The 115,343-nt window shown below is 34.0% G+C and carries 75 protein-coding genes, 2 tRNA genes and 19 pseudogenes (2 of these 96 running past the window's edge); 47 read left to right on the top strand and 49 right to left on the bottom strand.

The window, feature by feature from the left end:
• Together ACQH21_RS04755 and ACQH21_RS04760 are read right to left on the bottom strand one after the other, a co-directional pair.
• A protein-coding gene (locus ACQH21_RS04755) for an ankyrin repeat domain-containing protein (RefSeq protein ID WP_408066988.1) crosses the window boundary here: on the bottom strand, positions 1-13,362 show its 5' portion. It extends 21 nt beyond the left edge of the window; the window shows 13,362 of its 13,383 coding nt (coding positions 1-13,362); it begins with the start codon at positions 13,360-13,362; its stop codon lies beyond the left edge, outside the window.
• A gap of 101 nt (positions 13,363-13,463) precedes the next feature.
• Positions 13,464-14,699 carry a hypothetical protein gene (locus tag ACQH21_RS04760; RefSeq protein WP_264685382.1) on the bottom strand — a complete coding sequence of 412 codons (1,236 nt, stop codon included), beginning with the start codon at positions 14,697-14,699 and terminating at the stop codon, positions 13,464-13,466.
• A 909-nt stretch (positions 14,700-15,608) separates the two neighbouring features.
• On the opposite strand from ACQH21_RS04760, the gene ACQH21_RS04765 reads away from it, so the two are divergent.
• Together ACQH21_RS04765 and ACQH21_RS04770 are read left to right on the top strand one after the other, a co-directional pair.
• On the top strand, positions 15,609-15,740 hold the full coding sequence (locus ACQH21_RS04765) for a hypothetical protein (protein ID WP_425383990.1): 132 nt from the start codon (positions 15,609-15,611) through the stop codon (positions 15,738-15,740).
• Positions 15,741-15,809: 69 nt separating this feature from the next.
• The gene (locus ACQH21_RS04770) at positions 15,810-17,258 is read left to right on the top strand and encodes an ankyrin repeat domain-containing protein (RefSeq protein ID WP_425383991.1); all 1,449 of its coding nucleotides are present in this window, start codon (positions 15,810-15,812) and stop codon (positions 17,256-17,258) included.
• 40 nt (positions 17,259-17,298) lie between these two features.
• Here the strand turns inward: ACQH21_RS04770 and ACQH21_RS04775 are convergent.
• Together ACQH21_RS04775 and ACQH21_RS04780 are read right to left on the bottom strand one after the other, a co-directional pair.
• Positions 17,299-18,529 (bottom strand): annotated as a pseudogene (locus ACQH21_RS04775) (IS256 family transposase).
• Positions 18,441-19,035, bottom strand: a pseudogene (locus ACQH21_RS04780) (IS6 family transposase). Before ACQH21_RS04780 ends, ACQH21_RS04775 begins: the two co-directional pseudogenes overlap by 89 nt.
• Positions 19,036-19,087: 52 nt before the next feature.
• Here ACQH21_RS04780 and ACQH21_RS04785 point away from each other — a divergent pair.
• A pseudogene (locus tag ACQH21_RS04785) lies at positions 19,088-19,903 on the top strand (Mur ligase domain-containing protein); the annotation flags it as partial.
• Positions 19,904-20,299: 396 nt separating this feature from the next.
• Here ACQH21_RS04785 and ACQH21_RS04790 read toward each other — a convergent pair.
• Entirely contained in the window at positions 20,300-20,554 is a 255-nt protein-coding gene (locus ACQH21_RS04790) for a hypothetical protein (protein WP_425383992.1), read from the bottom strand.
• A gap of 47 nt (positions 20,555-20,601) precedes the next feature.
• A complete protein-coding gene (locus tag ACQH21_RS04795) occupies positions 20,602-21,462 on the bottom strand; it encodes an MFS transporter (protein WP_425383993.1) in 861 nt (286 codons plus the stop codon).
• A 16-nt stretch (positions 21,463-21,478) separates the two neighbouring features.
• Between ACQH21_RS04795 and ACQH21_RS04800 the strand changes: the two genes are divergently transcribed.
• Both ACQH21_RS04800 and ACQH21_RS04805 read left to right on the top strand, forming a co-directional pair.
• Positions 21,479-22,036 carry an acetyltransferase gene (locus ACQH21_RS04800; protein WP_264686402.1) on the top strand — a complete coding sequence of 186 codons (558 nt, stop codon included), beginning with the start codon at positions 21,479-21,481 and terminating at the stop codon, positions 22,034-22,036.
• Between the two features lie 254 nt (positions 22,037-22,290).
• Positions 22,291-23,220, top strand: coding sequence for an AEC family transporter (locus tag ACQH21_RS04805; protein ID WP_064125222.1), 930 nt, complete (start codon positions 22,291-22,293; stop codon positions 23,218-23,220).
• A gap of 97 nt (positions 23,221-23,317) precedes the next feature.
• Here the strand turns inward: ACQH21_RS04805 and ACQH21_RS04810 are convergent, their stop codons facing one another.
• The 4 genes from ACQH21_RS04810 to prfA all read right to left on the bottom strand — a co-directional run bounded on the left by ACQH21_RS04810 (position 23,318) and on the right by prfA (position 25,235).
• Complete coding sequence (locus ACQH21_RS04810; RefSeq protein ID WP_353280588.1) at positions 23,318-23,446, bottom strand: hypothetical protein; 129 nt, start codon at positions 23,444-23,446, stop codon at positions 23,318-23,320.
• Positions 23,447-23,582: 136 nt separating this feature from the next.
• The gene (locus ACQH21_RS04815) at positions 23,583-23,768 is read right to left on the bottom strand and encodes a hypothetical protein (RefSeq protein WP_264375589.1); all 186 of its coding nucleotides are present in this window, start codon (positions 23,766-23,768) and stop codon (positions 23,583-23,585) included.
• On the bottom strand, positions 23,762-24,025 hold the full coding sequence (locus tag ACQH21_RS04820) for a hypothetical protein (protein WP_264375588.1): 264 nt from the start codon (positions 24,023-24,025) through the stop codon (positions 23,762-23,764). The genes ACQH21_RS04815 and ACQH21_RS04820 overlap by 7 nt, the downstream gene beginning before the upstream one ends.
• A gap of 118 nt (positions 24,026-24,143) precedes the next feature.
• Positions 24,144-25,235 carry a peptide chain release factor 1 gene (gene prfA, locus ACQH21_RS04825; protein ID WP_010401258.1) on the bottom strand — a complete coding sequence of 364 codons (1,092 nt, stop codon included), beginning with the start codon at positions 25,233-25,235 and terminating at the stop codon, positions 24,144-24,146.
• Positions 25,236-25,345: 110 nt separating this feature from the next.
• On the opposite strand from prfA, the gene yihA reads away from it, so the two are divergent.
• Both yihA and argB read left to right on the top strand, forming a co-directional pair.
• Positions 25,346-25,942: a ribosome biogenesis GTP-binding protein YihA/YsxC gene (gene yihA / locus ACQH21_RS04830; protein WP_369800778.1), complete on the top strand. Its 597-nt coding sequence runs from the start codon at positions 25,346-25,348 to the stop codon at positions 25,940-25,942.
• Positions 25,917-26,855, top strand: a complete 939-nt coding sequence (gene argB / locus ACQH21_RS04835; RefSeq protein ID WP_017531630.1) for an acetylglutamate kinase — start codon at positions 25,917-25,919, stop codon at positions 26,853-26,855. Before yihA ends, argB begins: the two co-directional genes overlap by 26 nt.
• A gap of 371 nt (positions 26,856-27,226) precedes the next feature.
• Here the strand turns inward: argB and ACQH21_RS04840 are convergent, their stop codons facing one another.
• Entirely contained in the window at positions 27,227-28,750 is a 1,524-nt protein-coding gene (locus ACQH21_RS04840; protein ID WP_265025419.1) for a hypothetical protein, read from the bottom strand.
• A gap of 179 nt (positions 28,751-28,929) precedes the next feature.
• Here ACQH21_RS04840 and ACQH21_RS04845 point away from each other — a divergent pair, with 179 nt between their 5' ends.
• The 4 genes from ACQH21_RS04845 (at position 28,930) to ACQH21_RS04860 (ending at position 33,398) form a co-directional block, all read left to right on the top strand.
• Positions 28,930-30,207, top strand: a complete 1,278-nt coding sequence (locus tag ACQH21_RS04845; RefSeq protein ID WP_010401253.1) for an adenylosuccinate synthase — start codon at positions 28,930-28,932, stop codon at positions 30,205-30,207.
• Positions 30,208-30,365: 158 nt separating this feature from the next.
• Positions 30,366-32,495 carry a hypothetical protein gene (locus ACQH21_RS04850; protein WP_425383994.1) on the top strand — a complete coding sequence of 710 codons (2,130 nt, stop codon included), beginning with the start codon at positions 30,366-30,368 and terminating at the stop codon, positions 32,493-32,495.
• A 71-nt stretch (positions 32,496-32,566) separates the two neighbouring features.
• Positions 32,567-32,830, top strand: a complete 264-nt coding sequence (infA, locus tag ACQH21_RS04855; protein ID WP_425383995.1) for a translation initiation factor IF-1 — start codon at positions 32,567-32,569, stop codon at positions 32,828-32,830.
• Positions 32,808-33,398, top strand: coding sequence for a Maf family nucleotide pyrophosphatase (locus ACQH21_RS04860; protein WP_425383996.1), 591 nt, complete (start codon positions 32,808-32,810; stop codon positions 33,396-33,398). The genes infA and ACQH21_RS04860 overlap by 23 nt, the downstream gene beginning before the upstream one ends.
• 59 nt (positions 33,399-33,457) lie before the next feature.
• Here the strand turns inward: ACQH21_RS04860 and ACQH21_RS04865 are convergent.
• Positions 33,458-34,688: pseudogene (locus ACQH21_RS04865) on the bottom strand (IS256 family transposase).
• Positions 34,689-34,723: 35 nt separating this feature from the next.
• A pseudogene (locus ACQH21_RS04870) lies at positions 34,724-35,835 on the bottom strand (IS3 family transposase).
• Between the two features lie 84 nt (positions 35,836-35,919).
• Between ACQH21_RS04870 and ACQH21_RS04875 the strand changes: the two are divergent.
• From ACQH21_RS04875 to ACQH21_RS04900, 6 genes and pseudogenes are all read left to right on the top strand, one after another.
• A pseudogene (locus ACQH21_RS04875) lies at positions 35,920-37,158 on the top strand (phage portal protein); the annotation flags it as partial.
• Complete coding sequence (locus ACQH21_RS04880) at positions 37,155-38,225, top strand: S49 family peptidase (RefSeq protein WP_425383997.1); 1,071 nt, start codon at positions 37,155-37,157, stop codon at positions 38,223-38,225. The pseudogene ACQH21_RS04875 and the gene ACQH21_RS04880, both read left to right, overlap by 4 nt.
• Positions 38,222-38,593 (top strand): head decoration protein, encoded by a 372-nt coding sequence (locus ACQH21_RS04885; RefSeq protein ID WP_425383998.1) that lies wholly within the window; start codon positions 38,222-38,224, stop codon positions 38,591-38,593. The genes ACQH21_RS04880 and ACQH21_RS04885 overlap by 4 nt, the downstream gene beginning before the upstream one ends.
• Before the next feature lie 43 nt (positions 38,594-38,636).
• Positions 38,637-39,641 (top strand): major capsid protein, encoded by a 1,005-nt coding sequence (locus ACQH21_RS04890; protein ID WP_425383999.1) that lies wholly within the window; start codon positions 38,637-38,639, stop codon positions 39,639-39,641.
• Positions 39,642-39,724: 83 nt separating this feature from the next.
• On the top strand, positions 39,725-39,985 hold the full coding sequence (locus tag ACQH21_RS04895) for a head-tail joining protein (protein ID WP_425384000.1): 261 nt from the start codon (positions 39,725-39,727) through the stop codon (positions 39,983-39,985).
• Positions 39,986-40,119: 134 nt separating this feature from the next.
• Positions 40,120-41,350, top strand: a pseudogene (locus tag ACQH21_RS04900) (IS256 family transposase).
• A 300-nt stretch (positions 41,351-41,650) separates the two neighbouring features.
• Here the strand turns inward: ACQH21_RS04900 and radC are convergent.
• Complete coding sequence (gene radC / locus ACQH21_RS04905; RefSeq protein WP_264375899.1) at positions 41,651-42,331, bottom strand: RadC family protein; 681 nt, start codon at positions 42,329-42,331, stop codon at positions 41,651-41,653.
• A gap of 686 nt (positions 42,332-43,017) precedes the next feature.
• Here radC and ACQH21_RS04910 point away from each other — a divergent pair.
• Positions 43,018-44,124, top strand: coding sequence for a D-alanyl-D-alanine carboxypeptidase family protein (locus tag ACQH21_RS04910; RefSeq protein WP_010405178.1), 1,107 nt, complete (start codon positions 43,018-43,020; stop codon positions 44,122-44,124).
• 32 nt (positions 44,125-44,156) lie between these two features.
• Here the strand turns inward: ACQH21_RS04910 and rmuC are convergent, their stop codons facing one another.
• The 4 genes and pseudogenes from rmuC to ACQH21_RS04930 form a co-directional block, all read right to left on the bottom strand.
• Entirely contained in the window at positions 44,157-45,497 is a 1,341-nt protein-coding gene (gene rmuC, locus ACQH21_RS04915) for a DNA recombination protein RmuC (RefSeq protein ID WP_064085792.1), read from the bottom strand.
• A gap of 263 nt (positions 45,498-45,760) precedes the next feature.
• Positions 45,761-46,920 (bottom strand): annotated as a pseudogene (locus tag ACQH21_RS04920) (porin).
• Between the two features lie 100 nt (positions 46,921-47,020).
• Positions 47,021-47,824 (bottom strand): hypothetical protein, encoded by an 804-nt coding sequence (locus ACQH21_RS04925; RefSeq protein WP_425384001.1) that lies wholly within the window; start codon positions 47,822-47,824, stop codon positions 47,021-47,023.
• 172 nt (positions 47,825-47,996) lie between these two features.
• Entirely contained in the window at positions 47,997-49,019 is a 1,023-nt protein-coding gene (locus ACQH21_RS04930) for a hypothetical protein (RefSeq protein ID WP_353281695.1), read from the bottom strand.
• A 225-nt stretch (positions 49,020-49,244) separates the two neighbouring features.
• Between ACQH21_RS04930 and secA the strand changes: the two genes are divergently transcribed.
• Complete coding sequence (gene secA / locus ACQH21_RS04935) at positions 49,245-51,896, top strand: preprotein translocase subunit SecA (protein ID WP_010405317.1); 2,652 nt, start codon at positions 49,245-49,247, stop codon at positions 51,894-51,896.
• A 333-nt stretch (positions 51,897-52,229) separates the two neighbouring features.
• Positions 52,230-53,460 (top strand): annotated as a pseudogene (locus ACQH21_RS04940) (IS256 family transposase).
• Here the strand turns inward: ACQH21_RS04940 and ACQH21_RS04945 are convergent.
• Both ACQH21_RS04945 and ACQH21_RS04950 read right to left on the bottom strand, forming a co-directional pair.
• On the bottom strand, positions 53,405-54,601 hold the full coding sequence (locus ACQH21_RS04945) for a hypothetical protein (protein WP_425384002.1): 1,197 nt from the start codon (positions 54,599-54,601) through the stop codon (positions 53,405-53,407). The pseudogene ACQH21_RS04940 and the gene ACQH21_RS04945 overlap by 56 nt on opposite strands.
• Positions 54,567-55,763, bottom strand: coding sequence for a hypothetical protein (locus ACQH21_RS04950; protein ID WP_425384003.1), 1,197 nt, complete (start codon positions 55,761-55,763; stop codon positions 54,567-54,569). The genes ACQH21_RS04945 and ACQH21_RS04950 overlap by 35 nt, the downstream gene beginning before the upstream one ends.
• A gap of 313 nt (positions 55,764-56,076) precedes the next feature.
• Here ACQH21_RS04950 and ACQH21_RS04955 point away from each other — a divergent pair, with 313 nt between their 5' ends.
• Entirely contained in the window at positions 56,077-57,057 is a 981-nt protein-coding gene (locus tag ACQH21_RS04955) for a recombinase family protein (RefSeq protein WP_425384004.1), read from the top strand.
• On the opposite strand, the gene ACQH21_RS04960 is transcribed toward ACQH21_RS04955, so the two are convergent.
• The 3 genes from ACQH21_RS04960 to wmk all read right to left on the bottom strand — a co-directional run bounded on the left by ACQH21_RS04960 (position 57,025) and on the right by wmk (position 60,002).
• Positions 57,025-57,975 (bottom strand): hypothetical protein, encoded by a 951-nt coding sequence (locus tag ACQH21_RS04960; RefSeq protein ID WP_425384005.1) that lies wholly within the window; start codon positions 57,973-57,975, stop codon positions 57,025-57,027. The two genes, ACQH21_RS04955 and ACQH21_RS04960, sit on opposite strands and share 33 nt — an antisense overlap.
• 279 nt (positions 57,976-58,254) lie before the next feature.
• Positions 58,255-58,923, bottom strand: a complete 669-nt coding sequence (locus ACQH21_RS04965) for a JAB domain-containing protein (RefSeq protein ID WP_264704329.1) — start codon at positions 58,921-58,923, stop codon at positions 58,255-58,257.
• A 188-nt stretch (positions 58,924-59,111) separates the two neighbouring features.
• On the bottom strand, positions 59,112-60,002 hold the full coding sequence (gene wmk / locus ACQH21_RS04970) for a WO male-killing family protein Wmk (RefSeq protein WP_425384006.1): 891 nt from the start codon (positions 60,000-60,002) through the stop codon (positions 59,112-59,114).
• Between the two features lie 120 nt (positions 60,003-60,122).
• On the opposite strand from wmk, the gene ACQH21_RS04975 reads away from it, so the two are divergent.
• A complete protein-coding gene (locus ACQH21_RS04975) occupies positions 60,123-60,992 on the top strand; it encodes an Rpn family recombination-promoting nuclease/putative transposase (protein WP_425384007.1) in 870 nt (289 codons plus the stop codon).
• 181 nt (positions 60,993-61,173) lie between these two features.
• On the opposite strand, the gene ACQH21_RS04980 is transcribed toward ACQH21_RS04975, so the two are convergent.
• The 5 genes and pseudogenes from ACQH21_RS04980 to ACQH21_RS05000 all read right to left on the bottom strand — a co-directional run.
• Positions 61,174-61,329 carry a hypothetical protein gene (locus tag ACQH21_RS04980; RefSeq protein ID WP_167495309.1) on the bottom strand — a complete coding sequence of 52 codons (156 nt, stop codon included), beginning with the start codon at positions 61,327-61,329 and terminating at the stop codon, positions 61,174-61,176.
• 22 nt (positions 61,330-61,351) lie between these two features.
• Positions 61,352-68,194 (bottom strand): latrotoxin-related protein, encoded by a 6,843-nt coding sequence (locus ACQH21_RS04985; RefSeq protein WP_425384008.1) that lies wholly within the window; start codon positions 68,192-68,194, stop codon positions 61,352-61,354.
• Between the two features lie 8 nt (positions 68,195-68,202).
• Positions 68,203-69,723 carry a hypothetical protein gene (locus ACQH21_RS04990; protein ID WP_149168922.1) on the bottom strand — a complete coding sequence of 507 codons (1,521 nt, stop codon included), beginning with the start codon at positions 69,721-69,723 and terminating at the stop codon, positions 68,203-68,205.
• 214 nt (positions 69,724-69,937) lie between these two features.
• Positions 69,938-70,485 (bottom strand): annotated as a pseudogene (locus tag ACQH21_RS04995) (IS630 family transposase); the annotation flags it as partial.
• 155 nt (positions 70,486-70,640) lie between these two features.
• A pseudogene (locus tag ACQH21_RS05000) lies at positions 70,641-70,718 on the bottom strand (hypothetical protein); the annotation flags it as partial.
• 237 nt (positions 70,719-70,955) lie between these two features.
• Here ACQH21_RS05000 and ACQH21_RS05005 point away from each other — a divergent pair.
• The 3 genes from ACQH21_RS05005 (at position 70,956) to ACQH21_RS05015 (ending at position 74,107) form a co-directional block, all read left to right on the top strand.
• The gene (locus ACQH21_RS05005) at positions 70,956-72,344 is read left to right on the top strand and encodes a hypothetical protein (RefSeq protein ID WP_341810987.1); all 1,389 of its coding nucleotides are present in this window, start codon (positions 70,956-70,958) and stop codon (positions 72,342-72,344) included.
• A 260-nt stretch (positions 72,345-72,604) separates the two neighbouring features.
• Entirely contained in the window at positions 72,605-73,477 is an 873-nt protein-coding gene (locus tag ACQH21_RS05010; protein ID WP_425383942.1) for an IS982 family transposase, read from the top strand.
• 318 nt (positions 73,478-73,795) lie between these two features.
• The gene (locus tag ACQH21_RS05015) at positions 73,796-74,107 is read left to right on the top strand and encodes a transposase (RefSeq protein WP_425384009.1); all 312 of its coding nucleotides are present in this window, start codon (positions 73,796-73,798) and stop codon (positions 74,105-74,107) included.
• Here the strand turns inward: ACQH21_RS05015 and ACQH21_RS05020 are convergent.
• Positions 74,051-74,923 (bottom strand): IS982 family transposase, encoded by an 873-nt coding sequence (locus ACQH21_RS05020; RefSeq protein ID WP_425383942.1) that lies wholly within the window; start codon positions 74,921-74,923, stop codon positions 74,051-74,053. The genes ACQH21_RS05015 and ACQH21_RS05020 overlap by 57 nt on opposite strands.
• Before the next feature lie 108 nt (positions 74,924-75,031).
• Here ACQH21_RS05020 and ACQH21_RS05025 point away from each other — a divergent pair, with 108 nt between their 5' ends.
• A complete protein-coding gene (locus ACQH21_RS05025; protein WP_425384546.1) occupies positions 75,032-75,367 on the top strand; it encodes a transposase in 336 nt (111 codons plus the stop codon).
• Here the strand turns inward: ACQH21_RS05025 and ACQH21_RS05030 are convergent.
• The 3 genes and pseudogenes from ACQH21_RS05030 to ACQH21_RS05040 form a co-directional block, all read right to left on the bottom strand.
• The gene (locus tag ACQH21_RS05030; protein WP_320109396.1) at positions 75,333-75,560 is read right to left on the bottom strand and encodes an ankyrin repeat domain-containing protein; all 228 of its coding nucleotides are present in this window, start codon (positions 75,558-75,560) and stop codon (positions 75,333-75,335) included. The genes ACQH21_RS05025 and ACQH21_RS05030 overlap by 35 nt on opposite strands.
• The gene (locus ACQH21_RS05035) at positions 75,557-75,682 is read right to left on the bottom strand and encodes a hypothetical protein (RefSeq protein ID WP_255702879.1); all 126 of its coding nucleotides are present in this window, start codon (positions 75,680-75,682) and stop codon (positions 75,557-75,559) included. The genes ACQH21_RS05030 and ACQH21_RS05035 overlap by 4 nt, the downstream gene beginning before the upstream one ends.
• Positions 75,683-75,821: 139 nt before the next feature.
• Positions 75,822-76,647, bottom strand: a pseudogene (locus ACQH21_RS05040) (transposase family protein).
• 563 nt (positions 76,648-77,210) lie between these two features.
• Between ACQH21_RS05040 and ACQH21_RS05045 the strand changes: the two are divergent.
• The gene (locus tag ACQH21_RS05045; protein ID WP_425384010.1) at positions 77,211-78,068 is read left to right on the top strand and encodes a TomO hydrophobic C-terminal domain-containing protein; all 858 of its coding nucleotides are present in this window, start codon (positions 77,211-77,213) and stop codon (positions 78,066-78,068) included.
• Here ACQH21_RS05045 and ACQH21_RS05050 read toward each other — a convergent pair.
• Positions 78,048-78,305: pseudogene (locus tag ACQH21_RS05050) on the bottom strand (transposase); the annotation flags it as partial. The gene ACQH21_RS05045 and the pseudogene ACQH21_RS05050 sit on opposite strands and share 21 nt — an antisense overlap.
• Before the next feature lie 72 nt (positions 78,306-78,377).
• On the opposite strand from ACQH21_RS05050, the pseudogene ACQH21_RS05055 reads away from it, so the two are divergent.
• Both ACQH21_RS05055 and ACQH21_RS05060 read left to right on the top strand, forming a co-directional pair.
• Positions 78,378-79,608, top strand: a pseudogene (locus ACQH21_RS05055) (IS256 family transposase).
• A gap of 36 nt (positions 79,609-79,644) precedes the next feature.
• Positions 79,645-79,844: pseudogene (locus ACQH21_RS05060) on the top strand (IS6 family transposase); the annotation flags it as partial.
• A gap of 143 nt (positions 79,845-79,987) precedes the next feature.
• Here ACQH21_RS05060 and metG read toward each other — a convergent pair.
• The 6 genes from metG to dprA form a co-directional block, all read right to left on the bottom strand.
• On the bottom strand, positions 79,988-81,517 hold the full coding sequence (metG, locus tag ACQH21_RS05065) for a methionine--tRNA ligase (RefSeq protein WP_264375458.1): 1,530 nt from the start codon (positions 81,515-81,517) through the stop codon (positions 79,988-79,990).
• Between the two features lie 390 nt (positions 81,518-81,907).
• Complete coding sequence (locus ACQH21_RS05070; protein ID WP_425384011.1) at positions 81,908-82,816, bottom strand: hypothetical protein; 909 nt, start codon at positions 82,814-82,816, stop codon at positions 81,908-81,910.
• A gap of 96 nt (positions 82,817-82,912) precedes the next feature.
• Positions 82,913-84,367 (bottom strand): IS4 family transposase, encoded by a 1,455-nt coding sequence (locus ACQH21_RS05075; protein ID WP_425384012.1) that lies wholly within the window; start codon positions 84,365-84,367, stop codon positions 82,913-82,915.
• 47 nt (positions 84,368-84,414) lie between these two features.
• Complete coding sequence (locus tag ACQH21_RS05080; RefSeq protein WP_425384013.1) at positions 84,415-84,729, bottom strand: transposase; 315 nt, start codon at positions 84,727-84,729, stop codon at positions 84,415-84,417.
• A 630-nt stretch (positions 84,730-85,359) separates the two neighbouring features.
• Positions 85,360-85,500, bottom strand: a complete 141-nt coding sequence (locus ACQH21_RS05085) for a hypothetical protein (RefSeq protein WP_010405218.1) — start codon at positions 85,498-85,500, stop codon at positions 85,360-85,362.
• A 274-nt stretch (positions 85,501-85,774) separates the two neighbouring features.
• Positions 85,775-86,851: a DNA-processing protein DprA gene (dprA, locus tag ACQH21_RS05090; RefSeq protein ID WP_425384014.1), complete on the bottom strand. Its 1,077-nt coding sequence runs from the start codon at positions 86,849-86,851 to the stop codon at positions 85,775-85,777.
• A 61-nt stretch (positions 86,852-86,912) separates the two neighbouring features.
• Here dprA and ACQH21_RS05095 point away from each other — a divergent pair, with 61 nt between their 5' ends.
• Positions 86,913-87,287, top strand: coding sequence for a ferredoxin family protein (locus tag ACQH21_RS05095; protein WP_010405211.1), 375 nt, complete (start codon positions 86,913-86,915; stop codon positions 87,285-87,287).
• A gap of 32 nt (positions 87,288-87,319) precedes the next feature.
• Here the strand turns inward: ACQH21_RS05095 and ACQH21_RS05100 are convergent, their stop codons facing one another.
• The 3 genes from ACQH21_RS05100 to ACQH21_RS05110 form a co-directional block, all read right to left on the bottom strand.
• Entirely contained in the window at positions 87,320-87,580 is a 261-nt protein-coding gene (locus ACQH21_RS05100; protein WP_416603648.1) for a hypothetical protein, read from the bottom strand.
• Positions 87,581-87,746: 166 nt separating this feature from the next.
• On the bottom strand, positions 87,747-88,070 hold the full coding sequence (locus tag ACQH21_RS05105) for a hypothetical protein (RefSeq protein WP_139686411.1): 324 nt from the start codon (positions 88,068-88,070) through the stop codon (positions 87,747-87,749).
• A gap of 152 nt (positions 88,071-88,222) precedes the next feature.
• Positions 88,223-89,095, bottom strand: a complete 873-nt coding sequence (locus ACQH21_RS05110; RefSeq protein ID WP_425383942.1) for an IS982 family transposase — start codon at positions 89,093-89,095, stop codon at positions 88,223-88,225.
• Positions 89,096-89,497: 402 nt separating this feature from the next.
• On the opposite strand from ACQH21_RS05110, the gene ACQH21_RS05115 reads away from it, so the two are divergent.
• The 5 genes and pseudogenes from ACQH21_RS05115 to ACQH21_RS05135 form a co-directional block, all read left to right on the top strand.
• Positions 89,498-90,451, top strand: coding sequence for a D-alanine--D-alanine ligase (locus tag ACQH21_RS05115; protein WP_039833309.1), 954 nt, complete (start codon positions 89,498-89,500; stop codon positions 90,449-90,451).
• Positions 90,432-91,190 (top strand): cell division protein FtsQ/DivIB, encoded by a 759-nt coding sequence (locus tag ACQH21_RS05120; protein WP_010401947.1) that lies wholly within the window; start codon positions 90,432-90,434, stop codon positions 91,188-91,190. The genes ACQH21_RS05115 and ACQH21_RS05120 overlap by 20 nt, the downstream gene beginning before the upstream one ends.
• A 226-nt stretch (positions 91,191-91,416) precedes the next feature.
• Positions 91,417-91,603 (top strand): annotated as a pseudogene (locus tag ACQH21_RS05125) (IS256 family transposase); the annotation flags it as partial.
• 79 nt (positions 91,604-91,682) lie between these two features.
• Positions 91,683-92,836, top strand: a pseudogene (locus ACQH21_RS05130) (IS3 family transposase).
• Between the two features lie 46 nt (positions 92,837-92,882).
• Positions 92,883-93,113, top strand: a pseudogene (locus ACQH21_RS05135) (transposase); the annotation flags it as partial.
• Positions 93,114-93,149: 36 nt separating this feature from the next.
• On the opposite strand, the pseudogene ACQH21_RS05140 reads toward ACQH21_RS05135, so the two are convergent.
• A pseudogene (locus tag ACQH21_RS05140) lies at positions 93,150-93,564 on the bottom strand (IS6 family transposase); the annotation flags it as partial.
• A 297-nt stretch (positions 93,565-93,861) separates the two neighbouring features.
• On the opposite strand from ACQH21_RS05140, the gene ACQH21_RS05145 reads away from it, so the two are divergent.
• Positions 93,862-94,833 (top strand): IS110 family transposase, encoded by a 972-nt coding sequence (locus ACQH21_RS05145; protein WP_425384015.1) that lies wholly within the window; start codon positions 93,862-93,864, stop codon positions 94,831-94,833.
• Positions 94,834-95,016: 183 nt separating this feature from the next.
• Here ACQH21_RS05145 and fumC read toward each other — a convergent pair whose 3' ends face one another.
• The 3 genes from fumC to ACQH21_RS05160 all read right to left on the bottom strand — a co-directional run bounded on the left by fumC (position 95,017) and on the right by ACQH21_RS05160 (position 101,137).
• A complete protein-coding gene (fumC, locus tag ACQH21_RS05150; protein ID WP_010401666.1) occupies positions 95,017-96,405 on the bottom strand; it encodes a class II fumarate hydratase in 1,389 nt (462 codons plus the stop codon).
• A 191-nt stretch (positions 96,406-96,596) separates the two neighbouring features.
• Positions 96,597-98,003, bottom strand: coding sequence for an ankyrin repeat domain-containing protein (locus ACQH21_RS05155; RefSeq protein WP_353281095.1), 1,407 nt, complete (start codon positions 98,001-98,003; stop codon positions 96,597-96,599).
• Positions 98,004-98,218: 215 nt separating this feature from the next.
• Positions 98,219-101,137, bottom strand: coding sequence for a WPE palindromic element domain-containing protein (locus tag ACQH21_RS05160; protein ID WP_425384016.1), 2,919 nt, complete (start codon positions 101,135-101,137; stop codon positions 98,219-98,221).
• Positions 101,138-101,245: 108 nt separating this feature from the next.
• Between ACQH21_RS05160 and ACQH21_RS05165 the strand changes: the two genes are divergently transcribed.
• The 6 genes from ACQH21_RS05165 (at position 101,246) to ACQH21_RS05190 (ending at position 109,970) form a co-directional block, all read left to right on the top strand.
• Entirely contained in the window at positions 101,246-104,332 is a 3,087-nt protein-coding gene (locus ACQH21_RS05165; RefSeq protein WP_425384017.1) for a phosphoribosylformylglycinamidine synthase subunit PurL, read from the top strand.
• A 77-nt stretch (positions 104,333-104,409) separates the two neighbouring features.
• Positions 104,410-104,922, top strand: coding sequence for a membrane protein (locus ACQH21_RS05170; RefSeq protein ID WP_010401691.1), 513 nt, complete (start codon positions 104,410-104,412; stop codon positions 104,920-104,922).
• A 262-nt stretch (positions 104,923-105,184) separates the two neighbouring features.
• Positions 105,185-105,262, top strand: a tRNA-Arg gene (locus ACQH21_RS05175).
• Between the two features lie 82 nt (positions 105,263-105,344).
• Complete coding sequence (gene dnaJ, locus ACQH21_RS05180) at positions 105,345-106,463, top strand: molecular chaperone DnaJ (protein WP_264337075.1); 1,119 nt, start codon at positions 105,345-105,347, stop codon at positions 106,461-106,463.
• A 169-nt stretch (positions 106,464-106,632) separates the two neighbouring features.
• Positions 106,633-108,267 (top strand): ribonuclease J, encoded by a 1,635-nt coding sequence (locus ACQH21_RS05185; protein ID WP_425384018.1) that lies wholly within the window; start codon positions 106,633-106,635, stop codon positions 108,265-108,267.
• Between the two features lie 446 nt (positions 108,268-108,713).
• Entirely contained in the window at positions 108,714-109,970 is a 1,257-nt protein-coding gene (locus ACQH21_RS05190) for a protein TolB (protein ID WP_395461306.1), read from the top strand.
• A 38-nt stretch (positions 109,971-110,008) separates the two neighbouring features.
• On the opposite strand, the gene gatC is transcribed toward ACQH21_RS05190, so the two are convergent.
• The 3 genes from gatC to tkt all read right to left on the bottom strand — a co-directional run bounded on the left by gatC (position 110,009) and on the right by tkt (position 113,386).
• Complete coding sequence (gene gatC / locus ACQH21_RS05195) at positions 110,009-110,362, bottom strand: Asp-tRNA(Asn)/Glu-tRNA(Gln) amidotransferase subunit GatC (RefSeq protein ID WP_007302647.1); 354 nt, start codon at positions 110,360-110,362, stop codon at positions 110,009-110,011.
• The gene (locus tag ACQH21_RS05200) at positions 110,352-111,272 is read right to left on the bottom strand and encodes a ribose-phosphate diphosphokinase (protein ID WP_425384019.1); all 921 of its coding nucleotides are present in this window, start codon (positions 111,270-111,272) and stop codon (positions 110,352-110,354) included. The genes gatC and ACQH21_RS05200 overlap by 11 nt, the downstream gene beginning before the upstream one ends.
• A gap of 185 nt (positions 111,273-111,457) precedes the next feature.
• Complete coding sequence (gene tkt / locus ACQH21_RS05205; protein WP_425384020.1) at positions 111,458-113,386, bottom strand: transketolase; 1,929 nt, start codon at positions 113,384-113,386, stop codon at positions 111,458-111,460.
• A gap of 113 nt (positions 113,387-113,499) precedes the next feature.
• Between tkt and rpsD the strand changes: the two genes are divergently transcribed.
• The 5 genes from rpsD to rpmB form a co-directional block, all read left to right on the top strand.
• The gene (gene rpsD, locus ACQH21_RS05210; protein ID WP_006012690.1) at positions 113,500-114,114 is read left to right on the top strand and encodes a 30S ribosomal protein S4; all 615 of its coding nucleotides are present in this window, start codon (positions 113,500-113,502) and stop codon (positions 114,112-114,114) included.
• A 10-nt stretch (positions 114,115-114,124) separates the two neighbouring features.
• Positions 114,125-114,211: transfer RNA gene (locus tag ACQH21_RS05215), tRNA-Leu, on the top strand.
• 20 nt (positions 114,212-114,231) lie between these two features.
• The gene (gene iscX / locus ACQH21_RS05220) at positions 114,232-114,426 is read left to right on the top strand and encodes a Fe-S cluster assembly protein IscX (protein ID WP_226080047.1); all 195 of its coding nucleotides are present in this window, start codon (positions 114,232-114,234) and stop codon (positions 114,424-114,426) included.
• A gap of 267 nt (positions 114,427-114,693) precedes the next feature.
• Positions 114,694-115,017, top strand: coding sequence for a DUF721 domain-containing protein (locus tag ACQH21_RS05225; protein ID WP_006012687.1), 324 nt, complete (start codon positions 114,694-114,696; stop codon positions 115,015-115,017).
• A 54-nt stretch (positions 115,018-115,071) separates the two neighbouring features.
• Positions 115,072-115,343: the 5' portion of a 50S ribosomal protein L28 gene (rpmB, locus tag ACQH21_RS05230; RefSeq protein ID WP_015588578.1), read on the top strand. Its footprint extends 43 nt past the window's final position; only the first 272 of its 315 coding nucleotides appear in the window; its start codon is at positions 115,072-115,074; its stop codon lies beyond the right edge, outside the window.

Consider the following 115,343-nt stretch of genomic DNA (forward strand, 5'->3'; position numbering starts at 1 on the left):
ATTCCTAGTCAAATGGCCTTGAACTGAAGCATTACTTAAATAACTTTGAGGCTCTAAACTCATTTGCTTTGCATCATCAACTTCTAATCTACCATCTCTGTTGTGTAATATCTGCTCTATTGATTGATTTAGCAGACCCTTATTAAATTGAGCTATAAACTTGTCAAATTTCTTCGGATTTAATTTACCAGCTTCTTCATCAGGACATGCTTTCTCTACATACGATTTTAAAATCCCTGAAATTTCATTGAATTTACCACCCATGATTTTTCCAGTAATCTCTTTGTGCATTCCCACAAAATCAATATTCAATCGATGCATTGATACACCACTTTTTAATCCAGCTTGCTCTACTACTTTCTCAAATTCCTTTGTAATATTTAATGCATAGCCCTGTGCTTCTAGTGGGGATATAGACTGACCTACTGTAGAAATATACTTTTGACCTGTAACTTTTCTAATTAATAAATCAAGTAACATTATTGTACCATTTACATCGATTGGTGGACTAATTTGTGAGATTGAACTTTGAGTGAATGTTTTCTCAGGTAAAGCAGCTCTAGAACCTAATAACCCACTCACAGAGCTTCTTATCCAACCAAATACATTTATCCATGAAGATGGTCTTGTGCCACTACTTGCTGCTATCTCAGGTTGATTTATAGCAAGTGGTTTTCTTGAAATATGATGACGAGCATGATCTCCATGGTGATGACGACGTCTGCGTTGCACAGGTTTTTCTCTTTCTTCCTTGAGTTTTTCTTTTAAATATTCCACAATATCATTGTGTCCTTCGCTTCTAGCAATATCTAGCGGTGTTCCATCAGCATTACATTTAGCATTAATGTTGGCCCCCTTAACTATAAGGTACTCTACTACATCCAAATGACCACTCCAAGAAGCCCAGTGCAGTGGTGTATGACCTTGTGTATCAGTATCATTAACGTTAGCTCCCTTGCTTATCAGATCTATAGCCTTATTAAGATCACCACCTTTTGCTGCGATCAACAATTTTTTATCTAAGTCTAATTGCGTTTGCTTCAAATATTCTACAACATCACTAAGTTTTTGATAGGCAGCAATATCTAGCGGTGTTTTACCAGCCTTGCACTTAGCATTAATGTTGGCTCCCTTACTTATAAGGTATTTTACTACATCTAAATAACCAACAGCAAGGTGCAGAGGAGTATCATCATTGTTATCTTTAACATTAACATTAGCTCCCTTGCTTATCAGATCTATAACTTTATTAAGATTACCACCTTTTGCTGCGATTAACAATTCTTTATTCAAATCTAATTGTGCTTGTTCTAGATATTTTACAACATTATTATGTTTTTGATCGATAGCAACATTTAACGGTGTTTTACTACCCTTGTCTTTGGCATTAATATTAGCCCTTTTATCTACAAGATACTTTGTTATATTTAGATACCCACCCCAAGAAGCCCAATGTAGTGGTGTCCAGTAACCATTATCTATTATATTAACATCGACTTTCTCTTCATCTATAAAATATTTTACTATATCTAATTTACCGTTGGAAGCAGCACAGTGCAGGGGAACTCTGCCACTATTATCTCTGATTTCTAAAATATTTTTCTCACCTATAGAACATTTAATTATATCTAAATGATTACCTAAAGAAGCATTACATGGAAGAGTGCTACCATTATTGTATTTAAATATTGAATCAGCGTATTCTTTTATCAAAAACTTTGCAACCTCTAAACGTCCTCTCCATGCAGCATAGTGCAGTGGTGTGTAACCTTGTTTATCAGTATCATTAATACTTACTCCCTTGCTAAGAAAAAACTCTATGATATCTTTACTATTATTCTCAGCAGCAACATGTATAGACTTTTTACCATAAGGGCCTTTATCTGCAGCATTAATATCAGCGCCTTTCTTTACCAAAAACTCTGCAACTTCTAAATGACCTTTGTATGCAGCCCAATGTAGTGGTGTCCAACTGTACTTATCTCTAGTATTAACATTAGCATTTCGACTAATAAGACTCTTCACTTTATTGAGATCGCCATTTTGTACTGCAGTCAGCAATTCTTTATCTAAATCTGACTGTACTTGTTCTATTATTTGTATTATATCTGTATAACCTTCTTGCACAGCCAAATCCAAAGGTGTTTTACCATCCTTGTCTTTAGCGTTAATATTAGCACCTTTATTGAGAAGAAGTTTGACTGTACTTGGTTTATTTCCTTGTATAGCTAAATGTAAAGGTGTTGAACCGTTATTATTTACATCATTAATGCCACTAGCATTTCTATCTAAAAGAAATTCAACTATTTCAAGCTTACTATCATACTGAGCAGCCACATGTAAAGGTGTATTACCATACACATCTTTAGCTTTAATATTAGCGTTCTTATCAAGAAGAAACTTAACTATGTCGAACTTGTTGCTAAAAACAGCAAAGTGTAAAAGTGTCCAATCATTACTACCTTTAGTATTCAATCCAGCACCTTGATTTGCAAGGCCTTCAACTTTATTGAGATCTCCATCTTGCACTGCAGTCAATAATTCTTTATCCAAATCTAACTGTGCTTTTTTCAAAAATTCTATTACATTTACGCGATTCTTTTGAGCAGCTAATTCTAAAGATGTTCTACCGTCAGCAGTTAAAGCATTAATATTAGCGCCTCTCTCAACAAGATACTTAACTACATCTAATGAACCCAATTGAACAGCCCAATGAAGAGGCATCCAACTTTCATTATCTTTGGCATTAATATCAGCACCGTTATTTACGAGAAGTTTAACTATATTTAAATTATTCTTTTGAATTGCCCAGAACACAGAGGCCCAACCCAGCCTACTTTGAGCATTAACATTAGCACCTCGTCTGATATTGTCTTTAACTTTGCCAAGATCTTCTTTTTCTACAGCAATCAATAACTCTCTATCCAGATTTAATTGTGTTTGTTTTAAAATTTCTACTATATCTGTGTAACCCTTTTGCTCAGCCAACTCTAAAGGTATTTTACCATCTTTATTTTTAGCCTTTAAACTAGCTCCTTTTTCTATAAGATATTCTACTACTTTTAAGCGATCATTATTACAAGCATTATGTAGAGGAGTATTATCTTTAGTCTCTAAATTTGCACCTTGAGCGATAAGATCTTTTACTTTATCAAGATTACCACCCCTTGCATTAATTAATAACCCTTGATCCAACTCCGCCTTCTTCAAAATTTCTATCATATTTCCTTTAGTAGCTAAACCTAAAGGCGTTTGGCTATTCATGTCCGTAACGTTGACACTAGCACCTCTATCAAGAAGGAGTTTGACTACACTCAACCTGTTCGCATCAACAGCAAGATGCAAAGGCTTTTTATTATCTTTGTCTTGAGATTCGGTATCAACACCTTCATCAAGAAGAAATCTGACCATATCTAAATTACCCTCTTGCACAGCAAAATGTAAAGGCGTTCCTTGAATCGTTATTTCATTATTAAATTTAGCACCGTTACCAATAAGAAGCTTTACTGCACCCCATTTACCTAACTGAGCAGCATAAAGTATCGGTGTCCAAGCAATATTATCTTTAATTTCAATATTAGCACTTCTATCAATAAGGAACTCAACCATGTCCAAATTATCCTTTTGAGTAGCAAAGTGTAAAAGTGTTTTACCTTCCTTATCTTGAACATCAACATTAGCTCCTCTATTAAGAAGAAGTTCTACTACACTCCACCTACCTGACTGAGTAGCGAGAAATATTGGTGTGTACCCAAATTTATCTTGAACTTCAATATTAGCACCTCTATCAAGAAGAAGTTTCACCTTATCAAATTCACCCGCCTCGGAAGCAAGATGCAACAGTGTTCTGTCAAGTTTACCTTGAGCATTTATGTCTCCACTGTTTGGAACCTCTGAATGTATAGAACTCTCTTGTGAATTAACAATAGAACTCACATTATTTAATTTATCAATACTGTCTGAATTATTTATTTTATCCATTTCGTTACTTAATAATATCTCTTTGTCAGTAAATTTTATAGTTAATGTTTTCATTTTAGATTCTTTATAGAAATCCTTAAACCGTATAATACATAACTCACTTGCCTCTATATCAGCATTAAAGGCATTGGTAACTATCAAGTCGTACTTATCATGAAGATAGGTATACTGCCCTGCTTTTTTAGATATTACTAATTTATTCTTTTCTTCTATGTCTTGAGGTGTTACTACAATAATTTTTTCATCAGAAATAAAGAACGAAGACTTTAAACCTAAACTATCATCTATTTCCATCGGTGCATTATCAAGAATAATTTGTAATTTTTTATACCACTTATTTACAAGGGCATCTTTTAGCCTAACTGTTACTACATCTTGCTGCAAGCCGGTAGCTGATATAGATAACTTAATTAATAAATCACTTTTGTCTTTAATAACTGTTGGTATCGGTTTTATACTCAAATCCCTATCTACTTGTTGCACCAACTGATGTAAATCTAATGTACTTCTTAAACTTTTCTTTCCATTGACATCATCATTAATCACTACTTCTTGAATAGGGAAGTTTTCAATATCAAGTGTTTCATAACCTGAAGTAATTGCACATACATCGTTTCCGCTTAGAACAATATTTCTTCTCCCACTTGCATTGAGTTCACTACATACATCTCTCCTCATAGAATCCGCAGCATTGCTTCTCCCTCTATTATTTAAATAAATATCTAAATCTAACTTATTTTTTGACTGATTTAAAAAGGTGTGCCTTTCAACATCTTCAACTATAGCAGATATTCTACTTGCTATTTGCTGACTATTTTCTTCAGTCAATATTGACTGATAGTCTACTACAGTTTGATTATAACCATTTAATTCTTGTATGCTACGTCTCTTGCGAGTAGATCCACAATCTTCAATTTTCCACTTAAATTGATCATTATTTCTATTTGAAGGCCAAGTGAACACATACCGCCTATCCCTGTCACAATTGTTTAAGTGGTACATACAATCATTATTAGGTGAGTACAAGTACCTTCCATACTCAACATTTTTTAGATACACATTACCACCATCAAGCTCAACTTTCCACTTGCCATTGTTTCCTAGCTTTGAAGGCCAGGTAAATACATACCGCCTATCCCTGTCACAATTGTTTAAGTGGTACATACAATCATCATTAGGTGAATACAAGTACCTTCCATACTCAACATTCTTTAGATACACATTATCGCCATTGAGCTCAACCTTCCACTTAAATTGATCACCATTTCCATTTGAAGGCCAAGTGAACACATACCGCCTATCCCTGTCACAATTGTTTAAGTGGTACATACAATCATTATTAGGTGAGTACAAGTACCTTCCATACTCAACATTTTTAATACATACTTCTGATGAAAATACTGCATTTCTCACTGATTCTGGTAATTTATTTTTTAGCCTTTCAAGATCAGATTTCTCTTCTGAATTGACCCTAGGCATTTTCATGGTCTCTCTAATAGAGTAAGCTAATTTGAACATTGCACCATCATTCTTTGGTATTTTGTCAAACGCAGCTATATAACCTGGAATAAACTGACCAATATAATGGTGACTGCGTATAAACCTTAATATTCCTTCTATACCTACACCCGCGTATGTGTCATTTACAGCTTCCTTAATTGCTTCATTAAACAACCTTTCATCGAAATTATAAACCTTATCTATGAGTTCAATAGTCGAAGCACTACGACTATGCAGTATACCCTCCTTTAGCACCTTTTTGGCTGCACTTTTTATTGAATCTCTTAAACTACTTATACAAGACTCTACCAATCTTTTTGCATTAGATGGAATATTTGCTTGGTTAACAACTTCCTTCTTTAAAAATCCAACCTGTTTTATCATTTTAGATGCGTCATTACTTTTAGTCTTGATCCTGTTACAAAGAAGTTCAATTACACCTGAGTCATTATTGTAAGCAGCTAAGTACAGAGGTGTTCTACCATCGTTGTTTTTAGCCTCGATATCAGCACCTCTATCAAGAAGAAGATTAATTATATTTTGCTTGGCTTCTTCAACAGCCAAATGCAGGGGTGTCTGACCCTCCTTACTTCTAATTTCAATGTTAGCACCTTTATCTACAAGAAAACTAACCATATCAAAGTTGCTGTAATGAACAGCATAGTGTAAAAGTGCCCAATTATCATTGTTACAACTAGTTAAGGCATTAATGTCACCTTTCTTCTCTAAAAATGATTTAAATATACTTTCGCTTAATTTCACATTACCGTTATAAACAGCATGATTCAAAGTCGTCCAGTTCTTTGAACACTGGTTTTTATACTCAACATCAGCTTTACTTTTTCTAGCAGTTTTATCAAGAAGAGTTTTAACTTCATCCCATTTACCTTCATAAATTGCTGTGCTTACCAAAGGTTTCAATACTCCCAATCCTGAAGTGATCATCCACTTATTGCACTGATCTATTATGTTTGAATCATAGCCATTCAGCAAAAGGTTGTTTTCTAACTTTTCAAGCAATGTTAAAATCTGATTACTACTTGGCGTTTTATTTTTTAATTCCTCAATTTGTTCTAAACTACAGGAACTTTCTGTAAAGCTAACCCGGTCTTGCAGTGAAGGAAAACCAAGACATTGATGTACTGGATCTCTATTTTCTCTTTCAAAATCGTCAACTGATATTAAACATTTAAAGTCATTTTCTACTTTAGGGGTATATTTACTTCTATTTTGATAATTTTCTGAAGCTTTATCAATTAAAGCTTGTATTTTTCTTACCTCAGGCAAACTAAACCTATCTAACTTACGGATTGTTATTGGTTCTAAACCCAGATCGAATTCCAATGTGGAAATTCTATAAGATTCAGAATTATTCCAATTGTTTATGTTGATCGTATGATTAGACTTCTTATCACGAAATATCAGATCTGTACCACTACTAGAAACTTCAACCTGATCCGGAGTAATATTTTTTAGTACCATTACTCCTATTCGTTCCTCATCTTGTCCTACAGAAGTAGAGATATTTTTTTCTAATTTTTGATTGTGCTGAATGATACTAGTAGAATCACTAAAGTCTTCAATATATTCTTTTACAATTCTTTCATAATCACCTCTAAGTTTATCCTTATACTCCACTACATTATCAACATTTTCTAATAAGCCAGAAGATAGGAAAAGGTCATTATTATTCCATAAAGAATAAGAAATATTTTCCCATTTACTTCGATCAGTATAGAATCCTTCTATTCTAATGATAAAAGGATTTTCACTTTCTCTTATTAATAAGAGATCATCCTTATCTTTATATTTCTCAATATCTTCAAGACGGGAATCTATCACTACATGATCATCTTCAAAATCTTTAGGCAATAAAAACATATTCTGAGTTTGTGTAGCCTGTAAAAAAGGAACTAATTTATCCTTTCCCGAAGAAAAGGGAGAACAAGACATTGATTGTATATTGGGGATAAAAGTTTCTCCTTTTTTGTTCATAATTATAAGATGCCTATAATTAGGATCTTGAAAGTAGTTTTTCACTCGAATGTTACTATTATTGTATTTTAAATACAGATCACATTGCTGGATTGAAAAATCTTTCTCAACTGCCGACATAAATAGTGTATCTAGTTTTTTATCACTTGAGTTATTATCAATTTTTACTTCTCTACTATTTATATCATTGCTAATAAAATACACATCACTTCCTCCTCCTCCCCTAGCAAACATAGTTCCTTGATCGAAGTTAATTATATCATCTCCTGAAGAACCAAAAACCATGTGTGAAACTACACTATTATTTTGACTTTGTGTTTTACCTCTAACAACGCTCAAGACTTTATAACCCTTATGATTATTTAGAATTTTCTTGTAATGATTTTCTACAGCTCTAAAACCCTTTAGAGAATGTTCTGAATGTAATTCAAATGAGGTGATTTTTATAGTTGATGAATCTGATCTTTCAATCTTAGGAACAATATTACTACCATTTTTATCTATTAGTACAAAGTAAGGCTTATTACTGCTTCGCTCAACGTAATTTTTTATATCGAGAGTAAATTGATTATTTTGACCAAAATTTATTTTCAAAGATAAAGTATTACTGTTTTTAGAGTAAGTTATTTGATCACAATCACTTAATAAATCAAATTCAGGAAAACTTACAGTTCCTGTTCCATCTACGTCAATTTCTGAATATAACCCCCTACCCTTATAGTCTGCAGTTTTTACGTAAAAAGTATAATTGCTTTTTCTACCTTTGACTCTAGTATACGGCGAAATAATTACTTTTTTGCAACTTTCAACTACATCTTTCTCATTGTTGTTAGAGCCACCACCACTATCTATGATAACGTCACGATCATCGGTTCCTGTAAAGTGTTCAGAATAACCCATGCACAAGATCTTATCTACCTTGTCCTTCCTTCCAACATAATGGTAATTAAAGAGGTTATTACTAACATAATCATCAATCAACAAACGACTATTTATTTTTACCTTTAATCTTCCATATGCACTAGGCTTAAAACGATAGTCAACATTTACTCCTATAACTTTCTCTTTTGTTAACTGGCTTAAATCAAGTATATTAGTAGAGTTGCTTCCACCAATAATTTTACCTGAAAAGCTAGGGTTATTTACAAGAACAAATCTGTTTGCTACATTATTGCCACCAGTTATTCCTGCTGTACCTGAGTAAATTAGAAAATTATTGTTCCACACATTACTTCCAGCAATGGTACCTCTGTCCACATTTTGTAAATCGTAAACAATCGTCTTGTCTTTCTGTTTCATCTTTACTCTACCACCGTGGTCAATAATCATTGCATTTTCACAGTAGTATACAGCCGACTTAACTGAGCTTTTAATACCTTTTTCATAATCTTGATTAGTAATCTGTGGTAAACAAATCCTGTCAGCACCTTTGATATAATCAGGTACAACACGTGAAAGATTTTTTGTATTGGCATTTGTTCTATTCATCATAATCGTTGCATAATCTGGACGAAGAGTATTACCGTTTATTTTTCCAAGACCAATACTATAAGCAACAACATTACTAGGGTCATTATTTAAAGCTTTCCAAACTCCTTTAGCTAGACTATTAACCATTTCCTTTCTTGCTGCAAGATGTTGTACATCTTGTGGTACAGGTTGAAAAGCAAATGTATGCCAAAAAATACGCCAATTTTCATCATGGGTTGTATCATACTTTTTCTCGTACTCCACGATATTGCTAACACCACTATAAACTCCGGAAGCTACCATCAATGCAACTCCAACTGCAATGCCGATTCCAGGCATACCAAGTGCTGTAAGAGCAACACCAGACACAAACGATATAGTGGAAAAAGATATAGTTGCTATATTATCTCTTATTTCTTTCTCTCCACATGGATTATCACTATTCTCTCTTTTTTTACAATCAACAAGATTGTTTACTGACATGCCTATATCAACAATATCAAAGACACCAGTTACAGCTCCTGCTGTACCTCTTGCTATTGTACTTCCAAATTTTACTCCCACAACTCGAATAGCAAATTTTGTCTGTTTACCTAAAGTACCTGGTATAATTTTTCCCACAACCTTTTCAGCTGATGCTACAACTTTTGGAGTAATTTTAACCATTACATTTTCAATCGGTTGAGATGCAAAAGACCATCCTATTCCGCCTAGATTTAATCCACAATCTGTAGCTGTCCCTTCCTTGCAAGATACGATAGCACCATGGATCCCTCTTATTAATTGTATCCCACCAGCAGCATTCATTAACCTGCCTTTTAATTTTGAGCCTTTTGTTGCACTGCTAGCTTGCTGTGAGATATCTCCATGCAAATTCTTAACACGTTCATTCTGAACATAGCGTTCATACCCTTGATCTCCAACAACCTTATCAAGTAAATACTTACGATCACCTTCAATACTTTTATCTCCAACAAACTCTACTAGTTGAGCGTTTTTTGCTTCATCTTGACTATTTTTAACATAAGTTAGGAACTTTTCACTATCAATTATAGTTTTGTCTACATTATTTTCATCTACCTTTCCTTTACTAAACTTTTCTACATCACTCTTTGAAAATAAACAAGGATTGACACTTCTTTTGCTTCTACCACCAGACCTTACACAACTGTTTAGGTTGAATTTCTTCCTATTTGCTTGTGTTTCAGCAAGTATAGCTTCATCTAAGTTAGCTATACGTTGTGGATCTATACTTAATCTATCTGAAATATTTTCTCTTTGTTCTTGAAAATATGCTTCATTTCGATTAAATAGTAACAGATCTCTAACCCAATCGGAATCATAGCCATTTGCTATCATTTGGTTTAGGGAGTGAGCATTTTCTAATGCCCATAAGCCGCAATTGTGACCATCTGTTTGTTGAGCAATAGAAACGTCATTAACGGTAATTCGAGCACGTTCTAGAACTTGACGAATATTACCTGGAATATCATTACCCAAAGAGTCTACATAGTATCCATTATATTGCCCATTTTGATGGGAAATGACTAACGTAACCCAGTGATTATTATCTAAATTAACAATTAAAGTTAATGGCCGTTTTTCACCTCTTGTTGCTACGCTATTCTGAAACTGTTGTAATTGATTAGCTATATGCTTCGGTGATCCCACTACTTCAAACAATGTGTTAGCCCCATCAGTACCATAGCCATATTCTATTCTTGCAATATCAGCTATATCGTGTTGTTGAAGCCAGTAATGATAATCCTTTTCTGCTGTTGCAGACTCTAATGTACTTAGGTTCTCTTCTTGTATACCCATATCTTTGAGTCTCTGGGTTACTTCTTGTATTCCTTCTAAATGTTTTCTCTTAGCTATGTCAATAGAACTATGAACTACTAGAGCAGGAACAAACTTATCACTCGTTAATATTAAAGAATTTTTATCCTTAGCCTTCACATTAACAACTACACCCATGAAAAACATTTTATCACTATCTGTAATTGCTTTCAGTGCCGCACCTTTAGCATATCTAATGTTTTGTTCTTTTGTTAATTTATCAACTTCCTGTTTTAGCTGATCTTGATTTAAGTTTTTACCTATAAGCTTAAATTCCAGTGCTATAGGAGTGTATTCTTTAGCACCCTGAGGTGAAGGACCAATACCTTGAATTACCATATCGACACGACCACCTGCTCCTACTTGAAATTCAGGTATAATTACAGTCTTCGCAGAAGTCTCCTGTAGCTTTAAATCACTGTAACTACTAAATAAACCATTAAGAATGGCTTGTAATCTTGCTTCATTAGTAATCAAATCTTTGATAGGGTAAATCGTATCTGCTACTTCAGTAAGCAACACTTTATAGGCTTGCAATGAAACCTCACCGTCGGAAGCATGTTGAGAAGTGATTGCTTGATCAAATTTTGCCTTTAATTCATCAGAATTAGGTATCTCAATAAACTTGCCATCTGTAAATTGTTGATCATTACCACTTGATTCATATTTACTTATCTGTTCTATTTCAAAAAGGTCTTCAAAAGATAACCCTGTTTCATATTTTTTGAGACTCATTTTAATTTCTATAACATTGCCTACTCTTCCTATTTCAGGTATGTTCAGCACTGGAATTTTTTTATCAGCATAGAATTCTTTTGTATTGGACTCTCGTATATGAAAAATGAATGCTGTGTTTTCTTGCCCTTCATTACCTTGAACAAATATTAATGTCATAACCGGGCTTTTGGACAAAGTGTACTCCGTTCCTCCAGACCAATCCAGAGGGTACTCACCATATGAGTATATATATTTTTTAATGTTACTTTGATCTTGACCAATCTTGTTGATTAAAATTGATTGACCTAATATGTCTCGACTGAAATAGTAATGATCTTTTGTTTCTTTATTTGCTGGAAAAGTATGGTATTCACTTGATAACAAATCCGTTATTTCTTGCTTAAAATCTTCCTCAGAAATTTGTTGATTATCCCACTCGCCAACTAGTTCGATAAATTCCTCCATCAAAGGAGCTGGTGGTTGTTTAATAGGTTGTACTTCGGTTTTAAACGGTTCCGCGTCATCTAAATTTAACCCAACAGCAATGGCATTATCTGCATTGGTTAAAATCCTCATCTTATTTGGTCTAAAACCTTTTATATAATCTTTAGCTTGCTCAAGTGCATCACTTGGATCAACTTGTCCTTCAGTTCCAGCCTTGAGTTCAATAAGAATTGGAACTGAATCAATAGCACGATTAGGCCCACGAACAAGCAAAACAATATCAGCGTAACCTCCACCAGCAAATTGTTCCAAATAGAGTTTGGTATTATCACGATATCGAAAATTATCGAATATTCCTGCTACAAAGCCATGTTGAGCAGCTTCGCGAGCTTTAATACCATAAACATTACCCTGTAAATCTAAATTGGTATGAACTTCTTTTATGTAAGTTAGAATTTTTTCAAGATTATCCTGAACTTGATCTATTTCTGCATCTGGGTTAGCAAGCTTTTCAATATAACTTTCCAGATAGACAGATTTATCTAACTTTTTTGTCACTTCTTGAAACTTTACTGTAGGCTCGATGGGTTGATCTACAATCTTCTTTTTACTTTCTACCTTAATGTTTATTTTTTCATCTTCTCCATCACTCTTTAAGGTATATCCCTTTGCTGACGTGATTCTTGATAACTCCTTTCTAACATCATCACTAAGATCTTTACCTGACTTATCTAAAAACTGCTTGATTTCATCAAAAAATTTATTTTTAAATGCATTATTACCTTTTAATTCATCAGGACCAATTTGTATCGTTTGAGTATTTCCATATACATCCTTAGCTTTACACTTCAATACGTTATTCCTCAAGTATAAATATAACTTCTTCGATTTAACATCTTTATCTGACTTCGATCTGCTTTTTACTAACTCATACTTATCTTTTAAAATTTTTATTACATCAATTTGAAGCTTATGCGCATCTGATTTAGTATAATCTCTACCCATCACATTCTTCCACTCACCTGTGGTGAATTCGAAATTCTTAGTATTTGTTTGTTTAGAATGTTGAGCTTCTATATCTTCAGTGAAAATAAAAACATGTATTTTGGATTCTGTTTCTGCTACAACTTTTAAAGTTCTCGCCCCCTCAAAACGAAAGTGCAATTTCTTTATGCCTAACTTGTCATTAAGTTTAGTATCTAATACACTGGAAAAAGAACCTAAAAATCGATGAGGAAAAAAGCCAGGCTTTTCACTAGAATGTAAATAAGATTGTATTTGATCAACCAACGACTGATATCTTGCTTCAAAAGATTTATCCAGTGAATCAGAAGTTGAAGAATCTACTTTCCCAAAAAGTAACTCCATTAGCTCGAAATCTTGTGGTTTTTCTTGCTGTTGATCGTTATTAACCATAACTAGCCCCCGATTTTAACCCTTTACAAATTTTATCCTCACTAAGCTCTTTGCATGCTTTCGTTTAAGTCTAAGTAACTGAATTTTTAAAAAGAGAAACTCTACACTTCGCCTCTAACACCACTTACCTTCTGCTGTATAGTTTCTACATCTAATGATGAACTTGGCAACTGATCACCACCTCCACCAACTAGTTGCTTATTTCTAACCTTGGCAAATACCTCATACCTTGACTTATCTTTATCCATAATATATTGTATTTGCTCTTGACTAAGTGAATTGATAATTTCTGACAATATCTCAATAGCCATATTCCTTTCAATTAAACAACCAACTCTATATCTGGACGGTGAGTACTGTCCACTTAACTCATGCAAAAAGTGTTGTCTATGAGACTCAAAGCCAGGACAATTCCACATAGAGGTGAGCATGTCACTGCCAGATTTAACACAATTATCATCTGGTGCAGAAACAAGCGAGTTTAATGCTGAAAACATTGATGTACTGTAAGCTTCAGGAGATAAATCTTCTGGCTTTAAATGTTCAAATAGCTTTCTAGCATTTTCGAAAGAATGGTTTCTTCTTAATATACTTAAAGTATAATAACACCCATGTTGTTTAAAATCCCTTTTCAATAACTCATGATACTTATCTTCATGAAGGTAACGTAGACAGAAATCAACCATACCAACATCGTCAGTGGAAAAACGCCCTTTATTATATGCTACCTCCATCAATAAATCTTCTTTCCTTTTTGGGGATACAGAACCAATTGACTGTAACTTATTCCAGAAGAATTCCAAAGCTTCAACATGCTTTTCCAGCATTGCACATTTAAAAGCGTAAACGTATGGATGCTCATTATTTAATTCTAACTGATGTTCTTGGTTATTCATAGCATGTGACCAATAGATCATTAAAGCCCCTTTATCACATCCCTTAACTAAACTCTCTACTGGTTTACCACCTAATGTTAATTTAAATTCTTCAAAAATAGCTCTTATCTCGTCCTCAAAACAACACCAGCAGGCTATTTTGTAGCGATCAAAGGGTCTAATAAGACTTCTTTGCCCATCCAAAGTTTTCAAGGCTAACAATTTTTCCCCGAAAGTATACCTATTGAGTCTAATTTGTCCTGAAGCATCTTCTATCTTCCAACAAGTTTCATCTTCTAAAACTTTCTTAAAAAGGGGTGGTATTATTGTTCTACCCCATTTATTCAGCAATGTCTGATATGCAATACACCATCTTTTAATCTCTAACTCTTTAAGCCCTTTATGAGGATCATCTTCTTTAATAGACGTTAGTAATATCTTTTGTACATCTTCGTAATCCATACTTACCCCTTAACAAGATTTAATATATTTTAGGAATATTGCTCTACCTTTAAAACTCTGTCAATTACTATTTGAGAAAAATTTTCTAACCTAAAGTGGTTTTCAGTAAAAGGCTCTTAATAGTCTTAATATACGATCTTTTGTTCATTTTTTAATTCTGTTTTTTATAAGTCTACCTTAGTGATTATTCTAAAATAAACTAGTATTAATTTAGCAAAATATATTATTAAGATCTCAAGTAAAATAACCACTTCCAGCGTTCAAAATCAAAGTCGGTGAGAAGTGTTTTTCTTGGGATGGCATGGTCTACCAAACGATACATACGAACTTTTCTTTATAATAATTTTACTATGCGCTAAAACTAGCCATATTAGCTCATTTCATCCATATCTACATACGAACTAATTTGCTCAAGCTTATAGAAATAATTTAAATCCTCTATTTTTATAACCTTATTTTTACGCGGCTTGTTCTCACAAATATACGACCTTTTTTGCAATCTTAGGAAGAGTCAATAATTCAATTCCTTATAACACTAGCTAGCATGGTATCTTCACTAAAATATTTTTTTAAAAAGTTAGTTGACTTATAAATAATTCTCTACTAATACTAGCATATGTTTGTTTATTCTGCTGAAGTAGCTCCGCAGGTTACTGTATAAGCTTCAGCAGTTTTTGTACTCCTTTAAAGCATCATATTCCTATATATTAAATATAGCTGGTGTTCTCAATTTTGTTGATCTATAGTAAAATTGGCTAAAACTTCCAGTAATAAACAACTTTTAACCTAGCAGTACTCACCATAAAAACTTAACAAAAATATGAGTAGTAAAAAGATTATGTTGAAATTAGTTTGACACATACTACACATTCTATATAATATATTCTATATCTAGAGCTAGCAGGTAATATGGGTACAGGGTCAGTAAAATATATTGCAGAACCTATCAGTGAACAAAGCAAACACACTGATGAGCAAAAACTGAAGTGTGACCTAAGTGCTGGACAAGAGTGTTCAGAAATAGGTAGCCCAAAAACATAAGCAACTGAATTACCAGTAGATAGTTATTATGAATTCATTAAGCGAGGTTTACTTTGGGCTGATAGAAGTTTGATAGATGATAAAAAATACTTAGAGGATTTAATAGATGAGTGGCTTATTCATGCACCTAACTTAAAACTGGAAGAGAGTCAAAAAAAGTTAAATCAAAAATTACTCAATAGTATTATAAAAGATTTTAATATGGGGAATTATGACTCATTTTCAAATCTTAAGCAGTTTTTAGAAAGTAACGAGAAAAATAAAGACCTGAAGTACGTTCTTAATCTAAAAAGAGGGCATCTAGGAACAACAGTATTGAATGTGTTTGTCGCACACGATGAAGCCATTCATCCTCTTCTCAAAGCTGGTGCTGATCTAAATATGCAGGATAATAAAGGTAAAACACTTTTGCATGATACTGCTATTTATTCCAGTGAGTATGAAGGTCTAAAGTATCTCTTAGATGCAAAAACTGATCCAAATATACAAGATAAAAAAGGTAATACACCTTTACACTATTATGCTGCTAATTGTAATGATTATAGCAGAAAGGTTATGGATTTACTCATAAGCAAAGGAGCTGATTTAAACATAAAAAATAACAATGGAAAAACCCCACTGCAAATTGCAATTGATAGCAACAATATTATAGAGTGTTTTTTAACTGACAACCAAAAAAAGTTAAGAGACCAACTACGTAAAATGGTTAAAGCTACAGATTCTGATGAAGATTGGGATAATCCTTATGGTCCAGGTGTTGAAGATCTGAAAAAATTTTTAGATAAACATAAAAATAACCAAGATTTAAAGATAGTTTTAAATGTTAAGGGTGATAGTTCAATTTGGCCGTTTTGTCAATTTCCTGATGTAAAAGCTTTACTCTTAAAAGCAGGAGCAACTGACTTTGTAGGTAATAAGCAAGATAATTGTGAAAAATGTGATAGTCTCTTATCAGAGATGTATCAAACAAATCAACTTGCTAAGCTAAATAAGTTTTTGAGTAAGGTAGTAAAAGCTAAAAGCATGATTGAACTACAGGAAGTTGTAAATGAGATTATAGCTTCTGGAATGAGATTAAATTTTGCTAAAGACAAAGATTATTACTTTGCAGATCACGTACTAGAAAAAATTGCTCAGCTAGAAGGAAGCTATGGAATTGCCAGTGATATAGTATGTGCATTAATATCGAGAGGAGCAAAGTTAAAAAACTCAGATAGTTTAAAAGTCATTGATACAATAGAACGAGAGTTTAAAGATCATAAAGCTAATGTAATCAAGGCTCATGTAGAGTACATTAATTATGCTGAAGAATTTTTTAGAGTTGCAAAGGATGCTACCAGTGGTCAACTGTGTGATGGAAAAATCGATAACAGTGTATCTTACTTAGAATACTCAGAGGATAGTATAATAGATGTTGCAAAAATCACAGATAGAACAAGGAATTTAGGAATACCTCAAGGAGAAAAAGGGGGAATGTTCAATTTTGTTAAAATCTGGAGAATATGGAGGAAGATATAAAATTTCGGGAATGTTCAAAAAAGTGTGTCAAAGCGAATTTTTAGTTCAACTCAATTTTTAACCTATCAGGAAAAAAGATATCAAGTTGAGATATAGTTAGAGCCCAATTAGGCAAAGCCATAGCCCATTTTTGCTCTATCTTTTTTATAGCACAATATACCAATTTGTACAAGGCATTTGTACTGGTAAATGAACCTTTGGTTTTAGTAAATTTTCTGATTTGTCTGTGCAACCCCTCAATTGGATTGGTGGTATAAATTAGCCTTCTAACAGGGCCAGAATACTTAAAATAACTAGACAAATTTTCCCAATTGTTTTGCCACGATTTTATGACTAAAGGATATTTTTCACCCCATTTTTCCTCCAGTTCAAGTAAATAATTTTCGGCGATTTCTCTACTTGTAGCACGGTATATTTTTTTCAAATCATTCATAAAAACTTTTATATCTTTGCTGGATACGTATTTTAGTGAATTTCTTATTTGGTGCACAATGCATAACTGTACCTCAGCATTGGGAAATACGCTATTTATAGCTGTAGGGAAGCTTTTCAGACCGTCAACACAAGCTATCAAAATGTCTTCTACTCCTCTCTCTTTTAAGTCATTTAATACGCCTAGCCAGAAGTTAGCTCCCTCACTTTCTGCTAAGTAAAAACCCAGTACTTCTTTTCTGCCATTTTGGTCTATTCCTAATATATTGTACATGCATTTACTTATGCAATGTCCATTCTCTTTGACCTTAAAAAACATCCCATCCATAAATACTATCGGGTATACTGATTGTAGGGGACGACTCCTCCATTCATTGATTATAGGCAGTAATTTATCTGTAATTCCAGATATCTCTGCTGCAGATATTTTATGGTCATAGATTTCTTCCACATAGGATGCTATATCCCTGTATCCCACACCGCTTGCAAACATGTTCAAGACCTTTGTTTCAAGTTCTGGATGTAAGCTTGTTTGCCTTTTTTTCACTATCTGTGGTTCGAAACTTCCCTCTCTATCTCTTGGTGTCAATAGTTCAAATACTCGTCTTCAAAGTTTTGCCATTCTTTCCGTTTCTTCGATTCTTTTCTTCTCTTTCATTGGATAAATGATGCTCTATTTCACCTTCTAGACTTGCTTCCAGCAGCCTTTTTACAAATGGTGTTAATGCTCCATCTCTCCCCATCAATGGTTTACCTTCCCTTATTGATGACAGTATATTTGCTTCCAGCTCTTTGTAATCTACCAGGCCAGTCGTTCCATTTTCTATTTTGTAACTCATATATCAAACCTCTATTTTTTGTTTCTATTTTATTTTTATTTCTCGGTTTGACACACTTTTTTGAACATTCCCAAGAACTGTAATCTTCAGAAATTTCTGCATTCAAATCATCAAGAGCAGCAGTATTACTGCCGCTTTTATCAATTACAATTTTCTCAGGAAGATAGTTACTCCTGAAGGCTTTACGAAAGAATGCAAGTGCTGCAGACTTGTCTCTACTAACACACAAGAGGAAGTCTACAATATATAAATAAACCCATTTACCGTTTAATTTAATGTAAGTCTCTCCAACTACTACCAACCTGCTTCTTTCTTTTCCTTACTGCCTCATCTATCAGTGGTGATAACCCACCTTTGTAACGTAGCATTTTGCTCCCCTTATACTCATCATTTCTTCCAAATCTCGATAGCTCAAAGAGAATCGACATTTCATGTATACAGATAACATCCGCTGAAAAGCTAAATCCTTTGAAATATGGCAACAATTTTTGATTGATACGAAACATCTTTGCTTTTTTTTTAGACAATTATATCATTCTTCTTTCTACTTCCCTACAAATGCGACAGAACCCTAAAAAAGAAGTAATACATATAATCGGTATAGGTGGAATTGGAATGAGCGCAATTGCTGAAATTCTTCATAATTCCAGTTATAAAGTTCAAGGCAGTGATACGCGATCAAACGACAATATAGATAGGTTACAAAAATTAGGTATAGAGGTCTATATTGGTCACGATGCAAGTAGTATTAGACAAGCTCAAATAGTTGTACATTCTTCCGCAATAAAACCTGATAATGTGGAGCTAGTTGCAGCAAGAAATAACAATAAAACCGTTTTGCATAGGTCAGACATGCTGGTTAAAATTATGAAAGGTAAATATGTGATAGCAGTTTCAGGTTCAAGTGGCAAGACGACGACGACAGCTATGATTGCTTCCATTTTTGATCATTCTGGTGCTGACGCCACTGTAATTGTTGGAGGAATATTAAATTCCTATCAGAGTAATGCAAAACTTGGCAAAAGTGACATTTTCTTAATTGAGGCTGATGAGTCTGATGGAACTATGTTAAAAATTCCTGCAGATATTGCTGTTGTAACAAGTATTAATGATGACCATATAGACCATTACGGTACATTTAACAAAATCAAAAATGCGTTTTCTAGATTTGTAAACAACGCGAATTTTGCTATTTTGCCTGATTCTGCAGACATCAATCATGATGCGAGTAATTCTATAAAGTTTTGGTTTGGAAATGGTAAAATTAGAGCTAGCAACATCAAACAACACAATAATAGCATAGAATTTGACGTGCTGATTAGTATAAACGAAAGTAATCGTATTCCATTGTCCACTACTCGAGTAGTTGAGAGGGGTGGAATAAAAGCAGCCCTTTCTTCATCACCTCAATACTTGAAACTGGATTCTCGTTTCAATGTTAAACAAGATACTATAGAATTTAAGAGGACAATCCCTAGAAAATCTCTACATTCAAAAAAAGTAAATCGTACTAATGCTATTTGAACAAGCTAGCGTAAAAGTAAGCTAAATTTTTTAGGGTATAAAAACAGCAAGAAACAGTATTTTAAAGAAAGTTAGAATTTGATTGGATTGTTGAAAGTTGGCTCTCAAATTTTAGACGCATGAGCAAGCTCATACTTGTTAACTAATATAGACTAGGTGATGTGGAAGAGATACATTTAGAGCAGTCGGCAAAATTGCAATACATATTACCGCAATAACTAGAAATGAGAAGGATCTATATGGTGATTATAGATTTTTCCAGATCTTGAAAACAATAAATAGACAGTAAATTAGAACTACTGCAAAAAAAACAAGAATAGCTACACTGGTTGCTTGACCATCGTAAACGTAGCTTGTTAAGCCGATAAAAATAGCCATGATAGAAGCTCTAATAAATGAAATTGCAGAAGAAGTTGTACCTTTCATTTCAGGGAAAATATTTAATGATGCATTGAAAATGACTGCTTGACAAATTCCACAGCCAATACAAAAAATAGCCATAGACAGCGTTACTAAGTAGTAAGCACTGGGCATGATTATACTGAATATTATAAAAGTGATAGGGATCCAATAGCAATTACGCCTGTACCGGAAATTACACACCAAATTGCTCCAAGTTTCTTTAAGATCTTACTGGAAAACAGGCTAATTAGTGAGAAAGACCCAACCATTGCACCTTGATGTAGCTCATAAATAGTGCTGGATAAACCAAAAGTTTCCATATACAAAAAAGGGCCACAAGTAATGAATGACATATAAGCCGCAGAAAAAAGGCTCTGTGCCAAAGACAACACCATAAATTTTGAACTTGATAATAATTTTTTATAGTCTTTCATCATTTTTTTTAGACTAAAAATATCACGGTCCTTTTTTGTTTCTGGTAACAGAAAAAGCAGCAAAACCCAAGAGATGAAACAAAGTATTGCAACAGTTGCATAGTTGCCACGCCACCCAACAATTTTGTTGATGAAACTGCCTAATACTGGTGCAATTGCTATGAGAACTGTGAGAATAGAATTCATGATTCCAATAAATTTTACTGCTTCGTTGCCTTTATAGCTGTCTGCAATAATTGCAAACACAACTACAGATGTGCTAACACCAATGCCTTGAATAAAGCGAGAGATTAAAAGCCAAGAAACTGACAGCGCAAAAACACAGCCAACAGCACCGATGAGTAGCAAAGTGTTGCCTATGATCATCATCCTTCTTCTGCCATAGCATTCAGACAATGGACCAAAAAATAACCCTCCTATGCAAACGCCTAAAAAATTATAAGCAATAGTTAATTGAATTGTGCCTTCCGGTACGTTAAAATAGCGTACTATATCAGGAAAACTAGGTACAGAAATATCAATTTCAATGAACTTAGCAATTAGAGATAGAATTAATAAAAACGGTAGTAACACTTAAAATCTTTAATTAATGAATAAAAATATCACATTTAAAGCGTTGAAAGAAGAACATTTTTCACTATTATTAAAATGGGTAGAAACACACCATATAAAGAAGTGGTGGGATGCGGATATAAATTGGACACCAGAGTTAATTGAGAAAAAATATAGCAACTACGTTAAAGGATTCAAACGTTTGAAATCTAAGACACAAATTATTGAAAAACCAATGCACGCATTCATTATTAATTGTGATGGAGTTGATATTGGTTATATTCAATATTACAACAAACATGATTTCCCACCTGAACAGGTCTATAACACTTTAGAACTTCCAGAAAGTTGTGCTGCTATAGACTGGTATATCGGAGAGCTGAATTATGTAGGTAAAGGAGTTGGTTCACAAGCTTTGAATATATTTTTAAACAAATTTGTCTTTAAAGTTTATGAGAATGCCTTTGTCGACCCAGGTATAGCAAATGTTTGTGCAATCCGTGTTTACGAAAAAGTTGGCTTTAAAAAAATTATGGAAAGTAATAGTGCGATTTTAATGATTAAGGCAAGAATTCCTGAGAACCATTCAAGATGAGTGTTTTTTCAACAATCTACCTAAATTACTACAAGTGGTTTATAAAAATATACAAGGAGCTTTATACAAACTTAACATAATTTAATCATAAAAATATCATTATTAAGTCCTATATAAGAACAAATTTTGGCACTCAGTGAATCTTTTTTTAACTAACTATGAACTTGATTAATTGGAAAATAAATTTTACTTACTTTTACAATACCTTAAAATCTAATATCACTTTATCAGCAAAGATATCACAATAGGCTAGTATGTTCTTTACTCTTTTCCTCAAAATATTACCTATTTACATTACAATACTTATTGGTTACTTAGCAGGAAGATATCTTAAAATTGATAGAAATACTATATCTCAAATACTCTTTTATATAGCTAATCCAATAGTGATTTTATACGGAGTATCTCATACAGAAGTTAATTTAAAAGTAATTTCTCTGCCGATTTTGATATGGTTTATAGGTAGTACTATGTCCTTATCAGTGTATTATCTTTCTTCTTTTTTATTTAAGGACAACACGAGAAACATATTAGCGTTTAGCTCGGGCAGCACAAGTATGGGTTATTTTGGTCTACCGATTGCCATGGCTTTATTTGATGAAGATTCAGTGTCTGTGTATGTTGTCTGTTACATAGGAATGGCACTATTTGAAAATAGTTTGGGATTTTATATAGCTGCAAATGGTATCTATACTGCAAAAGAATGCGTATTAAAGTTACTCAAACTTCCCTCATTATATGCAATGATTCTAGGTTTCTTTTTAAGTATATATGATATACAAATACCCACTTTTTTGACAGATGTTATGATAAATATCAGAAGTACATTTATCACATTAGGAATGGTGCTGCTTGGAGTAAGTATTGCACAAATTACAAATTTTAAAGTAGATTGGAAGCTTGCCTTGACCACTATTGTAGCAAAGTACATATTCTGGCCGTCATTTGTTTTGGGAATTGTCTTGCTAGACAAGCATGTTACAGGTATATACGATGAAAGCATCTATAAAGCACTGATGTTACTGGCTATTATTCCGATTTCTGGATCCAGTATAATACTTGCTAATATTTTAAATTACCAACCAGATAAAGCTACTTTATTGCTCCTAATTAGTACTGCAGTGGGACTATTTTATGTTCCACTTATAATATCATTATTTTTTACTAAACTTGTCCCTTTTTGATCAAAAATTTAAGCGCTAGCCTATTCACAAAACTTGAATTTAGACTAGACTTCTTGGATAATCATAAAAGAAACTAATCCTTTTTTCCTCTCCTTTCTTATTTTTTTACACAGAATAGGAAGTTATCAATTGATGGAATTTTCGCAATAATGTCAATAGCAGTAAGATTTCCTACACCTTTTAGCAGGTCTATAGTTGAATTTGGATGTTCTATGAGCAGCAACAAATAAATGTAACTTGCCTTTTTCTATATGATGCTATTAACCGAATAGGTATTCGCTTGACATTTCCATATCTTTGTTATCATTAGTAATACTAAAGGGAAAACTAAACTTAATAAGATTTGGAAGCATATTGTTGTTCTATGATTCACGTAATGCTGCTATGCCTTCGTTGCAGACGTTGTCATAAAGTAAATTAAATTCTTTAATATTTGAAAAACTACCACCCCTTAGCGCACTCATTAATATTATTTCACTTTCAACATCAATATCATTAGAAATTAAATCAAGTTTAATAAGATTTGGAAAGTTACCATTCTTTAACATTTAGTGATTGCTATTGAGCCTTCTGCGCCAATAATGCTAGAAGTTAATTTACACTCAGTAATATTTGGAAGATTAATATTCTCTAATGCTTCATTTAAAACTTCTCCGCACTGAGCATCAATATAACAATTAGATAAAGTCAAGCTTGTAATATTTTGCTTTTTCTGTAAAAAGTTTACTAGCTTTTCCATATATACATATAGATTATTTAACTCTAAGGTGTTACTATTAACATATTGATTAAAGTCAACTTCCATGGTTTCTGTAAGTTATAGAGCTGCTAATTATAGCATAAATTTAAATAATTGTCAACCTTATGAACAACTAACTTTACTTCTTTTTAACCTGATACCTATGCTTTGTTTCAAATTTCCATCAAAAAGTAACATTACCCCCTCCAGTCAACCTTTCTGCTTCATTTCGTGAAATCAATGCCTCAATAAATTCATCTAGTTCACCTTCTTTTATAATCTGTTCTAGTCGATGTGAAGTGAGATTAATTCTATGATCTGTTATTCTTGATTGTGGAAAGTTATAAGTTCTTATACGTTCAGAGCGATCTCCAGAACCAATTTGGCTTTTCCTCATTGTTGACCTTTCCATTTCTTTTTTTTGTCTTTCAATTTCGTATAGCCTTGCTCTCAACACTTTGAGCGCTTTAGCCTTATTTTTGTGCTGCGATTTTTCATCTTGCTGTATTACAACTATCCCTGTTGGCAAGTGGGTGACCCTTACTGCGCTGTCAGTTGTATTCACTGATTGCCCTCCAGGACCACTGGATCTATAAACATCTATGCGTAAATCTTTTTCTTCTATTTCAAAGTCAACCTCTTCTACTTCAGGTAATATTGCAACAGTAGCTGCGGAAGTGTGCAATCTTCCTGAGGATTCAGTTTCTGGCACTCTTTGTACTCTGTGCACCCCTGACTCAAATTTCAGTCTTGCAAAAACTTCTGTTCCATTAATGAGTGCAGAAGCTTCCTTATAGCCACCTATACCTGTATTAGAAATACTTATTGGCTCAAACTTCCAATTTCTTCTTTCTGCATATTTTTGATACATACGAAATAACATCGCTGCAAATAATGCTGCTTCTTCTCCGCCTGTGCCTGCTCTAATTTCTAATATTGCATTTCTTGAGTCATCTTCATCTTTGGGTAATAATGCCAACTTTAGTTTTGCTTTTACTTTCGGTAATAGTATCTTTTGCTTCTCAAGAAGTTCTTCTTTTGCTAACTCTTTTATATCACCATCGCTGTTCTCATCTTTCATGATTTCTTCTAAATCTGAAATTTCCTCTTTTAATATATTATATTCATCGATTATCTCGATAATTGGTCTGAGTTCAGAGTATTCCTTTGAAAAACTAACGAATTCTTTTTGACTCAAATTGGTAGGGTTTTCCAGATTTCTCTCTACATCAGAAAACTTTTTTTTTAAGTCTTGTAAATTATTCTCTATATCCATATAGTACAGGTCTAGTTTTCAGCTGTTTAAGTAAGTAATATATACTGAAATAAAAAATTTCTTATATCAAGCAATAACACTATAATTGTCTCGAATATTTCTACCTAAGTATAATGGCAAAACAGATAACATCAATCTGCAGCTTCATATTTGGAGCTTCAGACAAAAAATCATTACCAGATGAGTCGGCTCCAGAGATTGCATTTGCTGGTAGATCAAACGTAGGAAAATCAAGTTTAATCAACTTGCTGATAAACAGCAAAAAAGCTGCAAGAGTTTCTTCTAAACCTGGATGCACTAGACAAATAAATTTTTACTCTATGTACAATGATAAGTTTAGGATTGTCGACCTACCGGGTTATGGCTATTCTTGTGCAAGCAAGGAAGAAGCAGTACAATACTTAAACCTAATTGAGTACTATCTAATTCACAGGAGAAATCTAAAAAGAGTGTTTGTGCTTATAGATAGCAAGGTAGGATTAAAAGAAATAGACAAAGACTTTGTTTATTGGTTAATATGTAATAATATTAACTTTAATATTGTGCTAACAAAAATAGATAAAGTGAATCAGGAAAGTCTAGATGCTATTCTAGAAAATACTCAAAAGTGGGTTAATAATGAACATGTATCAATTCATCAAATAAGCATTCGTGTTAAGCATAAAATCACCAAGGTAAGAGATGAGTTTTTCAAATTTACAAGATAAAAAAATGAAAAGTGATGAATCTTTAAATGGTAAGATGCCATTGAAGGAAAAAACAGAAATATTATTTGAAGTTCTGTCTAACATACCTAAATTTGTAGGCGAAACTTTTATCATCAAATGCAGCAGTGTAATAATCTCAGATGAAACGCTGCTTAGTGCTTTTGCGCATAATGTTGTTCTGTTGAAACAGCTTGGTATAAATCCGGTGGTAGTTCATGACGGAGAATATGAAATTAACTTAGTGTTAAAAATGCTAGGTATGAATGATAAGTTTATAAATGGTGTCAGACTTACAGACAAAAGCACTATGAAAATCATTGAAATGGCACTGTGTGGTTCAATTAATAAAAAAATTGTTCAGCATATAAATTCTGCTGGTGGTTCAGCCATTGGACTATGTGGAAAAGACGGCAACCTCATAAAAGCTGAAAAGATAAGCACTACGCTTAGGGAAAATAGATTAAATAATATTGAAAAAATACTAGACATGGGATTTATCGGTAGACCAACTGAAATCAATCCTGATATATTATTCTTTATTGAAGAATCAGATTCTATACCAGTTATTGCACCTATCGGTTATGGAAAAAATGGAGAAACATATCATATTGATACTGATAGCACTGCAAGTGCAATTGCACTTGCAGTTTACGCATCTAAAATGATAATCTTGAGTGATACAGATGAAGAAATAAACAAAGTTGGCAATGGAAGAGTCTTGATTAAAAATTTAAAAGAATCGATTGATTGTGGAAAAATTAAAGGAGAAAAATTTGTTGAAAGGCTTATGTCATATACTAAAATGGTAGAAGAATGTGCAGGGGTTGTTCACATAGTTGATGGTAGAGTACCTAACATTATACTTGATTTATTTACTGAGAATAATTCAGGTATATCAATAATGGATGATTAATAGCTGTACTGCTTATAACCATATGAACATTGAAAATTTGGGAATAGCTTATGTCAAATTCCTATTCTCTTTTCCAGTTTTTTAGGGTTTTTTTTCTTGCAAGCATAATAGTTTCGTATACATAATGAAAGCAAATGGTATTTTTAGCTTGATAACAGATGAAAATAAAGAGGGCTTGGGTGTAACACTCAAATAATGATTTACCTTATGGATACCGCTAGAAAAGTTGACTAAGGTATACAATTCTCTCTGCGTCAAGTTACTCAAGATATCGAATCTACAAACGCTTTGGATTGAGTGTGTTTGATCAATTTGAGTGCTTTAAATGAAAGGCGAAAATTGAGCATACTACGCCTCTGTACACAGTATCTTTAATGCAAATGCCCATGTGATTCCATAGATAATCTCTGTTTTTTTATTTTATCTGTCCATTTATCATTCTCTATATCTTGTTTGTTGGTTGCTCTTTTTTCTTGTTCAACAATTGCCTTATCTATCTTCTGATGAATTGCATCAATTGCATTTTTTTCTTTGTATACTTCGCTTTTTCCTTCAACAATTAAATTGGTAAAAATATTTACAACAAACTGCACTTGATTATGATTAACCTGACCTTTTATCGAAGAAGGTAAAGAGTTTAATTCCATCAATACTTCTGATGCTGTTTTATCTTGAGTGGAAAGCCCTAAATTATCTGCTACTTCACTTATTAATAACTCTCTGTTTTCTTTATTATCTTCCAATTTAGTATAATCACGCAGTAGATCCATAACTGCAGATACTCTGACTTCAATAATATCATCAACATCTTCACCTCCTAGAGCAACTCCTGATTCCAATAACTTCTCTCTGAGGTTTTTGCTTAAAAGATTAATAAATTCTTCATTTGCATCTGATCCTATGGTTGATATCGTACCATCTAAATAGTTATTTACTTTGATTTGAGTACCTAAGTCATGCTCTATTTGTATTTTTGTCTCATATTTAAATCCTAGTTCTGCACAGAATTTCTGAAAATATTCTTTAATAATGTCAAACAAGCTCTTGCCATTATCTTTATAGTTTTTTAGCTCTTCAGGAATAGTAAGTGATAACTTACCTTCTTTATATATTATACCATTTTTGCTATCTTGAGATTCAAGTGTGAATTCTAATGAGCTGGATAGGTCACATATTTTCTCTTTCGGATTGTTAAGCGTGGTTATAGGCATTGCCATATCAGACTTCACTTTTATGTGGTTGTGATCAGTGCAGTAAATGTTTAGCGCTTTTTTAGGACTATGTGGAATCAAGCTACAACTACTGAGTGCTGCATGAGATTCATTAAATATACCAGCTTCATACCCTGCTTGATTACAATTGGTGACTAGCTCTTCTAAAATAGCATTACTTGGAACTTCTGCCCCAGCGTACCTGAACATTTCCTTGAAAATTTCCTTTGCTAATGCACGGTAATCTTTTTTGGAGAATAGATGATAAGAGCTTCTCCCTGCGTTATAAAATCTCTCAAATTCCTTTCTATATTCATCAATTTTTTTTTCATCAGCAACTGTAGGGCTATTACAATGATTTTCCCAAACTTCAGATAGTCTATCTTGATCAAGCTCCTTAAGTACTGGTTCCATAAAAGCTTTACCTTCTTCAGAGAGGTTATCAAAATTATCACGGTTAAAAATCTCATTTTTATAATCTTTAGCTCCTTCCTTAAATGCAATAATAAAATTTTTATCTATTTCTTTTTCATTAATAATAAAATTCATTCTTTGAAAATCTAAGAACATTGTTTCACCGGAATTCGCTAATTTATTATCTTGATCTGCTCTTAATTTACTAAAATTGAATTCTTTAGCTGTGGCCTTTAATCTAACTACCGGACTCTTCTTTGCCTCTTTCATAATTAACACCTTACTATAAATATGCTGTAAGTTGTACCATATAATGATGAATAATTTTATAATATATAAAAAAGTCGATAGTCTATTTCTTTATTTTAGGGATATAGGAAAGGCGTAGATTTCTCTTTTCATTTGTAGCATGCTGCATTAATATTTACGTATTAATCTAGAAAATAGTGATGAATAATATTGTAATTGTTGGTCTGCAATGGGGTGACGAAGGCAAGGGTAAAATAGTAGATTATCTTTCTGAGAATGCAGATGTAGTTGTGAGATTTCAGGGAGGAAATAATGCAGGGCACACTATAGTAATAGATGATGAGGTTTATAAATTAAATTTACTGCCCTCTGCTGTTTTGAGAGCGGACAAAATATCTATTATAGGAAACGGTGTTGCTCTTGATTCACATGCTCTAGTCTCAGAAATAGAGTCATTGAAAGTTAAAGGAGTGGACGTAAACTATAACAACTTGATGGTATCCGAGAGCTGTCCATTAATACTTAGCGTACATAAGGACAAGGAAAAGCTATTTGAAGATTTAAACGGAAATCACAAAATTGGTACAACAAACAAAGGGATAGGGCCATGTTATGAAGATAAAGTTGGCAGGAGAGCTATACGCCTTTGTGACTTAGAAAACACAGATGAGCTCAATCAAAGAGTGGATGCTCTCCTGAGTTACCATAATGCTATCAGAAAAGGACTTAACTACCAGGTAGTTAAAAAAGAAGAAATATTAAAGGAAATTCAAGAGATTTCAGAAAAAATTCTTTTATATAAAAAACCTGTGTGGAAGATACTAAATGATTTTATGAAAGAAGGTAAGAAAATAATATTTGAAGGCGCTCAAGGCGCATTTTTAGATATCGACCACGGAACTTACCCTTTTGTTACTTCAAGTAATACCGTAGCATCGCAAGCGATAACAGGCTCAGGATTATCCTACAATGCTCACATTATTGGTGTAGCAAAAGCGTATACAACAAGAGTGGGTAATGGTCCATTTCCTACTGAACAAAATAACGAGATTGGAGACAGCTTATTTTCTATAGGTAAGGAACTTGGAACAGTAAGCAATAGAAGAAGGCGCTGCGGATGGTTTGACGCAGTTTTAGTGCGCCAGGCCGTACAACTCTCTGGAGTTTCAAGCATTGTATTAACCAAATTAGATATTCTTGATTCTTTTGATACTATTAAAATAGGCACTGGTTATAAGTATGGCGGAAAAATGTATGATTATTTACCCGCATCACATTCAATACAAAAAGAATTAGAGCCAATATATGAAGAATTTCCTGGTTGGAAAGAGAAAACTCAAGGCAAAAGGTCAGTTAAGGAATTACCTGCAAATTTGATGAAATATGTGAGAAAAATAGAAGAATTAATAGGTGTACCAATTCATCTAATTTCAACTAGTCCCAATAGAGAGGATGTTATTAAGCTTAAAAATCTATGAAAACGTCTTGTTAACTTTTATCTAATAAAAAACGATACTTGTGTGACTTCAAGCAATCTATTATGCAAAGTAGCAGCGTAAACGTACAGTGAGCAGTGTGATTTTTCTTAAATACATGTTGATTGTTATAATATAAACATAGTTAAAGGAGGCGTATTATGATTGCAGGTTTGACTAAGGGAGACAAAGCAGTAAAAGCGGAAAAAACAAGTGATCAGCTGAGAGAATTGTCAGTTGCAGAATATGTAGTTAAGTCAATACATGACTTGCAAAAATTGCATAATAGATTATGTTCATCACAGGGCAACAATTGTGTTAATGATAGAGAGAAGTTTGTCCAAGATAGTGATGGGCTTGGTATATTTCAATTTCTCAAAAGCTATATTAATGATGCAGAAAAAAATGAGCCTTCCATTAAGAACCTTACTATAATGAAATTTCTTCGCTCAATTATAGAAGATAGGGAACTGTATAAAAAGTTATGCAGTTTCGATGATTTTCTCGATTGTGAGTTAGAAAATTTGAGAGATAAGATAAGCTTATTAGCGCTTTTGAGAGAAAAGATGGACTTTACTGATATACAAAAAGCTTATGGTAATTGGCGTTTTAGTAATCTAATAGGTGATAATGATTTTAAGCGAATGTATGTGGATGAAGCAGTAAAAGAAAGAGAAAAGCCTGTTAATGAGGACTTTGAGAAAAATATAGGTAAATACATAGAGTTAGTAAAGGAAGGAAAAGAAGTTGCAAGTAGGTATTTTGGAAAATGGAAAGAGGACTTTCAAGTTTACTGTGAAGAAATTGACAATAATAATAAAGTTTTGAATATTAACCTTACTCATTACGACAATAGTGAGCCAACAAAGATTAGTGACGTTTTACAGCAAGAGAAAGATATTAAAGAACTGAATATCTATTGCAATAAAAAACATGAAATACACGCTCATAAAAAAGATAAGAAAAGATATTATGAATTTAAAGAAGGTGCATATTATGAAATGACAAGCACTTGGGCTGCAAAAGATGGATCAGGAATGTGTACCATGATTATGAATGTGAGTAGCGATGGCATAACTGAAATACTAAAATTTAATGGTGAAGATTTTGTTTCATCGAAGGAGATTCTAGAATTAATAAAGCAAAACGATGAATTATATATTCAAGGTCTCTCCTTATATGATGCTGTAATGGAATCACTAGAAGAGAATAGGGCTACTCCTATTAATCTTTACAATGAATCTATGGTGGCTTATCAAGGTAAGGAACCAGAGGGGAAGTTAGATCATAAAGTTGATGCTGATAATAGCCTTCCTTCTTCTCCTTCTATTAATAGCAATGCATTGGAAGCCAATTTACAGCACACTGAAACTCAACCAGAAATTGCTTCACAACAAATAACTGATTTACAAAACAGTTTTGGAAAAGAAGAGCGAAAAAACACGGAATTGCAAACTGAACTGGCACAAAAAGATGAAAAGTTAGCAAGTGTGTTAGCAGAGTTACAAGAGAAAGCACAAGAACTTAAAAATGTATGTGAAGCAAAAGGAAAGCTAGAGGGTAAGCTAAAAGGTGTTAATACAGAAAAGAAGGAGTTAGAAGACAAATTAAAAGAAGCAGCACACATAATGAAGGAAAAGGAGAAGTATATAAGCAATTTAAAACTTCAAGTGCAAGAGTTGAAAGATGAGCATAAAGCACAACTGGAATCTTATGAACAAGGGATATGCAAACTAGCATGGGAAGTTGAAGAGTTAAGAAGCAAGCTAGAGTGTGAGAATGAATGGGATGATAAAGTTGTAGAAATAGCTGATGGACTGGGAGAAAAAATTCATGCTGATGAACAAAGAAGCCTCAATAATCAATTTTATACTCCAACAAGAAATATTTTTAATGAGACTAATAATGAGTCTTGTGTTCCACTGGAAGAAAAGATGACGTTACTCAGATCTTCAAGCTCTGATGGCGGGTATGGTAGTGATAATGGTTTATCTTCTAACATGAGTTCTATTGAACAAAGAAGCTTCAATCATCAATTTTATACTCTAGCAGGAAACGTTTTTAGTGAGCCTGATAGTGCCTCACAAAAGAAGACAGAGTTATCCAGATCTTCAAGTTTTGATAGTGAACTTGATAGCGATGAGGAAAATTGTGATAATGATTTATCTTCTAACATAACTTCTATTGAGAAGGTAGTAGAGAGTAGAAGCGTAGGTAGCTCGCTTTCCTCTTGCATTGTTAAGGAGATGATTGGAGTTAAGTTGCAAGAGCAATACTCAAGTAGAGTATAAAAATCTCCTGTATTGATAATAATTTAAAATCTATAGTAGACTGAAAAAGATTATTAAATTATAATACGACAATGATAAAAGAAGACAAATCAAAAACACTTTTTGAAGTGGAAGGGGCAGTAACTGCTTTACTACCTGCAGCAGAATTTAGAGTGAAGCTGGACAATGAACATGAGATTATCTGTCATGTATCAGGGAAAGTGAGAAGAAGTAAAATACGCATAATTATAGGCGATAGGGTGTTGGTTGAGATGAGTGTTTATGATAGGAATGCAAAAAAGGGTAGGATAATTAGAAGGCTTAAAGGTACAAGTGACAGGACGATCTCTAAATAATCTTATTCTTGCTTCATCATCGAAAAGGCGTATAGCTTTACTAAAACAAATAAATATTGAGCCAGGTTTAATTTTGCCAGCAGACATAGATGAAGTTCCTTTAAAAAAGGAACTTCCAAGAGATTACTCAATCCGTATGGCAAAAAGTAAAGCTGAGAAAACACAAAGTTCAAATCCAAATTACTTTGTGCTTGGTGCTGATACAGTTGTTGCTTGTGGTAGAAGGATACTGCTCAAAGCTGAAAACGTTGAGCAAGCAGAAAAATGCGTTCGCTTGTTATCAGGAAGAAGGCATAGAGTATACACCAGTGTGTGTTTATTAACTCCTGATCAATCTAAACAGCATATTAGGACTGTAGTTACAATAGTGAAATTTAAGCGTCTCAGCGAACAAGAAATTAAATATTATTTAGCATCAGAAGAGTGGAAAAACAGGGCAGGGGGGTGCAACATACAAGGTCTTGCAGGAATGTTTGTATTATTTTTACGTGGCTCATACTCTTCTGTAATAGGGTTACCATTACATGAAACCCATTGCTTGCTAAGTAATTACTTTAACCTATACTAATACCACTGTCCTTTTTTTGTTTTTCGGGAATGTTCAAAAAAGTGTGTCAAAGCGAATTTTTAGTTCAACTCAATTTTTAACCTATCAGGAAAAAAGATATCAAGTTGAGATATAGTTAGAGCCCAATTAGGCAAAGCCATAGCCCATTTTTGCTCTATCTTTTTTATAGCACAATATACCAATTTGTACAAGGCATTTGTACTGGTAAATGAACCTTTGGTTTTAGTAAATTTTCTGATTTGTCTGTGCAACCCCTCAATTGGATTGGTGGTATAAATTAGCCTTCTAACAGGGCCAGAATACTTAAAATAACTAGACAAATTTTCCCAATTGTTTTGCCACGATTTTATGACTAAAGGATATTTTTCACCCCATTTTTCCTCCAGTTCAAGTAAATAATTTTCGGCGATTTCTCTACTTGTAGCACGGTATATTTTTTTCAAATCATTCATAAAAACTTTTATATCTTTGCTGGATACGTATTTTAGTGAATTTCTTATTTGGTGCACAATGCATAACTGTACCTCAGCATTGGGAAATACGCTATTTATAGCTGTAGGGAAGCTTTTCAGACCGTCAACACAAGCTATCAAAATGTCTTCTACTCCTCTCTCTTTTAAGTCATTTAATACGCCTAGCCAGAAGTTAGCTCCCTCACTTTCTGCTAAGTAAAAACCCAGTACTTCTTTTCTGCCATTTTGGTCTATTCCTAATATATTGTACATGCATTTACTTATGCAATGTCCATTCTCTTTGACCTTAAAAAACATCCCATCCATAAATACTATCGGGTATACTGATTGTAGGGGACGACTCCTCCATTCATTGATTATAGGCAGTAATTTATCTGTAATTCCAGATATCTCTGCTGCAGATATTTTATGGTCATAGATTTCTTCCACATAGGATGCTATATCCCTGTATCCCACACCGCTTGCAAACATGTTCAAGACCTTTGTTTCAAGTTCTGGATGTAAGCTTGTTTGCCTTTTTTTCACTATCTGTGGTTCGAAACTTCCCTCTCTATCTCTTGGTGTCAATAGTTCAAATACTCGTCTTCAAAGTTTTGCCATTCTTTCCGTTTCTTCGATTCTTTTCTTCTCTTTCATTGGATAAATGATGCTCTATTTCACCTTCTAGACTTGCTTCCAGCAGCCTTTTTACAAATGGTGTTAATGCTCCATCTCTCCCCATCAATGGTTTACCTTCCCTTATTGATGACAGTATATTTGCTTCCAGCTCTTTGTAATCTACCAGGCCAGTCGTTCCATTTTCTATTTTGTAACTCATATATCAAACCTCTATTTTTTGTTTCTATTTTATTTTTATTTCTCGGTTTGACACACTTTTTTGAACATTCCCTCTATATATTCAAATATTGCGGTTTTAGCTTGTTGTGCAGAGTGTTGTGAAGTATCAATGAGTAACTCTCTCTTAAGTGAACTAAAAAAGCTCTCTGAAACAGCATTATCATAACAACAACCTTTGTGACTCATACTAGAAGTAATATTTTTTGTACTTAGTAAAAATTGATAATTTTTAGAGGTGTATTGCGATCCTTGATCGCTATGAAATAGTAGATTTTTAGCAGATTTGCGCCTACCAATAGCCATGAATAACGCATCTATAACTAATTGCCTATTTACTGCATTACTCATTGACCAGCCAATCACCATGCGTGAATATAAATCTATTATTGCTGCCAAATATAACCATCCTTCATTAGTTTTTATGTACGTAATATCAGTTACCCATATCTTGTTAGGTTGATCAGCGATGAAATTCTGATTTAATATGTTAGGAGTTATAACTCTATTGTCTATTTGTGGTTTTTTACTTTTAAACTTTCGTCTAAGCTTAGCTTGAATGCCATTTTTCTGCATAACATTTTGCACTGTTTTGATGTTATAATTTTTACCTAAAGCCTTTAATTCAGCGTGAATTTTAGGAGCTCCGTATCTGCATTGTGATGCTCGATATACCTTCTGAATATCTTGTATGAGCTCTTCTCTTATTGATTTTTTGTTGTTTTTTTCCTTAGTAATCCATTTATAATAACCACAAGCAGATACGTTCAAAAATCTGCATAATTCCCGTATTTTATAGCAGTTTTCATGTTCTTTTATAAAAGAATATTTTACTCTTTTTGGTTTGCAAAATATCCCAGGGCTTTTTTTAAAATGTCTCTTTCCCTCGTTACTCTTGCCAGCTCTTTCTTTAAATCAAACTTTTCTTTGTCACAATGAGCTACTTTCCCTTTTCCTGGAAACGCATCTACTCCAGACATTCTATCATTGTATGTTTTTACCCATCTGCTTAATGAATCACCGCTAATACCCAAATCTCTTGCTATTTTTGCTGATGATTGACCTGTTTCTTTTACTAGTCTTATAGCTTCAATTTTGAATTCTGCTGTATATTCTTTTCTTTTTGTCATACCACACCTCTTTGAAAAAACGTTTTATTTTACTTCAAAAACGTCTTAACTTTCTGTCTACTTTTTCTGGGTAAGGTCAATAATGCAGCAAATATCATTGATACAATAGTAAGTAACTCGATTGGAACAGGAATAAAACCGCAATCAAAAGCTAAAGATCCAGAGTTTCGGAAAAGAGTGCAAGAGTTATGGCTGAGATGGACAGATGAAGCAGACAGTAGTGGAGTAAATGATTTTTATGGACTGCAAGCACTGGTTTGTAGGAGCATGATAGAAGGCGGGGAATGTTTCATACGGTTAAGAACAAGAAAACCTGGAGATGGTCTGTGTGTACCGTTGCAATTACAAGTGCTTGAATCTGAACACTTAGATAATAAAACAAATCAAACTTTAGCAAATGGTAATGTAATAAGAAACGGGATTGAGTTCAATAGACTTGGGCAAAGGGAAGCATACTACCTATTTAAAGAACACCCTGGTGAAAGTACGTTTGGAGAATCAGTAAGAGTACCAGCAAACGATGTTTTACATATCTATAGACCACTAAGACCTGGGCAAATTAGGGGAGAGCCATGGCTTTCTAATATACTGCTAAAGCTCTATGAGCTTGATCAATACGATGATGCAGAGCTAGTGAGAAAAAAGACAGCGGCGATGTTTGCAGGATTTATTACGAGACTCGATCCAGAAGCAAATATTTTAGGAGAAGGTGAAAGTAATGAGCAAGGAGTAGCACTATCTGGTTTAGAGCCTGGAACAATGCAGCTTTTAGACCCAGGAGAAGATATAAAATTTTCAGAACCATCGGATGTTGGAGGAAGTTATGAAGCATTCATGAGACAGCAGCTGAGAGCAATAGCAATAGGTACAGGAATAACATATGAGCAACTAACTGGGGATCTAAGTGGCGTTAATTATTCATCAATCAGAGCAGGATTAATAGAGTTTCGTAGGAGATGTACAATGTTACAGCATAACATAATGGTATTTCAGTTTTGCCGTCCTGTATGGGATAGATGGTTAGAGTTAGCACTACTTTCTGGAGAACTAGACATAGGTGAAGAATGGACAAAGGGAAAAGAAGGAGCAAAAAAAGAAGTAAAATGGATACCACAGGGATTTGATTGGGTCGATCCGCTAAAAGATCAGCAAGCACAGCAAATGGCAGTAAGAAATGGATTTAAGAGTCGATCAGAAGTAGTATCAGAAATGGGTTACGATGTAGAAGAAATTGAGCAGGAAATTGCTGAAGATCAAAGACGTGCAAGTGAACTGGGCTTAAGTTTTGATTCTGACGTTACGGCCAATCAAGAGGTGATATGAAACAACAATGGCTAAACAGATGTGTAATGGTAGAACCAAGGAGTTTTGAATTACTGTCACTACAAACAGGAAAGCAGCCTATCTTTAAAAATATAAAACATGCAGTAAGAAATAGTGAAAGAGGAATAATACCGATACATGGAATCTTGACAAAAAAGTCAGAAACTTTTGATGATATTTTTGGAATGACTTCCTATAATCAAATAGAAGCACAAATTACACAAGCAATAGAAGATAGTGATATAGAAACAATCCTGTTGGATATAGACAGTCCTGGAGGAGAGGTCAATGGAGTGTTTGACCTTGCTGATTTTATTTACAGTGCAAGGGGAAAAAAGAGGATAATAGCGATAGCAAATGATGATGCATATTCTGCAGCGTACGCTATAGCTTCTAGCGCTGAAAAGGTATTTGTGAGTAGAACTTCAGGAGTAGGAAGCATAGGAGTAATAGCAAGTCATATAGATCAAAGTGGGTTTGATGAAAAACAGGGAATAAAATATACGACAGTATTTGCAGGAAGTAGAAAAAATGATTTAAATCCACATGAGCCAATAACTTCTGAGAGTTTAGAAAACCTAAAAAGCGAAGTGAATCGTTTATATGGAATGCTGGTTGAGCTAATAGCACGCAATAGAAACCTTTCTGTAGAGGCAATCAAATCAACAGAAGCAGGGCTATATTTTGGCGAGAAAGCAGTAGAAATAGGTCTTGCAGATGGAATTACAATTCTTTCAGAGTTTAAATCTATTAATAAAAACAGGAGTACTACTATGAATGAACAAACTAGAACTGACCTAGAAACTGATAATTTAACTAAGTATCGTAATGAAGTTCTTGAATTAATGCGTTTATGTAACTTATCACGAATGCCAGAGAAAATAGGAGAATTTATTGAGCAGGGTATAAGTATTGAGCAAGCAAGGGAAGTTTTAATGGAATTACTTGCAGAGAGAACGAAGAAGACAGAGATACTGAGTGCAATACCACAGAATTCGCCGGAAGATTTGATGATGCAAGTAGCGAAAAGTCGTAGGCATTTAAACAAAGGGAGAAAAGCAAAATGAGTACTATAACAGAACAAAATAACCTTGGTGATCTTCTAAAATATGAAGCATCAAATTTATATTCACGAGATCAAATAACTGTTGCCAAAGGACAGAATCTCAAGCTTGGTGCAGTAGTTGCTAAAAAGACTGAAGATGGTTTTATTAGGGTCTTAAATCCAACAGCAACCGATGGCACACAAACGGCAATAGGAGTAATTTCAAGTGATGTAAACGCAAAGGAAAATGCTAAAGAAGTAATTATTGCTCGCAGTGCAATGCTAGTAGATCATGCAATTGTATGGCCAGCAAATATCACTGAAGAGCAGAAAGCTGAAGCAATAAAGCAACTTGAAGCACGAGGGATCATTATCCGTAAAGCAGTCTAAAGCTATATTAAACAATAAAAAACACAAAAGGGGAAAAGAAAAAATGCAAAATCCATTTACAAATCCAGCATTTAGTATGACGGCACTAACTAATGCGATGAATATATTGCCGATAAATTATGGACGGGTTGAAAATTTAAATTTATTTCCAAGTAGGTCAGTAAGATTTAGACATATTACCATAGAAGAGCAAAATGGAGTATTAAGTTTACTACCAACACAAGTGCCAGGAGCACCAGCAACAGTAGGAAAAAGAGGAAAAAGAAAGGTAAGAACGTTTACAATTCCGCATATTCCTCATGATGATGTAGTGCTGCCAGAGGAAGTACAGGGAATAAGGGCATTTGGATCAGAGAGTGAACTTAAAGCGCTGGCAGATGTAATAACTGATCATTTGCAATCAATGAGAAACAAACATGCAATAACATTAGAGCATTTGCGAATGGGAGCACTCAAAGGAATAATTTTGGATGCTGACGGGTCAGAATTATTAAATCTGTACAACGAATTTGAAATTACACCAAAAGTAGTAAATTTTGCCCTTGGAACAGCAACAACAGATGTAAAGCGTAAGTGTCTGGAAGTACTCCGGCATATAGAAGATAATCTAAGTGGTGAATATATGACAGGAGTACATGCCTTGGTAAGCCCTGAGTTTTTTGATGCACTCACTTCGCATAGTAAAGTGAAAGAAGCATATGAGAGATGGCAAGAAGGAGCAGCGCTAAGAAATGATATGAGATCAGGATTTACGTTCTGTGGAATAACATTTGAAGAATATAGAGGACAAGCAACCGATCCTGAAGGAACCGTGAGAAGATTTATAGAAAGGGATACGGGGCACTGTTTTCCAGTAGGAACAGCAAGCACATTTACGACATATTTTGCGCCAGCAGACTTTAATGAGACAGTAAATACTCTTGGGCAGCCACTATATGCAAAACAAGAGCCAAGAAGATTTGATAGAGGGACTGATTTGCATACGCAGTCAAACCCTCTGCCAATGTGCCACCGTCCAGCAATACTAGTCAAGATCGTTGCAACATAGGTAGAGCAAATATAAAGCGATGTGAGGCAGAAGAATGCTTTACCTCTTCTTAGCATATAAATGTTAGTATATAGCGGAGAAATGTGCAAGAGAATATTAAGAGATTATTTAAAGATTGTTTTGCCCATTTAGGAGAAGTAGCTTTGTATGAATCAAAGGATAAGTCATATATGGTACAAGTATTAAAGCAACAGCCAGATAAATTATACGAGATTGGTGAAGGACAATTTGTGGGAGAGATGCTTTTTCTTGAGGTAAACGTTTTTGATGTATTGAGGCCAATGGTAGATACCGTCTTGCAAGTCAACAAAAAAATTACAAAAATTGTTCAAGCTGTATCATAAAATTAAAAAATACTTCCAATTCACATTTTGTGTAACGGTACACAGATTATAGTTAGTGAATAGGGAATGTTCAAAAAAGTGTGTCAAACCGAGAAATAAAAATAAAATAGAAACAAAAAATAGAGGTTTGATATATGAGTTACAAAATAGAAAATGGAACGACTGGCCTGGTAGATTACAAAGAGCTGGAAGCAAATATACTGTCATCAATAAGGGAAGGTAAACCATTGATGGGGAGAGATGGAGCATTAACACCATTTGTAAAAAGGCTGCTGGAAGCAAGTCTAGAAGGTGAAATAGAGCATCATTTATCCAATGAAAGAGAAGAAAAGAATCGAAGAAACGGAAAGAATGGCAAAACTTTGAAGACGAGTATTTGAACTATTGACACCAAGAGATAGAGAGGGAAGTTTCGAACCACAGATAGTGAAAAAAAGGCAAACAAGCTTACATCCAGAACTTGAAACAAAGGTCTTGAACATGTTTGCAAGCGGTGTGGGATACAGGGATATAGCATCCTATGTGGAAGAAATCTATGACCATAAAATATCTGCAGCAGAGATATCTGGAATTACAGATAAATTACTGCCTATAATCAATGAATGGAGGAGTCGTCCCCTACAATCAGTATACCCGATAGTATTTATGGATGGGATGTTTTTTAAGGTCAAAGAGAATGGACATTGCATAAGTAAATGCATGTACAATATATTAGGAATAGACCAAAATGGCAGAAAAGAAGTACTGGGTTTTTACTTAGCAGAAAGTGAGGGAGCTAACTTCTGGCTAGGCGTATTAAATGACTTAAAAGAGAGAGGAGTAGAAGACATTTTGATAGCTTGTGTTGACGGTCTGAAAAGCTTCCCTACAGCTATAAATAGCGTATTTCCCAATGCTGAGGTACAGTTATGCATTGTGCACCAAATAAGAAATTCACTAAAATACGTATCCAGCAAAGATATAAAAGTTTTTATGAATGATTTGAAAAAAATATACCGTGCTACAAGTAGAGAAATCGCCGAAAATTATTTACTTGAACTGGAGGAAAAATGGGGTGAAAAATATCCTTTAGTCATAAAATCGTGGCAAAACAATTGGGAAAATTTGTCTAGTTATTTTAAGTATTCTGGCCCTGTTAGAAGGCTAATTTATACCACCAATCCAATTGAGGGGTTGCACAGACAAATCAGAAAATTTACTAAAACCAAAGGTTCATTTACCAGTACAAATGCCTTGTACAAATTGGTATATTGTGCTATAAAAAAGATAGAGCAAAAATGGGCTATGGCTTTGCCTAATTGGGCTCTAACTATATCTCAACTTGATATCTTTTTTCCTGATAGGTTAAAAATTGAGTTGAACTAAAAATTCGCTTTGACACACTTTTTTGAACATTCCCGGCAAATACCATGTATTTCTTTCAATTTGCCACTATTACGCCATCTAAATCACACATTGTCTTCCAGAAGGAAAATTTTTGTTCCACTGGCAACCACCTCATGTATAGCTTTATAGCTCTTCTCACAATAATCCGAACAGGTCATAATAACATACTGCTGGCCTCTTGGCTTATAATAGCTATAAAGACGTTTTTACCTCCGTTCGGACTATTATAAGAAGAGCTATACTTCCATAATAAGAAAAATGGCAAAAGCAATTTTAGATCTACTCTAATAAAAGCCTATTTTCCTTGAAACTAAAATAGCTACTAAATGTGATAATAATATGATCTATTAATTCTATTCCTATGCTTTTGCAAGCTTCTGCAAGCTGTCTGGTGAGAAACATATCGCTACTTGAAGGCTGTATATCTCCACTTGGGTGATTGTGGGATATTACAATCGATGTTGAGCCAATCAAAAGAGCGCGTTTTATGATCTCTCTAACATAAAGAGGAGTTTGATCTATTGTACCAAAGTTTTGTAGATCTTCTGCTATTAGACGATATCTTTTATTCATATAGATAACGCGAAAATTTTCTTTATTAAGGCTTCCTATACTTGCTTTTAAATAATCAAGCAATTTTTCCCAATTATTGATTATAGGTAGGTCCTTTACTTCTTCTCGTGCAGAACGAACAAAAGCCTGTTTAACACAAAAGATAGCAGATATAGCTGCATTACTAACTCCTTCGATATTCTGCAGTGCTTCTAAATCGGCATTAAAAACCTTATTTAAACTACCAAAATTTTCTATCAAACTCTTTGCTACTGGCTTTACATCAATTCTACTATATGCTGAATATAAAATGTGTTCTAAAATCTCATAATCAAGTAATGATTGTCCGTTATCTGAAATAATTCTCTCTCTTAGGCGCTTTCTATGACCTTTTTTGTAATCTTTCATTATTCATGAATTGCTTATCTCTTATAATAAGAAATTGAATTTTTAAGTAAAATATTTAATAAAACACATGAAGCATAATTGTAAATTTTTGAAGACAGCAAATGAAAGTGGCCCCTCTCTTGTCATCCCCTTCTCCCTCCTTCTTGTCATTCAAGTAGCCTCATCCCAGTGTCCCTTCTATATATCATCCCAGTGCTCCTTCTATGTCATCCCAGTGCTTGACACTGGTTTCTTACCAACAAAAACCTAGCATAACTTTTGTGCTCAAAAAATTTCCAGCATCAAGTGCTGGCCTGAAGCTTTAGCTGTAAATGTTAAGAAATTTACCAAGCGAAAAAAAAGGCAAAAAAATCCCCGTGTAACGAGTTTTGACCCTATAATAATGTAAATTGGCGCTGTAATAATGTGCTAACGCTTAAAATAAGCGCGTTTTGGCTGAATGTAGAAAAAATAAAAAAGACATGCAGCCGCTATAATTTCTATGTAATTTGCCAATAAATATCTGAGTTTTTTACTGAATTTTTGTTGTTGAACCCGCGCGGATCGAAAACAAGGATAAATACTCTTATTGTCATAATAAGGGGGCTGGCGCAGTTTGTCAAGGAAGTTTTATGCGAGAGATCTATTGAAATGCTCGTGCAAAATCATACTATTAATTAGTACACTATAAATTTAAAATTATAAATATGTTAAGCAAATTAGTAACTTTGCTATTAATTTTTATATTTCCTTTTTACTCATACTCATATCAGTTTAGAACCAAAGCAAAGCAAGCAATTGTCTTAGATTTAGCTTCAGACTCGTTCATTTTTGAACACAATTCCAGGGAAAAAATGGCCCCATCTTCAATGAGCAAATTGATGACTTTATATGTAGCTTTTGATTATCTAAAAGCTGGAATAATAAAAATGGAAGATAAATTTCGAGTAAGTAGAAAAGCATGGGAAAGGAAAGGCTCTTCTATGTTTTTGAAAGAAGGTCAATTTGTTACGGTAAAAGAACTACTTGAAGGAGTTACAATTGCCTCAGGTAATGATGCATGCATAGCGCTAGCCGAGGGTATTGCAGGATCAGAGGAGAATTTTGTTGCTGAAATGAATGAAGTTGCACAAGATTTAAATCTTAATGATAGTCATTTTGTTAACTCAAGCGGGTGGCCAGATGAAAACCATTTTATGAGCGCAAAAGACTTGGTAACACTGGCAAAAAGGATTTTTACTGATTTTCCTGAATACTATGATCTATTCTCTGAACAATATTTGACATATAACGATATTGTACAAAAAAATAAAAATCTTTTACTTTTCCATGATATTGGAGTTGATGGTCTAAAGACAGGTCATACAAGTGCTGGTGGTTATGGCATTATAGCATCTGCAAAACGGAACGATAGAAGAATTTTTGCTGTCGTGAATGGTTTGGACACCGAGAAAGAGCGAATAGAGGAAGCAAAAAGACTAATACAATATTCCTTAAATCATTTTAACACCAAGAAAATATTTGCTAAGGATAGCGTAGTTGAAGAAATAAATATTGTTTATGGAAAAGATAAAAAAGTGCCCGTTACAGTTGCAAACGATGTTACCATAACTTATAACCGCAGATTACATGATAAAATTAAAGTGCGTATTGAGTATAAAGATATGGTACCCGCACCAATTAAAAAAGGTCAAGAAGTGGGCAAAATTTTTGTAGAAATACCTGGTACTGAGCAACAAACTATACCTGTTTATGCAGCAAATGATGTGCAGAAATTGAGCTATATAAAAAAAATTTTTAGAAAGTTGTTTTAATCAGCAAATGTAAGTTAAGGAGACCTGAAATACTAATCTACTTTCAACCTCTCAGCATGTAAACTGCGTGGTAAAGATTCCAACTCTTTTGCAGCAGTGAGTTCTTTATTTTTTGCATGTATACCAAGCTTATTGAATTCTCGGGCAGCAGGAAACACTCTTGCCTCAAGCGAACCAGCAGTTTTATTGTAATGATCAACAGCACTTTTTAAGCTTCTGCGTAAATTATCAAAATTTTCGCCCATTGTGCAGATTCGCTCATATAAAATATGGCCTAGTTCACTTATTTTCTTTGCATTTTCAGCTATCATCTCTTGCTTCCATCCATAGGCTACTGCCCTAAGTAGCGCGATTAAAGTGATTGGTGTTGCAATAATTACTTTTTTTTCTATTCCAATTTCTATCAAAGCTGGTTCACATTCTAGTGCTGCGCTGAAAACCCCTTCTCCTGTTAAAAAAAGCACCACAAACTCTGGCGTATTTTCAAATTGGTTCCAATATTCCTTTCTGCCTAGATCGTTTATATGTTTTTTTATCGCCAGAGAATGATTCTTCAACTTTTCCCTTTGTATCTGCAAATCATTTTGTGACATAGCATCCATATAAGAATCAAGTGGCACTTTAGCATCTATTATTATTTGCTTTCCTGATGGCATTTTTATTATTAAATCAGGACGTAACAAATTATCCTCATTTTTATCAACCACTGAAGCTTGAGTAAAAAAATCGCAATATTCAACCATTCCCGCCATTTCTACCACTCTTTTGAGCTGCATTTCACCCCACTTACCCCTAATGTGAGGTTTCCTCAGGGCGTTAGCAAGGTTAGAGGTTTGACTCATTAATGCTCCAATTTGCTCCCTTAAACCTTCATAGGCCCCTACCCTCTCCTTCTCTAGCTCACGTATTTCACTGTCGAATTTTTCTAATTTTTCTTTTATTGGAGTGATAACTTCGTTGATCGTTGCTTGCCTTTTTTTGAAGTCACTTTCTGTTTCTTTTAGCTTATTATCGATCACTTCTTTTGCTAAGTTCAGAAAATTATTATTGTTTACCTGAAGAGCATCAAGAGAAAGTGCTTTAAAAGTGTTCGTAAGCCTCTCCTCTGCTTTTGTTAGTAATTCTATTTCCTTTTTCTTTTCTTCACGCTCTTTTTGAAGAATTACTTCAAGTTCTGCGTTCCTCACTTTCAAATCAACTATTTCCTTATTTTTATCTACTAAAGACTGTTTTGCCTCTTGAAGTTCATGTTCTACTTTAAGTAAATTCTTCTCAAGATTCTCACTAAATTTTCTGTTCTTTCTTACAACAATATAGAGAAATAGTAGTAAAAAAAGGAAATTCAATACAAAAGCTATAGAATTGAAAAGCATCAGAACACAGAAAAAACCGCACTCACAATACTATCTAATTTTTTTATATATAAAAAAGAAAAAAAGAGCACCTGAAGAGATGCGCTTACTGAAGGGCTTGGTTTGCTAATTAATAACCGTTTTCTTCTACACTTGGATTAGTAACAGAATGTCTTTTTATTGAAAATCTTATGTAATAGTTATTTTTATAATATCAAATAGCACATATATTAACAACTCAATTTTACTCTCATTATTACAATACTTACATACCAGTTACTTCACTAAAAACTTAGCTTCAATCCGGCCAAAAGCACATATCCGGAGTTATTATCTTCCACTGCAAGCTCCTTAGTACTAAATCTTACAATATCAAAGTAATATGAAGTACCAACAGCTAATGGATATTCAAGACTGAAAGCCTGTGATGTTAATTCGTTTGTACCTTTGTCTGCAATATCCCTGCTACTACTAAAATATGTTAAGCTCACTTTACGAGAATCAGAATGATAAGCAATACCTGCATTTACATAATGCATATTATTTGTTTCATGACTACGCTTCTCACCAGATTTACCACCATTCCCGTACGACAAAATGCAATCAAGTTCAAAAAGCTTTAGTTTCACACCAAAATTCCAGTGTAGTAATTGATTATGACACTGAAGATCGCTAGAATTTTTGTTTGTACAATCAGTTAAATTTTCCCTTGCAAATTCACCAGTCAAAGCAGTAGTAAAATTTATTTCATCTGATAGGGCATTTTTATAGGAAAGACCAGCGGCTATTAAATTATTATATTGTAAATTATTTTTACCTGGAACATAACTGAATCCAAGTTGAAAGTTATGAATTTCAGGAGAAATATAGTTTATCATTGGTTGTTTTAACTTCAGCTCTAGTCCATTATAGTCGCTGTAAACATTGGGTTTTACCCAAAATACCTTGTCCTTATCATACCCAGGGTCATCATCTTTTTTTCCATTACCGCGCAGATTTGCATAGTTTGTCCAATGACCATTTATTCCCCCAGCAGCTGTATAAATTTTTGAAGTGTTAATTAACATACTCTGACTAACTAAACTTCCTTTACCATATTCAAATGATCCAAACTCCTGATTCTTTATGATAAAATACCACTTCTCCATTTCTAACTTTTCTATGTCTAGTGCCTTTAAGTTTGCAATACCAGAAACTCCTGCCTTAACATCAAACCCATTTTAGTATTTGGATAAACTTGCTGTAAATAAAGCAAGCGCAGGTCTGAATAGCTTGAGGTCTTGTCTTTTGTAGAGCTAAAAGAATCTCTGTTGAAAGCGTAGCCAAATCTTAAATCTATTTTTCCATCTAGTTCTGCATAAAATATCTCCTTATCTAGAATTACCCTAGCATTGACACTCCCTACCACGAATAATAATGAAAATAGTTTGATCAGTAACCTCATAGTTAAGCTTAAATTTTTAATATAAGCTTAATAGAAATAAAAAACAATTCTTATATTGTGTAGAACTTAGATACTACAAACCAATTAATGACAAAAGCGTTTAAGCATTCTTCACACTATGTTTTTGAATTATATTTCCATAAATAATTGATATACTTGGTAACTTTCGCTTTAGTAACTGCTTATTAATGGTAGAATATATACGACTAATTATTTTAGATGTGTTCTTTGCATCACAGTTAATCAAAATAAAAAGCACCTTATTCTCATCAATAAATCCTAGAAAATCATCACTACGGCAATTTTTATAAAAATGCTCTGTGATCATACTCAATGCATCGTTTATCTCATTAAATTTATTATTGAAGCCTATTATTCCTATAACTGCATTAATTTGATATTCAAAGGCAAAATTCAATATGACATATAACTCCAAAATCGTTGAATCATTGTCTGGTATATCAAACAAGTTGTGTTTTTTATATTTCTTACCCATCAGATATTTATCCCTAAACATTGCTAGCTTATGAAACAGGCTAATGTCACGTATCAATAGCTCATAATTAATCTTGCTATTAGTAAATTGAGTTGTGCGAAAAACTTTTACCTTTGTTTTTATATCTTCTCCTTTAGCGTCGATTAAAGAAAAGCCTATCACTTTTGGCAATATATCGGGCAAATCGCGCCCATCTTCAGTATACTCCAAATAGCTTTTCATATCTTCAGCTGCTCTTTTACTTAAAATATTGATTAACGCCTTATTAAGTAAATTCTCTCCCTCACATTTTAATAAATTCCTTGCAGCTTGATTGAGTCCCAAGATTAATACGTTCTTTTTCTCATTATCCTGACAAACAGATATCACAGCATCATCTTTCCTTCTTTCAGTTATAAAATCTTCCATATCTTCTCACATATAACGTATTTATAAGTATAATAAGATTGTATTAAAATTCATTTACCCATTAATATACTTGATAAAGTATAGAAAAATCGTCATGTTGCTGCATGTTCTAAGTCATGATAAAGGAATCAAAATTACAAATATAATTTTGCTTATTCTCTTTATACCTTCACTACAACAACTTATTTTGCTGTATTGGATTAGATGGTTGAATATAACCTAAACTACTGTAACACGATTCTTCGTATGAAGGTAGTAGTTCCTCAAGCGGTGCTGAAGGTTGTACTTTTTCATAATTGTCAGAAGGAAAATTGTCTAATTCTTTATTATTAGTTGCCTTATCCATACATTTTATTGGTTGCTCTATATAGTCTTGTATTTCTTTTGTAAAACTATGATTTAGATAACAACTTGTTAAGTAAGCTACACCTGCTACTGTTAGTGCTAATGCTACAAAAACTAAAGGTGAAGCTCCTATACACCTAAAAACCTTTACTTTATACATACTCATATGAGCAGGTGGGTCAATGGTTGTTGCCAAAAAAATAAAAAAACCAAGTGAAAAAAATATTAACACGCAAATTCCACCCAATGAACAAGATCCTAACGCTACTTCTTTTAATGATTCTTCGTTTTTCTTTTTATTATTAAGGCTTCGATACATTTTATTAACGTTAGTATTGCTAATATAATCTTCTAGTTCTTTTAAAATTTGAGTCTTTAACTCTTCAATCTCATTATCTATTAACGAATAGTATTTTTTATACCGCTGCTTCAATTGAACGTCTAATACTGATTTACCACCATTGAGAAGATTTAAAATGTCTTTTTTGCATAACTCAATCTCCTGAGAAATTTTAGAATCGTTTTGTCCTTTTATATCTTGATCCACTTTATCCTGTAGTTTTTGACCAAAATCTTTAAATACAGTTCTGCAAGAAAGGTATTTTAATATAATAGGTAAAGCTAGCTCATTTCCCTTACTAAGCAAAGATAAAAGCTTCAAAGCGAAAGAATTAGGTACTGCCTCTCTTGGTAGAATTAAGGTGAAATCTTCCAATACTTGGCAAACTAATTTTATTGAAGAATCTTTAAACCCTTTTGTACCAAATTTTAATGAAGCAAAAAATTCTTCTAATTCTTCAAAAGGACAACTATTTTCCTCTAATTTTACTTTTATAATATTGCTTAACATTGTAACTCCACTAACCGTTTTATACATGTAGCTTAACACTATTTTAATAATTTATTAAGAAAGTTTAATTATTAATTATAATATTTAATAAAATAAATAGACTCTTTTACATTTCATCTGCAAGAATCTTTTGCTTAGTTTGTAAATAAAGATTTTCTGAATCTAATTGCCGCAGGTTACGTTTAGTAATATAATCTCATATTAAATAAAACTTTACCTAAGTTTATGCCAGACTCTACGTTAGTTTTAACAACTATTCTTATATTCTTCATCTTTACGTTGTCACTTTTTTTTATAAAAAGGATATTTGGATCAACGAACAAGAAGATAATAAAATCCTTCAGAAAAATTGCTCAGCAGATTAATGCGCTAGAGCAAGAAATGCAGAGCTTATCTGATGAGGATCTTGCTAGTAAAACTGCGGAATTAAAACAAGAACTGAAAAATGGAAAAACACTAAATGACCTTCTCGTACCTGCATTTGCGGTTGTACGAGAAGCATCACGAAGATTCCTTAACATGAGGCATTTCGACGTTCAGCTAATTGGTGGCATGGTTCTCCATAATGGCATGATATCAGAAATGAAAACAGGAGAAGGAAAGACACTCGTCGCAACTTTAGCCGCATATCTAAATTCTTTAGAAGGAAAAGGTGTGCACGTCGTAACTGTTAACGACTATCTTGCAAAACGAGATACAGAGTGGATGAGTAAATTATATAATTCTCTTGGAGTTTCTGTTGCATTTATTACAAATAATTTGACAGACGACGAGAGAAAAAAGGCTTATAGCGCAGATATCGTATACTCAACAAATAATGAACTTGCCTTTGATTATCTACGAGATAATATGAAATTTTCTCAAGAAGATATGGTTCAGAGAGGCTTCAATTATGCAATAGTAGACGAAGTAGACTCCATACTGATTGATGAAGCGCGTACTCCGCTCATTATTTCTGGCCCACTTGAGGAAAATAATCAGATATATAAGCATATCAATAAAATAGTAATCAAATTAGTTGATTCTGACTATGAAGTCGATGAAAAGAGTAGAGCAGTGTTCCTCACTGAAAATGGCATTTCACGAGTGGAGGAATTACTAAAATCGTATAACCTCATTCCTGAAAATTCCTCGCTCTATGATACTAGCAATATTATACTGACTCATTATATAGATCAAGCACTTCGTGCACATAAGCTGTTTACTGCTGATAAAGATTATATAGTGAAAAACGGTAAGGTGGTAATTATTGATGAGTTTACTGGGCGCATGATGGAAGGTAGGAGATATTCTGATGGTCTTCACCAGGCACTGGAGGCAAAGGAGAATCTTGAAATTCAGCATGAAAGTCAAACTTTAGCATCAGTCACATTTCAGAACTACTTTCGTATGTACAACAAACTTTCTGGTATGACAGGAACAGCAGCAACAGAGGCAGAAGAATTTCGTGATATATATAGATTAAATGTAGTAAAAATTCCAACTAATGTGCCTGTTAAAAGAATAGATGTTGATGATGAAATTTATGGCACAGAAAAAGAAAAATTTAGTGCTGTATTGAAGTTTATAGCGGAATGTCACAAACGCCTTCAACCAGTGCTTGTTGGCACTGTGAGTATTGAAAATTCTGAAAAACTTTCCGATCTTTTGAAAAGCCATTCTCTTAAGCATTCAGTATTGAATGCTCGTTATCATGAACAAGAAGCGTATATAATAGCGCAAGCTGGAATACCAGGCAGCATTACTATAGCAACAAACATGGCAGGACGTGGAACTGATATTCAGCTTGGTGGAAATGTTGAAATGATTGCAAAAATAGAGCTCGAGAAAATAAAAAATGCTGATGAAAGAGAAAAAAAATATCAAGAAATAGTCAAAAGAGTAAAAAAAGATAAGGAAATTGCTATAAAAGCTGGTGGCTTATGTGTTATTGGAACCGAAAGGCATGAAAGCAGGAGAATAGATGATCAATTACGTGGACGTTCTGGCCGCCAAGGTGACCCTGGACTTTCTAAGTTCTTTCTATCACTTGAAGATGATTTAATGAGGATATTTGGTTCTGATAGAATGAGGAATTTTTTGCAAAAAGTGGGACTAAAGAACAACGAGGCTATTCATCATCCATGGATTAATAAAGCACTTGAAAAAGCACAGAAGAAAGTTGAAGTTAGAAATTATGATGTGCGGAAGTCTTTGCTAAAGTTTGATGATGTAATCAACAATCAACGTAAAGTTATTTTTAAGCAGAGAAATCATATTTTAAACAATGAAATCAATGATTTAGTTGAAGTATATAGTGAAGTAAATGAGGATATAATAGAAGGTATAGTACAAAGTGGTTATTACGAAGATTATGTTGAAGATATTGCAAAAGAATTCCACATAAGATACGGGATAACGCTTAATCTAGAAGAGTTTTTGAATAAACAAGAAGCCTTGGATTATATAAATGACAAGATACAAGAATTTTTTACTGAGAAAGAAAAATATTTCAATAGTCAACAAACTACAGATTTGTGGAATACGATAGTGAAACAAGTGATGATCATGACACTTGATCATTTATGGAGGGAGCACCTTTCGGTCTTAGAGAGCCTAAGACAAAGCATAAATTTGCGTGCCATGGGGCAAAAAGACCCACTGAATGAATTTAAACGCGAAGCTTTCTTAATGTTTGAGTCGATGCTTGAAAAGTGGGGGGAGCTTACCATTCACCGCCTAGCGCACTTTAAGTTGCTAGACAATCAAGAAATAGGCAATAGGTCACGCTCTACTAAAAATAGCAGACTTCCAAAAGTTTCAAGAAATGACAAGTGCCCTTGTAACTCTGGAAAAAAATACAAACACTGTCACGGTGCAGTTGCCGTAGTGAATTAGTTGTTGCAAGCACATTATAGCTGCTATAGCTAACCGAAGTAAGATTTGCCAGAGCACTAAAAAACAAAATCAATAGCCGAATTAATATTGGGCCAAAAGGTTTGTAGAGCCTTTCTTATGGCGTGCTTGATCAGAACTTCTCAATCGGATTTAAATCTCACTTTTACCCACAACTTTGAGAGGTCATTATGCGAAGCATAACCATGCTTTCCCTGAGGTTTTCATAACCACGCCATAGAGTCATAGTTCCTGGTAAATTATGGGAATGTTCAAAAAAGTGTGTCAAACCGAGAAATAAAAATAAAATAGAAACAAAAAATAGAGGTTTGATATATGAGTTACAAAATAGAAAATGGAACGACTGGCCTGGTAGATTACAAAGAGCTGGAAGCAAATATACTGTCATCAATAAGGGAAGGTAAACCATTGATGGGGAGAGATGGAGCATTAACACCATTTGTAAAAAGGCTGCTGGAAGCAAGTCTAGAAGGTGAAATAGAGCATCATTTATCCAATGAAAGAGAAGAAAAGAATCGAAGAAACGGAAAGAATGGCAAAACTTTGAAGACGAGTATTTGAACTATTGACACCAAGAGATAGAGAGGGAAGTTTCGAACCACAGATAGTGAAAAAAAGGCAAACAAGCTTACATCCAGAACTTGAAACAAAGGTCTTGAACATGTTTGCAAGCGGTGTGGGATACAGGGATATAGCATCCTATGTGGAAGAAATCTATGACCATAAAATATCTGCAGCAGAGATATCTGGAATTACAGATAAATTACTGCCTATAATCAATGAATGGAGGAGTCGTCCCCTACAATCAGTATACCCGATAGTATTTATGGATGGGATGTTTTTTAAGGTCAAAGAGAATGGACATTGCATAAGTAAATGCATGTACAATATATTAGGAATAGACCAAAATGGCAGAAAAGAAGTACTGGGTTTTTACTTAGCAGAAAGTGAGGGAGCTAACTTCTGGCTAGGCGTATTAAATGACTTAAAAGAGAGAGGAGTAGAAGACATTTTGATAGCTTGTGTTGACGGTCTGAAAAGCTTCCCTACAGCTATAAATAGCGTATTTCCCAATGCTGAGGTACAGTTATGCATTGTGCACCAAATAAGAAATTCACTAAAATACGTATCCAGCAAAGATATAAAAGTTTTTATGAATGATTTGAAAAAAATATACCGTGCTACAAGTAGAGAAATCGCCGAAAATTATTTACTTGAACTGGAGGAAAAATGGGGTGAAAAATATCCTTTAGTCATAAAATCGTGGCAAAACAATTGGGAAAATTTGTCTAGTTATTTTAAGTATTCTGGCCCTGTTAGAAGGCTAATTTATACCACCAATCCAATTGAGGGGTTGCACAGACAAATCAGAAAATTTACTAAAACCAAAGGTTCATTTACCAGTACAAATGCCTTGTACAAATTGGTATATTGTGCTATAAAAAAGATAGAGCAAAAATGGGCTATGGCTTTGCCTAATTGGGCTCTAACTATATCTCAACTTGATATCTTTTTTCCTGATAGGTTAAAAATTGAGTTGAACTAAAAATTCGCTTTGACACACTTTTTTGAACATTCCCTTTTTTTATAGTCAAAGTAAAAGGGTTAATACGATAACCATATGATGATCTTTGCCAACCAAGGGTTTGTATTACATCATCACGTTCAATACTTAATCCTAATTTCTCAGCAAGTGTAGCTTTGATTGTTCTTTGCATTTTATTTAATGGTTTTCTGATTTGATGTTCTAAATCTGCTTCTAAACTAAGTCCCAAGAGTTTTTCTAACTGATTAATATTGAGAAGTGTATGTTTTTCAGGTGGTAACTCTTTCTCACAGTCATGTAAAAATTGCTTGAACAATATTCGAAAAATATTAAGGCATGATGCAGCTTTTTTATTTATAACTTCAACGCTATTAACATATACCATACCTTTAACTACCTGTAACTCCAAAAGCTTTATTGGCACAATTGGTTCAACACGTTTAAGCGAAATATATGAAGCTGGTAAAACTTGCAAAGAAGTATTTTCTACTACCTCTGGTACTCCTTTTTTAGCTGCCTCTTGGAATATCTCAGTTACAGTCTTATACTGGCAAAACAGTTCTACCATTCGCACTACATATAGGCTCAATAATAGATTAGGTATATCTTTTTTTAGAGTAATGAGAACTGTCGGATGGACTCTCAGTTTATCTATGGTTAAAAATATCGCATCAGTACAAAAATCAAGGATTATTAGATTTACAATATGACCTTGATCACAAGTATAATAAACTCCTTTTTCCATTTTTCCCCACATAAGTCTTGAATCATTCAACTTTGTTTCAAACCAGTCTATGATTTTCTCTATATTTAAGTATATGGATAAGAGATGAAATCTCTGTTTTTTATAAGTATTAGGCAAAATATGACGAGAACAGTTTTCACAAATAGCGTCATCACATGCTTCATCAAAGTCTGGATCGATAAAAATCTCATTGCTACAACTTGGATCAATTACATTTGGCCAATCAAGATGATCTTCTTCACGAGAGCAAACAATATAGTACCTTTCTTGCATTTTTATCAATCCAAGATCAAATAAGTATCTTGCTGCTTTAATGTGATTTTGACTTGGATTAACCCAAGAACTATTTGAACTTAAAAGATCAGCAATTTGCTCGTGAAAGGATTTTAAGACCATAAGATTGTTCCATATGTTTCTTCAGGTCCTCTCTTTCTTTTTTATTGAGCGGATGCTCTGAATAATAAATTTCCCCACTTGATTTGAAAGAAAATGTTACCTTTTTGTTTTGGAACATTACTTTAGCTGATTGAATAGATTGTAGTATATTGCCAATAGATGGCTTTAAAATATGTAACTCTGGTGCAATAGAATCATACGGCTTTACACTTAAAGTAAGATATGTATTACTATTCTTAAAATAATCTGACTTAAAATTTAACTCAAATATACAAATATTAGGATCAGAACCCTCTATACATGCTTGAAGAAATTTATGCACTTGTAGTGGAAAGTTCTTATCTTGTATATTTACAAAAGTACATTCACAGTTAAAATAACCACTTGCAATACTATTTGCTATTTCCACAGCCTTGTTAGTATTTTTAGCACAGAGATTAACCTGAGTGCCATCAAGCGAAAAATCTAAAATCATCCACTCAGGTTTATGACCATGAACAACTTTATTTGAGTTAAGCAGTAAATCCATGTCACTTCCTCGACGTACAAACATATATATTCGATCTTGATGATGGAAAAAACCCTGCAACTGCTCATCATCCTTAAGTATCTGCTCTACGGATTCTTGTGACATAAATTCCTTAAATGAAGTATTTATTTGTCTTGGTGGTTTCTGTAGAGCAAATGATACGAAGCCTTTCTTTTGTACTTTATCAAAGTGATAGACAGATTTTAGAAGTTCGCAATTTATGTGAAATAGTAAAAACAACAAGGATCTTTTATCGTACTTAGTATTATTTTTTATTAGGTACGATCTCATTAACTCTTGAGTGAGGGCAAATCTTGCTACTTCACTGACTGTAGCCTCAAGCTTTGTACGATCAAAGTAGCTAATGAGATAATAGTTAAAAAGAGAGTCAGAGTAACTGGTAAGTATCTTACGTTTTTGCTGAGTGGATCTATCATCATAATCTCCGTCCTGAAAAAGTTGCCCATTCAAATGCTTTTTAAAGCAATGCTGAAAAGTGATGCTCAGTTGTTTACCAGAAAGGGAATCTAACCAAGATTGACGTATATTAGAATCCTGAAAACGATCTAATAAAAGGTTAACAGGAACTTCTAAATCGCTTTCCCAAAATTCATGGCTTGGATGAACATTCATATTACATAAAATAAGCTATATTATACATAATATGACAATTCAAGCAAAGATTTTTTGGACATAATTTTTTCAAATCTTGTATATTTAATTAAGGAGAATTTGTGTGAACTAGATAGCTTTCTTAAATAAGGTGTGCGTTGATTTAGTTTAATAGAAGTCTCCTAACCTTATAAAAAAACTCACAGGAAGAAAAACATGCAAAAAGGGGAATTAACTATTAATTGCCGTTATGAACCTCACAGATTGGCGAGTACATATTTGGCAGATGCTTATGAACAATTATTGAAATATAAAATAAAGGAGGTGAAAGAAAATGACAACAGTAAGCTTGTATGCAAGAGTTTCATCAAGACAACAAGCACAAGAGAATACGATAGAGAGTCAGATTGTAGAATTGGAGCGTCGCATTAGTAGCGATGGACATGAATTATTAGATGAGCATAGGTTTGTTGATAATGGTTACAGTGGATCAAATTTAGAACGTCCTGGCTTAGAAAATTTACGTGATAGAGTAGCAGAAGGTAAGATTGATAAGATATATATTCATTCACCTGATCGGCTATCACGTAAATTTTCATATCAAATGATCTTACTCGAAGAGTTTAAAAAGGCTGGATCTGAAATAGTATTTTTGAATCATAAGTTTGATGATAATCCTGATTCCCATTTATTTCTACAGATTCAAGGAGCAATAGCAGAGTATGAACGTGCAAAGATTATGGAACGAAACCGTAGAGGTAAACTTCATGCGGCCAAAGCTGGGTGTATAAGTGTGATGGGTAGGGCGCCTTACGGTTATCGCTACATAGCAAAACATGTAGGTGAAGGAAGTGCTCAATTTGAGGTTGATGAAGAAGAGGCAAATATAGTGCGTAAAATATTTAGTCGGGTTGGCCAAGAAAGAGCAAGTATAGGAGAAGTTGTACATGAACTGAATAAGATACCGGTAATAACACGAACAGGAAAAAGGTATTGGAAAAGGAGCACTATTTGGAACATGTTAAAAAATCCTGCTTATATAGGACAAGCAGCTTATGGTAAAACTAAGACATGCTCAAAACCACAAGTAAAAAAGTCAAAAAAAGGAACTTGTGGTAAACTAAAAAGTGGTCGCTTTAATAGTGATAAAGAGAATTGGACTTATATTCCAGTACCAAAAATAATCAATGAAAATTTATTTGATTCAGTGCAAACACAATTAGCTGAAAATAGACAAAGAGCAAGAGTACGGCAAAGAAGAGAAACATATTTATTACAAGGTTTAATGGTATGTCAACGTTGTCAATATACTTAAAGCACTATTGTCAGACACATCAACGTAATTCCTCTCACCTTCTTTTTCACTTCTAACCTCAACCTTACTATTTCCCATTTCTATAACATCACCTCCTAATTTTACCTCTCCTGTGGTTAATCCTAAATTTTTTGTACCTTCCAATACTCTTGCAATATTTACCTTACTATTTTCAGAAAATTTCATAAAAAACGTCTGATTATCCATTTCCACGTCTTCTATGATTCCTTCATTTTCAATAGCACTTTCACCGATTTCTCTCAGTTCTTTTAGCCACTCATCTATCTGTGGACGAATCTCTTGATAGAGTTTGTTATGCATTTCACTTATTCCCTTATCCTGCAATAGATCGTAACTGAATATTGCTCCATTTAGCATCAATTCACATATTATATCTTCCTTCTCATTTTCTTTGCATTTGATCAAAGGCATTTTCGATATTACTGTATCAGCAAAACTCTTCTGCCCTTCGCTATACGCATTTATCCTGATTCCAGCGCTTAGTGCTTGGTCTATAGTCTTGTTCAGTTCTTCTACGCTTTTTGCCTTTACCACTCTACTTTTAAACCACCTCAATTCTGCATTTTCACTTGCACTTGGCTCTATCTTGCTTAAGGCTGGAATAAACGGATTTTGACGATTTGAAGATTTTTTGTTATAAACCTCACGTCCTTCTCCAAGATTGATTGATTTTTCAGAAACATCGCTAGGGGAAGGCACACCTTCAGGCTTCTCAAACCTACTTTTATCATCAAATATTTTCGGATCAGTCTCGTCTACAAATACAGACTGCTGGGTTTTCTTACCAGTACGCCTAATAGCACTATATAGTCCTTTTGGTAACTTTTTAGAATCAATGATTAACTCATAAGTATTTCCATCTGTATCATCAAATGATACTGTTTTTTTAGTAGTCATATAGCCTCCTATTAAGCATGTTATTCAAGTCTACAGAGCAATTTATTGCTTTATGATTAACTTAATACGCAAATTATAAAAAGATCTTGTATATCTTGCAACTATTTATAATAAAAGAATAGTTTCTTTAAGACTTTTATTCTTTAATCACGACTTAATATACAAGCTATACAAAGATCTTTTATATTTTGTAATTCTCCAATATCTCTCTCCAGATTCTTGATTAAGTTTTTTTGCTACTGTGTAGTAGCCAAACTTCTCAAGCAATTGAAATTTGGTTTATAACAGCTCTCTTTCCTTAAAACTGCAATATCCTTTGTCTGTCATAATAATGTGATCCTCTAGCTCAATTCCCACTCCTTGACATGCTGACACTAATTCTCTAGTCATAACCTTATCATCTTCTGATGGCTCTAAACTTCCTCCTGGATGATTGTGAGATAATATTATCGATGCTGCTTCCATTGATAATGCCTTTTTTACCACTTTCCTTTCAGATAGGTGTACTTCATCTATTGTACCAAAATACACTTCATCTCTTATCAGACGGTTCTGTTTATCCAAGTATATTATCAAGACAGCTTCTTTTGCTGAAAAGCCTATGTTTACCCTTACATACTCTATCAGCTTTTCTTGGCTATCCATTACCGGGCCTCTCTTTAATCCTTCTCTGAGTGCTCTTTTATAAGCTTCTTTTACACATTCAATTGCTGCAGCTGCATGTTCAGTCATTCCTTCTATCATTTTCAGATCATCGATTTCTCGTCCTAAAATTTCTCCTATTCCTGGGCAATTATCCATTAGAGTTTTAGTAACATCTTGTGCTTGCTTTCTGTCATGAACTGCTCCTAGAAGCACTGACACTATTTCACGATCAAATAGAGCACTTCCTCCTCCACTCTGTAATACTCTCTCTATTTCTTCTGTAAGTTTTTCACTATTATTCATAAAATATACTCCTCGTTAATAACAAATTGTTTTTAATTATTTACTGCTGTTTTTTTATCAGCATTGGCATAGAGCCATAGCTTTCGAGTGAAGTCAAATCAATTTTTAAATCTTTTTTACTTATTTTTTCATTAAAAAGTTAAGATATTAATACATATTTATTTTCAAGTTATGTAAAAAGGTTGTTGTTAATCAATTATTTTAGAAATAACATCAGTAGAAAAACCTAACTGAAGTAAATTATTTACAACTTTCATTCCCTCTATTTTATCAATCTTCTCTTTGTAAATTTGCTTTCTTTGCAATAAAAATTCTACCCATATATTTAGCTCATCTCGTGATTCTTGGTTGTCAATTTTTCTATATTCTCTTGCCAAACTTAATAATTCATTTTCTCCTTCACAATCACTTTCTTTGTATTCCTTTATTAGATCTTCAGCATCTACTGACAATTCTCTTGCTATCTCCCACAACCTTTCACTTAAAAGAGTAACGCTACCTTGTTCATAATGATGTATTTGCGAAGGTCCCACATTAAGCTTTTTTGCCAATTCTTCTTGAGTATATCCTCTGATTATTCTCCACTTTTTTATCTCTTGTCCTCCGTTTGGCTCGTATCTCTCTTTATCAGCATATTCTTCAATTGATAAGCCCGTTGCTCGATAGATAACCTCAGTATTAAACCCTGCCTTAACTAGATTCCTTGCAATTCTTACTCTTGCTGCTTTTATATTACTTTCTTCTTCAGCTCGGACAGATTTGGTTAATGCATAAATTGCTTTGTGTCCTCCTGTTTTTTCTATGAAATTATACATTTCCTGGGTCTTAGATTTGTCAAAACAACTATCTTCTCTTAGCACCTTTCGTCTAGGAAAGAGATTTCTAATAGGAATTGATAACGCTTCGGCTATAACTTTTAGCTTTTCAGTTGGAATGCCGCATGTTCCTTGCTCGTATCTTAGCAGTGTATGATAATTTATGTTTGCTTTGCCTACTAAATCTTTTAGAGTATATTTTCTCTTTAACCTCCAGCTCCTTACCTTTTGTGCTATCTGATACCTTATCGAGATATTTGCCATAAATATTATATAGGTTAATACTATCAAATAAAGATATACAAAAACTTCTATGTTTGCATTTTAGTTGAATATTTCTTCACAATTGTGTATAATTATTAATGCTTTCTAGGTTAACTTATCATGGCTCTTTCCAAGTTTCTTGATCCGAAATTAGATTTAACATTTAAGAAAATCTTCGGCACTGAAAAAAATAAGGACATTCTTATTCACTTCCTTAATGATATCCTTGGCTTCACTGGCAAAAGTACAATACAGGATATAGAGTTCTTAAGTACTATTCAAGACCCTGATATTGCTTCTAAAAAACAAAGCATTGTTGATGTTCTTTGTAGGGATGAAAATGGGCTACAAGTCATAGTCGAAATGCAGGTCGCTAAAACTAAGGGCTTTGAAAAACGTGCTCAATACTATGCTGCTAAAGCCTATTCAAGACAAGTAGATAAAGGTGATCAATACCATGACCTTAAAGAAATTATCTTTATTGCTATAGCAGATTGTATTTTATTTCCTGATAAGTCTGAGTATAAATCAAAGCATACTATTCGCGATGAAGATACTAATGAACATGATCTAAAAGATTTTTACTTTATATTTATTGAGTTGCCTAAATTTCCAAAAACCAAAGAAGATCAGCTTTCAAGTATAGTTGAAAAATGGGTATACTTTTTCAGATATGCAGACGAAACTAGTGAAGAAGAGCTAGAGAGAATAATAGGAAGTGATCTAATAATTAAAAGAGCATATGAAGAACTAAATAGATTCAACTGGTCAGAAAAAGAATTTATCGCCTATGAACAGGAGATCAAGCGTATTCGTGATGAACAGGCTGTCCTCGCTCAAAAACTCGATGATGCTAAACAAGAAGGTAGACAAGAAGAAAAAATCGAAGTTGCAAAAAACTCACTCAAGGCCGGTGTCTCTATTGATGTTATAGCTCAAATTACCGGTCTCTCTCATTCTGAAATTTCACAACTCAAAGAAAAAACATAATATTCCTACTTATTCACTTTAACACTTATAAAAACCTTTTCTAAGTTAGACATGTCCCCTAATTAAGAATCTAGTGAACTGTCTAAAATGGCTATAAAGATTGCACATAGAATTATATAAATTACTATCATAACGTTACCCTCTTATTCAGCCTTACATATTAAAGATATATACCGTAAGTTTAATATTGATAGTACATTAACCATTTATTTCCCAATTCTAGTCTTGTACTTCTCATTCCTACTTCATCCATGTTAGTATTAGAACCATCAAACTTGCTAAGGGGATCTACCACCTCCACTTTAAATTCTATTATAAGCTTTTCACTATTTGGCATATTATACCTTCCATATTCTCATCTACTTACTCAAAGTATTTCCAAGCTTGGTTACTCCTACATCAGAAAGACAAGTTGATACTTTGTCCTTTGAATGGCTGTGAACTGAAGCATTACTTAAATAACTTTGAGGCTCTAAACTTATCTGCTGTTTTTTTGTACCATCAACTTCTAATCTACCATCTCTGTTGTGTAATATCTGCTCTATTGATTGATTTAGCAGACCCTTATTAAATTGAGCTATAAACTTTTCAAATTTCTTCGGACTTAATTTACCAGCTTCTTTACCAGAACATGCTTTCTCTACATATGAGTTGAAAATCCCCGAAATCTCATCAAATTTACCACTCATGATTTTTCCTGTAACTTCTTTCTGTATTTCAACAAAATCAATATTTAACCGATGCATTGATATGCCACTTTTTAATGCAGCTTGTTCTACTACTTTCTCAAATTCCTCTGTAATATTTAATGCATAGCCCTGCGCTTCCAGTAATGATACGTGCTGATCTGCTGTAGAAATGTATTTTTGACCTGTAACTTTTCTAATAAGCACATCAAGTAACATGATTGTGCCGTTTATATCTACTGGTGAATCAACTTGTGAGATTGGACTTGTAGTACTTGATACTCCGTCAGACAATGTAGGTTTAGAATCTAATAACCGACCTATTGAGGTTTTTACTGAACCGAACAAACTGTTTATCCATGAAGATAGTGCACTTGCTCTGCTTGTAGCTTTCTTATAGCGCACCTCTTCTGCCTTATTCACTTTGATTTTTTTTCTATTTATTGCAGCAATCTCTATGCCACCTACTACCATAACCTCTACATCATCATATCCTACTGTAGGACTTTTTTCATCTATCATAGACTCAATTTTACCTACTATAGCTTTTCCTTCTATTCTAGCTTTTGTTGTCTTTTCAATAGGTGAATAACGATGACGGTTCCCTCTATGATAAGCATGTCTTTTATGATGACGTATATGCTTTGGTGCAACGTATTCATTTCTTCTTTCTGCCTTCTCTAAAAAGGAAATTATGTTTGTGAAACCTTTATCTCTTGCAATATCTAAAGGCTTCTTACTATTATTGTCACGAATATTAACATCAGCATTTTTAAAAATCAGAAGTTGTAACAAACTAAAATCATGATTATTTTGAACTAAATAACCCATTAGAAGGACAACGCGGTGCAAAGACGTCTTGCCCTGGGTATCCTGAGCATTAACATCAATACCACTGTTAAGCAGCAGCTCTACAATCTTTAACTTAGTATCTTTTAGGTTATTAACGCCGTTATCAACAAAACACTGAGAGATAGCAAGGTGCAGAAATGTCTCGCCGAAATCGTTTTTAGCATTGATAAGAGTATATCTATCATCCCTGTTTCTCATACCATCAAGAAGAGCTTCAAGCAAGTTCGACTTATTCTCCTGGATAGCTTTTCTTATAAGTGACTTTGCTTCTTCAGGCCCTGAGGTTTTTATTAGCTGAGAATACTGTTTCTGTTTTTCTTTATTAAAGTCCATTATAACATCTTGTGGATTGCAAGTAGAAGCTATACATTTTGAGTTAGAAACTATTGTATCATTAAAAGCAAACATCATTTCTCTTGCTGGTTGATAAGTATTCCAGTTCTCTACTTTTACAAGAGTGTTATTTTTATGTGATAGCAATAAGGTATCATTCATAACTTTCATATCGAAATCTAATATAGACTTACCTTTCAAATCAACTAAACCAATATCATTCTTATTAATAGGCTGATTATGATAAATCTGTAACCCTTGTTCATCTGGTTTATAATACCTGAAAGAACTAAAATCATCAGCTCTTTCTCCAAATTCTTCTGGTTCTATAATTCTATTGTTTAGTTCTATAGATAAATCCCAGTTTCTATGAACAAAAGAATAGTAATCTGTGATATATGCTCCTTTATCTGATAACAATAGCAAATCATTATTGAGTTTTAAAAAAAGCACCTTATCTGAATCAAATGTGAAACAATTATAATGATTTAACAGATCAGTACCATTAACGCTAAATCTTCCATCTATTTTTAAGCTATGAGAACAATAATCACGCTCTAGTTCACCATTCTGAAGTTTATAATATTTTTCCCTATCAAATGTTACCGTAACATCTTTATAATCTGGTAGCAGGGTTACATTTAGTCTACTTTTGTTAATCTTTATTTCTCCTTCATTATTCTCTGCAAATTGTATATCATTTAATGTGCTATTTAATTGACTAAAGTCTAATATACCATTTGCTTGAGCAATCGTAATATTAGCACTTTTTTCATCGAAAAGATAAAGATGGTTTATATTACTTGGAGCTTCCCAGTAAAAATTATGGTGCTCTTTATCAGGATAAAAAATATGATTACTAAAACTACCTATAGTACTACGATAATTAGTACTTGATAATTGCTTTGTAATATTAAAGTTCCGATTATCTATTGTTTGCAACTTATCTAACTCATCATCTAATATAACATCACTACCAACGCTTTTTGTTATTTGTAGACTTGCTACTGTTCCAGTATTACTCTCTACTTTCGTTGGAGTTACAAACAAACCATCTGCTGTTTTTATTAATGTCTGTTTATCTACACTTATAGAATCTCCACTTTTATTATAAATATTTGTTCTGTCGTTAACATGAGTTATTTTATCTATATCACTAAAATTTATCGGCAATAATACTAAGCCACTTCCGTGAATAGAATCACCAAAATAACCTTTTATTGTAGCAAAGTTTTTTGCTGTTATTATATCATTTCCACCCTTACCATCTACATAATCTGCATTAGAGAACTTTATATAATTAGTTCTATTACTGCCGATAATAGAATGTATGTTTATTGAATCTGTAGTAAGATTACCTTGTGTTATAACTATATTCTTTTGTCTATCTGCTCCTAAATCACAAGAGAACTTCCCTGCTATGTAAAAGAAATTTCTACCTGAGTTATACACCTTGCAACTATCTAATGACTTTTCAAAATAGTACCTATTTTCTACCTTACCTCTTCTACCTCGATCACCATTTAAAATATCCTTTTCTTGAAAAACAACATTAATATTAGCATTTTGAGCTGTTATATAGTATACGCTTCCATACCCACGGAAATTCTTATTTCTGTATATAACCGCATTATAACAGTCGCTAGGGTATTCTTGTAAAAACCACTTTTCAAATGTTCTATTTAGTAATACATTACTATGATCATATAAGTTATCACATCCTGAGCCAATTCCATTTACAACACAGTCAGTACAGGGAGGATTATCAATTTGTACTTTAATATCGCTATCGTGTGGTCCGCAAACGACACTATAACTTTCAATGTTCGTAGGAATCACTCTAGAATTAATATCACTGATATGAAATGGATATGTAACATTCGTATTGAATCCAAAATCAAACTTAGTATCAACTATTTTTGTGTTAGTACGACAATAAACTCTGAGGAGTTGTATTTCCCCATAAACACGCTTTTCCTTTGTAACCAATATATAAGGCAGCGACATAACTATTTTATCATAATTACCTTTATATTGGCTTATAAGCTTTAATACATATTGTTTATATATACTTTCTGCCTCTATATCATTTTCTATATAATCTGGTACTTTTTTACCAAGAAAGAAATCCCAATACAAATCATGCTTCTCCTGATCTGTAAGATTTATGTGCTCTTCCAATTTCTCTACCTCAAGCTCTGCTTCTACAAATTGCGATATAATAATAACAGCAACTGAAATAGCAGTACCAACTGGACCAGCAAATTCTCCCATTACTCCAGCTTCTATTCCTACGGCTGACATTGTCTCAGTAACAATCGCAGGTACATCTGCAGCTATAAAAATGGAGTTAGTTGCGATGTTTAGGTCAGCAATCTTTATATCTACAGGATTCGTTGCACTTTCCCGAGCTTTTATCGACTCTGCTAACCCTAAAAATGCTGCAAAGTTACCTATAGCAGGTCCCATAACTGGGGCAAACCCCTTTAGCATTTGAGAATCAAGTTTTTCTCCTAATCCTAATATTTTTCCAGAGATTTTCTCACCAATCTTTGGCATTACCCAGAGATTTAATGCATCATAACCTAGGCCTTCTACATCTCCATTTGCTATATGTTTACCAACTAAAAATACTGTAAAGGCAAAACCTGCACTTTCTGCTACTTTCCCTATTTTTTCTGCTACCCCATATCCTCTGAGAATATTTTTGATTTCTTCTTTATTTTCTTTCATCTCCTTTACAATATCCTTGATCTCTGGGTCTATTGAATTTAGATCTACATTTTTAACCTTTGCAATAAATGCTTCTTCAACATTTTGGTCTGTAGCTTCACCTCTAGAGATTCGTTCAGAAACTTTGAAAAGCTGATCATAAAACTCAATATTCTTTACTCTTTCCGCTACCTTGTTAGCATTAAACAACTCTTTAATACGTTGCTCTTTTTCTTCCTCTGTAATATTTTCTTCATCACGTGAGTCTATGCAGTACATGCCTATATTTCTTATTTTTCTTCTTTTAGCTTCTAAACATTCCATTTGAGGCCCAGTTTCAAGCCTTAGCCTTTTTCTTGCACCACCTCTTTCGGGAGAGCTAATCTCACCTTGAGATGTGGTATGATAGACTTCAATACTTTTTATGCTTGCTGTAATTAAATCTTTATCGGACCTACTAGATTGATTAAAAACCATGGCTAAAAACTTGGCTGTTCTCTTATCAGTAAAAGATCTAAGAATTTTATATTTGTCACTCATCTGTTTTTCTGCATGTCCTAATTTTTTCTTTACACTACTATTAGCACATTTTAATTCTATGATAATTGGTTCATCTTCCTCAATAGTAGATTCATCTCCTTGCAAATATGTAAAAGATAGCGCCAGGTCCATTTTCCCTAATGAAGATATATTAGATTCCACATACACTTTAATCTCTTTACCATCTTGCGTTTTTCCATTTATCAATAACCCTTGCATTATTGCTTGAAAGTCCACTTCTCTTTTTATTAATTCCTTAAAAGGCAATAAAGCTTCTACTAAAGGAGATAGTGACTCTTTTAACTTATTTCCCATCATCTCTTCATCTTTACTTTCCTTAAGCAAGTCTACAACATCAATTCCACGTAATTGCTCAATTAAGCTATTTACGTCAACATTCCCTATTCTTTCAAATTTACCCTTGTATCTATTTTTAGAGTTATGAGAGACTTCTTTTATATTTATATCCTGAAAATAAGACTTATCTTTTCTTTCTCCTACTTCAAACCCACCTAGGTTATTCTTTACTCCTGTGTTTATTATCAGGTCGATTTTAACTGCAGAATCAATATCCAGTTCATCAATTGGAGGAATTTTATTACTGTCAAATCTCTTTTGCCTTCTAAGTTCTCTTAATTCACCACTACGTTCTATAATATTTAATATTACTGCTCTATCTTCCCCTTGATTGAATAGTAGAAATGTAGTAGCCTCTCTTCCTATACTTCTATCTTCATTCTGATAAGTGAAAATATTTTTATCTATACTATCCATAGCTAAAATCTGTCCGAACACTAGTTTGCTTAAATAGTTTTTATCCTTACTTGGTATCAAGTGATATAAGTTCTTTAGTTCTGCCTTTAAATTTTCCTTTGCTTCATTGCCATCAAAATCTTTAGCACCTTCTAATAATTGATGCACAAAACCTTGGGATTGAAAAATCTTAGCTTGTTCTGTCTTTACTTCAGCATAACTAATTCCCACTATAACCGCCTCTTCTGCTTTAGTTCTAATGCTGAGGTTATACAAATAACCTTTGTTCTTGATCTGTGTTATAGCTTCATCAGCAGTATGACCTTCTCCTTTAAACTCAACAACTACTGGAACAGGTTTAGGATTTATCCTACCATTTGCATCTTTTGTACGTGACATAAGTATTAAATCTGCACGTCCGTTACCTGCAGCACGTTCAACATAACAATTAAGACCATAACGATATTTAAAATTTAATGCTAAAGCTCCATAAACAAACCCATGATATGCTGCTTCTGAGTTGCCCAGTGAAAACTTTCCCTGATTACTTTTGTATATTTCGGCCAGTTCAAGAAAAATTTCTCTAATACCAACTATTACTTGATCTATACTCTTATCAGAAAGCTGTTTAAATGCACCTTCAAGACTTGTAGACCGACCTATATTGATCTCCTCAAATTCACTAGTTTGAGATGGAGAAGACACCAAATCCTTAAATTTTTCTTTTACTCTATCTCTTTGTTCTCTATATAGTTCGAATGACAGGTTGCCTAAATCTTCTTCAGTACGCATATGAAACGAATACTCATTTATATCTGTGTTATCTATGTCAGAGATCTCTAGTGTTTTTGCTATCTCTTTAAGTTCATCATCATTATAACAATATTTCCGTTTTAAATCCCCATAACCTGTAATTTGATCATTTGTAAAAGCTCTAAGAACCACTTGTTTTCTTCCACTTTTTTCAAGAAAAAAGCATAGTTTTACAATGCTAATCTCATTTTTCAATCCCTCTACTTTCAAATTAGTACGCTTAATATACACCTTATTGATGCCAAGCTTTTCTACTAGACCACTATTAGGAAGGGTTAAAATCGATCCTAATATGCTATGAATAAAAAACTCAGGACTAGATGTTGAACCAATATTTGGAGTTTCACGAAGAAATAAACTAAACTTTTCAGCAAATCCCTTAGGTGCATCGAAATTTACTGAGAGAACAGGGTTACCCTTACTGTTACCTGGATTAATTGGTTCAGTGAGTAATAATTCTATTAACTCAAGCTTGTGTTCAATATGTTTCGCTTCAGCTGTTGCTCTTGGCATTTTCTTATCTATTTCTTCATACTGTGTGTCACTTCCTCAAGTTCTATACTACGAAGTTTCTTTGCTGGACTACTTTCTTCTCCTTCTATTCCTCTCTTTTTGTCATTTTCTTGAATAAGATTATCCAGTAATTGAAAAAACTTATCCCATTTATCTTTCCTCTTTGTAAATTCCTCTCTTGAACAACACCATGTTATACGTTCTTTAAATTCCTCCCTAAATTTTACCATTTCATTTTTTGATGATATACATTCTCGAATGAAGAACTCAATAAATCCCCCCCTATCACCATAAATCAAATCTTGGCAAATATCTTGCCCCCTACTACAAAAAATAAGCCTTTCTTTCTCTTTGGGAGTTGCATCTTGAAAGATCAGTTTGATATTTTCCACATCTTCAACCTTAAATAAGTCTAGTAATAATAACCCACCTGATCCGCATTTATCTATTACATGTTTTGTGTGAGTACTAGGACCTTGCTGCCAAAATATTCCAAAGAGCTTTTGATAATTGTAATCTTTATTACCATCTATCATCTTATTAACGATTACTCTCAATAAACAATCATAACCTTCTTCAGAAAGGAAAGCCCACATATGCTGCGCTGTTTCCATAAAAAAACTCTGCCATGGCCAATCCAAAAAGCACTTTAGCACTTCATAAGAGCAGCTCTTGAACACTTCCATTTGTTGTTCTCTATCCATTTCTGAAAGTAAAAAGCACAAAACATCAATATAATTCTCCCTGGAAAAATCTGTAAACTCACTAACACAGTCACAACGTCTTTTTGCCACATATTCTGCAGTTCTTACTAAGACCTTATCTTTTTCTTCAGGAGTTAACTTTTGTAGGAAATATCTGGTTGCTGCTTCATTGCCACTAACTGCTGAACGTCGAAATGCATACTCATAATGAGTAACACTATCATCTTGACAATATCTTCTTATTATATCGCCTAACTGAGCTGTTTCTTCTTCTATATGATGGGACCAGAACGATACTAGAGGTGATTCATTTATTCTTATTTTCCTAAGATCTTTTCCATAGAGTTTCCTACCACTGATTTGTTTCCATAGGGTGAGAATGTTATCTTCTAAACAATAAGTGCATGCTAATCTATAGCGCTTAGCAATATCTAAATTTTCATCTTGCACTAATATCTTTGCTGTTTTCTCTTTATCAATAGTGCCTTGTGGTGTCCAACAAAGCTTGCTTAAGCTTGCTCTAGCATCTTTGCCACCTAAAAGATTTTTATGATATTGTTTCCATATGAGTATCTGCCAACCTATTGCTTCAACAAAACTTGATAGTTCCTTTTTTAACAATTCTGGCAGCGGAAGTTTTAGTACCTTTTTTATCACTTCATCCTCTACCTTTTGCCATTCTCTTTTTCTTTCACTGACATTTAGGATTGGTGATGAGAAGTAAAACTTTGACGCTAAATCCCAGGCATCATCTTGATTCCATAACGTAATAGCTATTTCCACAAGAGCTTTATGCTTAAGTGATGGCATTAGAGTGTAATTCATTACCTAACCCGATTAAAATACTCAATATACTATGATTTTCTATCGGTTCAAGATAAAACACGGCTAAAAAATTGTGTAAAGTTTAACGGCACAAAAAAAATTCTATTAACCCCAACTATGGGTTAGAAAGAAGTGAAAAAAGGCTGGAAAGTGGGTAAACTCCAAGTAATTCTTTCAATTTAGGAGATTACCTATGAAGAAAGATATTACAGAGCCCAACTTTCGAATGTGTGCCAAACCTTGATTCATCAAAGAAAAATAGCTCTTTTTCTGGATACTTGCCAATAACTTCATTGAGATTTTTTTTTGAATTCCTCTTGTTTACTTTTATCTTGTACGTTGTGTACTGGTCTTGGTGTAATATATGAAAATTTCATCTTTTGTATATGGCGGTGTACTGTAGATTTGCTGATATTTAATCCGAACTTTTCCTGGATTCTTATTCTCATTTCTTTAATGGTAATATTAGGATTTTCTTCTATCCATGCTTCAACTTGCTGTAGTTGAGCCTGATTTAATTTAGTTCTTTTACGACGTTGTGGAGGAGCAAACAGTTTTTCTTCTCTGCCAAATTTTAAGAATTTTATCCACGAAGTTAGTGCGCTTCTTGAAATGCAATATATTTTTGCTACAGCCGTTATACTATGCTTTTTTGCCGCAATTACAGCATTTAGTTTTTTTGAAACATATGCATTGTTCCTTACTTTCTTCAGCATTTCTTTTGCTCACTTTTTCATCCAATAATTTTGATCTTAATGCCATTTAAACCTCGCTACTTCACTTACTTTAGTATGGCTTTTTTTCCATTATTGTCTATCCGTTCTTTGTATAGTGGGAATGGGAATTGGTATTACTTAATAAATTTACTGATATCGGTATGCCTCTTTTCGAATTTGCCTTGTAAATTCCTTCCATCTCTACATCTTATTGACAGCTATGCAACAAAGCCATTCAGGATCTGCATTATTGTTTAACAGAATTTCGACAATTTCTCTGTAACCTTTTTGAGCTGCAAGGTGTAATGGTACACAATCCTGATTTTCAAGTTAGCATTTTCTCCATTATCTAGCAGCATTTTAGCTATCTGATTCACAATACAAGAGTTCTATTTAGAGCTATTTTCAAAAATCTTTGTGCTTTGTATATGTAGCTTATATTTGTTTGGAATGCTTGACTCCTGATTTATAAAATGCTATCATTAATGATACTACAATGTGTAAAGTGAGGAGGTTATGAATCTTAGACTAATTCAGGAAGAAACAAAAGAAATTCCATTTTGCACAACTCCTTATTCATTGCATTATGAAATTCGAAGGCCACTAATGGAAATGTTTGGGCTAGGGTCTAAAAAAGGCTGTTGTTCTAATCCGTACACTGGGAAGTGCATGATAACTGATAATAAATTAGCCCCTATTGTGCAGCTTACACAAGGAGTGGATGCGGATATAGTAATAGATAACACAACTAAAACAGTATATGCAAAAGAGATTAAAAATAAACAACAAAAAATAGATTTAATATATGATAAGGATCGTATTGGCGCAAAAGAAGTGCATGATATTCAGCTTCTTAAGGCTGGTAAAAGAGTAACAATACCATCTAAATATAAAAGTTTTGAAGATTATAGGAGAGAGCTACAGAAAAAATCTTCTTATATAGTTATAAGGGCTGAAGTAACACAACATTTAGATCATTCAGGAAAGCTGCTGAATGATCCTATAGAAAGCGTTGTTCATTATACTACTTTTCCTAAGTTAAAAGGAAATACCTTAGACTACAAGTATTTTGCTAGAAGTCGAGAGTTAATAGGTAGCAGAAAATCTGAGCTACAAGATAAGTTTAAAAACGTAGTAAAACTGAATGCCTTAATGGCTGCCAAACATAAAGAAGGATTAAGCATTGTGGTACCTAATGCTTTTTTGAGTGGTTTGAGTAATGATGAGCAAAAAGAAGCAAAAATAGCTTTTGTCAATGCAGCAATAGAAGCTGCTAAGGAAATAGAGCAAGATAGTGGAAAATACTCAGGATTTTGTGGGATATTTGTCAATACTGGAAATACTCAAGATTTAAATAAGCTGATAAGCGACAGTGGCATCAAAAGCATTGCTATTAATTATGGTGATCTTAGCGCGCCAAGTAGGGTATCAAAAGAAGGAAAGTTTGCAGAATCTATAATGGGTGAGGGAGTTGGATACGTTGGTAATGGTGCATTATCCGCACGAGGTAATATTGCAGTGGAGGAAAATCTTACTAGAAGAACGTTAGGAGAAACTGTGTTAATGTTTAGTGGAGCATTTAATGAAAAGGTGCTAGATAAAAATTGTTACAGGGGAGAAAATGTGAAATCTGACAGAGTACAAAATAAGACACAAAACATTCAACGTCACAGGTCAACTGTGTATTTCACTTTATCAGCATCTCTTTCAGCTTTGATTATAGCATTAGCATTTGTGACACAAACATATATATTTTTAGCAGCACTTATTGTACCTGCAGTAATTGGACTATGTGGGTGGTCATTATATGAGAAAGAAAAAGGAGATAAACCTAGCTCTAATATTCAAAATAATGTAAAAGCAGAGAGAGCCCTTGATAGTTATAGGGATACACAAACGAACTAGAGCACTTTGCTTATGTACTTATTTAATTTCAGTGTTTGCTATTTGTTTTTTATCCCATTGCTAATACCAATACTCATTGTTGGTAGGTCAAATAGGAGAGATTGCAGATGTAATAGTTTAGACTTAATCTGACAGGGTAATAAAGTAAGATAAAAATATAAACAAATTTTAAAGACCCCAGTTGCGGATTAGAAATCAGTGAAAAAGCCAGGAAAATAGGGTAACCTCGGAAAATTATTTACAAAATAGAGAGGTTACCAATGAATGAAAATATAACAGAATTATTTTGCCTGATCGACGATTTTTGCAATTCAGTTGACAAGAATTTTGCAGAAAAACTTCTACCAAGTAGCAAAAAACCAACCAGGACGCCAGAGATTACGCATTCAGAGATTCTTACCATAATATTGCTATATCACCAATCCAAGTGCGACAATTTTAAAATTTTCTATGTGCATTATTTGAAATTATTATACGAATCAGCGTTTCCAAAATTGCCATCCTATAGTAGGTTTATTAGGCTAAAATCTAGGGTTTTATGGTATTTAGTGCTCTTAATGCAATGGTTTTGCGAACAGTCAAAAGTGACAGGGATTTCGTACATAGATGCAACATCTATCGCTGTTTGCCATCCAAAAAGGACCTCGAGAAATAAAGTTTTCAAAGGGTTGGCAAAGATTGGAAAGACTACCTATGGGTGGTTTTTCGGTTTTAAACTACATCTAGTAATCAACGAAGCTGGCGAAATTCAAGGGGTTACGGTGACAAAAGGCAACATTGATGATAGAAAACCTGTGCCAAATTTAACTCAGAAATTGACTGGATTATTGTTTGGAGATAAAGGATATATCAAAAAAGATCTTTTTCACGAATTATTCGATAGAGGGTTAAAGCTTGTAACCAGTATAAAAAAGGGTATGAAAAACTCATTAATGGCGCTAAATGAGAAGATTTTGTTAAGAAAAAGATCGATTATTGAGACAGTTTTTGGCTCTCTGAAAAACAACTTTGAGATTGAGCATACAAGACATAGATCACCGATAAATTTTTTGGTACACATTTTTTCTACGCTTGTTTCATATTCCATGCAGCCGAAAAAGCCCTGCATTTCTAAGCTTTACTTCGTTGGCTAATCCGCAACTGAGGTTAAAGGAGTGTCAGATATGAGTACAACACAAGAAAAAATACTAAAATCAAAGTTGGGGTTGTTAGAGCCCGTCTTGAAACTGAGTAGAAAGAAGTTAAGAAGTATGGTATAAGATATATTTTAAGATGTACCAAGCGACATAAGTGACAAAGAATGGAAGATAATAGAGCCATATTTTGAACCTTAAAAGACCGGCAGAGCAAGAAAACATAGTATTAGAACAATTGTTAACGCAATCCGCTATATGATGAGAACAGGATGTCAATGAAGACAACTGCCTAAAGATTTTCCACCATGGAAAACCGTGTATAGTTGTGATTCGCGCTTAAAAAAAAGTGGAATATGGCAAGAAATTCATGATTTTCTAGTTAAAAAAGTAAGAGAGATAATCGGTAAGAATGAAACTCCATCAGTGGGAATAATAGACAGCCAGTCAGTAAAAACGACTCAAAAAGGGGATCGAGAGGGATACGATGCTGGAAAGAAAATAAAGGGCAGAAAACGCCATATCATTGTAGATACTGTGGGTCTTGTAATTGCTACTGACCTCAGTTGCGGATTAGCCAACGAAGTAAAGCTTAGAAATGCAGGGCTTTTTCGGCTGCATGGAATATGAAACAAGCGTAGAAAAAATGTGTACCAAAAAATTTATCGGTGATCTATGTCTTGTATGCTCAATCTCAAAGTTGTTTTTCAGAGAGCCAAAAACTGTCTCAATAATCGATCTTTTTCTTAACAAAATCTTCTCATTTAGCGCCATTAATGAGTTTTTCATACCCTTTTTTATACTGGTTACAAGCTTTAACCCTCTATCGAATAATTCGTGAAAAAGATCTTTTTTGATATATCCTTTATCTCCAAACAATAATCCAGTCAATTTCTGAGTTAAATTTGGCACAGGTTTTCTATCATCAATGTTGCCTTTTGTCACCGTAACCCCTTGAATTTCGCCAGCTTCGTTGATTACTAGATGTAGTTTAAAACCGAAAAACCACCCATAGGTAGTCTTTCCAATCTTTGCCAACCCTTTGAAAACTTTATTTCTCGAGGTCCTTTTTGGATGGCAAACAGCGATAGATGTTGCATCTATGTACGAAATCCCTGTCACTTTTGACTGTTCGCAAAACCATTGCATTAAGAGCACTAAATACCATAAAACCCTAGATTTTAGCCTAATAAACCTACTATAGGATGGCAATTTTGGAAACGCTGATTCGTATAATAATTTCAAATAATGCACATAGAAAATTTTAAAATTGTCGCACTTGGATTGGTGATATAGCAATATTATGGTAAGAATCTCTGAATGCGTAATCTCTGGCGTCCTGGTTGGTTTTTTGCTACTTGGTAGAAGTTTTTCTGCAAAATTCTTGTCAACTGAATTGCAAAAATCGTCGATCAGGCAAAATAATTCTGTTATATTTTCATTCATTGGTAACCTCTCTATTTTGTAAATAATTTTCCGAGGTTACCCTATTTTCCTGGCTTTTTCACTGATTTCTAATCCGCAACTGGGGTTACTGAAGTACACAGTGCAAGTATTCAAGATCGCGATAGTGCTCTAGATCTTTTTGCTCAGGCTAAATGCAAAGCCCCAACCTTACGAAAGTTTTTTGCCGATCAAGGGTACACAGGTAAATTACAAAATCGATGTTTATTGGAAACTGGATGTTTGCTAACAATTGCCAAGAAATTGGTTGATACAGGATTTCAGATTATTCCTAAACGTTGGATCGTAGAACGGACATTTGCCTGGCTTTCCAATTTTAGACGTATGAACAAGGATTATGAGCATTCTCCCCTCACTTCAAAAACTAATATCTTCTTTAATATGATCACTATTATACTTCACAAATTAGCTCATTTTTTGGTTTGAAGACATGCTCTAAGTGATTATTTTTAGCAGCAAGAGATATAGGTGTTTGTCCGTATTGATTTTTTGCATAAATATCAGCTCTTTCTTCACCCACAAGATAGGTTACTACACTCAAATTACCAACTTTAGCAGCTAAGTGTAAAGGAGTATTGCCATCACTACCTTTAGTGTTAATGCTGGCTCCTCTTTCTATAAGCTCCTTAACTCTATCAAGGTTACCTTTTTTACAGCATCAAATAATTCGCTGTTTGGGTTCTCAATAGAAACCTCTGTTATAGTTGTTGAAGTTTCTGTAGTAAGCTCAGATATTTGCATAAAGCCCCCAATGATATTAACCTTTCTTTACACTATAAAGCTGTTACTAAATTATATAAATTTGAGTATCTATAGCATAAGACCTGCTGCGAATCAAGCGATAAAAAAAGGGAAGGAGGGTGACTAAAATCAAGGTTAACTAAAAGGAGTGCTTAAGATTCACAATACCAGCAATAATATTGAACCTCAGGTTATATTTTTTCTGAAAATTGCGGTAAACATGGGACATAATCTTAAATATCTTTACCTCACGGATCTTATTTTCTACTCTCATTCTAAATGATGCTAATCGTCTATTATGCTCTTTCTGCTCTGAAATTAATGGCTTTTTACGGTACTTTTTATATGACATTACTTTGCAATTTTTGCCAACCTTGATATCCAGAATCGGCATATTTTATGCTATCGAGTGGTAGATATTTTCCTTGTTTCCTTATGCGAAAATCACTAATTCTACCACGATATGACTTTGACACTGATAAAATTCTTCCATCTTCTTCGATAACAATCTCAGTTTTCATAGTGTTGGTTCTTTTTTTTCCTGAATATGACTTCTTCCGTTTTTTACTATCTTCTGGCCTCTGTATTTGCTGTTCTGTAACATCAGCCAGAATCTTTAGTATTTTTTCTGATGTCATACTTCTATCTTTTGTTATAGTAACTTTCTTGGCAAGTAATGGCTCTATTTTCTTCAGTAACCTACATACATTTGCGTTGTGCATATTGAACAGGCACCCTAAAAATCTATGTGTTATGTAAGTGCGATAGTACAAAATTACGCAAAATAACTTATCTTCCAGAGTTGGTAGTTGTGATCTTCTACCATGGCACTTTTTCTGTTTTTCAAGTTTTTTCCACTCAGACCTCACTTTTTCCACCACCTTTTCAAACTCCTCTATAGTTAAACCTGTTATATTACGAAAGTTTCTTGGGTGCTTCTTCATTTTATAGTAACTAAAGCTCATTTTTTACCTTACTCGATCTGCTTATTCTTCTTCTACCTCTCTCGCATCACTTTTTCAATTACCTTTTGCAGCAGGTCTTTTGCTATTCTCAAATGGATTACTGTTAATTTAATATTAAGTATTATTAAGAACCTAAACAATATGACCATTTCCAGTGTTCAAAACTAATGGTGGTGAGAAGTGTTTTTCTTGGAATCAATTGGTCTACCAAATAACCAGTACGAACTTTTTTATATGGCAATTTCACTGTGCGCTAAAATCAGCTGTATTAGCTCACTTTCGCTAAATTTACATATAAACTAGTTTGCTTAGCTTTGTTGCAATAACTTTACGTTTTTATTTTTACAACCCTGTTTTACGCGGCTTATTCTCAAAAATATATGACGTTTTTTACTTGTTAAAAAAGTAAACATTCAAGATTTTTGTCACACTAATTTTTAGTACGTTTCTGAAGCTAAAATGAATATTAATAATCTTATATATAATATAAAAAAATATATAAGTCTTGATTTTTTCATAAAAATAGCAAATAATTAAACCATATTATTTTAATAGAAAAAATTATGACTTTAGAGTGGAGAGAAATATTAGATGTAGCAAGTGATCCTAAAATTTCAATGGATATAGATAAACAAACTAACTTAAAGGAAACGTTGGTTCTTTTTTTAAGGGAGGCTATAGATAAACAAGATGTTTCAACTATTATAAATCTATCCGAACGTTTTACACAAAAACTCACTGAAAATGGATGCAAGTACCATGATTCATTACTCCCAATTACTCGGGAAATATATAAAAATGCCCTTATAATTGTAAGCAATGATATTGCCAAGCTTAATGAAAGAAGTCTTAATCAGATCATTAGTGGAAAAGTAGGACAGATCGAAGCAATTTTAGCTATAGCTTCATTAATTGATAACAAGCAACTTATAAAAAAAATGTTAGACTTGGTTGAAAGGAATATAAAAAACAACCTGGAAGGACAGCAAGTTCTTTTAAAGAGTTTAATTAATATACTAACATACTCGATAAAAAATGAACGTTTTCAGACTATTGGGTATATATGTCACAGACGATTCTCTCAAACTTTTTGTCCTGTTATTCGAGGAACATATATAAAAGCATTTGCAGATAGCAAAGTAGTAAAAGAGCTAGCAAAGAAAATAAAAAAACAAGAAAAATCTACTAAATATGAGTTTTGGATGGCGTTGACAAAATATCTTGCAAAGATGAACAATCATTATCCAGAAGAAAGTAAACCGAAAGAAAATAATGTGATTTCTCAAAATAAAAAAATGTATATTGTAGCTACTTCTGCACTTGTAGTAGCTGTAATTATTTCAGGGATAGCTATTGCAGTTTACTCGGGAATGTTCAAAAAAGTGTGTCAAAGCGAATTTTTAGTTCAACTCAATTTTTAACCTATCAGGAAAAAAGATATCAAGTTGAGATATAGTTAGAGCCCAATTAGGCAAAGCCATAGCCCATTTTTGCTCTATCTTTTTTATAGCACAATATACCAATTTGTACAAGGCATTTGTACTGGTAAATGAACCTTTGGTTTTAGTAAATTTTCTGATTTGTCTGTGCAACCCCTCAATTGGATTGGTGGTATAAATTAGCCTTCTAACAGGGCCAGAATACTTAAAATAACTAGAGGGAATGTTCAAAAAAGTGTGTCAAACCGAGAAATAAAAATAAAATAGAAACAAAAAATAGAGGTTTGATATATGAGTTACAAAATAGAAAATGGAACGACTGGCCTGGTAGATTACAAAGAGCTGGAAGCAAATATACTGTCATCAATAAGGGAAGGTAAACCATTGATGGGGAGAGATGGAGCATTAACACCATTTGTAAAAAGGCTGCTGGAAGCAAGTCTAGAAGGTGAAATAGAGCATCATTTATCCAATGAAAGAGAAGAAAAGAATCGAAGAAACGGAAAGAATGGCAAAACTTTGAAGACGAGTATTTGAACTATTGACACCAAGAGATAGAGAGGGAAGTTTCGAACCACAGATAGTGAAAAAAAGGCAAACAAGCTTACATCCAGAACTTGAAACAAAGGTCTTGAACATGTTTGCAAGCGGTGTGGGATACAGGGATATAGCATCCTATGTGGAAGAAATCTATGACCATAAAATATCTGCAGCAGAGATATCTGGAATTACAGATAAATTACTGCCTATAATCAATGAATGGAGGAGTCGTCCCCTACAATCAGTATACCCGATAGTATTTATGGATGGGATGTTTTTTAAGGTCAAAGAGAATGGACATTGCATAAGTAAATGCATGTACAATATATTAGGAATAGACCAAAATGGCAGAAAAGAAGTACTGGGTTTTTACTTAGCAGAAAGTGAGGGAGCTAACTTCTGGCTAGGCGTATTAAATGACTTAAAAGAGAGAGGAGTAGAAGACATTTTGATAGCTTGTGTTGACGGTCTGAAAAGCTTCCCTACAGCTATAAATAGCGTATTTCCCAATGCTGAGGTACAGTTATGCATTGTGCACCAAATAAGAAATTCACTAAAATACGTATCCAGCAAAGATATAAAAGTTTTTATGAATGATTTGAAAAAAATATACCGTGCTACAAGTAGAGAAATCGCCGAAAATTATTTACTTGAACTGGAGGAAAAATGGGGTGAAAAATATCCTTTAGTCATAAAATCGTGGCAAAACAATTGGGAAAATTTGTCTAGTTATTTTAAGTATTCTGGCCCTGTTAGAAGGCTAATTTATACCACCAATCCAATTGAGGGGTTGCACAGACAAATCAGAAAATTTACTAAAACCAAAGGTTCATTTACCAGTACAAATGCCTTGTACAAATTGGTATATTGTGCTATAAAAAAGATAGAGCAAAAATGGGCTATGGCTTTGCCTAATTGGGCTCTAACTATATCTCAACTTGATATCTTTTTTCCTGATAGGTTAAAAATTGAGTTGAACTAAAAATTCGCTTTGACACACTTTTTTGAACATTCCCCAGTTCTTCAAATAAAATATCTAAATAATATTGTTGATAGATTTATCAAAAAACTAATAAAGCCAATGCTTGGGTTTAAAAGCTTCCATTCCGCAAAGATTACCATCACAGGCATAGAAAATATTCGTATGATTCAAAAAAGACAAATTATTAAAATAATGTTTCTACTTTTGAGAATTTTGCTATGTTAATGGCTTCATAACTCCTATAATCCCACCTTTAATGATCTTCTTTCCTATGGTTTATAGATGCGACAGAACCTTTTTTTTGACTCTGTTGAATTAAAAAGGCTAACTACAGAACGGCCAACTCAGTCTAGTCTTGTAACGGCTTACTAAGGATTCTTTAAATATCGATCCTCAAAAAAATCGGCGTAGGTTTAGGCAGTGTAATGCCTAAGCTTACACATGCGTTGCACAGAGATTTTAAATCACGTTGTTCTTTTGGAATTTGCAACTGATCGAGTATCATTTTTGCTGACTTTGGAGCAATTGGCTGCAGCAAAATGCCAATCATTCTAATGTATTCAAGTAATTTGTAGATTACTAAATCCATGCGCTCTCTATCGGTTTTACTGAGTGTCCAGGGTGCACTTTTATCTATGTAAGCATTGGCCTTGGAAGAGATATTGATAATCAGGAGTATAATCTGGTTAAATTCATACTTTGATAGATGATCCATTACTTGATCAATTATGGCTTTGCAATTTGGTAAACTCTCATCATCTTTAAGCAAATTGCGATCGACCACTGGTACAACTCCAAAGCATTGCTTGTGCAGAAATGAAATTGTTCTTTGCACTAAATTGCCTATATTGTTTGCCAGCTCTGAGTTTATGCGGCTGATCATGTTCTTCTTACTGAAATTACCATCTTGACCGAAACTTGCTTCCCGAAGGAGAAAATAGCGTAGTTGATCAACACCAAACTCTTCTGCCAGACCAATTGGATCTATAACGTTACCAAGGGATTTGGATATTTTTTCCCCCTCGTTCAGCCACCAACCATGAACTGCAATTTGCTTTGGCAGTGATAAATCTGCTGCAAGGAGGATCGCTGGCCAGTATACAGCGTGAAAACGCAATATGTCTTTACCGATCACATGAACGTTGAAGGAGTTTGTCCAAAATTTCTTATATTCCTCATCTTCTATATTAGGAAAGCCTATTGATGTGAGATAGTTAGTGAGCGCATCTATCCAAACATAAATTACGTGCTTGTCATTCCCTGGTACTTTTATTCCCCAATTAAAACTAGTACGAGAAATCGAAAGGTCAGTAAGTCCTGATTTTACAAACGATACCACCTCGTTTTTTCTGCTCTCAGGAAAGATGAAATTCGGCTGATTTTCGTATAACTCTAGTAATTTATTTTGCCAACTTGACAAACGAAAAAAGTAGCTCTCTTCTTTTATCCACTGAACTTCAGCACCTGTTGGTGCTCTGCCATCTATCAACTCTGATTCCTGATAAAACGCTTCATCACGAACTGAATACCAACCTGAGTAAGAATCCAGATATATTTGCCCTCTCTCTTCAAGCCTATTCCATAGAGCTATAACTGCTTTTTCATGACGTTCTTCTGTGGTGCGAATAAAATCATCATAATCAAAGTTCATTAGCTCAGCCAATTTTCTGAACGTAACACTTATTTCATCTGTAAATTCTTTTGGCTCTATTCCCTTTACCTTAGCCGCTTTTTCAATTTTCTGTCCATGTTCATCTGTACCAGTGGTAAATTTGACGTTCTTTCCAGCTAATTTCATAAATCTAGCTGTAACATCACAGATAAGGGAAGTATATGCGTGGCCGATATGTGGCTTGTCGTTTACGTAATATATTGGCGTAGTGATGTAAAAGCTCTCAAATTGCTCCATCTTGTAGTGCTTAAAGCTTTATCGTATCTGCACTAGTAATAAAAATCAATATATATCCTATCGTACAAGCAATCTGAAAAGCCATTATACCGCTGCGTTTTGCAGCGGTATAATGTGAGTAACTTACGTTTGAGTTGCTATGATATTGTTGTCCATAACTTCACAACTGTACAAACATTCATCTGTGAAAGCAGTGTGTTAAATATTATAGCAGATTTTGCCTCAAACACAAAAATGTCATCCCAGTGCCCAGACACTGGGATCCAGAAAAATTAATTGTAAACAAACGACTATACAACATGTTCAATAAAATTACAAAAAAGCTGGATTCCAGTGTCAAGCACTGGAATGACACTATTTGCTGTACAATTTACCTTCTAAAATCTATGTTCATACATTACATCCATGATTTCCAGAATGTTTTTCCGCATTAGAATGAGAAAACAACCCACTAGGTCTGGTGTCATCATAAGAAGGAGCAGTTGGAGCAGTATTAAAATCGTAAGGAGGTGGTGCCTCGCGATGAGAAGAATCTCCCAAATCATATCCAGGTCCTGATTTATGATAGTTAATTACCGCTTCTTCAGCCTTCTTAATATTTTCTGACTCTTTCTCATGCTTCATATGAAAAGCCACACCACCAGCAAGACACACAAGAGAATTAATGCCAAGAATGACTAAACCCCAAACTGGTAAGACTGGGTTAATAGCGCAACCTATCAAAGCTGCTAAAGAAATTGCACCAACTGCAAATTCTATATTTCTGAACATTTTAAGTTGACTATCTAGATAATCTATTTTTTCTGACTTTCTAGCCGTTTTTTCGCTGCTATTGTACCAAACACACATTAAAGCATGGAAAGCAACACACGCAACTACAGCTACTATCCCTAAAGCTAATAATTTCCTGCTGTCTTCTGAGTCTTTTTTCTTATCTTCTCTGCTTTGGTAGCCAACAGTATCAAAACCAGGGTTATTTATAACTGTAGTACGACCACCAAACAGGTTGCTAAGTAGTAAATAATCCCAAAAATCTAAACCTCTATTATCGTTTATATGTACGTGCGTGACTTGAGGGCCTGTAGTTTGTTGCCTATTGCTTCTATCATATTCTGTACTGTTCTGCTCATTAGTTAGATTACTGAGCTTAAATTCCTTATACGCATCTTCAAAAATTTTATCACTCCAGTTCTCAATATTTTGCATACCACGAGAACGTAAAAATTCTTGAACACCATTGTCACTGCCATTTTCTTTTATATAGGCAAGTGCATACCTTTTTAAAACACTACTACGCATAAAAATTCCCCCAGAATTAAGATTAAATTAATAAAGAATTATTATAACAGAGTAACGTTTTCTTGTCAATTCAACCATACCCTAATACCCTCACTTTTACCCACAACTTTGAGAGGTCATTATGCGAAGCATAACCATGCTTTCCCTGAGGTTTTCATAACCACGCCATAGAGTCATAGTTCCTGGTAAATTATCACTTTTTCTATTCATAAATCCACCTAATTTTCCTAACCAAATAATAGCTTGTTTTATGTTTGGAGGTTCTTCTGGCAATTTGGCTACTTTATGCTCACGTATGTAAAGGGTTTTCCACTCTTCATTACTTAAAACCTTGGTACAAACCTCCATGGGATTCGATAAAGCGACTTTTGTTAAATATAAAATTTTAAATGCAATAATGCTCTTTATAGCGATTAATTTCTCTAATCTTTCTTTTGTAGCTAAACGAGAGCTTTCTACCTTACATCCTGATTTTAAAATCCTAAAATACTCCTCGATTTTCCATCTTAGCTTATACCAATTGATCCTTTCTATAGCATCTAAAGTGCTATTAACTGGTACATTAGTCAGCAAAGTCCAATCAATAGCTTCTACTCTTTCAGGAGGATTTGTTTCTTTGGCACTTACTACATATATAGCGATTTTATCACTTATTTTATGCTCTGTATCTTTCGATCCATAAATGTAAGAAGATCTGATAGGTATATAGCCTTTCATATACCTGACTTCAATGTTAGCTTTTCTTGAGATTTGGTATTTATTTTCAGCAACATTCAAAACAATTTCCCTTTTTACAGGCAGTTGAGTTATACGTGTTTGCAAATCCGTTTTTCCCCCTTCAATACAGATGAATTTCCTATTAGTTCGGTTGCGGATTACATAAAAACTATCCAATGATTCAATAGTCCATAAAAACTTAAAAATATCTGCTTCCCTATCACCAATAGTAACAAGCTGTGCACCTTCTGCGAGGTTATTTAGGGTTTCTTTTAGTGCCGCTATCCATTTATAGCTTTCTTTCTCCTTTATAGCAGTACGGTATTTCCTGTTTGCTTTTTCTTGCGCTGTTTCTTCCCTGATAGAACGTGCCCAACACTGTTGAGAAGATAGCCCTAAAGGTAATCCGTCTTTGTTAACTATTAAGGCACTGTGCAATAACAAACCCTTTTTATGTTTTGTATAGGCTTTAGAAATACTACCTAGACCCTTAGTCTTTATATGAGAGTCAAAATCCAAATAACTTGTATCTTGAACTGAAAATACAATCTCATCTCCTTTTATCCTTTCTATAGTTTCTTTATAATGGGAAGAATAAATTTCCTTAGCTTCAAGCTTTTCATTGCTAAATAATCTGTATGCACCTTTAGCTTCTTTCCATCCTACACAGCTTTGATTAATTGACCCAGACGCCTTATTCTCTATTAAATAGCTTGTTTTAATAAGTCTTTTATTAAGCCTTACATCTCCCAGATTAACATGTCTCAACTCTTTTTCTAGCCATTTATCTCCTAAGCCATCAGCACATTGTACATTTCTATTTACTTCACACATTTTTACCTCATCTTACTCAGTATATTTTTCTCTATCTTACTTGCTTTTTATACTTGTGGGTAAAAGTGAGGATTTAAATCTGGCGAGTATGGAGGCAAGAACAAAATTTTACACCCAATATTTTCTATCAAATTTTTCATCCTTGCAGATTTATAAAAGCTCGCATTGTCGAGAACAATAGTCTGTCCAGGTTTAAATACAGGAACAAGTACATTTTCTACATAAGCATCAAAAATCTCCCTGTTGCAGTAGCCATCAATTATCCATGATGCTTTAACTTTTCCTTCATTCAGTGCTCCAATTATGCTTACCCTCTTTCTTTTAAACCCTGGGCAAATAACCTCTTGCCTCTTTGAGACCACCCATATTCATAAAATTCATTGTCCTCTATTCCAGACTCATCTATGTATATCAAGTTTCCTTTATTTATTTCTTCTACTTTTTTTATGAACTCTTTGCGTTTCTCTTTATCTCTTTCTCGATAAAGAAAAGTTTTTTTTATATGTATAGTTTACTTTGCTAAGGTAGTTATATACTGTGCTTCTACACATATTACCAAATTCTTCAATTATCTTTTCAATTCTAATATCTTAATTTCCATCCAGAAATTTGGCAAATCTATCTAAGTCTTTAATCTTATGACCATATCCTTTGTGATAGCCTGAAGATGGTTTCTGTTTCTTTTTTCCTTTTCCTCCACAAATATATTGGTTTTATGCTCACTTTGAATATTTGACTGATTTTTTTATCGTCATTGTTTTTTTATCGACTCCTTTGAGAACACGTTCTTTCAGATCCTCACTATATGGACTTGGCATCTTCTTCTTTCTCATTACTTATTATACCATTCTAACCAATTTTGCCATATAGCTAAACCTTTCTTGGGTTAGCTATAGATGATAAAATATTTGATTCTAGTTCTTTATAGTCTACTAATCCGGTAGTTCTATTTGCTTGACTCATTTCAAACCTCCATTTTTTATATCAATTTATTACTTTTCTTTTCGGCTTGACACACTTTTTTGAACGTTCCCCACTTTTTCTATCACCTTTTCAAATTCTTCTACAGTTAAGCCTGTTATATTACGAAAATTTCTTGGGTGTTTCTTTATATTGTAGTAACTAAAGCTCATTTTTTTACCTTACTCTATCTGCTTATTCCTCTTCCATCATTTTATCATTACCTTTTGCAGCAGGTCTATTGATGCATGAGTCTGGAATCTAGGAATTCTGATTATATATTAGGAATTCTGATTATATATTAAGTTAGTAAGTATAAAAGTTATGTAAAAATACAACGTTTTTAGTGAGATTACGGAAAGCCAGCGTCACACGCTGGAATGACATCTTTCTTGGTGGACTCAAATCATAATGTTTGTACGGTTGTGGATTTATAACTAAAGCAATCTAGAAAATTAATGATATTTTATTCCCCGGCAAACGCTCTATTTTATTTTCCGTCTCTAGTTCCAAAAGAGCCATTAGAGCTATATTGGTAGAAAGTCCGCTTGCTAATATAAGTTCATCTATATCAACAGGTACAGAGTTAATATGATCAACTATAACAGATTTTGCCTGTTGTAATTTTTCTTGTTTTTGGTCAGCAACGGTATCAAATAGATTTTTTTGCTGAAGAGGTAAACTAAATCTCACGCTCTCTACTATATCATCAGCGGATTCAACAAGTTTAGCGCCGTTCTTAATTAAATAATTACTACCACTACAGCGTGAATCTAAAGGGAAACCAGAAACTGCAAACACCTCTCTTCCTTGATTCAAAGCAAAATCTGCTGTGATGAGAGAACCAGACTTTTTTGATGCTTCAATTACCACAACATCGAGTGAAAGGCCAGATATAATTCGGTTTCTTTGGGGAAAATACTGAGGCTTTGGTTTAGTAGCAAATGGAAGCTCAGTAATTACTAACCCGCCATTTTCAGTGATTCTTTTGTATAGATCAAAATTTTCTCTTGGGTATACTACGTCAATTCCGTTTGCTGTGACAGCAATGGTTGGGTGATTTTTGTATATTACACTGTTTGCTGCAGTATCGATCCCTCTTGCAAGTCCAGAAATTACGATGAAACCAACTTCGCTTAAATCAAGTGCCAACTTATTGGCAAAATTTCTTCCATTGATTGAAGAATTACGTCCACCGATTATTGCAATTATCTCACGGCTTAACAATGATATATCACCAAGTGTAGTTATTACAGGAGGACAACTCGGTATATTCCTTAAAATGTCAGGGTAATCTGGATCACATGCTGGTATTATTTTGGCTCCAATTTTTTCTGCATTCTTAATTTCTTCTTGTACATTTTTAATTCCATAATCCTTGTTAGCCAATTCATTAAGATACTTAAGCACTTCATCTAGTGAGCCACATGCTCTTAGTATACTAAAAAACTTTACTGGTCCCACAGTTCTAGCCAAGCTTAGCCATATTTCTAATTCTTCGTTATTTAATTTATTTATCTTCATAAAAGGCTTGAATTTCTTATCAGTTTAGTGTACCCAAGATAATGCAAATATACAGTATTTTATGACGCATTTTGTTACAGATAAATGCATAAAATGTAAATATACGGACTGTGTAGAAGTATGTCCCGTTGACTGCTTTTATGAAGGTAAAAATATGCTCGTGATTAACCCAGATGAGTGTATTGATTGTGGAGTGTGTATACCTGAATGTCCAGTAGATGCAATTGTAACTGATGATTCCATAAAAGATATTCTAGAGCTAGATGAAGGCTTACTGAACAATGAACAAAAAATCTTTAAATCATTTTACAACATAAATGTAGAATATTCGCAAAAGTGGCCAAATGTCACAGCTAAAAAGCAACCCCTAGATACAGCAGAAGAGTATAAAGAAAAAAAGGATAAAACAGCTTATTTTGACGAAAATTTAGGGTAATAGAGTACGAAAGTGGACTCACACTTTTTTGATTAAATAGACATTGAATTGTAAGCATCTATTTCATCTGCCATAGACGATAATTGTGCACTCTCAAAACGGAGATTGTTTGCAATGTCTATTAATTTCTCACTAATTTGTGAACGAAGTTCAGGCACTGGAAAGAAAGTATCACATCTAGCCTTGCACAGAGGTTTGTCTGTTTCATTGAACGCCTCTTCACAGTTTTTATGGCAAATATGAGATAGGTTGCGTGCCTGAAACGTTAATGAATTCGAGTTTTGTGTAGACATAACCATAATATACTCCTAAATTAAAAAACTAACTCCACGGTAGCATTTATGTGTTAATAAAATTGTAATATTTATATTAGCATAATTACTTTTCAGATACGTTTATTACTTTATTGAAAAGTTCAGAATAAATAGAGAGTACAAAAGAAGCCTCACATCTTTTTGGTTAAATAGACATTGAATCGTAAATGTGCGTTTCATCAGAAAATATATCAGCAGATGATATATTACTATCAATATTGTCTGGTTTAAGTTCATTGTTCAGATTCTCGAAATCTTTTTGAATTGTTTCAATTGTCTTCTTTAAATTACCATACTCTCCCCATAACTTGGTATTGGTTAAATGAATATTATTGCTTAGATTCTTGAAATCTTCTTTAATTGTTTCAATTGTCTTCTTTGAGTTATAATGCGCTCCCCATAACGGTCCAGTGATTGATTTAATACAAACTTCACTTAATGAACATTGATTATTATCTTTTTCTGACATAATATTCTCCTTAATTAATATTATATTTAATATAGTATAAAAGTATTAATACTATATTAAATATGGAATCAAAAGTAAATAAAGCAATACAGGAACGTCTTACAGTTGATTCAGTGAATCTTGCACCATAGCTTTAAAACCTCAGTTGCGGATTAGCCAACGAAGTAAAGCTTAGAAATGCAGGGCTTTTTCGGCTGCATGGAATATGAAACAAGCGTAGAAAAAATGTGTACCAAAAAATTTATCGGTGATCTATGTCTTGTATGCTCAATCTCAAAGTTGTTTTTCAGAGAGCCAAAAACTGTCTCAATAATCGATCTTTTTCTTAACAAAATCTTCTCATTTAGCGCCATTAATGAGTTTTTCATACCCTTTTTTATACTGGTTACAAGCTTTAACCCTCTATCGAATAATTCGTGAAAAAGATCTTTTTTGATATATCCTTTATCTCCAAACAATAATCCAGTCAATTTCTGAGTTAAATTTGGCACAGGTTTTCTATCATCAATGTTGCCTTTTGTCACCGTAACCCCTTGAATTTCGCCAGCTTCGTTGATTACTAGATGTAGTTTAAAACCGAAAAACCACCCATAGGTAGTCTTTCCAATCTTTGCCAACCCTTTGAAAACTTTATTTCTCGAGGTCCTTTTTGGATGGCAAACAGCGATAGATGTTGCATCTATGTACGAAATCCCTGTCACTTTTGACTGTTCGCAAAACCATTGCATTAAGAGCACTAAATACCATAAAACCCTAGATTTTAGCCTAATAAACCTACTATAGGATGGCAATTTTGGAAACGCTGATTCGTATAATAATTTCAAATAATGCACATAGAAAATTTTAAAATTGTCGCACTTGGATTGGTGATATAGCAATATTATGGTAAGAATCTCTGAATGCGTAATCTCTGGCGTCCTGGTTGGTTTTTTGCTACTTGGTAGAAGTTTTTCTGCAAAATTCTTGTCAACTGAATTGCAAAAATCGTCGATCAGGCAAAATAATTCTGTTATATTTTCATTCATTGGTAACCTCTCTATTTTGTAAATAATTTTCCGAGGTTACCCTATTTTCCTGGCTTTTTCACTGATTTCTAATCCGCAACTGGGGTTTAAAGGGTTTAGAAGACTAAGAGTTGGCGATGTGTATTATACAGACACCAAAAACATGAAGTAACTATCGTTACAATAGGATATAGGGACACCATTTACGTTTGAAGGAAATATGTTTTGCAATAACCCTATTCTATAATGCAAAACCCAATGTATTACTTGCAATCTGGTGTCTGATCACAAAGGAACCAGTTTACATAAAACTACTTGCCACCTGCAAATTGCAATATCTGTACAGCTGTGGAATTTTTCAAAGCGTTTTTTCTATTGAAGATAAAAGTATCTTTTATATATGATATATAGCAAAATACTAGGGTGCTTATGGTTCCAACTATAGCAATTTTAAGTGGTGGATTTTCTTGCGAAAGAGAAATATCGCTTATGAGCGGAAAAGCAGTAAAGAAGGCGCTTGATAGCCTTTCATATAATGCAATAGAAATAGATGTTGATAGCAACATTGCTCAAAAGCTTAAAAAAACTAATCCCGCTCTTGCTTTTATTGCTCTACATGGACCTTATGGTGAAGATGGCTGTATTCAAGGTTTACTGGAGATTTTAGGTATAAAATATACACACTCAGAAGTTATGGCTTCGGCTGTTGCTATGAATAAAGTGATGTCAAAGCATATATTCCATTCTCTTAATATCGACACTCCAAGAGGTTATGTAATTAGTCGAGAAGATGTGCTAAAAAATAATATTAAAGTTGATTATCCGTACGTCTTAAAACCGATTAACGAAGGCTCAAGCATTGGAGTACACATGATTTTCTCACATGAGGATTACTTAGAGCTGAAAAATAACAGTTCTACTATAATGGAAAAGATGATCATAGAAGAATACATACCGGGTATAGAGTTACATACTGCTGTGTTGCTGAATGAAGCAATTGGCACTATGGAAATACGACCAAAAAATAAATTCTATGATTATGAAGCAAAGTATACAGATGGATTTGCAGAACATATATTTCCTGCTAAAATTCCTGACAACATATATAGAATGACCTTGGAACACGCACTAAAAGTTCATCAATTTTTAGGATGCAAAACTGTTTCCCGCTCAGACTTCCGTTATAATCCCCAAAATAACACTTTAAAAATGCTTGAGATTAATACACATCCTGGCTTTACTGAATTATCGTTAGTACCAGAAATTGCAAAATTGACAAAAGGAATTGATTTTAATGAATTAATTAAAATTATTGTTAAAGACAGTTTACACCACAAGAATATTAGAGATCAAGCCGATGTTGAACAATGTTACTAGAAGCCAAAGGAGTTTTTTGCGCAAGTGTGCTTTCATGATTATAACTGCACTTTTCCTTACACTAGTACTTTATAGTTCACTTGATAAAATAACAAATCGATTCAATTACTACTTTACTTGGTGTAACGATCGCTTATCGAGCTTATTAATTAGCAATGGATTTTCAATCGACAAAGTAACCGTTACTGGAAACAAATTTACAAATGAACAGGACATTCTAAGTTTAGTAGATAGAACACAACCTATCATGTATGTATCACTCTCAAAACTAACAGATAATATACAATCTGTAAGCGAATGGATAAAACATGTAAGAATTTATAGGATTTTACCCAACACCTTACGCATTGATGTAAATGAACACAAACCTTTTGCTCTTTGGAAAGATGATAACAGAACTTCAGTAATTGACTCTGAAGGTAAAGTAATCGTAGATGATTACCAGATAGATAACCTCGTTATAATCAAAGGACAAAATTCGTTATCAAGCCTAAAATTCATTAAAGATATACTAGAGAGGAAAACTCAATTAAGTGATCATATTTCTTCTTGTGTTTATGTAGGCAATAGAAGATGGAATATCATACTCGATAACAGTGCCACAGTAAAATTGCCTGAAGATAATCCTTATAGCGCATGGGATTATTTAAGCCACTTGCAAAATACAACCGACTTTACTTTTAGCAATTGGAGCATAATTGATATGCGTGTTGCTGATAAGATCTTTGTGAAGAAGTGATCTGCTCGGTGCTCCTTTTCATTTCATGCAAGTAGCCCTTTCTCTGTCATACGAGTAGCTTAAAACTGGAATCCAGATTGCAAGTAATTGATTGGGTTGGGTGAGTATGGATTTTGCATTATAGAAGGAAGCATTAACCATTACTAAACAAAAAGGGGAGTGTTAAATAAACTGTGTCAAACCGAGAAGTAAAGTAATAAATTGATAAAAAAATGGAGGTTTGACAATGAGTCAAGCAAACACAACTACCGGTTTGGTAGACTATAAAGAATTAGAAACAAATATCTTATCATCTATACGAGAAGGAAGACCATTGACAGGAAGAGATGGAGCATTAACACCATTTATAAAAAAACTGCTAGAGGGAAGGCGAGATAGAAAACCATTTGTCGGCTGAAAGCGAAGAAAACAACTGACCTTACCCAGAAAAAGTAGACAGAAAGTTAAGACGTTTTTGAAGTAAAATAAAACGTTTTTTCAAAGAGGTGTGGTATGACAAAAAGAAAAGAATATACAGCAGAATTCAAAATTGAAGCTATAAGACTAGTAAAAGAAACAGGTCAATCATCAGCAAAAATAGCAAGAGATTTGGGTATTAGCGGTGATTCATTAAGCAGATGGGTAAAAACATACAATGATAGAATGTCTGGAGTAGATGCGTTTCCAGGAAAAGGGAAAGTAGCTCATTGTGACAAAGAAAAGTTTGATTTAAAGAAAGAGCTGGCAAGAGTAACGAGGGAAAGAGACATTTTAAAAAAAGCCCTGGGATATTTTGCAAACCAAAAAGAGTAAAATATTCTTTTATAAAAGAACATGAAAACTGCTATAAAATACGGGAATTATGCAGATTTTTGAACGTATCTGCTTGTGGTTATTATAAATGGATTACTAAGGAAAAAAACAACAAAAAATCAATAAGAGAAGAGCTCATACAAGATATTCAGAAGGTATATCGAGCATCACAATGCAGATACGGAGCTCCTAAAATTCACGCTGAATTAAAGGCTTTAGGTAAAAATTATAACATCAAAACAGTGCAAAATGTTATGCAGAAAAATGGCATTCAAGCTAAGCTTAGACGAAAGTTTAAAAGTAAAAAACCACAAATAGACAATAGAGTTATAACTCCTAACATATTAAATCAGAATTTCATCGCTGATCAACCTAACAAGATATGGGTAACTGATATTACGTACATAAAAACTAATGAAGGATGGTTATATTTGGCAGCAATAATAGATTTATATTCACGCATGGTGATTGGCTGGTCAATGAGTAATGCAGTAAATAGGCAATTAGTTATAGATGCGTTATTCATGGCTATTGGTAGGCGCAAATCTGCTAAAAATCTACTATTTCATAGCGATCAAGGATCGCAATACACCTCTAAAAATTATCAATTTTTACTAAGTACAAAAAATATTACTTCTAGTATGAGTCACAAAGGTTGTTGTTATGATAATGCTGTTTCAGAGAGCTTTTTTAGTTCACTTAAGAGAGAGTTACTCATTGATACTTCACAACACTCTGCACAACAAGCTAAAACCGCAATATTTGAATATATAGAAATTTTTTATAATAAACAGCGTAGACATTCTACTATTAACTATTGCATTCCTGAGCTTTTTGATTCATCATTCTCATAGCAAAAACGTCTTAACTTTCTGTCTACTTTTTCTGGGTAAGGTCACTGTAAGAAAGTTAATTTATACCACAAATCCTATTGAAGGGTTACATAGACAGATCAGAAAATTTACTAAAACTAAGGGCTCATTTACTAGCACAAATGCCTTGTATGAATAGGTATATTGTGCTATAAAGAAGGCAGGAGAGAAATGGACTATGCCTATACATGATTGGGCTCTAACTATATCTCAACTTGATATCTTTTTTCCTGGTAGGTTAAAAATCGAGTTGAACTAAAAATGCGATTTGACACAGTTTATTTAACACTCCCGAAATTTCTGCATTCAAATCATCAAGAGCAGCAGTATTACTGCCGCTTTTATCAATTACAATTTTCTCAGGAAGATAGTTACTCCTGAAGGCTTTACGAAAGAATGCAAGTGCTGCAGACTTGTCTCTACTAACACACAAGAGGAAGTCTACAATATATAAATAAACCCATTTACCGTTTAATTTAATGTAAGTCTCTCCAACTACTACCAACCTGCTTCTTTCTTTTCCTTACTGCCTCATCTATCAGTGGTGATAACCCACCTTTGTAACGTAGCATTTTGCTCCCCTTATACTCATCATTTCTTCCAAATCTCGATAGCTCAAAGAGAATCGACATTTCATGTATACAGATAACATCCGCTGAAAAGCTAAATCCTTTGAAATATGGCAACAATTTTTGATTGATACGAAACATCTTTGCTTTTTTTTTAGACAATTATATCATTCTTCTTTCTACTTCCCTACAAATGCGACAGAACCCTAAAAAAGGTTGTAAGTTAAAAATGTGATATAAAAGAGATAAGAGGGAAAGATAGCCCTACTCACTATAGGAATAGAGCTATCACGGGCGTGTGCGACCGAAAAAAAGTTGGTATTACAACCGTTTCCATCAAGGTACACTAGCCCATCTCTCGATACGTTTGAATAGTTGTGTGGGACATATATATGCACCCGTTTACAATCTTAAATTAATAAAACTATCGAGGTTATAATGGTTAGATCTTATCAAAATTTTATTGGTATTGACATCGGAAAATTCAAGAATGTTGTTGCAGTTCACAAGCAGAAGAATGCTGTTGAATTTGACAATAATACTTCTGGTTGGCAACAATTGTGTCAAAAGTTCTCAGATATCTTACCTAATTCTTTAGTGACTTTAGAAAATACAGGAAAATATGAGCTTGGTTTGTCACATTTTCTTATTGACAAGAATATCACCGTACATCGAGCTAATACCCGTAAAGTAAAAAGTTTTATTTTATCTCACGGAACTTTAGCAAAATCCGATAAATCAGATGCAAGAGCTCTTGCTCAATATGGATTTGAACGCCATAGAACTCTCTCTCTATTTGTACCTACTTCTGAAAAACAATCAACCTTAGTTGCACTTTGTCAACGTCGTGATGACATCACGCAAATGAGAACTCAGGAAAAATGTAGACTGGAAGCACCTGAAAACGACCATATAAGAGAAAGTTGTCAAAAAACTATTGAATTTTTTAATGGCCAAATAGATGAACTAAATAATACTATACAAAGAATCATTGATGAAAGTCATGAGTTACAAGAACATCAAAAAATCCTTAAAACAGTTCCTGGAATAGGTAAAAAGTTATCACAAGATTTTCTGTGTTTAATACCGGAGCTTGGTTACTTAAACAGAAGGGAAGTAGCAAGTCTTGCTGGAGTTGCACCTCATCCTAGGGAAAGTGGTAAAGCTGTTGGTTATCGAAGGATTATAGGTGGTAGAAGTAATGTCCGTAAAAAGCTTTTTACAGCTGCCATGTCTGCTGCAAGGTCCAAATCTGTACTTGGTGCCTTTTATTCTAAGCTTGTTGAAAGTGGTAAGAAGAAAATGGTAGCTATAACAGCTCTAATGCGGAAAATCATAGTAATTGCTAATGCAAGACTTAAAGAAGCAATTAATTTGCATACTCTCACAACGGTGACTGAAATTGGCTAATGAATATGTGCGTCTACACAGACTTAAAGCACATATTCATTAGCTAAACAGAAATTATTATGGCAGCTGTTTGATATAAAATTTTATTTCTATGACACACGGGTTTTTATTGTCCACATGATTGAACAAAGTTACAGAATTACACAAATAAAAAATTTTTTAAAAAACATAGTTGATGGTAGTTTAACCTACCATCTCCTCTGGTTTCACTATCCTTTCAAACTCCTCCTCAGTGAGCAGTTGAAGTTTTGCTGCTGCTTCTTTTAGAGTGATATTTTCTTTATAAGCAAGCTTCGCTATTTTTGCTGCATTGTCATATCCTATATGCGTATTTAATATAGTAACTAGCATTAACGACTGATTTAGTAAATCCTTTATTCTTTCTTCGTTTGCTTTAATATCAACTACGCATTTCTCTGCAAAATTTAAACTTGTATCAGCTAAAAGTCTTATAGACTGCAAAACATTGTAAATTATCACCGGCTTAAACACGTTCAATTCAAAGTGACCATTTGAGCCACCAATTGTCACTGCAACATGATTTCCCATAACTTGAGCACATACCATAGTCACTGCTTCGCATTGAGTTGGATTCACCTTACCCGGCATGATTGAAGAGCCAGGCTCATTTTCTGGTAACATTATTTCTCCAATTCCACATCTTGGACCAGAACCAAGTAACCTTATATCATTTGCAATTTTCATCAAGCTTACTGCTACTGTATTGAGTGCTCCACTGAGCTCAACTAAAGCATCATTTGCTGCTAGTGCTTCAAACTTATTTTTTGCTGAAATAAATGGAAAATTAGTGATTTTTGCCACTTCTTTAGCAAAATCCTCAGCAAAACCCTTTTTAGTATTGATTCCCGTGCCAACTGCAGTGCCACCTTGTGCAAGTTCATATACATTGCTTAGAGTTGACTTTACTCTCTCTATTCCCTTTTTAATCTGAACTGCATAGCCAGAAAATTCCTGCCCAAGTGTTAGAGGAGTTGCATCTTGCAGATGAGTACGCCCTACTTTTATTATATCTTTAAATTCATGAACCTTATTATTTAGCGCTTTATATAATTCTTCAAGATTGGGAATAAGCAAGCGGTCTATTTGTTCTGCTACTGCTATATGCATTGCTGTTGGAAAAGTGTCATTTGATGACTGACCACAGTTTACATGATCATTTGGATGCACTGGAGATTTACTACCTAAATCACCGCCCAAAATTTCTATTGCACGATTGCTGATCACTTCATTCACATTCATATTGGTCTGCGTCCCAGACCCGGTTTGCCAAACAACAAGTGGAAATTGATTATTAAATTTACCGTCTATTATTTCCTTTGCAGCTGAGCAGATTGCATCCCCTACTCTATTATCTATGCTACCCTGCTTCATGTTAACACGTGCTGCTGCAAGTTTTACTATTGCTAGCGCTTTAATCAGGGGCTCTGGCATTTTCTCTGTACCAATTTTGAAATTTTCCAAAGAACGCTGAGTCTGCGCTCCCCAGTAATGTTCACTTGGTACTTTTACTTCTCCTAAGCTATCTGATTCTATTCTAACTTTTTTATCCATATTTCCTCATTCTAGTGTTTGACATTACCTACATATATGATTAGTTAAATCAAATTGTATTTCAGTGTCAAGTTGAGACATTTTTAGTGAAGACCTTAGAAAACTTTCAAGCCATATCTTTTGCTTCTATTATTTTTTTATTGTTATTAAGGCAATCATGCAACCTTAAGCAATAAACCTACTTTCACTCTCTATAAGGCTATTCTACTTAGAGCTTGAATAGTGAAAACATCTTTAAGCGCAGAAGCTATACCTGTGTTTGCTTTCTCTTTTTTTACTTCTACAACTGTATAACCAAAAATTGCACCTAACGCTAGACTAATGGTAGCTGATGCTGCACAAACTGCAATCGCTGCTCCCGCAGAACATGATATTGTCATACCTGCAACATAACCTATTGCACCACTCACGCCAATGCAGACGTATTTCTTCCGCAGTTCTTTTTGTATGTAACCTTTCAGATATTCTTTTACATCTAAATGCCCGTTTCTAGTAGCATAATTCAGAGCAGTGTTTTCATAGCCATCTTTCACATTAACATTTGCTTTTGCTGTTTCTATCAGGTACTGTACTACCTCTAAATAGCCACTTCCAGCAGCCCACATTAGAGCAGTTCTTCCATAGTGATCTGTTGAATTAATATCTTCTTTCTGTTTTTCTATCAGGTATCTTACTGTTTCTAATTGACCATTTTTGGCAGCTGAAAATAATCCTGCATGATTGTTAATCATTTGTGCAAATGATAATGTTTTTAGTTTAGGGGGTTGTAACTCTTGAGTATTAAAGTTTAATTGTGCTGGAACAATTTCTACTTCAAGCTCTACATGTTCTCTTGTGAAACGATCAAGTAGCCTTTTTACCTGATCAATTGTTTGAATTCTTACCTTATAATACCGCGATAAAGAATTGATTATTTCCCTGTTGTTAAGAAAAAATATCACTAATTCTATTTTACCTGTTAAATCTTTAGCATAGATTGAGTATTCTATATTTAATCTATCTTGTGAAATATTTCGTATTGTCTCACTCTCTGTCCAAATTCTTACCTGTTCATTAATTCTCTTACTTACAAGAAAATTATATAATTCACTATCTTCTTCCTTCATTTTATTGAGCTCATCCTTACAGTCATACCAATAAGATGATAACTCTGGTATGCAAGTAGGAAGAGGCAAGCGAGGTATTGACATATCAAGATTAGCTATTAAATGATATCTAGTTAGAAGCTTTGCTATCTCCGTATGGCCATTTACAATAGCATATGTTAGGGCAGAGAATTGACCTTTACGTTTCACATTTAAATCAGCTCCATTTGCTATTAGAAGTTGTACTACCTCAAGATGACCATGGGCAGCAGCATGAATTAGAGCAGTTATGTTTCCCGGAGATTCTGCATTAACATTTGCTCCCTCTTCTATCAAGTATTGTAATATCTCTAGTTGACCATTGTCAGCAGCCCATATTAAAGCAGTTCTCCCATAATCATCATCTATTGTATTAATAATTGCTCCACCCTGTATAGCTTGCTGAACAAAATCTAGCTGTCCTTTTTTAGCAGCATCAATTAGCTGCGCATTTAGCTGTTTTTGTGATGGCATATACCCCTCCTAAAATAAATATACAATTTAAAGCTATTTTAGCCACTATTCAAGTTTTAATGGCTAAAATTGATTGAATCACTTTTTAGTGTTTTTTTATGGTTGTTTGAGTCTAGCAAAGATGTGTCTATATCACAATCTAGTAATTCTCCTACTGCACTTAGTAAACCAGCTGTACAACCAGCTATTTTGATCTGGATGAGAGGAGATATAATTTATAACCACTCCCCTATCCTTTCTAGTTGTTTGTAGATGTTAAATCTCAGGAATTTATCAAAATAAGGAGAGGCAATGAAGGGAGTAGTATCTCTTAAATAATTAGATAAGAAATCTGGTAGAATATTCTGAAATTCATGCATTTTTTGTCTATAATCTTTCAAAGCAATAACCTTTATTTTATCATAATCAAGTTTCCAATAAGCAAGCTCCGAGACTTCTTTTTTTGTTGTGTATTCCACTGCTAAAGCTTGTAAAATTAATTGCGGGAAAAATCCTGACATAACTTCCTCATTGGAAGGTGGTGAACCAAGTTTATAGTCTATAATTGCTACTTGCCCACCTGGTAGATACTCAACTCTATCACATCTTGCTGTCAATAAAATTTCTTCTGTCATTCGAGTATCTGACCAGCTCTTATTACACAATTGTCTGGTGTGTTCATTTGCAATCAAATTTTCTGGATCCAAGTAGTCAAGCACTGGGATGACACCCTTATTCTTAGTGGAAGTTGTACAGCATCCGCGCAGTTGTGTGTCACGCGCTGGAATATGAAATATCGGATAGGAAAAGCTCTTCTCCAACTCAACTTGATTGTTTCCAGTCCTATCAAACTCAACAAAAGATTGAATTATCCTCTGCAACCTTACCCACCACATATTTGAAAAGTGGAATCGATTAGACGAGAATATTTCTCGTGCAATACTCATCAGCGACTTTTCTTTGCGTAAATATCTTGCAAAAATATTGTGTACCATAGTGCCAAACTCCAATATCGATGGCTTAAAATTTAAGTCTTTCAACTGTCTAAGGTTCAGTATGTATTCAACATAAAATGAATAAGGGTTACGAATCAGTTTTTCTACCGCACTGCAAGACATCACTTGCATTTTTTCTTCTCTGACTTTGGCTTGAGGTTTTGGCATAGGCTGAGTACATGGAACAATGCACTCAGGTGTATTTAATATTCTTAGCCAATTGCGATAAGGATATTTTGGTTCTTGTAACAGAACCTCCAAACGGCGCAATAGAATTGATTTTCTATCACTCACTAGCCTCGTAATATAAACCTTGCCGGCACCAAATAAATTGCGCAAAGTATACAAAAAGCACCCTTGCTCTTCTTGCACAGAAGGAAGGTTAAATTTTTCTCTATTCAGTGCACTCAAAAACGGATTCTGAAAATTTGGTATATCATTAAATCCAGCAAGTATTACAACTTTATTTTGATATAAGCTAAATTTATCAAAGTTATTTTCTGGAGAAAAAAACTTCCTTTTTAAAAATAATATCAGGATTTGACTATATAACTCTAAGGAACACTCAATTGCTATACCGTCACATGCATTTAAGAAATCACGAGTAAAATTACCTATTTCACCATTTAGCTCTAGAAAATTCACATTAGAAAGCACATTAACACACTGTAAATGAGCTGCTGCTATATCAGAAATAGGATAATTTATAAGATTAAGTAAAAGATTAAATATAGTTTCTAATCTACTGATAATAATTAATATATCTTCTTTATATCTTAGCTTTTTACAAGTACTAATAGCGTTGATAATATCCTTAAGACCATTTATATCAAAGCTACGCAATACTTCTATCTCAAACTCAGATAAAATACGATTGTACTCTTCTTGAGCGTAACCAAAAGTCACTAGCCTATGTTTAAGAAGAGAAAGCAATGCCACACCGTTCCATTTTGAGTTCAAAATCTCAATACTATAAAGCAGAAGCGTCACATAAGAATAGTTTTTCGATATGGGGCACACCATACGAACTGCAAGTAATTTATCAAAAACAACCAAAGAAACGTTTTCATAACCTTCATTCTCCATAATTAGTGACGTCACCTGTGCTTCTTCCTCTCTGGAATCACAAGTGATGACTTCAATATTGCCAATATATCCATTACTAACTTTACTTAGATCGGCAGTTGTATCAAAGACATAATCTAGTTCAGGACTGCCTGTCATCCCAGCCCTCTGATTTTTAGTGTACGAACATTGTAATTTGCAGGTAATTTGAGTAGTAGATGATGTCATTCCAGTGCTTGACACTGGAATCCAGTTTCTATTGTACAGCCACCTGGTGCACTCATTTAAAGTTAAGTTTTCTGGATCCGAGTGTCTGGGCACTGGAATGACATCAGAACACGCTTCTGGCAGAAAACTTACATCCTCTCTGCCTATACTTAAATAATCGAGCAGATCTTTCAGGCAATATTGATAATGTTTTTTATCAAGTGATTGCCAATCTTTCTCTTTAATTTTCAAATTCAGATTAGGTAAAATTATCTTTCCAAATGGCAGGTCGTATACAGCTTTAATCAACAACTTATAAATCTCCTCCTTTCCAATTCCAATAAAGATCATATGCTGATCTTTCTTCAGGGAGGCTATCATATTGTTTATGTAGTCACTCTTATGCTTTAGTATATCTACTACTCCTAAATTTTTTAAAGTGTTACTCCAAGTTTTGATAAGTAAGTTTATGAAATTCTCCATTTTCTTCGAATGCTCATCAAGCTGATAACAATCCGCTATTTGGGTATATTGAAGTAATGACGGCAAACTGTAAACTAGATCGATTGGAAAACTATCATTGTGTTTTTTATTCCACTCCAATATAAATTGAATGAGTAGCAGCGTTCTCTTTGTCGGGTTAATAACTTTAACTCTATCAAGATTTAATATTAAATCTTCTTCATCAATGTTTTCTAGTGAAACTATCTCTGGCAAAATTATAGTTCTGTAATTCTTGAATGCACTCAGCAATGCTATCACATCCCTCTTGCAGGGAAGTATGATCTTTATCTCGGGAATTTTTTCTCTTTCATATTCAGAAAATATGTGCTGAACCAGCACATCAAAAAGGGACTCATTCACATTAACAGTAAAAACTCTTCCCACTAACAGTAACAATTAATACAACACTTTTATTGTATAGAAATTATTTAAAATATAAATGTGCTCGCAGTTTCTTATGCTATGATATATTAAAGTCTTTCACAATATTACATGGCAAACATCAGAATAGAAGTTTTTAATAAATGTGAACAAGTTGGCCGCAGAAGGGTAGTTAATGTTTACTTGATTTACATAAGCAAAGAATTACCATCAAAATTACATGAAGAAATTTGTGGGCTATTTTATAATAAAGTCATACAAGACTGCCGTTATTATTCCTACAATGAAAACCTTGAAGAAGTTCAATATAACTTCATAGAATCACAAGAAAAGTGGGGCTTGGAGATAAGCTTTTTACCTGGCATGACCGATAACGTAGGAAACACGGCAAAACAAATTGTTAGAGAATATCTAATGAGCAAAGGCCACATTGATGAAAGTGTTTCTATCAAGGCAAGAAGTTCAAAATTGATTCTAAGTCAAGGAGGTTTTCCAACCGAAGATGACATAAAACAGGAATTCAATCCTATTACTGAATATTGCACACTTGTCTATAAAGAAAACGGCAATTGCCATTGGAAGTATTACAGTAAACCAAATACCCCACCTGGTGTCATTACAGCGCGTGACCAGGAAAAAAAAGAATGGATTCCAGTGTCAAGCACTGGGATGACACCAGGTAATAATGGAGCAAAATCTGTCAAACTCAATGTAAGTGACCAAGAGCTTGAAAAAATCAGCAGAGATGGAATCGATGGTAATGGCACTTTAGGGCTCTCGCTGGCAGCAATGAAAGCTATAAAGGATTACTTTAAAAAACTCGGTAGAAATCCATATGATATTGAACTTGAGTCTCTGACACAGACTTGGTCTGAACATTGTAAACACAATATTTTTTGCTCCCCTATTGATGAAATAAAAGATGGTCTATATGCTCATTATATTAAGCGTGCAACGCGTGAGATAAATTCTAACATATGCGTGTCAGTTTTCTCCGACAACGCAGGAGGAATAATTTTTGATGACGATTACTTGATTGTAGATAAAGTTGAAACTCACAATAGTCCTTCAGCTCTCGATCCGTTCGGTGGAGCAATGACTGGAGTGCTTGGAGTTAATCGAGATATAGTCGGTTTTGGCAAAGGTGCAGAACCTATCATGAATACTTATTACTTTTGCTTTGCCAAAGAATCAAAAGGCAAACTTTATAGAGATAAAGAGCGTACTGATAAAATCTTACCACCAAAATATATAATGAAAGAAGTGATTCACGGTGTTAATGTTGCTGGTAATTGCTCCGGTATTCCAACGCAACTTGGATCGGTATACTTTGACGATAGATTCTGTGGAAAGCCATTAGTTTTTGTTGGAAGCATCGGAATTATTCCACGGAATATAAATAATGCACCTTCACACATAAAAGAACCCAAAAACGGTGATAAAATCGTAATTATTGGTGGAAGAGTTGGAAGGGACGGAATTCACGGTGCAACTTTTTCTTCAGAGGCATTGTCGGGAAACAGCCCTTCAACAATTGTGCAAATTGGTGATCCTATAACACAAAAAAAATTATCCAACGCCGTCGTAAAAGCAAGAGATCTTGGTCTTTATAATGCAATAACGGATAATGGAGCAGGCGGTCTATCATCGTCCATTGGTGAAATGGGAAAAGACGGATTTGAAGTTGATTTGAGCAAGGTTCTCCTTAAAAACGATGGTATGGCTCCGTGGGAAATATGGATATCAGAATCACAAGAGAGAATGACCTTAGCAGTGCCAGAAGAAAATCTTCCTGCGTTTAAGCAAATCATGAAAACACATGATGTGGAGGTCTGTGTAATTGGAGAATTCAACAAAAGTGGCAAAGCCGTTGTTAAATGTCCCCCAGGGGCAGTAATAATGGACATCGAAACTGAATTTCTGCATGATGGTAATCCTAAAATGCATTTACAGACAAAGCCATGGTCTGGAAAATCTAACCCATACGCTGTCATTCCAGAATTCTCTCCTGTTATCCCAGTTCTTGACACTGGAATCCAGCAGGCTTTGTCTGCAAATAAATCTAAAACTTTATGTAAAAATACGTGCGATGGCAGAGTTGAGCTTGAGATAGATTCCAGTGTCAAGCACTGGAATGACACCTTTGCACTAAAAGAAATGCTAAGCAGACCAAACATACGCAGCAAAGAGTTTATAGTGGTGCAATATGACCATGAGGTTCAAGGATCGTCAATACTGAAACCACTGCAAGGCAAGGGAAGAGTGTGCAGTGAAGCTGTTGTCTCGAGGCCAGTCCTTTCTTCAAACAAAGGTGTTGTAAAATCGCAGGGATTTGGCTCAAGTTATGGAGAAATTGACACTTATCACATGGCAGCATGTGCGATTGACACTGCAATACGCAACTACGTAGCTGCAGGAGGAAATATAAATCATCTAGCGTTGCTCGACAATTTTTGCTGGTGCGATGCTTATAATCCAGAAAGATTGTGGCAACTAAAGAGATCTGCAGAGGCTTGTTACAACTTTGCAACTGCATTTAAAACGCCATTCATATCCGGAAAAGACAGTATGTTCAATGACTTCAAGGGATATGACGAAAATGGGGAGAAAGTGATGATATCTGCACCACCTTCACTACTCATTTCAGCAATTGGAGTTATAGACAATATTGAAAATGCGGTATCGCTTGATGTGAAAATGCCAGGGGACTTGATATATGTGCTTGGTACAACCCACGATGAGCTTGGTAGATCTGAATATCAGTTATATAGTGGAATAGATAATAACAACGTGCCAAAAGTTAATGCAAAGAGCGCTAGGAAGTTGTATGAACGTTACAACCAGGCAATAAAAGATGGCATAATTGTCTCTGCAATTGCACCAAACTTAGGCGGCTTAATTATTGCTTTGGCAAAATCGCTAATTGCAGGAGACCTTGGTGCTGAAATTGATCTTTCACTAGTACCAATAGGAAAAACACAAAATACAGACATAATAAACAAGATAATAATGTTTTCTGAATCGCAAAGTAGAATATTAGTAACCATTGCCCCGCAAAATCAGCGGAAGTTTGAAGAATTGTTTAAAGGTATAGTTTTTTCATGTATTGGAAAAGTGACAGAGGAGAAAGCTCTCAATATAAAGGATATTATAAGAATAGATTTGAAAGACTTAGGTACTAGTTTAAATAACTTTTGATTACGCTAGACAAATTTTTCATTATGTGTAATGTCTGATTAAAATAAATGCATATTATTAAATTTGGGTAGGTGATTATGTCCATTTTATCAATACTCTTGCTTATCAGTCTTTCTTTACTTAACACTTCAAATAAATTAATGATATGTGCTGCCTTATTTGTGGGAGCTACTTTAGTTGTAAACTCAATGGTTGAGTTTTATGGTAGAAGCAAAGCTACTTACAGCTTAATAGTGTGTACAGTGATATGCTGTCTTTTTAAATTGCAAAATTTTAGTTTTATGATACTGGTTCTATATACTGCAATTTTAATCTCTCTTCTCTCAAGCATAGTTGTTTTTGAAGAATTAAAGTCGAAATTGAATTTTCATATGGCAAATTTCATCACTTTAATTATAGCATCGGTCATTGATAGTACGATTATTTGTGTTGGACTACTATACAAAATTTCTGCAGGTAAATGCTTATCAATATATATTAAAGATTTAATTTTCAAGTTTTCCTATGCATCGATATTGAGTATCTGCTTGTTTGTAGGAATGTATTTATTCTCCTTGGCAAGCAAGAAGTATTTTAAGGTTTCTGCATAACCCGTCTTCTGATATAGCCAAAATAGTTTAGATTTAACTATAACCGTCATTCCGCTATTTGTTAGTAGCTTGGCAGTATAATGTGAAAAGCTCTTATTCGGATAGCGGTTCTAAAATCACAGTAATTGGAAACTGTTAACTTAAGTTATCCTTTAAGAGAGCTAGTACAATTTCTTACAGGTTTCATACATGATAAGAGTTTTATTTTTAGCTAAACCAATTGAAATAAGCTATAAAATCTGTTAAAGTCAGCTTTGTGCAAGCACCCTTAGCTCAGTTGGATTAGAGCATTTGACTACGGATCAAAAGGTCGGGCGTTCAAGTCGCTCAGGGTGCACCATATTTTATAGGAAATAGAGGTCATACTTGAAATTCATATATGTAATACCTATCTTTAAAGGTAAAATACTGAGCTATTATATATGAACAAAAAAGACTACTATGATCTGCTAGAAGTGAGCAGAAATGCTAGTACTGACGAGATAAAAAAAGCATATAAAAAACTAGCATTAAAATATCATCCTGACAGAAATCCTGGTAATAAGGAAGCAGAGGAAAAATTTAAAGAAGTAACAGCTGCATATGAAGTTCTATCTGACTCTGAAAAAAGAGCAGGTTATGATCGTTATGGTCACGATGGTGCTTCCGGTGGATTTGATTTCAGCCAAGCTGGAGGGGATTTTAGCGATATATTTAACGATTTTTTTGGTGGAGGATTCGGCGGCAGTACAAGTAGGTCAAGAACAAAAAGAAGTACAACAGGAGTATCTGGAGCAGATCTGCGCTACGACCTTAAAATTACCTTGGAAGATGCATTTAAAGGAATACAAGCACCTATACATTATGTGACAAATATAAAATGTAATACATGCCAAGGCACAGGTAGCGAAGGAGCAATCAAACCAGTTCAGTGCAACACATGCCAGGGAAGCGGTAGAATTAGAACTCAACAGGGCTTTTTTACCATTGAAAGAACGTGTACTACATGCTATGGGGAAGGAGAAATAATACAAAATAAATGTAAGAAATGCGGTGGAAGTGGACGTAAAAGAGATGAAGTAAATATCTCCGTTTCAATTCCAAAAGGCATAGAAGAAGGAGCTAAAGTAAGGGTCAGTGGTAAAGGAGAAGCTGGAGCAAGAGGTGGAAAAAGCGGAGATTTATACGTATGTGTGAAAATAGCTACTCATCAGATCTTCACTCGCAATAGAGCAGATTTACACTGTAAAGTGCCTATAAGAATGACACTAGCAGTACTTGGTGGTGAAATCGATATTCAATCAATTGATGGAGCTAAAATAAAAGTAAAGGTCCCTGAAGGCACTCAAACTGGTACCAAACTACGTTGTAGGGAAAAGGGTATGCCATATATGAACTCACATGCTCGTGGTGATTTATACGTACAGGTAATAGTTGAGACTTTAAATCCAAAGAATTTAACCCAAAAGCAGATTGAGCTATTAAAAGCGCTTGAGGAAGGGGAACATGAAAGTGTAGAGCAGAAATCTGAAGGATTCTTTGGAAAAGTAAAAAAAAAATGAGAAATTTGCTAAATGATATAAAGAGGTAGCTGTCTACACTTAATTCTTTTTACCAATTTGAAAGCCTTCTCTTTTAGTGAAAAGATTTTTTTAAGTTATGCAAAAGTGATAAATTCCTTTATTTAAGGTCGAAGTTTTGCTATCCTCGCATTTTAATAATTTAAAATTAATGAACATAAACAAAAATGAGTTTTTATTTCTTCCTCTTGGAGGAGTAGGAAGAATTGGGATGAACGTTAGCCTATATCATTATCAAGGCAAGTGGATTATGATCGACCTTGGTATCGGTTTTGCAGATGAAACTATGCCAGGTGTTGAGCTGCTCATCGCTGATGTAGATTTTATTGCTCAAAGAAAAAAAGATTTGCTTGGAATAATCATTACACATGCACATGAGGATCACTGTGGTGCAGTGCCTCATCTGTGGGAAGAGTTAGAATGTCCCATATATACAACAAAGTTTACGGTTAACTTTCTCAAAGAAAAATTGAAAGAATTTCGATTGGAAGGTATAGTGCCTTTGAAAGAGGTGGACATAAATAGCAGCATAAATTTGGGTCCTTTTACCGTTGAGTTTATAAATGTAACTCATTCAATTCCTGAAGCAAATTCAATATTAATTAGCACTGAAATGGGTAGTGCACTCCATACCGGAGACTGGAAATTTGACCCAAAACCTGTTGTTGGATTAACTTCTAATATGGAGCGTCTAAAAGAAATTGGCGATAAAGGTGATCTGCTTGCAGCAATTTGCGATTCAACCAATATATTAAGCAAGCATCACCCTGAGTCAGAAAGTGAAATTTATGATAATATTTACAATATAATAAAGCGGTCTAAAAAATTGGTTGCTGTCTCGCTATTTGCCTCGAATGTGGCGCGAATTGAAACAATAAGCCAAGCTGCAAAAGCACTAAATAGAAAAGTGGTTTTACTTGGCAGATCTTTATGGAGAATAGTGAAAGTTGCGCAGGATAGTGGTTATTTAACTGATTCTCCTGAGTTTCTAGAAGCAAAGGAGGCAGTAAATTTTCCAAGGGAAAAGCTGGTGCTACTTTGCACAGGTTGTCAAGGTGAGCCACTGGCAGCTACCGCAAGACTTGCCGCTAAGAGTCATCAAGCATTTAAAATGCAGCAAGGTGATACCATGATCTTTTCATCAAAAATCATTCCTGGCAATGAAACTCGTGCACATAACATGCTCAATGCCTTTATTGAGATGGTAGTGGAAGTTATTACTGAAAAAACAGAGAATGTTCATGCTTCCGGACATCCAGTAAAAGCAGAGCTAAGGGAAATGTATTCTTTGATAAAACCTAAGATAGCTATTCCAGTTCATGGTGAGTATATTCATACGGATGCACATGTAAAGTTCGCTAAAGAGTGCGGTGTGAAAAAAGCAATAATGATTGCACCAGGTGATATTGTTAATTTGGAGAATGGAGAAAAAGTTAGTTCAATTGATGTTGACTACTTTGGTATTGATGGTACGTTGCTACGCCATCCAGAATGCAGCGTTATAAAGATGCGTGAGAGAATGAGAGATGCTGGGGTTATTGTAGTAACAGCAATTGTGAATAAGAAAAACAAATTGCTCGCTAAGCCAAAAGTATTTGCACCTGGTGTTTTCGAAGCGCAAGAAGATGCAGCCATTATGCAAAAGATCATAGAGAAGGTTGAGTCAGCATTTAGTCCACAACCGATAAAAAAAATAAGAAATAAGATTGAAAGTTCAATATTTAGTATCTTAAAGGAATATTTACTAAAAAGACCTATAATTGAAGTCCAAATAGAACAGGTATAGAAATATACCTCTTTTTATTAACCATTATTTGAGTAAGAAGTTAACAATGTATTCTTTGATGTTATTTCAGCATGAAATACTGGAATCCGTAAAAAAAAATCAGTGTCAGATCACACAACTATACAAACATTGTGATTTGAATCTACCAGAAGGGTGCCATCTCAACGCCCAGGCAAACATTGTAGTTTTAGAGCAATCTCCACCAGTAGAGTGTCATCCCAGTGCTCTGACACTGGAATCCAGTTTTTCATGCAACCTTGTCAAAGACGTTTATTTTAGAATAAAACAGCTACTTTTATGCTTGCCACCTCAGTGCACTTACTTGCAGTCAAATTTCTGGATTCCAGTGTCAAGTACTGCAGAAATTGATTTACTATACTGTCATGCAGTTTAACTTCAAAAGTAAGCTATTTGCTGAGATGACAGGAGGTAATGCAAGAAATCTAATGAAGCTATTCGTTCAATTGGTGTTATTTATTTCGTTATTTATTCCTTATTCCACAAAAGCTGTTTTATATGTTGATATAAAAAAAAGCAATATTGGTAATATTGATCTTGTTGTATCTAAATGTGCATGCAAGACAGAAGTGGAAAGTGAGCTAAGTGAAAGCATCACAAAAGTAATTGAAACAAATCTATCTAATTGTGGCTTATTTAATGTGAAACGTAACACGAAAGTTGATTCTTGGAAAAGCGATACTGTGGTCACAGTAAGTTTAAGTGAAGTATCAAACAGAAATTTAGAGCTATCTTTTCGTTTATCTGACAGCTTTACAAACAGAGAATTACTTACTCAGTCGGTTGTTTTTCCAGCAAAAGACTGGAGGAAAATTAGTCATCTTGTTTCAGATGTGATACATGATAGATTGGTTGGTGAGAAAGGGCATTTCAATACAAAAATTACATATATCGCTGAAGAAAAAGATAGCAATTACAAATCCGTCCGTAAAATTGCTGTGATGAATCAAGATGGAAGTAATATAAAGTACTTAACAAATGGTGAGAAATTTGTGTCAACACCAAGATTTTCACCAAATGGAAAGGGTATTGTTTATATCTCATACACAAATGGTAAAAGTTATATAATATTAAAAAATTTAAAAGATAACACTGAATCAATAATCAGCGCATTTGAAGGAGTTATTTCTGCACCAAGATTTTCTCCTGATGGTAAATCTCTTTTAATTTCCCACTCATTGAGTGGTGAAACAAATATATTATCTCTAGACTTAAGTAGTAAACGAACAAAAAAAATTACTAAAGGTTCAGCTATAAGTACTTCTCCCTCTTTGTCTCCAGATCAAAAGTACATGGTTTTTAGTTCTGATATAAGTGGAAGTCAGCAACTATATATCATAGATTTCACTAAAAAAAGCAAAAAACCCAAGAGAATTAGTTTTGGAAATGGAAGATATGCTACACCTGTTTGGTCGCCAAAAGGAGATCTGATAGCTTTTACAAAAATTCAGTCAGGAAAATTTTACATAGGAGTTATGAAGCCAGATGGCAAAGAAGAGCGCTTGCTTTCAGAGGGACATAAAATTGAATCTCCGGCATGGCTACCAAATGGCAGAGAAATTATCTTTACTAACGCAGAATCACCAAGCAACTCTAAATTATATTTAGTAGATTTAGTAAAGAAAAATCAAAAAATGGTTTTTACTCCAACGAATGCTTCTTTACCAGATTGGTCTTATTTTTGAAAGTAGATCTATAAAATCGGTATAAATCTTGCTTTACTTTAGTCGTTTATAACCTTCGGTACTACGAAATACCCATGCTCCGATTTTGTATTGGATAATATTTCTTCTTTAATGTTTTGAGAATTTATAATATCATCGCGTACATGAATATCTTTATCTATAGTTCCATAACGCATAGGAGAAACACCTTCAGTATTAACTTTCAACAAAGTATCATGTATCCAATCCAGCATTGTCAGTTCTTTTGAGTAGTATTGAATCTCATCATCGGATAACTTAATCCTCACAAGCTGTGCAGTTTTAAGCATTTCTTCTTTAGTAATTGTTATTTTTCTCTTATTTGCAAATTCTATTAACGAAGTGATAACATCTTCTGTTGATCTAGCTGGCACTTTTACCTCCTTGCATAAAGCAAATTAAAATATTTGCAATTGAAACAACCTCTATCTTATCATTTTTTTCAAATTTGTGAAATACGGTGTCCGTAATTACTAATTTATCCAGAGAAGAGGAAGAGATTTTCTCAACTGCATTTCCTGAAAGTATTCCATGTGTAATGCATGAAACTACAGACTTTGCTCCTCGGTTTTTTAAAGCAAGAGCTGCATTACATAATGTTCCGCCAGAGTCAACTATATCATCAACAATGACGCAATTTTTGTTTGCAACTTCTCCGATTACATTCATTACCTGAGATGTACCTGCTTTTTCTCTATATTTATCTACTACAACAATATCATTATCTAACTTGTATTTTTCCTCTAAAATCTTTGCAAAAGTACGAGCCCTTCCAATTGCTCCAACATCAGGCGCAACTATTGCCAAATTCTCCTTGTATATAGAGTTAACAAATACTTTAAAACAGCTTAAATTAGTAACTGATATATCAAAAAAACCTTCAATTTGACTTGAATGCAAATCAATAGCAGCAACGCTATTTGCACCTGCAGTTTGAATAAGATTTGCAACTAATTTAGCACTTAAAGCAGATTGCATATTATTGTTTTTAATAACCCTATCCTGCCTACTGTATCCGTAATAAGGAATAATAGCCGTTATTCTCTTGGCTCCTGACCTCTTTGCTGCATCAATTGTAAGCAGAAGCTCCATAAGGTTATCATTTACAGGGGAAGAAATAGATTGTACTACGTATACTTCTTGATCACGTAGATCATTTGCTACTTCTACATTTACCTCACCATCAGCAAATCTTGACACCTGAGTAGGAAATAGCTGAGCATTTAGCCCACTTGCTATTAAATCTCCTAATTGTTTACTAGCGCTACCTATTATTATCTTCATATATATCAATTAAGTTTTGAAAATTATACAGAAACCATGGAATGATTAAAACTCTATTCTTGCCGCCAAGTATATCATAGAAACGGAAAAGTTACTTGAAACATTTCACCGATGTTCCTTATCATAATAACGGCACTGGCTGAGTTAATTAAGTAATTTTATGCGCAGCGTAATGACAAAAAGTGTTATTCACAAACACATTTTACTACATAATCAGCACTGATATTAAAGTGCTTGTAAAGTGCTTCATAAGGTGCTGATTCTCCGAAACTTTTCATGCCAATAAATATACCATTTGAGCCTATATATTTATGCCAACCCACTTCACTTCCCGCTTCAATTGCAACTTTAATACTGTCATTATTTAATATTACTCCTTTATATTCATCACTTTGCTCGTCAAAAAGCCTCCAACACGGCATAGAAATGACCCTTGTACCTACACCTTTTTCCTGTAATTTTTCTCTTGCCTCAACTGCAATTTCAACTTCAGATCCGGTAGCAAATATCGTCACTTCTAGCTTCCCTGAATATTCGCATAGTATATATGCACCAAATTTTGATAGGTTGGCCAATTGGTCAGTATAAGAGTGCATGTAATTAATATTTTGCCTTGAAAGCGCAAATAGTGCAGGTGACTCTTTTTTTTCAAGTGCAATGCTAATGCACTCTAAAGTTTCAATTGCATCAGCTGGCCTAAAAACATATAGATTTGGTATAACTCGCAAAGAGGCTAAATGCTCTATTGGCTGATGAGTTGGACCATCTTCTCCTACTCCAATTGAGTCATGAGTCATTACATATATAACCTGCTGTTTCATCAAGGCTGAAAGACGTATAGCAGGGCGGCAGTAGTCGGAAAATACTAAAAAAGTTCCACCATAAGGAATAATCCCACCATGAAGAGCCATACCATTCATACAAGCTGCCATAGCGTGCTCTCTCACTCCATAGTGTACATAAGAGCCACCATAATCATTACTATCTATTGCCTGCATGTGCTTATATTTAGTACAATTTGAACCGGTAAGATCAGCAGAGCCACCAATTAGTTCTGGCATAGACTTAGTCAATATTTCCATTACTTTGCCGAAAGAAGATCGAGTAGCTTCGTTTGGCATGAGCTCACATATTTGTTTCTTCAGGTTAGCCAAATCACTCTCGATGTTATTCGGCAAACGTTTCTCAAGTCTTCTTTGTAGTTCTTTATTGATCAAGGATGTATAGTTTTGCTTTGCCCTCTTAACTGTTTCTATCCAAGCGTTTCTCACATCTTCTGGTACATGAAATGGTTCATAGTCCCAATTTAATTTTTCTCTCATCTGTTTTACATCTTCCTCTGTAAAGGCACCACTATGAGCAGAAGATGTGCCAGCACGGCTCGAAAATTTTCCGATAATAGTTTTGCAACAGATTAGTGTAGGTTTATCAGACTTTTGCGCCTGCTCTATTGCAAGGGATATAGCATCAAAGTCATGCCCATCGATTTTGTCAACATTCCATCCATACGCTGAAAAACGCTTTTCTACATCATCAGAGCAAGAGAGGCTAGTAGAGCCGTCTATAGAGATGTCATTGTCGTCAAAAAGTGCTATCAGCTTATTTAATTTAAGATGCCCAGCAAGGGACGCTGCTTCATGGCTTATACCTTCCATAAGACAACCATCTCCTAGCATTACATAAGTGTAGTGACTGATTTCAAACTGCTTTGCAAGAATCGATTCAGCAAGTGCCATGCCAACAGCAGTGGCAAATCCCTGACCAAGCGGGCCTGTTGTTGCTTCTATACCAGAAGTTAAGCCAAATTCTGGGTGACCTGGAGTTTTTGATGTAAGTTGCCTGAAGTTTTTTAGTTCATCTATACTAATGTAGCCTGTCAGATATAATATAGAGTATTGCAACATTGAACCGTGACCATTTGATAGGACGAAACGATCTCTACTGATCCATTGAGAATCATCAGGGTTATGGTTTAGATATTTAGCAAATAATACAGTGGCAACATCTGCCATGCCAAGTGGCATACCTGGGTGTCCAGAATTTGCTTTTTGTACCGCATCAATTGATAAAAAGCGGACAGCATTTGCCATGGATTTTAGTAGTAGATGATTCATGTATTAATAGGAAAACTTAAAAGTGAAGTATACTACATCATAGTGGCAAAAACAAGTTGACACTTAATGTTAAAATCATTAATAATTTATAGTTAGATTGTGAGAATTTTTGTATGACAACTGTTATCAATAGAAAGTATAGAATCAGTCGCAGGCTTGGTGTAAACTTATGGGGTAGAGCAAAAGATTCGGTCAATAAAAGAAAATACCCTCCAGGTCAGCATGGTATTCTTGGATTTAAGAAGTTATCTGATTTTGGTAAGCAGTTTGCTGCACATAAGAAATTTAAGTTCTACTATGCAATTTCAAGTAAGCAGCTTAGACGTACATTTTTAGATGCCTACAAAAGAAAGGGTTATACGGCTGATAATTTTATTGGTGCCTTGGAATCAAGGTTAAGTTCTGTTTTATATCACTCTGGTTTTGTGCCAACAATTTACTCGGCAAAACAGCTTATATCTCATAAACATGTTACAGTTAATGATAAGGTGGTTAACATATCAAGTTATAGAGTGAAGCCTGGTGATATAGTAAAAATAAGGGAAAGAGCAGCAAAAATTCCTATATTAATAGAGGCTGAACAAAAACAAGAACGTAAGGCTCCAGATTATTTAGAGGCAGATAGCAAAGCACTTTCAGTGAAGTATTTGAGAGCGCCTCAATATTCCGAAGTCCCCTATTCAGCAGACATGGAAGTCAATTTAGTAGTAGAATTTTACTCTAGATAAACAACATAAGGCCCGTGTGGCGGAATCGGTAGACGCAGCGGACTTAAAATCCGTGGGTTTTGCGACCTTGGGAGTTCAAGTCTCCCCATGGGCACCAGTTTAATTTATTAAAAAAGTATGAAATGGCTTGATATAGAAGATATTGCAGAAGCTCTAGAAGAGAAGTTTCCCAGTGAGGATATAATTAGTATTAGATTCACTGAACTTAAAAGAAAAGTCTTGGATTTAGAAGAGTTTGATGATGATGAAAAGTATTGTAATGAAAAAATATTAGAGGCCATTCAAGCAGCTTGGATTGCAGAAAGATCTTAAAAAACAGATAGCTATAAGAAAATTACGGCATACAGTAAAAAGATAATCTTCTTGGGAATACTATACTTTACCCGAATTTTACTTAGCTTCATAATAATTTAACAAATTAAAATTAAAAATGATTACAAGGTAGGAAACACAAAATTCTGGCAAATGCTAGATATACAAATACTGCTTTTTATGTGTGAGGCCGAGGGTCATGAAAACAATAAGTTAGTTTTTTGTATAAGAAAGTTGTAATATAATTTAATTTTAAGCACTGGAAAGATGTTTAAATATAGCGGGCCAAAGAAATTAAAATCTATAATAGAAAACTATGCATTAAAATGCATGAAAAATAAGATCAGCAAAAATGAAATACGTCTTATTTTAAACTGGAAAAGTATAGTTGGAGAGGAATTAGCAGAATGTACAAAACCACAAAAGATCTCATACGCACAAAACGTAAATTCTGGTGTTCTGCATCTGTTAGTAACAAATGGCAGTAAAGCATTAGAAATGCAGCATATGGTTTCTCTTGTAATAGAAAAAATTACAGTGTTTTTTGGCTATAAAGCAGTATACGGTATAAAAATCAAGCAAGGGAGTTGACTATTTAACTATATCAGGTTAACCTGGTTAAATAGGATAAATTGGTATATTGAAGTGAGTAGAATTTGTGAATTAACAAATAGAAAAAAGTCTTTTGGTAATAAGGTATCGCATTCAAATCGTAAAACAAAGCGTACCTTTCTCTTAAATTTACATAAAGTTACATTGACGAGTAATATATTAGACAAAAAGTTTAGCTTTCGTATAGCAACAAGAACTTTAAGAACTATAGACTATAAAGGTGATCTTGATGCTTTCTTGCTCAATACAAAAACAATTAAACTAAGTAAAGAAGCACAAAAGATAAAAAGAAGATTAAAGAAAGT

The sequence above is a fragment of the Wolbachia endosymbiont (group B) of Eupithecia inturbata genome, assembly GCF_964030915.1.
GTDB lineage: Bacteria > Pseudomonadota > Alphaproteobacteria > Rickettsiales > Anaplasmataceae > Wolbachia.

Excerpts from the sequence above, each read along its gene's own strand:
- ACQH21_RS04760 (WP_264685382.1), bottom strand. The coding sequence starts at position 14,699 with ATGGATTACGAAGATGTACAAAAGATATTACTAACGTCTATTAAAGAA.
- ACQH21_RS04765 (WP_425383990.1), top strand. The coding sequence starts at position 15,609 with ATGGGTACAGGGTCAGTAAAATATATTGCAGAACCTATCAGTGAACAA.
- ACQH21_RS04790 (WP_425383992.1), bottom strand. The coding sequence starts at position 20,554 with ATGGCTATTTTTTGTATTGGCTGTGGAATTTGTCAAGCAGTCATTTTC.
- ACQH21_RS04800 (WP_264686402.1), top strand. The coding sequence starts at position 21,479 with ATGAATAAAAATATCACATTTAAAGCGTTGAAAGAAGAACATTTTTCA.
- ACQH21_RS04805 (WP_064125222.1), top strand. The coding sequence starts at position 22,291 with ATGTTCTTTACTCTTTTCCTCAAAATATTACCTATTTACATTACAATA.
- ACQH21_RS04815 (WP_264375589.1), bottom strand. The coding sequence starts at position 23,768 with ATGTTAAAGAATGGTAACTTTCCAAATCTTATTAAACTTGATTTAATT.
- ACQH21_RS04820 (WP_264375588.1), bottom strand. The coding sequence starts at position 24,025 with ATGGAAGTTGACTTTAATCAATATGTTAATAGTAACACCTTAGAGTTA.
- prfA (WP_010401258.1), bottom strand. The coding sequence starts at position 25,235 with ATGGATATAGAGAATAATTTACAAGACTTAAAAAAAAAGTTTTCTGAT.
- argB (WP_017531630.1), top strand. The coding sequence starts at position 25,917 with ATGAGTTTTTCAAATTTACAAGATAAAAAAATGAAAAGTGATGAATCT.
- ACQH21_RS04840 (WP_265025419.1), bottom strand. The coding sequence starts at position 28,750 with ATGAAAGAGGCAAAGAAGAGTCCGGTAGTTAGATTAAAGGCCACAGCT.
- ACQH21_RS04845 (WP_010401253.1), top strand. The coding sequence starts at position 28,930 with ATGAATAATATTGTAATTGTTGGTCTGCAATGGGGTGACGAAGGCAAG.
- ACQH21_RS04850 (WP_425383994.1), top strand. The coding sequence starts at position 30,366 with ATGATTGCAGGTTTGACTAAGGGAGACAAAGCAGTAAAAGCGGAAAAA.
- infA (WP_425383995.1), top strand. The coding sequence starts at position 32,567 with ATGATAAAAGAAGACAAATCAAAAACACTTTTTGAAGTGGAAGGGGCA.
- ACQH21_RS04880 (WP_425383997.1), top strand. The coding sequence starts at position 37,155 with ATGAAACAACAATGGCTAAACAGATGTGTAATGGTAGAACCAAGGAGT.
- ACQH21_RS04885 (WP_425383998.1), top strand. The coding sequence starts at position 38,222 with ATGAGTACTATAACAGAACAAAATAACCTTGGTGATCTTCTAAAATAT.
- ACQH21_RS04890 (WP_425383999.1), top strand. The coding sequence starts at position 38,637 with ATGCAAAATCCATTTACAAATCCAGCATTTAGTATGACGGCACTAACT.
- radC (WP_264375899.1), bottom strand. The coding sequence starts at position 42,331 with ATGAAAGATTACAAAAAAGGTCATAGAAAGCGCCTAAGAGAGAGAATT.
- ACQH21_RS04910 (WP_010405178.1), top strand. The coding sequence starts at position 43,018 with ATGTTAAGCAAATTAGTAACTTTGCTATTAATTTTTATATTTCCTTTT.
- rmuC (WP_064085792.1), bottom strand. The coding sequence starts at position 45,497 with ATGCTTTTCAATTCTATAGCTTTTGTATTGAATTTCCTTTTTTTACTA.
- ACQH21_RS04925 (WP_425384001.1), bottom strand. The coding sequence starts at position 47,824 with ATGGAAGATTTTATAACTGAAAGAAGGAAAGATGATGCTGTGATATCT.
- ACQH21_RS04930 (WP_353281695.1), bottom strand. The coding sequence starts at position 49,019 with ATGTTAAGCAATATTATAAAAGTAAAATTAGAGGAAAATAGTTGTCCT.
- secA (WP_010405317.1), top strand. The coding sequence starts at position 49,245 with ATGCCAGACTCTACGTTAGTTTTAACAACTATTCTTATATTCTTCATC.
- ACQH21_RS04945 (WP_425384002.1), bottom strand. The coding sequence starts at position 54,601 with ATGGTCTTAAAATCCTTTCACGAGCAAATTGCTGATCTTTTAAGTTCA.
- ACQH21_RS04950 (WP_425384003.1), bottom strand. The coding sequence starts at position 55,763 with ATGAATGTTCATCCAAGCCATGAATTTTGGGAAAGCGATTTAGAAGTT.
- ACQH21_RS04955 (WP_425384004.1), top strand. The coding sequence starts at position 56,077 with ATGACAACAGTAAGCTTGTATGCAAGAGTTTCATCAAGACAACAAGCA.
- ACQH21_RS04960 (WP_425384005.1), bottom strand. The coding sequence starts at position 57,975 with ATGACTACTAAAAAAACAGTATCATTTGATGATACAGATGGAAATACT.
- ACQH21_RS04965 (WP_264704329.1), bottom strand. The coding sequence starts at position 58,923 with ATGAATAATAGTGAAAAACTTACAGAAGAAATAGAGAGAGTATTACAG.
- wmk (WP_425384006.1), bottom strand. The coding sequence starts at position 60,002 with ATGGCAAATATCTCGATAAGGTATCAGATAGCACAAAAGGTAAGGAGC.
- ACQH21_RS04975 (WP_425384007.1), top strand. The coding sequence starts at position 60,123 with ATGGCTCTTTCCAAGTTTCTTGATCCGAAATTAGATTTAACATTTAAG.
- ACQH21_RS04980 (WP_167495309.1), bottom strand. The coding sequence starts at position 61,329 with ATGCCAAATAGTGAAAAGCTTATAATAGAATTTAAAGTGGAGGTGGTA.
- ACQH21_RS04985 (WP_425384008.1), bottom strand. The coding sequence starts at position 68,194 with ATGCCAAGAGCAACAGCTGAAGCGAAACATATTGAACACAAGCTTGAG.
- ACQH21_RS04990 (WP_149168922.1), bottom strand. The coding sequence starts at position 69,723 with ATGAATTACACTCTAATGCCATCACTTAAGCATAAAGCTCTTGTGGAA.
- ACQH21_RS05005 (WP_341810987.1), top strand. The coding sequence starts at position 70,956 with ATGAATCTTAGACTAATTCAGGAAGAAACAAAAGAAATTCCATTTTGC.
- ACQH21_RS05010 (WP_425383942.1), top strand. The coding sequence starts at position 72,605 with ATGAATGAAAATATAACAGAATTATTTTGCCTGATCGACGATTTTTGC.
- ACQH21_RS05020 (WP_425383942.1), bottom strand. The coding sequence starts at position 74,923 with ATGAATGAAAATATAACAGAATTATTTTGCCTGATCGACGATTTTTGC.
- ACQH21_RS05035 (WP_255702879.1), bottom strand. The coding sequence starts at position 75,682 with ATGCAAATATCTGAGCTTACTACAGAAACTTCAACAACTATAACAGAG.
- ACQH21_RS05045 (WP_425384010.1), top strand. The coding sequence starts at position 77,211 with ATGACTTTAGAGTGGAGAGAAATATTAGATGTAGCAAGTGATCCTAAA.
- metG (WP_264375458.1), bottom strand. The coding sequence starts at position 81,517 with ATGGAGCAATTTGAGAGCTTTTACATCACTACGCCAATATATTACGTA.
- ACQH21_RS05070 (WP_425384011.1), bottom strand. The coding sequence starts at position 82,816 with ATGCGTAGTAGTGTTTTAAAAAGGTATGCACTTGCCTATATAAAAGAA.
- ACQH21_RS05075 (WP_425384012.1), bottom strand. The coding sequence starts at position 84,367 with ATGTGTGAAGTAAATAGAAATGTACAATGTGCTGATGGCTTAGGAGAT.
- ACQH21_RS05085 (WP_010405218.1), bottom strand. The coding sequence starts at position 85,500 with ATGAGCTTTAGTTACTACAATATAAAGAAACACCCAAGAAATTTTCGT.
- dprA (WP_425384014.1), bottom strand. The coding sequence starts at position 86,851 with ATGAAGATAAATAAATTAAATAACGAAGAATTAGAAATATGGCTAAGC.
- ACQH21_RS05095 (WP_010405211.1), top strand. The coding sequence starts at position 86,913 with ATGACGCATTTTGTTACAGATAAATGCATAAAATGTAAATATACGGAC.
- ACQH21_RS05100 (WP_416603648.1), bottom strand. The coding sequence starts at position 87,580 with ATGTCTACACAAAACTCGAATTCATTAACGTTTCAGGCACGCAACCTA.
- ACQH21_RS05105 (WP_139686411.1), bottom strand. The coding sequence starts at position 88,070 with ATGTCAGAAAAAGATAATAATCAATGTTCATTAAGTGAAGTTTGTATT.
- ACQH21_RS05110 (WP_425383942.1), bottom strand. The coding sequence starts at position 89,095 with ATGAATGAAAATATAACAGAATTATTTTGCCTGATCGACGATTTTTGC.
- ACQH21_RS05120 (WP_010401947.1), top strand. The coding sequence starts at position 90,432 with ATGTTGAACAATGTTACTAGAAGCCAAAGGAGTTTTTTGCGCAAGTGT.
- ACQH21_RS05145 (WP_425384015.1), top strand. The coding sequence starts at position 93,862 with ATGGTTAGATCTTATCAAAATTTTATTGGTATTGACATCGGAAAATTC.
- fumC (WP_010401666.1), bottom strand. The coding sequence starts at position 96,405 with ATGGATAAAAAAGTTAGAATAGAATCAGATAGCTTAGGAGAAGTAAAA.
- ACQH21_RS05155 (WP_353281095.1), bottom strand. The coding sequence starts at position 98,003 with ATGCCATCACAAAAACAGCTAAATGCGCAGCTAATTGATGCTGCTAAA.
- ACQH21_RS05165 (WP_425384017.1), top strand. The coding sequence starts at position 101,246 with ATGGCAAACATCAGAATAGAAGTTTTTAATAAATGTGAACAAGTTGGC.
- ACQH21_RS05170 (WP_010401691.1), top strand. The coding sequence starts at position 104,410 with ATGTCCATTTTATCAATACTCTTGCTTATCAGTCTTTCTTTACTTAAC.
- dnaJ (WP_264337075.1), top strand. The coding sequence starts at position 105,345 with ATGAACAAAAAAGACTACTATGATCTGCTAGAAGTGAGCAGAAATGCT.
- ACQH21_RS05185 (WP_425384018.1), top strand. The coding sequence starts at position 106,633 with ATGAACATAAACAAAAATGAGTTTTTATTTCTTCCTCTTGGAGGAGTA.
- ACQH21_RS05190 (WP_395461306.1), top strand. The coding sequence starts at position 108,714 with ATGAAGCTATTCGTTCAATTGGTGTTATTTATTTCGTTATTTATTCCT.
- ACQH21_RS05200 (WP_425384019.1), bottom strand. The coding sequence starts at position 111,272 with ATGAAGATAATAATAGGTAGCGCTAGTAAACAATTAGGAGATTTAATA.
- tkt (WP_425384020.1), bottom strand. The coding sequence starts at position 113,386 with ATGAATCATCTACTACTAAAATCCATGGCAAATGCTGTCCGCTTTTTA.
- rpsD (WP_006012690.1), top strand. The coding sequence starts at position 113,500 with ATGACAACTGTTATCAATAGAAAGTATAGAATCAGTCGCAGGCTTGGT.
- iscX (WP_226080047.1), top strand. The coding sequence starts at position 114,232 with ATGAAATGGCTTGATATAGAAGATATTGCAGAAGCTCTAGAAGAGAAG.
- ACQH21_RS05225 (WP_006012687.1), top strand. The coding sequence starts at position 114,694 with ATGTTTAAATATAGCGGGCCAAAGAAATTAAAATCTATAATAGAAAAC.